Origin of the sequence: Halomarina rubra, assembly GCF_023699475.1 — an archaeon.
GTDB classification, from domain to species: domain Archaea; phylum Halobacteriota; class Halobacteria; order Halobacteriales; family Haloarculaceae; genus Halomarina; species Halomarina rubra.
The window spans coordinates 141679-257021 of sequence record NZ_JALXFV010000007.1; the positions used below are offsets into that span (position 1 = coordinate 141679).

Annotated in this window: 97 protein-coding genes and 3 pseudogenes (1 of these 100 running past the window's edge); 47 read left to right on the forward strand and 53 right to left on the reverse strand. The window is 63.5% G+C overall.

The window, feature by feature from the left end; genetic code table 11:
• From M1L36_RS13475 to M1L36_RS13485, 3 genes and pseudogenes are all read right to left on the reverse strand, one after another.
• Nucleotides 1-708, reverse strand: a 708-nt coding sequence (locus M1L36_RS13475; protein WP_250874275.1) for a M24 family metallopeptidase, incomplete at its 3' end; no start/stop codon positions are given.
• A gap of 109 nt (nt 709-817) precedes the next feature.
• Nucleotides 818-1753, reverse strand: coding sequence for a VOC family protein (locus tag M1L36_RS13480; protein WP_250874276.1), 936 nt, complete (start codon nt 1751-1753; stop codon nt 818-820).
• 84 nt (nt 1754-1837) lie between these two features.
• Nucleotides 1838-2590: pseudogene (locus M1L36_RS13485) on the reverse strand (pirin family protein).
• Nucleotides 2591-2828: 238 nt separating this feature from the next.
• Here M1L36_RS13485 and M1L36_RS13490 point away from each other — a divergent pair.
• The 3 genes from M1L36_RS13490 (at nt 2829) to M1L36_RS13500 (ending at nt 5024) form a co-directional block, all read left to right on the forward strand.
• Nucleotides 2829-2975 carry a hypothetical protein gene (locus tag M1L36_RS13490; RefSeq protein ID WP_250874278.1) on the forward strand — a complete coding sequence of 49 codons (147 nt, stop codon included), beginning with the start codon at nt 2829-2831 and terminating at the stop codon, nt 2973-2975.
• 82 nt (nt 2976-3057) lie between these two features.
• Nucleotides 3058-4218 (forward strand): galactonate dehydratase, encoded by a 1161-nt coding sequence (dgoD, locus tag M1L36_RS13495; protein WP_250874279.1) that lies wholly within the window; start codon nt 3058-3060, stop codon nt 4216-4218.
• Nucleotides 4215-5024, forward strand: coding sequence for an SDR family NAD(P)-dependent oxidoreductase (locus M1L36_RS13500; RefSeq protein ID WP_250874280.1), 810 nt, complete (start codon nt 4215-4217; stop codon nt 5022-5024). Before dgoD ends, M1L36_RS13500 begins: the two co-directional genes overlap by 4 nt.
• A gap of 51 nt (nt 5025-5075) precedes the next feature.
• On the opposite strand, the gene M1L36_RS13505 is transcribed toward M1L36_RS13500, so the two are convergent.
• Nucleotides 5076-5984 carry a bifunctional 5,10-methylenetetrahydrofolate dehydrogenase/5,10-methenyltetrahydrofolate cyclohydrolase gene (locus M1L36_RS13505; protein WP_250874281.1) on the reverse strand — a complete coding sequence of 303 codons (909 nt, stop codon included), beginning with the start codon at nt 5982-5984 and terminating at the stop codon, nt 5076-5078.
• A gap of 92 nt (nt 5985-6076) precedes the next feature.
• Here M1L36_RS13505 and M1L36_RS13510 point away from each other — a divergent pair, with 92 nt between their 5' ends.
• The gene (locus tag M1L36_RS13510) at nt 6077-6277 is read left to right on the forward strand and encodes a hypothetical protein (protein WP_250874282.1); all 201 of its coding nucleotides are present in this window, start codon (nt 6077-6079) and stop codon (nt 6275-6277) included.
• A gap of 13 nt (nt 6278-6290) precedes the next feature.
• On the opposite strand, the gene M1L36_RS13515 is transcribed toward M1L36_RS13510, so the two are convergent.
• A complete protein-coding gene (locus M1L36_RS13515) occupies nt 6291-8147 on the reverse strand; it encodes a BCCT family transporter (protein WP_250874283.1) in 1857 nt (618 codons plus the stop codon).
• A gap of 72 nt (nt 8148-8219) precedes the next feature.
• The gene (locus M1L36_RS13520; protein ID WP_379820091.1) at nt 8220-9434 is read right to left on the reverse strand and encodes an NAD-binding protein; all 1215 of its coding nucleotides are present in this window, start codon (nt 9432-9434) and stop codon (nt 8220-8222) included.
• 209 nt (nt 9435-9643) lie between these two features.
• Between M1L36_RS13520 and M1L36_RS13525 the strand changes: the two genes are divergently transcribed.
• Complete coding sequence (locus tag M1L36_RS13525; protein WP_250874284.1) at nt 9644-10054, forward strand: EamA family transporter; 411 nt, start codon at nt 9644-9646, stop codon at nt 10052-10054.
• A gap of 42 nt (nt 10055-10096) precedes the next feature.
• Here M1L36_RS13525 and M1L36_RS13530 read toward each other — a convergent pair whose 3' ends face one another.
• The gene (locus tag M1L36_RS13530) at nt 10097-11821 is read right to left on the reverse strand and encodes a formate--tetrahydrofolate ligase (RefSeq protein ID WP_250874285.1); all 1725 of its coding nucleotides are present in this window, start codon (nt 11819-11821) and stop codon (nt 10097-10099) included.
• A 245-nt stretch (nt 11822-12066) separates the two neighbouring features.
• Between M1L36_RS13530 and M1L36_RS13535 the strand changes: the two genes are divergently transcribed.
• Entirely contained in the window at nt 12067-12651 is a 585-nt protein-coding gene (locus tag M1L36_RS13535) for a hypothetical protein (RefSeq protein WP_250874286.1), read from the forward strand.
• A gap of 124 nt (nt 12652-12775) precedes the next feature.
• Here M1L36_RS13535 and M1L36_RS13540 read toward each other — a convergent pair whose 3' ends face one another.
• On the reverse strand, nt 12776-14536 hold the full coding sequence (locus M1L36_RS13540) for a BCCT family transporter (protein WP_250874287.1): 1761 nt from the start codon (nt 14534-14536) through the stop codon (nt 12776-12778).
• Nucleotides 14537-14975: 439 nt separating this feature from the next.
• Here M1L36_RS13540 and M1L36_RS13545 point away from each other — a divergent pair, with 439 nt between their 5' ends.
• Together M1L36_RS13545 and M1L36_RS13550 are read left to right on the forward strand one after the other, a co-directional pair.
• Nucleotides 14976-15392: a hypothetical protein gene (locus M1L36_RS13545; RefSeq protein ID WP_250874288.1), complete on the forward strand. Its 417-nt coding sequence runs from the start codon at nt 14976-14978 to the stop codon at nt 15390-15392.
• A 50-nt stretch (nt 15393-15442) separates the two neighbouring features.
• Nucleotides 15443-15604, forward strand: coding sequence for a hypothetical protein (locus tag M1L36_RS13550; RefSeq protein ID WP_250874289.1), 162 nt, complete (start codon nt 15443-15445; stop codon nt 15602-15604).
• Nucleotides 15605-15610: 6 nt separating this feature from the next.
• On the opposite strand, the gene M1L36_RS13555 is transcribed toward M1L36_RS13550, so the two are convergent.
• From M1L36_RS13555 to M1L36_RS13570, 4 genes are all read right to left on the reverse strand, one after another.
• Nucleotides 15611-16054, reverse strand: a complete 444-nt coding sequence (locus M1L36_RS13555; RefSeq protein WP_250874489.1) for a universal stress protein — start codon at nt 16052-16054, stop codon at nt 15611-15613.
• An 89-nt stretch (nt 16055-16143) separates the two neighbouring features.
• Nucleotides 16144-17397, reverse strand: a complete 1254-nt coding sequence (gene ilvA, locus M1L36_RS13560) for a threonine ammonia-lyase (RefSeq protein ID WP_250874290.1) — start codon at nt 17395-17397, stop codon at nt 16144-16146.
• Nucleotides 17398-17447: 50 nt separating this feature from the next.
• Complete coding sequence (locus M1L36_RS13565) at nt 17448-19997, reverse strand: GcvT family protein (RefSeq protein WP_250874291.1); 2550 nt, start codon at nt 19995-19997, stop codon at nt 17448-17450.
• Nucleotides 19998-20170: 173 nt separating this feature from the next.
• Nucleotides 20171-22744, reverse strand: a complete 2574-nt coding sequence (locus M1L36_RS13570) for a GcvT family protein (protein ID WP_250874292.1) — start codon at nt 22742-22744, stop codon at nt 20171-20173.
• 254 nt (nt 22745-22998) lie between these two features.
• Here M1L36_RS13570 and M1L36_RS13575 point away from each other — a divergent pair, with 254 nt between their 5' ends.
• The 3 genes from M1L36_RS13575 to M1L36_RS13585 all read left to right on the forward strand — a co-directional run bounded on the left by M1L36_RS13575 (nt 22999) and on the right by M1L36_RS13585 (nt 26352).
• A complete protein-coding gene (locus M1L36_RS13575; RefSeq protein ID WP_250874293.1) occupies nt 22999-24117 on the forward strand; it encodes a DUF8073 domain-containing protein in 1119 nt (372 codons plus the stop codon).
• 58 nt (nt 24118-24175) lie between these two features.
• Nucleotides 24176-25030, forward strand: coding sequence for a methylenetetrahydrofolate reductase (locus tag M1L36_RS13580; protein ID WP_250874294.1), 855 nt, complete (start codon nt 24176-24178; stop codon nt 25028-25030).
• A gap of 104 nt (nt 25031-25134) precedes the next feature.
• Nucleotides 25135-26352 (forward strand): hypothetical protein, encoded by a 1218-nt coding sequence (locus M1L36_RS13585; protein ID WP_250874295.1) that lies wholly within the window; start codon nt 25135-25137, stop codon nt 26350-26352.
• 157 nt (nt 26353-26509) lie between these two features.
• On the opposite strand, the gene M1L36_RS13590 is transcribed toward M1L36_RS13585, so the two are convergent.
• The 3 genes from M1L36_RS13590 to M1L36_RS13600 form a co-directional block, all read right to left on the reverse strand.
• On the reverse strand, nt 26510-27886 hold the full coding sequence (locus tag M1L36_RS13590) for an FAD-binding oxidoreductase (protein WP_250874296.1): 1377 nt from the start codon (nt 27884-27886) through the stop codon (nt 26510-26512).
• A gap of 115 nt (nt 27887-28001) precedes the next feature.
• Nucleotides 28002-29375 carry an aminomethyltransferase family protein gene (locus M1L36_RS13595; protein WP_250874297.1) on the reverse strand — a complete coding sequence of 458 codons (1374 nt, stop codon included), beginning with the start codon at nt 29373-29375 and terminating at the stop codon, nt 28002-28004.
• A 161-nt stretch (nt 29376-29536) separates the two neighbouring features.
• Nucleotides 29537-30196, reverse strand: a complete 660-nt coding sequence (locus M1L36_RS13600; RefSeq protein WP_250874298.1) for a helix-turn-helix domain-containing protein — start codon at nt 30194-30196, stop codon at nt 29537-29539.
• Between the two features lie 439 nt (nt 30197-30635).
• Between M1L36_RS13600 and M1L36_RS13605 the strand changes: the two genes are divergently transcribed.
• Nucleotides 30636-30800, forward strand: a complete 165-nt coding sequence (locus M1L36_RS13605; RefSeq protein ID WP_250874299.1) for a hypothetical protein — start codon at nt 30636-30638, stop codon at nt 30798-30800.
• A 101-nt stretch (nt 30801-30901) separates the two neighbouring features.
• Here the strand turns inward: M1L36_RS13605 and M1L36_RS13610 are convergent, their stop codons facing one another.
• From M1L36_RS13610 to M1L36_RS13620, 3 genes are all read right to left on the reverse strand, one after another.
• Nucleotides 30902-31777, reverse strand: coding sequence for a universal stress protein (locus M1L36_RS13610; RefSeq protein ID WP_250874300.1), 876 nt, complete (start codon nt 31775-31777; stop codon nt 30902-30904).
• Nucleotides 31778-31932: 155 nt separating this feature from the next.
• Nucleotides 31933-33417 carry an arginine/ornithine antiporter ArcD gene (arcD, locus tag M1L36_RS13615; protein WP_379820097.1) on the reverse strand — a complete coding sequence of 495 codons (1485 nt, stop codon included), beginning with the start codon at nt 33415-33417 and terminating at the stop codon, nt 31933-31935.
• A gap of 193 nt (nt 33418-33610) precedes the next feature.
• Nucleotides 33611-34039 (reverse strand): CopG family ribbon-helix-helix protein, encoded by a 429-nt coding sequence (locus M1L36_RS13620; protein ID WP_250874302.1) that lies wholly within the window; start codon nt 34037-34039, stop codon nt 33611-33613.
• Nucleotides 34040-34288: 249 nt separating this feature from the next.
• On the opposite strand from M1L36_RS13620, the gene M1L36_RS13625 reads away from it, so the two are divergent.
• From M1L36_RS13625 to M1L36_RS13635, 3 genes are all read left to right on the forward strand, one after another.
• Nucleotides 34289-35002, forward strand: a complete 714-nt coding sequence (locus M1L36_RS13625; RefSeq protein ID WP_250874303.1) for a DUF2270 domain-containing protein — start codon at nt 34289-34291, stop codon at nt 35000-35002.
• A gap of 68 nt (nt 35003-35070) precedes the next feature.
• Complete coding sequence (locus tag M1L36_RS13630; RefSeq protein WP_250874304.1) at nt 35071-35478, forward strand: helix-turn-helix domain-containing protein; 408 nt, start codon at nt 35071-35073, stop codon at nt 35476-35478.
• A gap of 221 nt (nt 35479-35699) precedes the next feature.
• Nucleotides 35700-36974 (forward strand): digeranylgeranylglycerophospholipid reductase, encoded by a 1275-nt coding sequence (locus M1L36_RS13635; RefSeq protein ID WP_250874305.1) that lies wholly within the window; start codon nt 35700-35702, stop codon nt 36972-36974.
• A gap of 93 nt (nt 36975-37067) precedes the next feature.
• Here M1L36_RS13635 and M1L36_RS13640 read toward each other — a convergent pair whose 3' ends face one another.
• Together M1L36_RS13640 and M1L36_RS13645 are read right to left on the reverse strand one after the other, a co-directional pair.
• Nucleotides 37068-37832, reverse strand: a complete 765-nt coding sequence (locus M1L36_RS13640; protein ID WP_250874306.1) for an aldo/keto reductase — start codon at nt 37830-37832, stop codon at nt 37068-37070.
• Between the two features lie 80 nt (nt 37833-37912).
• The gene (locus M1L36_RS13645; RefSeq protein ID WP_250874490.1) at nt 37913-38929 is read right to left on the reverse strand and encodes a YeiH family protein; all 1017 of its coding nucleotides are present in this window, start codon (nt 38927-38929) and stop codon (nt 37913-37915) included.
• 240 nt (nt 38930-39169) lie between these two features.
• On the opposite strand from M1L36_RS13645, the gene M1L36_RS13650 reads away from it, so the two are divergent.
• On the forward strand, nt 39170-39649 hold the full coding sequence (locus M1L36_RS13650) for an Lrp/AsnC family transcriptional regulator (RefSeq protein WP_250874307.1): 480 nt from the start codon (nt 39170-39172) through the stop codon (nt 39647-39649).
• An 89-nt stretch (nt 39650-39738) separates the two neighbouring features.
• Entirely contained in the window at nt 39739-40617 is an 879-nt protein-coding gene (locus M1L36_RS13655) for an alpha/beta fold hydrolase (RefSeq protein WP_250874308.1), read from the forward strand.
• Between the two features lie 64 nt (nt 40618-40681).
• Here the strand turns inward: M1L36_RS13655 and M1L36_RS13660 are convergent, their stop codons facing one another.
• Nucleotides 40682-41437 carry an aspartate/glutamate racemase family protein gene (locus M1L36_RS13660; RefSeq protein ID WP_250874309.1) on the reverse strand — a complete coding sequence of 252 codons (756 nt, stop codon included), beginning with the start codon at nt 41435-41437 and terminating at the stop codon, nt 40682-40684.
• Nucleotides 41424-43205 (reverse strand): M28 family peptidase, encoded by a 1782-nt coding sequence (locus M1L36_RS13665; RefSeq protein WP_250874310.1) that lies wholly within the window; start codon nt 43203-43205, stop codon nt 41424-41426. Before M1L36_RS13665 ends, M1L36_RS13660 begins: the two co-directional genes overlap by 14 nt.
• A gap of 109 nt (nt 43206-43314) precedes the next feature.
• Here M1L36_RS13665 and M1L36_RS13670 point away from each other — a divergent pair, with 109 nt between their 5' ends.
• The 5 genes from M1L36_RS13670 (at nt 43315) to M1L36_RS13690 (ending at nt 47059) form a co-directional block, all read left to right on the forward strand.
• Complete coding sequence (locus M1L36_RS13670; protein WP_250874311.1) at nt 43315-44349, forward strand: zinc-binding dehydrogenase; 1035 nt, start codon at nt 43315-43317, stop codon at nt 44347-44349.
• A 65-nt stretch (nt 44350-44414) separates the two neighbouring features.
• Nucleotides 44415-45155: a hypothetical protein gene (locus tag M1L36_RS13675; protein ID WP_250874312.1), complete on the forward strand. Its 741-nt coding sequence runs from the start codon at nt 44415-44417 to the stop codon at nt 45153-45155.
• A complete protein-coding gene (locus M1L36_RS13680; RefSeq protein ID WP_250874313.1) occupies nt 45145-45303 on the forward strand; it encodes a hypothetical protein in 159 nt (52 codons plus the stop codon). Before M1L36_RS13675 ends, M1L36_RS13680 begins: the two co-directional genes overlap by 11 nt.
• On the forward strand, nt 45303-46871 hold the full coding sequence (locus M1L36_RS13685; protein ID WP_250874314.1) for a sodium:solute symporter family protein: 1569 nt from the start codon (nt 45303-45305) through the stop codon (nt 46869-46871). The genes M1L36_RS13680 and M1L36_RS13685 overlap by 1 nt, the downstream gene beginning before the upstream one ends.
• Nucleotides 46871-47059, forward strand: a complete 189-nt coding sequence (locus tag M1L36_RS13690) for a hypothetical protein (RefSeq protein WP_250874315.1) — start codon at nt 46871-46873, stop codon at nt 47057-47059. Before M1L36_RS13685 ends, M1L36_RS13690 begins: the two co-directional genes overlap by 1 nt.
• Before the next feature lie 384 nt (nt 47060-47443).
• On the opposite strand, the gene M1L36_RS13695 is transcribed toward M1L36_RS13690, so the two are convergent.
• A complete protein-coding gene (locus M1L36_RS13695; protein WP_250874316.1) occupies nt 47444-48865 on the reverse strand; it encodes a M20/M25/M40 family metallo-hydrolase in 1422 nt (473 codons plus the stop codon).
• Nucleotides 48862-50022 carry an amidohydrolase family protein gene (locus M1L36_RS13700; RefSeq protein WP_250874317.1) on the reverse strand — a complete coding sequence of 387 codons (1161 nt, stop codon included), beginning with the start codon at nt 50020-50022 and terminating at the stop codon, nt 48862-48864. Before M1L36_RS13700 ends, M1L36_RS13695 begins: the two co-directional genes overlap by 4 nt.
• Before the next feature lie 39 nt (nt 50023-50061).
• Between M1L36_RS13700 and M1L36_RS13705 the strand changes: the two genes are divergently transcribed.
• Entirely contained in the window at nt 50062-51807 is a 1746-nt protein-coding gene (locus M1L36_RS13705; RefSeq protein WP_250874318.1) for a M28 family peptidase, read from the forward strand.
• Nucleotides 51808-51849: 42 nt separating this feature from the next.
• Here M1L36_RS13705 and M1L36_RS13710 read toward each other — a convergent pair whose 3' ends face one another.
• The 3 genes from M1L36_RS13710 to M1L36_RS13720 all read right to left on the reverse strand — a co-directional run bounded on the left by M1L36_RS13710 (nt 51850) and on the right by M1L36_RS13720 (nt 55440).
• On the reverse strand, nt 51850-52584 hold the full coding sequence (locus M1L36_RS13710; protein WP_250874319.1) for an SDR family NAD(P)-dependent oxidoreductase: 735 nt from the start codon (nt 52582-52584) through the stop codon (nt 51850-51852).
• Between the two features lie 60 nt (nt 52585-52644).
• Nucleotides 52645-53595: an LLM class flavin-dependent oxidoreductase gene (locus tag M1L36_RS13715; protein WP_250874320.1), complete on the reverse strand. Its 951-nt coding sequence runs from the start codon at nt 53593-53595 to the stop codon at nt 52645-52647.
• Nucleotides 53596-53706: 111 nt separating this feature from the next.
• On the reverse strand, nt 53707-55440 hold the full coding sequence (locus M1L36_RS13720) for a M28 family peptidase (RefSeq protein WP_250874321.1): 1734 nt from the start codon (nt 55438-55440) through the stop codon (nt 53707-53709).
• A 172-nt stretch (nt 55441-55612) separates the two neighbouring features.
• On the opposite strand from M1L36_RS13720, the gene M1L36_RS13725 reads away from it, so the two are divergent.
• The 8 genes from M1L36_RS13725 (at nt 55613) to M1L36_RS13760 (ending at nt 65936) form a co-directional block, all read left to right on the forward strand.
• Entirely contained in the window at nt 55613-57298 is a 1686-nt protein-coding gene (locus M1L36_RS13725) for an ABC transporter substrate-binding protein (RefSeq protein ID WP_250874322.1), read from the forward strand.
• 43 nt (nt 57299-57341) lie between these two features.
• A complete protein-coding gene (locus M1L36_RS13730; protein WP_250874323.1) occupies nt 57342-58340 on the forward strand; it encodes an ABC transporter permease in 999 nt (332 codons plus the stop codon).
• The gene (locus M1L36_RS13735) at nt 58341-59303 is read left to right on the forward strand and encodes an ABC transporter permease (RefSeq protein WP_250874324.1); all 963 of its coding nucleotides are present in this window, start codon (nt 58341-58343) and stop codon (nt 59301-59303) included. It abuts the gene before it with no gap.
• Nucleotides 59304-59307: 4 nt separating this feature from the next.
• A complete protein-coding gene (locus M1L36_RS13740; RefSeq protein WP_250874325.1) occupies nt 59308-60435 on the forward strand; it encodes an ABC transporter ATP-binding protein in 1128 nt (375 codons plus the stop codon).
• Nucleotides 60432-61754, forward strand: a complete 1323-nt coding sequence (locus M1L36_RS13745) for an ABC transporter ATP-binding protein (protein ID WP_369694242.1) — start codon at nt 60432-60434, stop codon at nt 61752-61754. Before M1L36_RS13740 ends, M1L36_RS13745 begins: the two co-directional genes overlap by 4 nt.
• Nucleotides 61755-61845: 91 nt before the next feature.
• Nucleotides 61846-63357 carry a carboxypeptidase M32 gene (locus tag M1L36_RS13750; RefSeq protein ID WP_250874326.1) on the forward strand — a complete coding sequence of 504 codons (1512 nt, stop codon included), beginning with the start codon at nt 61846-61848 and terminating at the stop codon, nt 63355-63357.
• A 138-nt stretch (nt 63358-63495) separates the two neighbouring features.
• Nucleotides 63496-64095: a rod-determining factor RdfA gene (gene rdfA / locus M1L36_RS13755; protein WP_250874327.1), complete on the forward strand. Its 600-nt coding sequence runs from the start codon at nt 63496-63498 to the stop codon at nt 64093-64095.
• Nucleotides 64092-65936 (forward strand): archaea-specific SMC-related protein, encoded by a 1845-nt coding sequence (locus M1L36_RS13760; protein ID WP_250874328.1) that lies wholly within the window; start codon nt 64092-64094, stop codon nt 65934-65936. Before rdfA ends, M1L36_RS13760 begins: the two co-directional genes overlap by 4 nt.
• Nucleotides 65937-65961: 25 nt before the next feature.
• On the opposite strand, the gene M1L36_RS13765 is transcribed toward M1L36_RS13760, so the two are convergent.
• Nucleotides 65962-66861: a polysaccharide deacetylase family protein gene (locus M1L36_RS13765; RefSeq protein WP_250874329.1), complete on the reverse strand. Its 900-nt coding sequence runs from the start codon at nt 66859-66861 to the stop codon at nt 65962-65964.
• A 158-nt stretch (nt 66862-67019) separates the two neighbouring features.
• Between M1L36_RS13765 and M1L36_RS13770 the strand changes: the two genes are divergently transcribed.
• Entirely contained in the window at nt 67020-68000 is a 981-nt protein-coding gene (locus M1L36_RS13770; RefSeq protein ID WP_250874330.1) for an asparaginase, read from the forward strand.
• A gap of 196 nt (nt 68001-68196) precedes the next feature.
• Entirely contained in the window at nt 68197-68376 is a 180-nt protein-coding gene (locus M1L36_RS13775; protein WP_250874331.1) for a hypothetical protein, read from the forward strand.
• A 393-nt stretch (nt 68377-68769) separates the two neighbouring features.
• Here M1L36_RS13775 and M1L36_RS13780 read toward each other — a convergent pair whose 3' ends face one another.
• On the reverse strand, nt 68770-69840 hold the full coding sequence (locus M1L36_RS13780; protein ID WP_250874332.1) for an aminotransferase class I/II-fold pyridoxal phosphate-dependent enzyme: 1071 nt from the start codon (nt 69838-69840) through the stop codon (nt 68770-68772).
• Between the two features lie 615 nt (nt 69841-70455).
• Here M1L36_RS13780 and M1L36_RS13785 point away from each other — a divergent pair.
• Nucleotides 70456-71127, forward strand: a complete 672-nt coding sequence (locus tag M1L36_RS13785; RefSeq protein ID WP_250874333.1) for a helix-turn-helix domain-containing protein — start codon at nt 70456-70458, stop codon at nt 71125-71127.
• A 1019-nt stretch (nt 71128-72146) separates the two neighbouring features.
• On the opposite strand, the gene M1L36_RS13790 is transcribed toward M1L36_RS13785, so the two are convergent.
• Nucleotides 72147-72668, reverse strand: coding sequence for a twin-arginine translocation signal domain-containing protein (locus M1L36_RS13790; RefSeq protein ID WP_250874334.1), 522 nt, complete (start codon nt 72666-72668; stop codon nt 72147-72149).
• A gap of 205 nt (nt 72669-72873) precedes the next feature.
• Here M1L36_RS13790 and M1L36_RS13795 point away from each other — a divergent pair, with 205 nt between their 5' ends.
• Nucleotides 72874-73278 (forward strand): DUF7979 domain-containing protein, encoded by a 405-nt coding sequence (locus M1L36_RS13795; protein WP_250874335.1) that lies wholly within the window; start codon nt 72874-72876, stop codon nt 73276-73278.
• 44 nt (nt 73279-73322) lie between these two features.
• Here M1L36_RS13795 and M1L36_RS13800 read toward each other — a convergent pair whose 3' ends face one another.
• From M1L36_RS13800 to M1L36_RS13820, 5 genes are all read right to left on the reverse strand, one after another.
• Nucleotides 73323-76160: a M14 family zinc carboxypeptidase gene (locus M1L36_RS13800; RefSeq protein ID WP_305794519.1), complete on the reverse strand. Its 2838-nt coding sequence runs from the start codon at nt 76158-76160 to the stop codon at nt 73323-73325.
• 514 nt (nt 76161-76674) lie between these two features.
• Nucleotides 76675-77166 carry a hypothetical protein gene (locus M1L36_RS13805; protein WP_250874337.1) on the reverse strand — a complete coding sequence of 164 codons (492 nt, stop codon included), beginning with the start codon at nt 77164-77166 and terminating at the stop codon, nt 76675-76677.
• A 328-nt stretch (nt 77167-77494) separates the two neighbouring features.
• Nucleotides 77495-77926 carry a Zn-ribbon domain-containing OB-fold protein gene (locus M1L36_RS13810; RefSeq protein ID WP_250874338.1) on the reverse strand — a complete coding sequence of 144 codons (432 nt, stop codon included), beginning with the start codon at nt 77924-77926 and terminating at the stop codon, nt 77495-77497.
• The gene (locus tag M1L36_RS13815) at nt 77923-79092 is read right to left on the reverse strand and encodes a thiolase C-terminal domain-containing protein (RefSeq protein ID WP_250874339.1); all 1170 of its coding nucleotides are present in this window, start codon (nt 79090-79092) and stop codon (nt 77923-77925) included. Before M1L36_RS13815 ends, M1L36_RS13810 begins: the two co-directional genes overlap by 4 nt.
• A 45-nt stretch (nt 79093-79137) precedes the next feature.
• Entirely contained in the window at nt 79138-80070 is a 933-nt protein-coding gene (locus tag M1L36_RS13820; protein WP_250874340.1) for a manganese-dependent inorganic pyrophosphatase, read from the reverse strand.
• A gap of 318 nt (nt 80071-80388) precedes the next feature.
• On the opposite strand from M1L36_RS13820, the gene M1L36_RS13825 reads away from it, so the two are divergent.
• The 5 genes from M1L36_RS13825 (at nt 80389) to M1L36_RS13845 (ending at nt 84131) form a co-directional block, all read left to right on the forward strand.
• Nucleotides 80389-80949, forward strand: coding sequence for a DoxX family protein (locus M1L36_RS13825; RefSeq protein WP_250874491.1), 561 nt, complete (start codon nt 80389-80391; stop codon nt 80947-80949).
• A 193-nt stretch (nt 80950-81142) separates the two neighbouring features.
• Nucleotides 81143-81496: an ArsR/SmtB family transcription factor gene (locus M1L36_RS13830; protein WP_250874341.1), complete on the forward strand. Its 354-nt coding sequence runs from the start codon at nt 81143-81145 to the stop codon at nt 81494-81496.
• On the forward strand, nt 81493-81768 hold the full coding sequence (locus M1L36_RS13835; protein WP_250874342.1) for a DUF7521 family protein: 276 nt from the start codon (nt 81493-81495) through the stop codon (nt 81766-81768). The genes M1L36_RS13830 and M1L36_RS13835 overlap by 4 nt, the downstream gene beginning before the upstream one ends.
• Nucleotides 81769-82001: 233 nt before the next feature.
• On the forward strand, nt 82002-83147 hold the full coding sequence (locus tag M1L36_RS13840; protein ID WP_250874343.1) for a multicopper oxidase domain-containing protein: 1146 nt from the start codon (nt 82002-82004) through the stop codon (nt 83145-83147).
• 3 nt (nt 83148-83150) lie between these two features.
• Nucleotides 83151-84131: a halocyanin domain-containing protein gene (locus M1L36_RS13845; protein ID WP_250874344.1), complete on the forward strand. Its 981-nt coding sequence runs from the start codon at nt 83151-83153 to the stop codon at nt 84129-84131.
• A gap of 485 nt (nt 84132-84616) precedes the next feature.
• On the opposite strand, the gene M1L36_RS13850 is transcribed toward M1L36_RS13845, so the two are convergent.
• The 4 genes and pseudogenes from M1L36_RS13850 to M1L36_RS13860 all read right to left on the reverse strand — a co-directional run bounded on the left by M1L36_RS13850 (nt 84617) and on the right by M1L36_RS13860 (nt 89909).
• Nucleotides 84617-85222, reverse strand: a complete 606-nt coding sequence (locus tag M1L36_RS13850; protein ID WP_250874345.1) for a hypothetical protein — start codon at nt 85220-85222, stop codon at nt 84617-84619.
• A gap of 129 nt (nt 85223-85351) precedes the next feature.
• Nucleotides 85352-85573, reverse strand: a complete 222-nt coding sequence (locus M1L36_RS21635; RefSeq protein ID WP_369694259.1) for a helix-turn-helix domain-containing protein — start codon at nt 85571-85573, stop codon at nt 85352-85354.
• Nucleotides 85562-85951 (reverse strand): annotated as a pseudogene (locus tag M1L36_RS21640) (bacterio-opsin activator domain-containing protein); the annotation flags it as partial. The pseudogene M1L36_RS21640 and the gene M1L36_RS21635, both read right to left, overlap by 12 nt.
• A gap of 208 nt (nt 85952-86159) precedes the next feature.
• On the reverse strand, nt 86160-89909 hold the full coding sequence (locus M1L36_RS13860) for an ATP-binding protein (RefSeq protein WP_250874346.1): 3750 nt from the start codon (nt 89907-89909) through the stop codon (nt 86160-86162).
• A gap of 1341 nt (nt 89910-91250) precedes the next feature.
• On the opposite strand from M1L36_RS13860, the pseudogene M1L36_RS21795 reads away from it, so the two are divergent.
• Nucleotides 91251-91949: pseudogene (locus tag M1L36_RS21795) on the forward strand (DUF8081 domain-containing protein).
• 91 nt (nt 91950-92040) lie between these two features.
• On the opposite strand, the gene M1L36_RS13875 reads toward M1L36_RS21795, so the two are convergent.
• The 5 genes from M1L36_RS13875 to M1L36_RS13895 form a co-directional block, all read right to left on the reverse strand.
• Nucleotides 92041-92820: an HFX_2341 family transcriptional regulator domain-containing protein gene (locus tag M1L36_RS13875; protein WP_250874349.1), complete on the reverse strand. Its 780-nt coding sequence runs from the start codon at nt 92818-92820 to the stop codon at nt 92041-92043.
• 35 nt (nt 92821-92855) lie between these two features.
• The gene (locus tag M1L36_RS13880) at nt 92856-93725 is read right to left on the reverse strand and encodes a DMT family transporter (RefSeq protein WP_250874350.1); all 870 of its coding nucleotides are present in this window, start codon (nt 93723-93725) and stop codon (nt 92856-92858) included.
• A 454-nt stretch (nt 93726-94179) separates the two neighbouring features.
• The gene (locus M1L36_RS13885; RefSeq protein ID WP_250874351.1) at nt 94180-94527 is read right to left on the reverse strand and encodes an SHOCT domain-containing protein; all 348 of its coding nucleotides are present in this window, start codon (nt 94525-94527) and stop codon (nt 94180-94182) included.
• Nucleotides 94528-94530: 3 nt separating this feature from the next.
• Nucleotides 94531-94944: a DUF302 domain-containing protein gene (locus tag M1L36_RS13890; protein ID WP_250874352.1), complete on the reverse strand. Its 414-nt coding sequence runs from the start codon at nt 94942-94944 to the stop codon at nt 94531-94533.
• Nucleotides 94945-95177: 233 nt separating this feature from the next.
• Complete coding sequence (locus M1L36_RS13895; RefSeq protein WP_250874493.1) at nt 95178-96578, reverse strand: permease; 1401 nt, start codon at nt 96576-96578, stop codon at nt 95178-95180.
• A gap of 481 nt (nt 96579-97059) precedes the next feature.
• On the opposite strand from M1L36_RS13895, the gene M1L36_RS13900 reads away from it, so the two are divergent.
• Entirely contained in the window at nt 97060-99180 is a 2121-nt protein-coding gene (locus M1L36_RS13900) for a heavy metal translocating P-type ATPase (RefSeq protein WP_250874353.1), read from the forward strand.
• A gap of 177 nt (nt 99181-99357) precedes the next feature.
• On the opposite strand, the gene M1L36_RS13905 is transcribed toward M1L36_RS13900, so the two are convergent.
• The 8 genes from M1L36_RS13905 to M1L36_RS13940 form a co-directional block, all read right to left on the reverse strand.
• Nucleotides 99358-99837, reverse strand: a complete 480-nt coding sequence (locus tag M1L36_RS13905) for a hypothetical protein (protein WP_250874354.1) — start codon at nt 99835-99837, stop codon at nt 99358-99360.
• Nucleotides 99830-100846, reverse strand: a complete 1017-nt coding sequence (locus tag M1L36_RS13910) for an ABC transporter ATP-binding protein (protein ID WP_250874355.1) — start codon at nt 100844-100846, stop codon at nt 99830-99832. The genes M1L36_RS13905 and M1L36_RS13910 overlap by 8 nt, the downstream gene beginning before the upstream one ends.
• Nucleotides 100843-101889: an ABC transporter ATP-binding protein gene (locus M1L36_RS13915; RefSeq protein ID WP_250874356.1), complete on the reverse strand. Its 1047-nt coding sequence runs from the start codon at nt 101887-101889 to the stop codon at nt 100843-100845. The genes M1L36_RS13910 and M1L36_RS13915 overlap by 4 nt, the downstream gene beginning before the upstream one ends.
• A gap of 1 nt (nt 101890) precedes the next feature.
• Entirely contained in the window at nt 101891-102814 is a 924-nt protein-coding gene (gene nikC, locus M1L36_RS13920) for a nickel transporter permease (protein ID WP_250874357.1), read from the reverse strand.
• Nucleotides 102811-103758, reverse strand: coding sequence for a nickel ABC transporter permease (gene nikB / locus M1L36_RS13925; protein WP_305794520.1), 948 nt, complete (start codon nt 103756-103758; stop codon nt 102811-102813). The genes nikC and nikB overlap by 4 nt, the downstream gene beginning before the upstream one ends.
• A gap of 24 nt (nt 103759-103782) precedes the next feature.
• A complete protein-coding gene (locus M1L36_RS13930) occupies nt 103783-105195 on the reverse strand; it encodes an ABC transporter substrate-binding protein (RefSeq protein WP_250874359.1) in 1413 nt (470 codons plus the stop codon).
• A gap of 304 nt (nt 105196-105499) precedes the next feature.
• Nucleotides 105500-106156, reverse strand: a complete 657-nt coding sequence (locus M1L36_RS13935; RefSeq protein ID WP_158203482.1) for a helix-turn-helix domain-containing protein — start codon at nt 106154-106156, stop codon at nt 105500-105502.
• 208 nt (nt 106157-106364) lie between these two features.
• Nucleotides 106365-106562, reverse strand: a complete 198-nt coding sequence (locus M1L36_RS13940) for a heavy-metal-associated domain-containing protein (RefSeq protein WP_158203481.1) — start codon at nt 106560-106562, stop codon at nt 106365-106367.
• A 134-nt stretch (nt 106563-106696) separates the two neighbouring features.
• On the opposite strand from M1L36_RS13940, the gene M1L36_RS13945 reads away from it, so the two are divergent.
• Together M1L36_RS13945 and M1L36_RS13950 are read left to right on the forward strand one after the other, a co-directional pair.
• The gene (locus tag M1L36_RS13945; RefSeq protein ID WP_158203480.1) at nt 106697-107287 is read left to right on the forward strand and encodes an AsnC family transcriptional regulator; all 591 of its coding nucleotides are present in this window, start codon (nt 106697-106699) and stop codon (nt 107285-107287) included.
• A 102-nt stretch (nt 107288-107389) separates the two neighbouring features.
• Nucleotides 107390-109999, forward strand: a complete 2610-nt coding sequence (locus M1L36_RS13950; RefSeq protein WP_250874360.1) for a heavy metal translocating P-type ATPase — start codon at nt 107390-107392, stop codon at nt 109997-109999.
• Nucleotides 110000-110576: 577 nt separating this feature from the next.
• Here M1L36_RS13950 and M1L36_RS13955 read toward each other — a convergent pair.
• On the reverse strand, nt 110577-111314 hold the full coding sequence (locus M1L36_RS13955; protein WP_250874361.1) for a sulfite exporter TauE/SafE family protein: 738 nt from the start codon (nt 111312-111314) through the stop codon (nt 110577-110579).
• A 336-nt stretch (nt 111315-111650) separates the two neighbouring features.
• Between M1L36_RS13955 and M1L36_RS13960 the strand changes: the two genes are divergently transcribed.
• The 3 genes from M1L36_RS13960 to M1L36_RS13970 all read left to right on the forward strand — a co-directional run.
• A complete protein-coding gene (locus M1L36_RS13960) occupies nt 111651-113435 on the forward strand; it encodes a 5'-nucleotidase C-terminal domain-containing protein (RefSeq protein WP_369694243.1) in 1785 nt (594 codons plus the stop codon).
• A gap of 58 nt (nt 113436-113493) precedes the next feature.
• Nucleotides 113494-114642 carry an MBL fold metallo-hydrolase gene (locus tag M1L36_RS13965; RefSeq protein ID WP_158203476.1) on the forward strand — a complete coding sequence of 383 codons (1149 nt, stop codon included), beginning with the start codon at nt 113494-113496 and terminating at the stop codon, nt 114640-114642.
• Nucleotides 114643-114706: 64 nt separating this feature from the next.
• Nucleotides 114707-115343: the 5' end (the start) of a multicopper oxidase family protein gene (locus M1L36_RS13970; RefSeq protein WP_158203520.1), read on the forward strand. Its footprint extends 734 nt past the window's final position; 637 of the gene's 1371 nt are visible here — the first part of the coding sequence; the start codon lies at nt 114707-114709; the stop codon falls past the right edge of the window.

The window sequence follows — 115343 nt, forward strand, 5'->3', positions numbered from 1 at the left end:
CGCGTGGCGTTCGGTCAGCCACGCCGGCGGGTCGAAAGCGACGGTCCGGGTGAGGCTGACCGAGAGACCGTCGCGCTCGGCGGTGACCGACGCGACGGCGTAGCCACCGAGTTCCGCCTCCGTCGGCGTGAAGTGGCGGTAGGCGGGTGCGCGTTCCTCGCCACCGACGAGCGCCACCGGAACGCGACAGCCGCGGGCGGCGAGGGCGCGCTGGAGGTCGGCGCTCACCGCGCGTTCGGTCGACTCCGGCTCCGCTCCACGACAGACGCTCTCGACCGCTCTCGCGACGTCTCCCGCGAGGGAACGGTACGTCTCGACGTCCCCATCGGAGAGGGGTTGGCGGAGCGACGAGGCGTCCACGGTCTCGAACCCCGGGACGTCGAAGTCGGCGGCCGCGGGGGTCGCCGACACCTCCGCGACGGTCGCCGCCAGCGAGGAGTCGTGCCACGCGAACGTCTCGACGGCCGCATCGTCGAGGTCGTCCAGCTCCTCGGCGCGGAGTCTGGGCGCTTCGATATCGTCGGTGACGACAACGACGCGCTCGCCGTCGTAGCCGGCCGCCGCGACGCCGACGGGGGCCGACGCGCTGACGACGTTGTCCCCGCCGGTGAGCCACGCGAAGTCGTTCGGTCGCGCGAACCACACCGCTTCGAGGCCCTTTCGCGCGAGGTACCGGTCCAACCGCTCCGTCCGCTCGCTCCCGGTCATACCCGAAGCGGAGACCGCCGACCACCGTAGCTCCGGTGGTCGGTGTCTCGGGACGTTCGCCGACCCCCCATGACTCGCCGCACGGCTCACCACGAACCACCGGACGCGCTCAGACCGCCTCGTCGGGAACGTCGAGGGGGACGAGCCGTGGTTCGATCATCTCGCGGTCCTCCTCCAGCCACGGCGGGAGGTAGAGTGACTGCCCCAGGTTCGCCGTGTCCTCGACCGCGGCGAGTCCGGGCGTCTCGGTCGCCAACTCGAACAGGATGCCGCCCGGTTCGCGGACGTACAGCGAGTGGAAGAAGTGCCGGTCCTTGACGCGGGAGACCTCGTACCCCCGCTCACGCAGGAGGGAGTGCCACTCGTACAGCTCGTTCTCGTCGGCGACGCGCATCGCGACGTGGTGGTACGACCCCGCACCCTCGCGACCGAACGCTGCCGCTCGGTCCAGCAGGTCGACGACGGTCGCTCGGTCGCCCGGTACACGATACCGGACGCGGTCGCCCTCCTGAGCCTCCAACTCGAAGCCGAGCGTGTCGAGGAGGCTCGCGGTGTGGAACGGGTTCGTCGGCAGCAGCGTCACGCCGTGAATCCCGCGAATCGCGTGTTCGGCGGGGACCGTCCCGCCCGTCCACGGTGTGACGTCGGACGCTCCCGCCACCAGTTCGAGGGTCGTGCCGTCGGGGTCGGTGAATCGGAGGACGGACTCGCCGAATCGCTCGGTGGTCTCGACGCCCACGCCGGCGTCGGTCAGTCGCTCGCGCCAGTAGTCGAGTGCTCCCCGCGGGACGACGAGTGCGGTGGTCGTAATCTGGGGGCGGCCGACGCGCCCGTCCTCTTCGGCGGGGTACGGGAAGAACGTGAGCGCCGTTCCGGGCGACCCGGTCGCGTCGCCGTAGAACAGGTGGCGGGTGAACTTCTCGTTGAGGTTGACGGTCTGTTTGACCAGGCGCAGGCCGAGTAGCTGCGTGTAGAACTCGACGTTTCGCTGGGCGTCGCGGACGATTCCGGTGACGTGGTGGATTCCGGGCGTGTCGGTGAGCATCGGTGGGTGTGGAGTGAGCGGCAGGCGGCCGCTGGACGACTGGCGGGCGGTTCGTCACGAAACGCTGGGACTCTCGGGCGTGTGTCAGCGACCGATGGTCCCCTGCCGAGTGACGGGCGCGTCCGGGTCGAGCAGGAACAGGACGACCAGCGATTCCTCGCGGGCGGTGAGCGACCCGTCGATAGGGTGGGTGAGCAGCGCGGTCTCGGCCGCGTCGAGTGTGAGGCCGCCGACCTCGACGGTGCCGTCGAAGACGTAGAGATACGCGTCCTACCCGGCGCGCGTCGGGAGCGCCACGGAGTCCCCCGAGTCGAGGTGGGCGTCGTGGAGGTGGATTGCGTTGCGAACCGAGAGCGGGGCGTCGCTCCCCGTCGGCCCGAACAGGTGTCGCCACTCGCCGTCGACGGACTCCGGGAGCGGTTCGTGCTGGATGGTCGCCGGCAGGTCGAGGCTGTGTGGCCGGACGAAAATCTGGAGCATCCGGAGCGATGGGTCCGAGGCGAGCGTCCGCTCCTCGTGCCAGAACCCCTCGCCCGCACCCATCACCAGCAGGTGGTCGGCGTCGGTGACCAGTTCGTTCCCCTCTCGGTCGTCGTGACGCATCACGCCCGCGGGGACCCACGAGATTATCTCCTCGTTGCGGTGGGGGTGCATCGGAATCAGTGTCTCCGGGTCCATGAACGACTCGACGACCGTCGCGAGCGGCCCGTAGCCGTGGTCGTCGTGGTCCGGCAGGCTCCGCCCCGGGAAGTAGAAGTTCGTCCTGAACCGGCCCTGGTCGACCGAGTGGTCCGGTTCGTCGGACGGGTAGACACCGCCGACAGCGTCCGTGTTCATCACTCCTCGCTTCGACGAGAGCGGTCAAAAGCTCCCGGTATCACCGACTTCGCCCGGTAACACCGACGTCTCCGTCGCCTCTCGCGGCCAGTGGTTCGGTCGACGTCGGGGGCTCCGGTGTCTTCGACATCTCCGCTCTCACTCGACGTCGATGTGGGTCGCTTATGCTCGCCGTGACCGCGCGTTCAGTTGAGCATTCATGCCGTGGACTCAGGGTGCTCTGGTCGAAGCGTCGTGTATGCCCACGAACGGATACGAAGTCCACTGTCGCGAGTGCGACTTCCTGAGCACCTGCTCGAACGGCGACCTCGCACGACTCCTCGCGTTCTCACACCGCGAGCGGACCGGCCACGAAACGGAGTTCTCTGTGGCAGGCGGCGAGTAGTCGCGGTCTCCAGCGAGACGTCGCCGGTCGTCGTCCACCGAAGAAAGGCGCTATACCGCAGGGTCGCGAACAGGTGGTCCGAGTGACCGAGCACACGCGAATCACCGACTACGAACTGTTCCACGTCCCGCCGCGCTGGCTGTTCCTCCGGGTGGAGACGAGCGACGGCCGCGTCGGCTGGGGGGAACCCGTCGTCGAGGGCCGTGCACGAACCGTCGAGACCGCCGTCGAGGAGTTGTTCGACGGCTACCTCCTCGGAGAAGACCCCGACGCTATCGAGGACCACTGGCAGACGATGTACCGCGGCGGGTTCTACCGCGGCGGCCCGGTGTTGATGAGCGCCATCGCCGGCGTCGACCAGGCGCTCTGGGACCTGAAGGGCAAACAGTTCGGCGCGCCCGTCTACGAACTCCTCGGCGGCCGCGCGAGAGACCGCGTCCGCGTCTATCAGTGGGTCGGCGGGGACCGCCCCGACGGTGTCGCCGAGGCCGCAGCCGAGAAGGTCGACGCCGGGTTCACCGCCCTGAAGATGAACGCCACGCCCGAACTCCGACGGGTCGACACCCCCCGAGCGGTCGCCGAGGCCGGGGAGCGCCTCGCCGCAGTGCGGGAGGCGGTCGGCCCCGACGTCGACGTCGGCGTCGACTTCCACGGGCGCGTCTCGAAGCCGATGGCGAAGCGACTCGTCCGGGCGCTCGAACCCCACGACCCGATGTTCGTCGAGGAACCGGTGTTGCCCGAGCACAACGACACCCTGCCCGCGCTCGCGGCGAGCACGTCCGTCCCCATCGCGACCGGCGAGCGCATGTACTCCCGCTGGGAGTTCAAGGAGGTGTTCGAGAGCGGTGCCGTCGACGTGATCCAGCCGGACCTCTCACACGCTGGCGGCATCACCGAAGTGAAGAAGATAGCGAGCATGGCCGAGGCGTACGACGTGGCGATGGCCCCACACTGTCCGCTCGGGCCCATCGCGCTGGCGTCGTGTCTCCAGGTCGACGCGTGCACGCCGAACGCGCTCATCCAGGAGCAGAGCCTCGACATCCACTACAACGAGACGAGCGACGTCCTCGACTACCTGGCTGACCCGTCGGTGTTCGACTACGAGGAGGGGTACGTCGACCTCCCCGACGGACCGGGACTCGGCATCGACGTCGACGAGGAGCACGTTCGCGAGCAGGCGGGCGACGTCGACTGGCACAACCCGGTGTGGCGACACGACGACGGGAGCGTGGCAGAGTGGTGACCGACGAGTCGTCTCGGACGGGGCGGTTCGCCGGTCAGGTCGCGGTCGTCACGGGGTCGACGCGCGGCATCGGCGCGGGCGTCGCAAAGCGACTCGCCTACGAGGGTGCGAGCGTCATCGTCACCGGGCGGTCCAGAGAGGCGGGAGCGGCGACGGTCGCGGACATCGAGGCAGACGGCGGCGAGGCGACGTTCGTCCGGGCGGACATGCGTGACCCCGACGACATCGCCGCGCTGTTCGACGCGTGCGTCGAGCGGTTCGGCGGCATCGACGTGCTCGTCAACAACGCGGGCGTCGAGACGAACACGGCCGTCGACGAGGCGACGATGGACGACTGGGCGTTCGTCGTCGAGACGGACTTCCGGTCGTTCTGGCTCTGTGCGAAGGCGGCCGCCGAACGGATGAACGAGGGGGCCATCGTCAACACCTCCTCGAACCACGCGTTCCTGACGATGCCGTCGATGTTCCCGTACAACGCGGTGAAGGCGGGCATCAACGGCATGACGCGAGCGATGGCGCTCGACCTTGGCCCTCGAATCCGGGTCAACACCGTCAACCCCGGGTGGGTCGCCATCGATCGGACGACCGACGAGATGGACCCCGAGTACCGCCAGCATCTCGAATCCATCCACCCCGTCGGTCGACTCGGACGGCCCGCGGACGTCGCCGGAGCGGTCGCGTTCCTCGCGAGCGACGACGCGGGGTTCGTGACCGGGACGTCGCTGCTCGTCGACGGGGGTCGGACGGCGGTGATGCAGGACGACGCGCTTCCGGACTACCGCGAGCGACGCGACACCGACGAGTAACCCCCGACTCTCGGGACCGACCCGACCGTCGCCGGAGCCACGCTCGGGTGGTCACTCCGCACCGAGGACGTGTTCGAGTCCCGCGGCTCTGCCCGTCACGTCGACGACGTTGCGGACGAGCGAGGCCATCGTCAGGGGTCCCACGCCACCGGGGACCGGGGTGATGGCGCTCGCCGGCTCGCGTGCGCTCGCCGCGTCGACGTCGCCGACGAGGTCACCGGAGGAGTCGCTGTCGTCGCTCTGGACCCTGGTCGCGCTGACGTCGACCACGACGACCCCTTCTCCGAGCATCGACCCGTCGACGAGGCCCGGGTGGCCGGCGGCGGTGACGAGGACGTCGGCACGACGGGTGTGGGCCGTGAGGTCGGTGGTCGCCGTGTGACAGAGCGTCACCGTCGCGTCGCCGTCGGGGCCGTTGGCGGACAGCAGGGCCGCGAGCGGTCGGGCGATGACGGCGTCTCTGCCGACGACAACGACGTCTCGGCCCGCGGTCTCGACGTCGTACTCGGCGAGCAGTCGCACGACGGCGGCCGCCGTCGCGGGGACGACGTGCGGGTCGCCCGCCACCAACCGTCCGAGGTTCTCCGGCGTGAAGCAGTCGACGTCCTTCCCCGCGGGAACGAGCGACCGGACCCGCTGCTCGTCGACGTGGTCGGGCAGCGGCACCTGGACGAACAGCGCGGTCACGTCGTCGTCGGCTCTCAGCGACTCGACGGCGTCGTAACACCGCTCTGCGGGGGCATCGGCCGGGACGTCGACCCGCACCGTCTCGATACCGAGCGAGGCACAGCGCTCGTGTTTCAGGTCCATGAACCGCCGCTGGGTCGGGTCGTCGGTCATCAACACCGTCCCGAGCGTCGGTACGACGTCGTGGTTCCGGAGCGTCGCCACGTCTCGCTCGACGGTCGCGGTGAGACGGTCTGCGAGCGGGCCGCCGGCCAGCATGGTCGGGTCCGTCACGAGTTCTCGGTGTCGTCTCCGATGGCCCCCACCAAACCCTTTCGGGCGGCCCGCCGGTCAGATACTTGTCCGTGTAGAACCATGTGCGATTCATGACTGGCGAGTGTTACTACTGCCACGGCATCGTGCTCCCCGAGGAACCGGGCGACGTCCTGCTGGCGGACCACGACGATCATCGGGTGTACCTGCACCTGGAGTGTGCGACCGGTCAGAACGTGGCCGAACCGGCCGACGAAGGCGGGGACCGACTCGCTATCACCTGTCCGGAGTGTGGCGTCGCGGAGACGCAGTGAGCGTCCGGACGAGTCACTTCTCCTCGGGCGGGTCGACGTCGTGGTGGAGTTCGATGGCGGGGAGTCGCGACACCGCCCGTCTTGCGAGGGAGGTGTGACCCCCCTCGTAGCGGGCGAACGTCAGCGTCAGTCCACCGAGAGCGAACAGCGAGAGGACGGCGAACGGTCCGCCGGTCAACACGGCGAGCGCCTGGAGGGTCTCGACGCCACCCAACAGGAGCACCGAGACGGCGACCGCCCCCTGGAAGACCCCCCAGAACACGATGGCCCCCGTCGTCGGTGCCAGTCCGCGGCGAGTCGCGAGCAACGCGGTGACGAGCGTCGAGACGTCCGCGGAGGTGACGATGAACACCACGATGAGCGCGAGGAAGAGGAAGGCGAGCAGGCCACCCAGCGGGAGGGCGTCGAACACGAGGAAGCCGACCACGGCCTCGGCGTCGGAACGGCCGGCGACGGCAGCGAGGAGGTCCGTTCCGCCCACACGCTGGAGCCACAGCGACGTCCCCCCGAGCAGGAGGAACCAGCACATCGTCGCGGCCGACGTCGCGACGACGGTGGTGAACACGACCGTCCGGATGCGACGGCCCCGCGAGAGCGCCGCGACGAACAGCCCCGCGAACGGGGCCCAGGAGAACCACCACGACCAGTTCCACACCGTCCACGCGGCGATCCACGGGTCGCCGACGGTGAGGCTCAGCGGGACGAACCGGACGGCGTACTCACTCAGCGCGCCGACGCCGCTCGTGAAGACGAACGACCGTGGCCCGACGGCGACGAGGATCAACGCGAACAGGCCGAACAGGACGACCGTGAGCCCTGCGATGCGTCGAATTCCGCGGTGGACGCCGGTGACCGCCGAGAGGACGACCACGAGCGTCAGGCCGCCGACGAACACGACCGACCCGGTCCGGCCGGTCGAGACGCCCCACTCGAAGGTGATGCCGGCGAGGAACTGCTGGCTCACGAGCGCGACCGAGGTCGCGATGCCGCCGATGGTCGCGAACACCGCGAGCGTGTCGACGAGGCGACTCCACGGCGAGTCGAGGCCGTCGACGCCGACGAACGGCGCGAGGATGGTCGACACCCGCAGCGGTGCGCCGTGGCGGAACACGAAGTACGCGATGGGGACGGCGATGACCGCGTAGGCGCTCCACGCCGAGAGGCCCCAATGGAAGAGGGCGTAGGTCAGCGCGCCACCCGCGGCCGCCGACGATTCGGGGGCGGCGTCGACGGTCGGCGGCGGTGTCCCGTAGTGGACCAGCGCCTCCGTCGGCCCCCAGAAGACGATGCCGGCGGCGATGCCCGCGGTGAACACCAGCGCGAAGTACGTCGGGTATGTGTACGTCGGGTCGGCGTCCGGGCCACCGAGTCGCACCTCGCCCCACGGTCCGACCAGCAAGAACAGGCAGTAACAGACCGCGAGGAACATCGCGCCGAGGAACACCGGCCCGCCACCGCGCAACACCGCCTGGGAGAGGCCGTCGACGGTCGCGTTCGTCCCCTGGGGGAACAGCGCCTGGAGACAACAGAAGAGGGTGAAGACGGCGACGGGGACTCCGAGCACCACCGGGTCGTGGTGGGCGATGAACTCCCGGAGGGTCGCCCGTAGCGAGTGGTGACGGATACGGAGGAGCGTGGGGACGGTCTCGCGGTCCGACACCGTTTCGGGGTACGGGAGCACGGCGAGGTAGCCCAGTCCCGACCCGAAGAACGTCAACGCGACGACCAGCCAGACGGGGCCGTCGACGGCCCCCCCGACGACGTCGGGGAAGAAGAACCCGGCGACGACGACCGCTCCGGAGACTACGCAGAGGGGGAGCAACAGGCCGGCCAGCACCCCTCCGGAGTCGTCGGTCACTGACCCGCTCATACCGACATACTGGGCGTCGAACGATAAAGTGACATGTTAACACTAGCCGCGACTGTCAGCGGAGACGGACGGTCAGGTGCGCTCCCCGGGGTCGGTGAACGGGTCGGGCGCACCCAGCACCGACGCGCCCAGCAGTTGCCCGCCGATGGTGAGCGGGTTGATGACCTCGTCGGCTCCGACCGACTCGAACTTCGCGACGTGTTTCTCCTCGTTGGCGGCGGCGACGACCCGCACGTCGGGGGCGAGACTCTTGACCGCGAGGACGGCGAGCACGTCCCGCGCGTCGTCGTCGCTGGCGACGACGACTCCCGACGCGACGTCGACCCGGGCGTCTTCGAGGACCGCCTCGTCGGTCGGGTCCCCGGTGAGCACGTTCACCCCGTCGCGTTTGAGCGCCGCGGCGACGTCGGAGTCCGGGGTGACGACGAGGAACGTCGTCTCGCCGGTGAGTCTGTCGAGTACCGATTCCGTGATGTCGCCGTAGCCGAGGACGACGACGTGGTCGTCGAGGAGTGTGAGTTCTGAGGCGGTCATGCTTCCGAATGCGGCGGCCATTCTGGCCTCGATGGCGGGTGCGACCAGCGCCCCGATGGCGACGGTGAACGCGCCGGTCCCGAACACGATGACCGACAGCGAGAACCACTGTGCCTCGGGGGTGGTCGGCGTGATGTCGCCGTACCCCACCGTCGCGATGGTGACGACGACGTAGTAGACGGCGTCCGCCCAGTCCTCAAGGCCGAGGAACTGGTCGCGGAGGCCGTACGCGCCCACCGTCCCGTACAGTCCCACGCCGACGATAGCCGCCAACGAGGCGACTTGGAGCGGCGAGAGTTCGACCCGTCGGTCGAACGCCTCGCGGTTGACGACGAGCAGCGGGAAGGTGACGACCAGCGCGAGGAGCAACGGGACGTCCGTCGGTTGGAGCGTCACGAGCGGGAGGAGCGCGAGCGCCGGCAGCGCCAGCATCGCCACCTGCCACGCGAGGCGTTTGCGCCGCTGGAGGCCGAGGGTGACGAGTCCGAGCATGAACGCGAAGAGGACCCCGGCGAACCGGACGAACACCGCTGCGTCGGGGACGACGGGCGCGAGCGGTCCGGCGAGCGCGAGCGTCTGCTCGCTCATGTTCGAGAGGCCGGTCACGAACGCGAGGAGCGCCACGACGCCGACGAGCCAGACGGTCGGTCGCGCACCCGAGAACTGCTCGCGCTCGACGAGCGCGACGCGTTCCGCCCGGTAGAACAGGGCCTCCAGCGCGCGGTCCTCGGACTCACCTTGCGAGCTATTCACTACCAGACTGTTCGGGCAGGACGGACGAAAGGTCTTCCGCAGGGTCGACAGGAGGACGCCGGGAGACTCAACACGAACTGCCGAGAACGGTCTGTCATGCACACAGTGACGAACACAACGGACCGGACGAGGCAGTCCAGTCGGCCGAAGCGACCGCGTGGCCGACCACGGGTCGTATCGACGGCTCGGCGGTCGAGGGGTGTCGGCGCGTGAACTCGGCGATTGTGTTCGGCCTGGGGACGATGATCGCGTGGGGGTTCTGGATCGTGCTCGGCGACGTCGCCTCCAACAGCATCGACCCGGTGACGGCGGCGTTCGTCTCCTACGTGACCGCGACGGTCGTCACCGGTGCCTACGTCCTCGTCTCGGACGCCTCGCTCGCGATGACGCCGGAGGGGATCGGGTTCGCGGCCGTCTCCGGTGTCGCGGCCGCCATCGGCGTCGTCTCGACGTTCGTCGGCGTCACCGTGGGGTCGACGGCCGTCGTCTCGACGCTCGGCGGGATGTACTTCATCACCGCGGCGCTCCTCAGCATCGTCGTCTTCGGCGACCCCATCGGCGTGAACGAGGTTGTCGGTATCGCGCTGGCGGTCTGCGCAATCGTCATCATCAATCTCTGAACGGCGCGACGACCGCTACCGAAGGAGGATGATTCCCCGCCCTCAGAACAGCCCCGAGATGTCGCCGTCGGCGTCGATGTCCATCCCGGCGGCCGCCGGGTCGCTCGGCAGGCCTGGAAGCGTCAGGACGTCGCCGGTGAGCGCGACGAGGAAGCCCGCACCCGCGGAGGGGTACACCTCCCGAATCTCCAGTTCCCACCCCGTCGGCGCACCCTTCTTGCTCGCGTCGTCGCTGAGCGAGTGGAACGTCTTCGACATACAGACCGGGAAGTCGCCGAAGCCCAGTTCCTCCATGCGCTCGATGTCGCGGTCCGCGCCACCGGTGTACTTCACGCCGTCCGCGCCGTACACCTCCGTCGCGACGGTGTGTATCTTCTCCTTGATGGAGTCCTCGTCTTCGTACAACGGGGCGTAGTCCGCCTCGCCGCTCTCGACGGCCTCGACGACGCGTTCGGCGAGGTCCACACCACCTTCGCTCCCGTTCTCGAAGACCGTCGACTCGGCGGCGGCGACCCCCAGTTCGTCGCGACAGTGGTCGAGGACGACGTTCACCTCCTCGTCGGAGTCGTCGGGGAAGCGGTTGACCGCGACGACGACCGGGACGCCGAACTTCTGGAGGTTCTCGACGTGCTTGTCGAGGTTCTCCAGACCGCGTTCGACCGCGCCCGTCCCGGCGGCGTCGATGTCGTCGTAGTCCGCGGGCCACATGTTCTCACCGTGGTACTTCAGCGCTCGGACCGAGGAGACCAGTACGACGGCGTTCGGCTCCATCTCGCCGAGGCGACAGACGATGTTCAGGAACTTCTCCGCGCCGAGGTCCGACCCGAACCCGGCCTCGGTGACGAGGTAGTCGGCCATCCCGAAGGCGGCCTTGTCGGCCATCAGCGAGTTCGTCCCGTGGGCGATGTTCGCGAACGGGCCGCCGTGGACGAACGCGGGCGTCCCCTCGATGGTCTGGACGACGTTCGGTTTGATGGCGTCGCGCAGGAGCATCGTCACCGCGCCCGTCGCCTCGATGTCGTCGACGGTAATCGGCTCACCGTCGGTGTCGTAGGCGACGATGATGCGTGCGACGCGCTCTTTGAGGTCTCCGAGCCCGCTCGCCATGCAGAGGACGGCCATCAGTTCGGAGGCCGCGGTGAGCAGGAACTGGTTCTCGCGTGGCGTCCCGCCGGTCTTCCCGCCGAGGCCGACGACCGTCTCCCTAAGGACGCGGTCGTTCATGTCGATAGCTCGCGGCCAGGAGACGTCGTTGACGTCGATGTCGAGTTCGTCGCCCTGTGATATCTTCGCGTCGAGCATCGCCGCGATGAGGTTGTGCGCCGAGGTGAGCGCGTGGAGGTCGCCTGTGAAGTGGAGGTTGATCTCCTCCATGGGGAGGACCTGCGAGCGACCGCCACCAGCGGCCCCACCCTTTACGCCGAACACGGGCCCGAGCGACGGTTCACGGATGGCAATCATCGCCTCCTCCCCGATGTGGTTCAACGTCTGGCCCAGGCCGACCGTCGTGACGGTCTTCCCCTCGCCCTTCGGCGTCGGCGTCATGCCCGTCACGAGGACCAGGTTGTTCGGTCGGTCTTCGGCCTGCTCGCGGAGGCGGTCGATGGCGTCGTGTTTCACCTTCGCGGTGTACGAGCCGAAGTACTGCAGGTCATCGAGACCGAGACCCCACGGCTCGACCAGTTCCCAGATCGGTTCCATCTCCGTCGACTGCGCGATCTCGTAGTCCGTCGGAAGCGGCCCGTCGACCTCGTTCGGTGGTGTCATCTCGCAGTGACCTTCCCAGCATCACGGTAAGAACGTTAGCACACCTACCAGAATCGAGAGGTGATGTGGTCGCGACCGGCGTCGAACCCGTCGTCTCGCTCGACAGTTCGACGAACCGACGGACCGAGGTTCGAACACACGGCACGAGGGCCAGGGAGCGTCCGGGCGCGCGCGCACACTCTCGCTGTCGCCGCCACCGACAGTTCGTCGGTAGCTTTTCCCCACACGTGTCACTACGTCTCGATATGAGATTCGGTGACGCCATCGCACTGGCCGGTCGGTCGAGTGGGGCGCCCCCCGCGATGCAGGAGGTCGGTCCGTCTGCGCTCCTCGACGTGCCCGCCACCGTGCTCGCGGTGCTGGCGTTCGTGCTGGTGGTGAGCTTCGGCGGTGGCGTCATCTACTTCGCGGGCGGTCGTATCGACGCCGCCGTCGACGCCTCGATGGACAACCCGCTGATATCCGTCGTCTACGGGGTCATCGCCTACGGCCTCGTCGTGTTCCTCGTCGGCTACGCCTACAGCCAACTGGCTCGACTCGGTGTGGCGGCCAATACGTTCGCGACGCTCACGCTGCTCGTCTTCGGCGTGCTAATCCTGTCGCTGTCGGCGTTCGGGTTCGTCGTCGTCGGTGCGTGGCTGACGTCGGTCGTCGGTGGCCGCAACCCGTGGGTCGGCCTCGTCGCGGTCGGCGGCCTCTGTGCGCTGGCGTGGCTGGTCCTGCCTACCGTCCTCGCGGCCGTGGTATGGGTCGCCGTCGCCGGCGTCGGTGTCGGCGGCCCGACACGGCGGTGGATACACGCCGACGAGACCGAACCGGTTCTCGGCTGACGGCGCGGTGCCGTCGAGTCCGGACCGCCGTCCGAGGAATCGGGCGGCACGGCTACTGGAAGATCGGTCACCGCCGAACGAACGCGTTGGTTCGGTCGAGAGAAGTGGGTCGTGAGAGCGACGGTCAGTCGTCGCTCCCCTCCGCGCCGCTCCCGGAGACGTCCGTCACCACGTCGCTCCCGCTCGACACGACGTCGACCTCCTCACGGGCCGTGATGTCCTGGATACGGTCGGCGAACTCCTCGGATTCGAGGATTTCGTACTCGTTATTGAGTCCACGGTACACCGTGTAACACATCAACAGCAGGATGACCGCGAACGGGAAACCGGTCGCGATAGCGGCGGTCTGCAACGCACCGAGTCCACCGCCCCACAGCAGGAGTGCCGCGACGGCGCCCTCGGTTAGCGCCCAGAAGATGCGCTGGGCGCGGGGCACGTCGTGTTTCCCCCCCGAGGTCAGGTGGTCGACGACCAGCGACCCCGAGTCGGAGGAGGTGACGAAGAACGTGATGACCAGCAGCGTCGCGAGGATGCCGGTGATGGCACCCAGCGGATACTGCTCTAAGGTGATGAACATCCCGAGCGTCGAGAACGCTTCGTACCCGATCTGGTTGTACTGCGCCTGGACGGTCCCGCCGCCGACCGCCTGGTTCAGCGCGCTGCCACCGAACGTCGACAGCCAGATGGTCGAGAACAGACTTGGCAAGAACAGCACGCCGATGACGAACTCCCGGACCGTCCGCCCCTTCGAGATGCGCGCGATGAACATGCCGACGAACGGCGACCATGCGATCCACCACGCCCAGTAGAAGATGGTCCAGCCCTGGACCGTGCTCGACCCGGCACCCTGCGTCCCGGTGAAGAACGACAGCGAGAGCAGGTTACCGAAGTACGTCCCCAGCCCTTGGACCCACGTTCCGAAGATGTAGATAGTCGGCCCCACCACGAGGAGGAAGCCGAGCAGCGTGAACATCAGGTAGAGGTTGAACGTGCTGAGTCGCTTGACGCCGCTGTCCAGCCCCGCCGCGACGGACGCCGTCGCGATGAGCGTGATGCCCCCGATGAGCAAGACTTGGACGAGCGTCGTCTCCGGTATGCTCACCACGCCGAGGAGGTCGCCCCCGACGTAGGAGATGCCGCCGTTGACCTGCGCGACGCCGAGACCCAGCGACGTCGCCAGGCCGAACAGCGTCGCGAACACGGTCACGAGGTCGATGACGTGGCCCGGCCAGCCGTAGATGCGGTCGCCGAGCAGCGGCCAGAAGATCGACCGGAAGGTCAGCGGTAGCCCCCGGTTGAACGAGAAGAACGCGAGGCCCAGCCCGACGAGGCCGTAGATGGCCCACGGGTGGAACCCCCAGTGGAAAAACGTCTGTGCCATCGCCGCGGAGGCGGCCGCACCGGTGCCGGCCTCCGCACCGAAGAACCCTGGCGGGTTGTTCAGGTAGAAGATGGGTTCGGTGACGCTGAAGAACATCAGCCCGATACCCATCCCGGCGCTGAACAGCATCGCCATCCACGCGAAGTCGCTGAACTCCTTTCGGGCCTGGACGCCCCCGATGCGTATCTTCCCGTACTTGCTGAACGCGAAGTAGAGGATGGTGAGGATGAAGACGTTCACCACCAGCAAGAAGAACCACCCGAACGTCGTCTCGAAGAAGGTGCGGACCGCGCTGTACACTTCAGCGGCGTCTTGGCCCATGAGGATCGTCGCCGCGACGAAGACGCCGATGAGCGCTAGCGCGGCCGGGAACACGACCGGGTGGACGTCGAACCCGTAGCCCTGGTAGTTCGTGTCGCCGGGTTTCCTGTCCGAGTCCGGGTGGAACAGCTCCACCTGGAGGCCCTCGGACATCTCACCCGTCGTCTCGCTCTTATCGGCCATCGCTCACCCCCCCGTACGGATACCCTGTCGTCGGTCTGCTGCGGTGTTCGTTCATTGTCGTCGTGTTCTGTGTGACCGGTTGGTTGGTTCGTTCGGCGGCACGTCCGTGTACGGTCCCGGTCCCGGACACCGTCCGACCGACCGGGCAGCGTTTCGACACGTCGGCGACGACTCGACTCGTACACGACACTCCACACACCGCGGCGCTTGGTGTCGGTTCGTCGGCCGCGACACGTGCTACACACCCACACTGTCGAAATGTAATCGGCATGTGATAAAGTTTCGCGTGATTCTCGCGTGGTCGGTGTAGGTTGAACGGTCGACGCTACGGATAGCAGACCAATTCGCCCGACGGTGGCGTCGTTACGTCCCGCCGACGAGAGTATCAGGGTCACGGACCGACGGTGAGCGTATCCACGCTCCCCGACTAAAGACACCGATGGACGACCGGTTCGGGAGGGTCTTCAGAGGGGTCAAGCGAATCGTCGACCTGCTCGTCGACCCGCTTCGGAAGAACCCGAACGCGGCGAAGTTCGACCTCTCGATTCCAGAGGCACACACGACGACCGTCGACGGGGATACAGGGTGGGCCAGCAGGCCCCCCGCCTGGGTGACGTGTCCACAGTGTGGATCTGACATCCACCAGCGAGACGTCCACGAGACCATCGACTGCCCACGCTGTGTCGCGACGTACGCCCCGAACGAGTTCGCAGAGTTAGAGCTCAAACACCTCCAGTGTCCGGTCTGTGGGAACGTGATGGAAGACGGCATCCGACACCCCAACGTCTTCACGATGCCCGAGTGGGCGACCTGCCACCGGTGTCACTACCACTGGGAGTTCGACCACCTGTTCTGACCGGTCGGCGACGGGACAGGTTCATATCGTCGTCACGACGAATGTGAGATATGGTGAACCTCCCAGCGACCCTCGCAGCGCTCGCTGCCGCCCTGCTCATCGGGTTCGCCGCCCTCTCGATGACCGGCGGCGAGTTCGGCGTGGCCGGCGTCAGTTTCCTGAGCGCGAGCGTCGTCATCTTCCTCCGAGAGCGCTACCTCGTCGGAGGGTGAGACCCCTCAGATCTCGTCGTAGCCCATCCGCTGGGTGAGCACCGGGACGGTAGCGGTCCGGACCACCTTGTCCGTCGTGCCGCCCAGCAGCGTCCCGATACGCCCTCGGTACGCCGAGGCCATCACGACGACGTCCATCCCCTCTTCTTCCGCGTACTCGGTTATCTCGTCGGCCACCGAACCGCTGCGCCGGGCCGTCTCGCAGACGACGCCGTGGTCGTCGGCGACCTCCTGAATCTGTGCGAGGATCTTGTCGGCGTAGGCGTTGTACTCCTCGCGCAGTTGCTCCTCGTCGTCACGGAGCGACAGCGCTCTCGGGACGCCCGGCAGGTCGATGACGTACAGCGCGTGGACGTCCGCGCCCACCGCGCTCGCCAGTTCGATGCCGTGCATCGCTCCTCGTAGCCCCTCGTCGCTCCCGTCGTAGGGTATCAGCACGTGTTGGTACATCGTTGACACCTACGGACTGTTCCGAACGACGAATGATATATGTTACCACGAGATTGACCGTCGAGTCGGTGGGTCCCGGTCCGACGTGACTACCGTTCGATGGTCGCGGCGATGTTCTCGACGACGTACCCGGTCCCTTCGACGGCGTCGACGATGGCCGCCGCGTGCTCCTCCCCGCTCGTCTCCACCCTGAACACGAGGTACGCCTCGCCAATCTCCAGATCATCGACAGAGCGGTCGTGGCGCACGTCGTGGATGTTCGCGCCGTAGTCGGCGATGGTGCCTGCGATGTCCTCGAGCGTCCCCGGACGGTCGTCGATGCGGATGCGCAGTCTGAGTATCTGCTGGCGCGCGGTGAGTGCGTGAACCAAGACGGTCTGTAATCTCGTCATGTCGAGGTTTCCCCCGCACAGCAGCGGGACGACGGTCTCCCCCGAGACGTCGAGGTCGTCGCTGAGCATCGCGGCGACCGACGCCGCGCCCGCCCCCTCGACGACCTGCTTGGCGCGTTCGAGCAACAGCAGGATGGCCTGGGCGATCTCGGTGTCTGTGACGGTGACCACCTCGTCGACGTTGCGCTTGATGATGCGAAGCGTCCGTTCGGAGATGCCCCCGGTCGCGATACCGTCGGCGATGGTGTCGACCTCGTCGAGAGTCACCGGCATCCCCTTGTCGAGGCTGTCGTGGACCGTCTGTGCGCCCGTGGCTTGGACGCCGACCACGCGCGTATCGGGCGAGAGGTGCTTGACGGCCGTCGAGATGCCGCTGATGAGGCCACCGCCACCGATGGGAACGATGAGCGTGTCGATGTGCGGGCAGTCGTGGTAGATCTCGGTGCCGAGCGTGCCCTGCCCCGCGATGATGTCGGGGTCGTCGTAGGCGTGGACGAACTCGGCGTCGGTCCCCTCGACCGCCTCCTTGGCGTGACGCATCGTCTCCTGGAAGTCCTTGCCGACCAGTTCGACCGTCGCGCCGTAGCCACGTGTCGCGTCTACTTTCGCCTGCGGCGCGTTCTCGGGCATGTAGATGGTCGAGTCGGCCCCACACTTCGTCGCCGCGAGCGCGACGCCCTGGGCGTGGTTGCCGGCGCTCGCGGCGACGAACGACGTCACACCCCGGTCGGTGTCCTGACAGATCTTGTTGTACGCACCGCGGGTCTTGAACGAGCCGGTCCACTGGAGGTGCTCCATCTTCAGGTAGACGTCGGCGTCGACCAGCTCCCCGAGGGAGGTGCTCGTCTCGACGGGCGTCCGTTTGACTACGGACTCGTCGTCGAGGCGGTCGCGGGCCCGTTCGATGTCCCGATACGTCACGGGGAGGTCGGCGTCGTCGGTCGAATTCATGGGTTTTGTGTGTACGGTGAACTGTCTCGGACGGTCCGTGCTGTACGTTACTATCTGAGGATGCGCTCGCGACTCGGGTCGAACAGCGGTTCGTCCCGGACGGTCGCGTCGTACGTCTCGCCCTCACAGAGTACTTGGACGGCGGTACCGGCCTCCGCGAGGTCGCTGGGCAGGTAGGTGTAGGCGACCGACTCGCCGATGGAGTAGCCGAAGTCCGCGGCCTGGACGTAGCCGACGGCCTCGCCACCGTGAAGCACCGGCCGGCCACTCAACAGGATGTCCGTCGAGTCGTCGAGCGTGATGGGTGTGATACGGTTCTCGATACCGTCCTCGCGGGCGGCTTCGAGTGCCTCTTTCCCGACGAAATCGGTGTCGGTGTCGACGGCGAACGGGAGACCCGCTTCGTACGGGTTCGAGTCCGTGTCGACGTCCGTTCCCCAGAGACGGTAGCCCTTCTCCAGCCGCATCGACTCCAGTGCGCCGCCACCCATCGGCCGGACGTCGAGGTCCCGACCCGCCTCCCAGAGCGTCTCCCAGAGACGCTGTCCGTACTCCGCGGGAGCCCACAGCTCGTAGCCCAGTTCGCCGACGTACGACACTCGCAGGGCGAGGACGGGGACTTCACCGACGAACAGCCGTTTCGAGCGGAAGTACGGCAGGCCGCTCCTCGAGACGTCGGCGTCGGTACAGCGCTGGAGCAGGAGCCGCGACTTCGGTCCCCACAGGCCGACGGTCGTCCGTGCCCCCTCCTCGACGTGGACCGCGACGGTGTCGGGGGCGTGTTCTCGCAACCACTCGCCGTGGATGCCCGGAGAGTTCCCGCCGCCGGTCGTCACGACGTACTCGTCATCGTCGATGCGGACGACGGTGACGTCCGCGAGGATGCCTCCGCCCTCGTTCAACAGCAGCGAGTAGCGGACCTGCCCGACGTCGATGTCGACGTCGTTGCTGCACATCCGCTGGAGGAACGCACCGCTCCCTTCGCCCTCGACGACGATGGAGGAGAACGACGTCATGTCGAACATCGACACCGCATCGCGGGTGTGGAGGTGTTCGGCCCCCTCGATGGGCGAGCGGTTGATGGCCTGCCACCCCTCCTGGTCCGGAATCTCGTCGGCGTAGCGCTCGACGAGGTCGGCGTTCGACTCGTACCACTGCGCACTCTCCCAGCCCCCGCTCTGGACGAAGTTCGCCCCCAGCGCCTCCTGCTGGCTGTAGAAGGGACTCCGACGCAGCCCGCGGTGGTCCTCCGGTTGCCAGCGCGGTTCGACGATGGAGTACACCTGCCGGTACTGGGTCGCGCCACGGTCGACGAAGTAGCCGGGCTCGCCGGCGTGTGGTTCGAACCGACGGACGTGGACGCCGCCGGTGTCGACCGGTCCGGAGGGGAGACGCGGGACGCCGTTCTCCATCCACTCGGCGACGATGCGGCCGTACCCTCCGGAGTGGGTCCACCAGATGGCGAGCGCGCTCCACAGGCCGTCGGTGGTGGTCGGCCCGACTGCGGGCATCCCGTCGGGCGTGAACACGAAGATGCCGTTCTCGGTGACGGCGTACTCCGCGTCGACGCTGTCGGGCAGGAGTTCGTCGAACGCCTGCTTCGCGGACGTGTCCCGGTCGGGGTGGGTCGGACGCTCCCAGTGCTCGCGGGTGAACCCCCGCACCGACGCCTGACGGTCCTCGGTGTTCTTGCCCATCGACGTCGGGTCGACCGAGAGCGTCTCGTGGTTGTACGACCCCATCCCGAGGGCATCGCCGTGGTTCCGGAAGTACAGCGAGTGGTCCTGGTCGCGACCGACCGGCAGGGTCGGCCCCTCGCTCATGTACTCCTGGATGTTACGGTCGCCGGGCACCTCCAGGTCGGACGTGTGGCTCCCGACCGAACTGCCGGCCTCCGAAAGCGCTTCCAGCGGCTCGGTGACGACGTACTGGTGTTCGACCGGCGCGATGGGCAGGTCGAGGCCCGCGAGCCGGCCCGTCTGGTAGCCCCAGTTGTTCGTCGCCATCACACACCGTTCGCAGTCGATGCGGCCGCGGTCGGTCTCGACGCTACGGACCTGCCCACCCGAGACGTCGATGTCGAGCACCTCCGTCTTGCCGACGAACGTCGCGTTCGTGTGCTCCGTGTACCACTGGAGCGCGCCGATACCGTCGACGCGGCCGTCGGTGGGGGAGTAGTACCCGCCCTGAATCCGGTCGGGGTCGACCAGCGGGAGTCGGTCGGCGACCTCCTCCGGGTCGAGGAGCTGTGGGTCCGGCAGTCCGTAGGCGCGCGCGTTCTCGACTCGTCGCTGGAGGAAGTCCATCCGCTCGTCGCTACGTGCGACCTCGATGCCCCCGACCTCGTCGTAGACGCCCGCCTCCGAGAGGAGCCGACTCGTGTAGTACGCCGTCTTGGTCATTATCTTCGACGGCGAGGTCTGGAACATGATGCCCGGCGCGTGGACCGACGACCCGCCGGTCACCGGGAGCGGTCCCTGGTCGACGACGACGATGTCCTCCGCACCCAGCTCCGAGAGGTGGTACGCGACGCTACAACCGACGGCTCCGCCACCGACGACGACGGTCTCTGCACTCGACGGAAGGTCCTTGGCACTCATGTCACTCGCTAGCGCGTTGCACCTGTCAGACCATTAAATACTCCGGTGGCGGAGCGTCGACGGGTGTCGAACCACAGTCTGACAGCGGTCGGATACGACGCGGAATCACAGCCCGCAACGACCGCCGGGGGACCGTCCACGTCGTGGCGGACCGGTCGGTCGACCGACCCCAGTCAGTCGACCAGCGGTTCCTCGCGGACGGTAGCGGCGTAGTGCTCGCCCTCGTAGCGGATCTCCAGTTCCGTGCCTGGTTCGGCGTACTCCGGGGGCAGGTAGGTGTAGACGACGCACGCGCCGACGGTGTAGCCGTACTCGGCGCTGTGGACGTAGCCGATGGGGTCGCCCTTGTGGAGCACCGGTCGGCCGGCCATGACGACGGCTTCGGGGTCGTCGAGCGTCAGGCAGGCGACTTTCGTCGAGATGTCGTCGCCCGCGGCGGCCGCCGCGACGGCCTCCTTGCCGATGAAGTCGGTGTCGAGGTCGACGGCCCACCCCAGTCCGGTCTCGTAGGGGTTCTGTTCGGTGTCGAGGTCGACCCCCCACAGTCGGAACCCCTTCTCGATGCGTAGCGCGTTCAGCGCACCGTTGCCGTACGGCCGGAGGCCGTGGTCCTCGCCCGCTTCCAGCAGGTGTCGCCAGAGCGTCTCGCCGTACTCCGAGGGGGTGTACAGCTCCCACCCGAGTTCACCGGCGTAGGAGACCCGGAGTGCGGTGACGGGTACGTTCCGGACGTAGAACTCCTGGCTGGTGAAGAACGGGAACGCCTCGTCGGAGAGGTCGACGTCGGTGACCTCCGAGAGGACGTCGCGAGCGTTCGGCCCCGTACAGACCATCGCGGCCATGCTGGAGGTGACGTCGTTGACGACGACACCCTCCGGCGCGTGGTCGCGGACCCACGCGACGTGGTTGTTCCCGACCTCCCGACCCGTCGTCAACAGGAGGTAGCGATTCTCGTCGGTGCGCGTGACGGTGATGTCAGCACGGACGCCGCCGGCCTCGTTGCACATCAGCGTGTAGCGCACCCGACCGACGTCGATGTCCATGTCGTTCGTACAGAGACGCTGGACGAACGCGCCGGCGTCGGGGCCGACCACCTCCATCTTGTTGAACGAGGTCATGTCGTGGAGGCCGACGTTCTCACGGACGTTGAGCGCCTCCACGCCCTCGATGGGTGACCAGTAGACGGCCTCCCAGCCCTCGCGCTCGGGGATGCGGTCGCGATACCGCTCGACGAGGTCGGCGTTGGAGTCGAACCACTGTGGCACCTCCCAGCCGGCTTCCGCCCACAGTTCGGCGTCCAGTTCGACGTGGCTGTGGTACATCGGCGTCCGCCGGATGTCGCGCTGTTTGCCCTCCCAGACCCACTTGGGGTGCATGACGTTGTAGACGATGCGGTACTCCTCGCCACCGATGTCGCGGGTGAACTCCCAGCTCCCCTCGTGTTCGTCGAACCGGTTGACGTCGGCGTGGGCGAGGTCGATGGGACCGTCGGGGAGGCGCGGCGTCCCGTTGACCATCCACTCTGCGAGCGCCTTCCCGGCCCCGCCGGCGTGGGTGATCCAGATGGCCGCCGCGGTCCAGAGGCCGTCGAACCCTTCGACGGGACCCATGACGGGAAGGCCGTTGGGCGACTCCGCGAACATCCCGTTGTACTTGTACTCCAGGTCCTTGCCCGCCGTGGCGGGGATGAGTTCGTCGCTGGCCTGTCGAGGTGACTTGTCCGGACGGTCGGGGTGGGTGGCTTCGTCCATGAACCGCTCGGTGAAGTCGTGGACCGACGCCTGGTTGCCCTCGGGGTCGTTCCCCCCGAGGTCCTCCGGGTTCGGCACGACCGGGTCGTGGTTGTACGACCCGATGCCGTAGGAGTCACCGTGCGTGCGATAGTACATCGCGTTGTCCTGGTCGCGGAGGATGGGCCGGTCGGGAGCAGCGAGCAGCCGCTCGGCCTTCTCGCCGGAGACGTTCTCGTAGTTCTCGTAGAGGGGGTGGCCGGTGACGTCGACGGCGTTGTCCGCGAGTTCGGCGAGCGGTTCGGTCATCGTGTACTGGTGTTCGACCGGCGCGACCGGGAGGTGGACGCCGAGTTTCTCGCCGAGTTGGCGCGCCCAGATGTTCGTCGCGACGACCACCTCCTCGCACTCGATGCGGCCGTTCTCGGTGACGACGGCCCGAACGGAGCCGTCGGCGACCTCGACGTCCTCCGTCCGAGTGTGGGGGACGAACGCCGCACCGCGGTCCATCGCCGCGCGCGCGAGCGCGTCACACGCCACGACGCCCGAGGCCTGGCCGTCGGTGGGGGAGTAGTACCCGCCCAGAATCCGGTCGGCGTCGACCAGCGGGAGGTGGTCCGTGACTTCCTCGGGCGAGAGCACCTGCGGGTCGTCGATGCCCCACGCCAGCGCGTTCTCGACGCGCCGTTCGAGGAACGCCATCCGTTCGTCGGTGCGGGCGACCTCGATACCCCCGACCTCGCGGTACGCCTGCTGGCCGTCGGCACCTTCGAGGTCGGAGTAGAGCTGACGGCTGTAGTCGGCGAACTTGGTGAGGATCTTGTCTTCGGCGGTCTGGAACATGATGCCCGGCGCGTGGGTCGAAGAGCCGCCAGTCGTGGGCATCGGCCCCTGGTCGACGACGACGACGTCCTCACGGCCCATCTCCGTCAACTGGTAGGCGACGTTACAGCCGACGATACCGGCTCCGACGACGACGGTCGACGCCTCCGTCGGCAGGCTGTCGGTCGATTGCATGAATCTCGCTGAGACGTGCCGCTCGTGCGACAATATACTTACCGCCGGCACCGACCGCCCTCCTCGACGCCTCCGCCAGCCGACGCGTCGAGTTGTGCCCGTGCGAGACCGAGTCCGGGAACCGCACGTCGGTGACCTCTTTCCTCGACCGGTCCGACGACCGACGGACTGGACCCGTGCGGCCGCCTCTTGAAGGGGTTCGGTAGTCACCACGTAGCCTTATCAACCACAACGTGTCACATGCCAACATAGCTATGGGGCTCCGAACCTCGTTCGATATCCTCGCCCGTGTCGTCGAGGAGTTCGAGTCGCGTGGACAGTCCGTCCGCGACCTCGAAGTGAGAACCGTCGACGCGGGGACGGGACGGCTCGAGGCGACGCTCCAGCTTCCGGTGTCGTTCTGTCCGGCACCCGATGCGAGTCGCGGGGTCACGCTGGAACCGAGAGCGGCGACACCGACCGAGACGGCCGGCGTCAGCATCGAGTTCTCGACGCCCGTGCTCGACGAACTCGACGACGAGTTGGCGGACGCGGTGTCTGCCTCCGTCGAGGAGACGGTCGTCACGGGAGCCGACGTCGTGTTGACTGTCGCGCTCCGTGTCGACCCCGCGGACGTGGGGACACCCGAACAGCCAGGAGGCGTGTCCGCCGACCGTGTCGCCGACGCCGTCGAACCGGCGGCACCCGAACAGACGCCGAGCGTCGAGACGGCGGTCGAAGGGGAGTCTGACGAGACGGAACCGAACGCGGAGACGGGCGACGGCGACACGACCGTCAGCGCGGGACCGCCGACCCACGACGATCCGCTCGTCGAACGCCTCGAGGCGGTTCGAGACGAGTCACGACCGCCGTACGAGGACACGCCGTTCCTCCAGGAGCTGTACACGTCGTGTGACACGTTCGCCGAGATGAACCGCTATCTCGGGATGGACGTCTCGACGGAGACGGTACGTCGGTACATGATCGACGCGGGCGTTCACACCGCCGCCTCGTACGCGACGAGAGACGGTGACGGCCCCGAGAACACCCGTCGGCCTGCCGAGGACGCCGCCACGAACGGGACGGACCTCGACGCTGCGTCGGCCCGACTCCACCCGCACGACGTCGAGGCCGTCGCGAGACGGCTCCCGGAGGGGGTCACCGTCGACGACCTCGTCGACGCCGTCCTCGCGTCGGCGACCGTGTACCAAGTCCAGCGACGACTCGACCTCGACCGACGGACGACGAAGCGGTTGCTCGACGACCTCGACCTCCTGGAGTTCGTGCTCCACCGAATCGGGGGCGAGCACCGGCGGGAGTACTCCACGGAGGACCTGCTCGAACGTATCGAGCGGTCGTCGGCCCCCGCGAACGACGACCCCTCCGTCGTTTAAACGGGTTCCCTGTCGGACCCACAGAGCGAAGTGCCAGAGTGGCATCTAGTCACACACCATGTCCCTGGAGTCGTCGGTCGCCGACACAGCGGGCGTCGGGGAGCTCCTGACGAACGCTCGGTTCGAGTTGATGCCGTTCGAGAGCTTCGACGAGGAGATAACGTACCTGCCCGAGGACGCGACCATCGCCATCACGACGTCGCCACAGTTGGGTATCGAACGGACCGTCGAGCGGTCAGAACAGGCCGCCGCGGCCGGGTTCGACGTCTCGCCGCACATAGCGGCCCGCTACGTCACCGACCGTGACCACCTCGACGACATCGCCGGGCGGTTGGTCGACGCCGGCATCACCGACGTGTTCGTCCCCGGCGGTGACCGCGAGGAACCCGCCGGCGAGTTCGAGTCGGCGTACGACCTGCTCGCGGCGCTCGACGACCTGGGCTACGACTTCGCGGAGGTCGGCATCACCGGCTACCCCGAGGGCCACGCGTTCATCGACGAGCAGACGCTCGCCGACTCGATGCAACAGAAGCTCCCCTTCGCGACGTACGTCGTCACACAGCTCTGTTACGACCCCGAGGCAATCGTCGACTGGGTCGAGACGCTCCGAGAGCGCGGCGTCGACCTGCCGGTCGAGGTCGGGATTCCCGGCGTGATGAAGTACCAGCGCCTGCTGAAGATCTCTCAGAAGGTCGGTGTCGGCGACTCCGTGAAGTTCCTGCAGAAGACGACCGGCATCGTCGGGTTCGTCAAACAGCTCGTCGGTTCGCGAGGCACCTACACGCCCGACGACCTCGTCGACGGACTCGCACCGTACGCGACCGACGACGCCTACGGCATCAGCGGCCTCCACATCTACACGTTCAACGAGACCGCCGACACAGAGGAGTGGCGACGCGGACGGCTCTCCTGACCGACTTCGGCACCCGACCGACCTCGACGCCCGTTCTCGCCCCGTAGCAGCCGACAGTCGCGACCGTCCGACGGTTTATCTGTCCGGATTCCAACACGCACGTAGTGTCCCCCGACACCGACTCCCCTCCCGACTCGTTCTACAGCCTGCTCGTGGTGGGCAGTAGTCTCCTGGGTGCGTTCACCCTCGCGGAGACGACGGGCGACGTGTTCGCGATGTACCTCAGCGCTGAGGCGTTCGGTCTCGCCGTCGCGGTCGCCTACGGCGTCCTCGCGTGGGCGTTCCTCGAACGCGTCGACCCGAACCGGCGGGACTTCCTCACGACCGCCATCGGACTCCCGGTCGTGTTCTTCTTCGTCGTCCCGCTGCTCACGCTGGTCGGCCACGGAGAGACGGCACTCTACCTCTTCGGCGACCGCACCTCCGTCAGTTCCGATACCATCGGCGGGCTGTTCTTCTTCGTCGTCGCGTTCGGTGTCGCGGGCGTCGCCGCGACGCGCGTCTCGGAGGCGGTCCACCGTTACGTCGACGGGCGTTCTCACCGCCCGAGTGCGCGGACGCTGGCCACCGCGTCGGTCACGCTGCTCGGCGTCGCTGCGCTCGGGCTGGTCGTCGCGAACCACGCCGCCGCCGGTTCCGTCGCGGTGGCGGACCTCGGGATGGAGCGCGGTTCCGCCGACGCTGGCCGACCAGCACCGTCCCTCGACGTCACGCTCGAAGGCGGTCCAGCGACCGTCAGGGTGCACGTCACCGACCCCGACGGCAACCGGTTCACCGAACGACTCTCCCGCGGCGCGCTCGCCGACGGGACGGAGACACTCTCGTTCGGCCTCCACACGAGTCGTCAGGACCGCCTCACGCTCACACCCGGAGAGTACCGGGTCACCGTCACCACCGCGAGCGGTGCGACCGTGAGCGACCGAACCTACAGTCTCGACCCGGTGTCGCTCGACTCGGGAGGGTTCGTCGCCGAGGCGGAGGCAGACCGGGGTGAGTACGGATGGTCGGTGAACGAGTCGCGGTCGGCCGTCGGGACCGACGGGACCGTCGTCGTCGTGGTCGAGAACCCCGCCGGCGATCGGGGCGACACGAACGTCGGACTGCTGGGAGCCGACGGGACCGTGCTCGACGAGTACGGCCTCCGAATCTCGCCGTACGACCGCTTCGGGGTCGTCCTCTCACTCTCGGACGACGAACTCGCAACCGTCGACGAACGCGCCGACGGGCGAGCGGTGGTCCGAGTGAGTCGCGACGGCGAGACGGTCCTCGAAGTCCCGATAGCGGTTCCCGAGCCCGGCTCGACCAACGAGAGCAGTCCGTGAACGCCACTCGGCACGGTACCCTCAACTGTCGGTACGGTCGTCGACACTGCTGACACGACGTAGACCGTCGCCGAATCGTCGTTCGAACACCAGATTGCAGGGCCGAACTCTCGCGACGCCACTACGACACCACGACACGGCTTCTCGCCTCGTCGCCTCACCTGTCTGCCGGCGGGACGTTCTGGTTCGACCGGAACAGGTTCTCGGGGTCCCACCGTGCTTTCACCCTGGCGAGGCGCTCGTAGTTGTCGCCGTAGGCGGCACGAACACGGGCACTGGGTTCGTCGTCGGTGAGGAAGTTCATCGCCGCGCCGTCGGTCGTGTACGGTGTGAGCGCCTCGTGGAACGCTCGGACCCAGGAGACGTGTTCGTCGTCACGGTCCGGCGAGTCCCACCGCGCTTCGACGAGGAGGTGGTGACAGTCCTCGCGGTGCGGGTAGGCCGTCGGGTCCGACGGCGGGTCGGTCTCGGCCCCGCTTCGCGGCGAGACGAAGACGGTCGCCCCCGGCGAGGGAGCCTTCCCGACGAACTGTTCGACGACGGCCAGCGCGTCGTCCGAGAGCGTCGAGAGGTACTGTGTCCGGAGGGTCGTCCGCATCGGCCCGCCGCTGTCGCCGGCCCGCTGGAACGCGGTGTAGGGACGTTCCCGGAGACTGTCGACGAGCGGCGTGTCGAACTCGCGGAGCGGCGCGAGCACCTCGCGACCCTCGTCGGCGGGGCCGGCGTAACAGCAGATGAGGATACTCACACGCGAGTCGCGGACCGACTCGGGGAAGTACGAACTGTCCGGGAGCGTCATCGACCCGAACAGGACCCTGACCTCGCGTGGTGCGTCCGCCACGAACGACTCGTAGCGCTTCGCGACCGACCGGAGGTCGTCCGTCGGGTAGACGAGCGACCCCGCGAACACCCGGTCGACCGGGTGCAGTCGGAACTCGAAGGCGGTGACGATGCCGACGTTCCCACCACCGCCACGGAGCGCCCAGAACAGGTCGGGGTTGTCGCCCTCGCTCGCGCGGACGAGTTGTCCGTCAGCCGTGACCACGTCGGCACCCAGCAGGTTGTCGCTCGTGAGGCCGTACTTCCGGCTGAGCCAACCGACGCCGCCCCCGAGCGTCAACCCTGCGACACCGATGTTCGGGTCCTGTCCGCCCGGCACCGCTCGGCCGAACGCCGCGGTCTCGTGGTCGACCTGCCCCCAGGTCGCCCCCGGCCCGACGCGGACCCGCTCCGCACCGGGCGCGACAGCGACGTCGTCCATCGGTCCGAGGTCGAGGAGCAACCCTTCGTCGGGGACCGCACACCCCGAGACGTGGTGGCCACCGCCTTTCACCCCGAGCGTCAGGTCGAACTCGCGGGCGGTCTCGACGCCGGCGACGACGTCCGCCGCGCCGACACAGCGGAGGACGAGGTCCGGTCGGCTGTCGACCATCGCGTTCCAGACACCCCGTGCGTCGTCGTAGCCCGGGTCGGACGGGTCGAGGACGTCGCCGCGAGCGCGTTCGCGAAGCACCGCGTCCGGTGGCTCGGTCATCCGTTCCCCCTCGGAGTCCGCCACCGAGCGACGGTGCTCTCGGAGGGGACTGGTCGACTCACTGGTGAGCGTTCGGTCATCGGTGGTGTCGAAAGAATCGTCGGTCGGTGAGCGGTCAGTCGTCGTTGGCGTCCTGGCGGGCGTGGAGCTTCGCCTGCTCGCGGGCGCTCGGGTTGACGGACTCCTTGAACGGCACCTCGGCGACGGTGGCGTACACCGGTTCGCCGGTCTCTTCGGCGTACTCGTCGGGGAGGTGAACTTCGAACTCGATGTCGAGGTCCTCCTCGTAGATTTCGTCGTCGAGGGTGGCGTCGGTCTCGGCCTGGAGTTTCTCGGCCGGGACGAACCCGAGGCCGATGTTCGTCTCCAGGTCCGGGTTCCACCATGGCGAGGTCATGTAGCCACACTCCTCACCGGTTTCGGGGTCCGAGACGATCCAGAAGTCCGGTGCGTAGTCCCGGATGGGTTCGCCGGCCATCTTCAACCCGACGAGTTTCAGGCTGAACGGGTACTCGCCGTCCTCGATGAGCGCCTGCTGGCGTTCCAGCTCCTCCTTGCCGATGTAGTCGCCCTCCTTCCCGCTGGGGACCTGGTAGCCGAGGTTGACCTGGAACGGCGAGGTCTCGTGGTCCATGTCCTGGCCCCACGAGAGAATACCCGCCGCGATACGGCGGTGGTGGCCCGGTGCGATCTGCATCCCGCCGTGCTCTTTGACCGTCTCCAGAACGGGATCCCAGACGCGTTCTGCGTTCTCCATCGCGTCCTTGACGTATATCTCGAAGCCCTTCTCGCCGGAGAACCCGGTCTGACTGACCAGTACCTCCGCGCCGTTCACTTCGGCATCCATCAGCCCGTAGTACGGGATGTCGCTGACCTCCTCGCCGACGACCTCGCGCATCACGTCCTCGGAGAGCGGTCCCTGAATCTGCATCGGCGCGACGTCAATCTCGTCGATCTCGACGTCGAAGTCCATCCCGACGTTGACGCCCTGGAGCCACTGCATGAGCGTCGAATCGGAGATGGAGAACCAGAACTCGTCCTCGGCGACGCGGAGCAACACGGGGTCGTTGAGGATGCCGCCGTTCTCGTTACAGAGGATGACGTACTTCCCGTGCATCGGTTCGATCTTCGTCGCGTCGCGGGTGATGACGTAGTCGGTGAGCGCCTCGGCGTCGGGCCCCTTGACGCGAATCTGGCGCTCGACGGCGACGTCCCACAGCGTCACCTTCTCGGTCAGCGCCTCGTACTCGGCCATCGCGCCGCCGTCTTCCGGTTCGACGAGTCCGCGCGGGTGGTAGATGCGGTTGTACACCGTACAGCGCCAGGCCCCCTCCTCGTTGAACGACTTGTGGAAGAACGGCGATTTCCGCACGCGCGTCGAGACCAGCATCCGGATACCCGGGTCGCCACTCTGTCTGAGGTTCCGTGGCAACACGCGGTCGGACTGGTCGACCGACGGGTGATTCGGGTGCTCGTTGTTGTCTGACATACCTCGAAATGTCGCTTCCACTCACATATAAACGAGGTCGTTAAGAATAGATGGTATTTTTATGCCACCGAGTGGCACGCCGCGATGGCGTCTCGGTGGTTCATCCGACAGGTGTCTCGGAAGACGGCCCCCTTGTGTGACGGGGCCGTGATGGGACGGCCTCACTCGCGGCGGCGGTTCTCGGCGATGGTCGCGGCGATGAGGTTGCGGATGCCACGACGGAGTCGCCCGCTCACCGCCGTCGAGGAGAGGTCAAGTTCGTGGGCGATCTCGTCAAGGGAGGCTTCGCGCGGGGCCCGGAAGTAGCCACGGTCGAACGCGAGCAACAGCGTCGACCGCTGCTGGTCGGTGAGTCCGTAAGACGACTGCCCGCTCGCGTCCTCGTTGCCGTAGATCTCGATGATGTCGAAGGAGATGTCGTGTTGGTTGGCGTACGTCCAGATATCGTTGAGCGCCGCCCGGTCCGGGAGGAGCAGGCGGACGAACCAGCCGCCGTCGGTCGTCTCAGTGTGCATGAGGAAACCGTTGGCCTCCGTCACGACGGTGCTGATGAGCTTCGTCTCCGGGGCGTGTTCGATGTAGTAGATGCCCTGGTCGTCCGTCCAGTCGACGAGGCTGTAGGATTCGACCGTCGGGTCGTCGTCGAACGCTGCTTCCAGTTTCGCTCGGTCCGTGTACTCGACGAGGAACGGGAACATCGTCGACCCCGGACTCGTGTTCCCCTGCGGTATCACCCGAATCGCGACGTCGTCGAGACGCCGGAGTGTCGGGACGAGAGCGAGCCTGTCGTGGCGGATGTGTATCGTTGCGGTTATCGACATGGGGGTGCGCGACACCGTCTCTGTGTCCGTGCCTCCCGGGCCGTCGAACGGAGCGACGGTCGGCGACGGGAACCGGACGACGGCGACCTGCTCGACAGATTATCCGACACCGCAATCAGTGTTCACATCTCTCCGACGGCTGATACCACGGACCGACAGGACGCCACGTCCACCGATAGCCGGGCAGGATGCGACGCTCCATTCCCCGAAATCGCTGGTTTCACACTGTAGACAGGTGGTTTCCAACGCTCAGCCAGATGCCGGTACGGTTACCACCGAAAACTCAGGGAGGAGTTTATTTTGACATTGTAGGTATGATGGCCGTTGTCACGCACGAAACAGGCAGTAGTTATTGAATAGTTGTTCGAAACGTTCACTTAAACGCCTGTGGTTGTACGTACGAAGGGTTATGCCCGCCTGGTTCGTACCGAAGAGTGAGATGAAAGAGCAAACGGACATCGCGACTCGACGCGAACAGCAGTTCGACGACATCTACCTCCCCGCCGTCGCGCTCCCGCCGAAGTTCGACCGCATCGAACGTTTCGTGAGCCGACTCCTCAACCGCCACCGATTCGTGCGGATGCCGGTTCGAACCGAGGAGTAACGACCGACGACCGCCCCCCGACGCCGTTCTTCTGGACACCGGTCGACGAACCCAGAGTGTCGCTCGACCAGAGACTCGATACTCTCGACGGTCGACGCCGATCAATCGTCCTCGTGACCGTCGTTCAGCGTGAGCACTGGGACCGTCGAGAGCCGCACGACCCGTTCTGCGACGCTCCCCAGTAGGTACCGGTCGAGACCCGTCCGTCCGTGTGTCCCCATGACGATTGCGTCGACGTGTTGGTCGTCCGCGCAGTCGAGAATACCCCGATACGGCGTCCCCTCTAGCACCAATCCATCGACGGACGATACACCGGCACTTTCGGCTCGGTCGACCGCCTGGTCGATGATTCGGTGGCCGGTTTGTGCCAGTGCGTCCAGAACCATTCCGACGTCGACGTCACCCCAGACGACGCCGATATCGACGACGTGGACGACCGAGAGTTCTGCCCCCGTCGTGAGCGACAGTTCGATGGCGTGGTCGAGTGCCATCTCGGCGTCTTCACTCCCGTCTAACGGAACCAGTACGGAACCGAACCAGTCGTCAATCGAGGTGTCCTCGTGGACGGTGAAGACGGGGACCGGCGAGGCGCGGAGGGTCTGTTCTGTGACACTTCCGAGGATGAACCGGCGGAGTCCGGTCCGGCCGGCGGTCCCCATGACGATACAGCCGATGTCGTGGTCGGTCGCGTACGACACGATGTGGTCGTGGACGTCTCCCGTCTGTTCGACCACTGCCGTGGTCGTCACGAGGTCCGCCGCGGTCGCTCGTCTCTCGACGGCCGCGACCGCTGCGGGGCCAGGGTCGGTGTCTGCGTCGTCCGCGTTTTTCTCCTCACCCTCGGGGAAGTCCTCGGGGTCGTACACTGAGAGGGTGTGTAGCTCGGCGTCGAACTGGTCAGCCAGCGAAATCGCGGCCTCGGCAGCGACGGTCGCGACTGTGCTACCGTCTGTCGGGATGAGCACACTGTCGTACATCGTCGATCGACCGGCCGTCAGTTCAGCGAGTTGATAAACTTCGCCCCCCACTCCGGTGACACCGACATACCGTTGGCCCGTTCATACAGAGGATTTCAGCCTGCACACCGAGTCGCTCGGTTGATTTCCGTCCGACCGGAGTCGACGAGGGTTACTCAGTCGTCGGCGGGGACAGACTCCGACACGGACGCACCCTCGATGGCGGCCCCGCTCGCTGTCATGAAGAAGAACACGAGCGGCGAGAAGAACGCGAACAGGTAGTACGGCGCGTAGGCGGGTACCGGGAACCCGACGTACGCGACGCCGATACTCAGCCCGACCTGGACGGTCTCGACACCGAAGACGCTCATCATGTAGACACCGCCGGCGTGCCACGGGAGCAACGCACCGCTCGGCGTCCCGACGGCCTCGACCGCTCGCGACAGCGCCCGACTGTCGAGGCCGTACTCCTCGTAGAGGTCCTGGAGCGTCATCCCGGGGACGACGATGCTCATGTACTGCTGGGCGGACAGGGCGTTCGTGACGAACGCGGCGACGCCCGTGCCTGCGACGAGGCTCCCCCGGCCGCGAATCGCCGCGGTGAGTCGGCGAGCGAGTTCCGAGAGGACGCCCGTCGCCTGGAGCGTCCCGCCCAGCGAGAGCGCCAGGACGACGACGCCGACGGTCCACGCCGACCCGGAGAGGCCGTCGCTCGCGAGCAGGTCGTCGACCAGCGCGACCCCCGTCTCGGGGGCGGTGCCGTTCAGGAACACCTCCCACGCAGCCGAGAACCCGACACCCTGGACGAGGACCGTGGTTCCCACACCGGCGAAGATGCCGGCGACGAGCGTCGGGAGCGCGGGTCGACCCCGCAGCGCTAGCCCGAACGTGACGACCAGCGGGACGGCGACGAGCGGTGAGAGGACGTACGACCCCGCGATGGCGGTCTGTATCGAGGCGACGCGACCCGCCGGTATCGACCCGGTCGTCGACAGGCCGAGCCAGGCGTAGACGAGTAGTGAGAGACCGAACGCGAGGAGCGTGCCCCACCGCATCCCGCGAATGTGGTGGTAGAGGTCGGTGTCGGTGACCGCCGCCGCGAGGTTCGTCGTGTCCGACAGTGGCGACTGCTTGTCGCCCGCGTACGCGCCCGAGAGCACCGCGCCCGCTGTCATCGGGATGGGGATTCCCAACCCGGAGCCGATGCCGACGAACGCGACGCCGAGCGTCCCTGCCGTCGTCCACGACGAACCGATGGCGAAGGCGACGACGCCGGCGAGCACTGCTGCCACCGGAAGGAACACGGTCGGCGTCAACACGCCGAGGCCGTAGTACATCATCCCTGGAATGGTGCCGGCGGAGATCCACGTCGCGACGAGCGCGTAGATGAGAAACAGGATGAGCAACGCCTGAATGCCTGCCCGCAACGCGCCCTCGACGCCACCGAGGAGGTCGTCCCACTCGACGCCGACCCAGTAGCGCCCGACCAGTCCGGTCAGCACGATGCTCCAGAGCAACGGGGCGTGTGGCGCGAGACCGAGCGCCCCCGACCCGAGACCGAGGAACGCGACCATCCCGACGACCGGAACGAGCGTCTGGGCGGTCGTCAGCCGGTGGTCCGGGCCGTCGTCGAACTGCGCCGTGGTCATTGGTTCGACCATTCGTATTACCTTGAAGCATTTGAAACCGTCGAAGTATAACCAAAGCTATTTCCGAAGGAACACGAACCCGGTCCCTTACTCGGACCGGGGCCGTACCCGACGCTGACGGCGGTCACGTGCTCACGTCGGGCGGTCGAAGCGGGGTTGAAAGGAGGAGGACAGTTGGGCGAGGGTCACCGCCCCCAGCGGTCGGTCACTCCGTCGAGAGGAGCGAAGCGCTGTCGTCGACGGGGATGACCGAGTAGTCGATGTTGAGGGTGTCCTTGGTCGCGCGAATCTTCCCGACGAACGCGGAGATCTCCTCGAGGGACCCCTCCAGGACGAACAGTTCCATACACCGGTGGGAGCCGACGTGGCTGTGGAAGTTCGAAGCGACGATGCCCTCGTTCTCGTGGCGGAGTTGCATCATCCGCTCCTCGACGGCGGTGGTGTCGTAGTCGAACAGGACGGTGACGATACCCATCAGTTCGCGGTCGTCGAGACGCTTGTCCTCGAATTCGCCGAGGAGTTTGCGCGACGCTTCGCGGACGACTTCGCTTCGACCCGTGTAGCCGTGTTCCTCGGCGAATTCGTCGAGTCGTTCGAGGAGGGCATCGGGCATGGAGACGCTGACGACTGCCATATCACAATATTACCCCGATTCACTGTTAATCTTTGTGGGTGACGTCGGCCCGACCGCCGACCTTTAGACGTGCCACTGGTCTACGACGGCCCGTTCGAGCGTCGAGACGCGTCGACGTTGATGTTAACGGACACCGAGAACCATACGAACAGCGAGGGTGACGCGAGGGACCGAGCTCGAGCATCTGGGGGCATCGGTATTGTGCTAATTGCACAATCTTTTTGGGCGCACACGGCCGACTGGTACTCGATGGGACAGTCCAAAGAGACCGAGGGGGAGTCGTCGTCGCTCGCCGACCCCCACGTCGGCGAGGGACTCCTCGACGTGGAGATGGGACCGAGTTCGGCGCTCGCACACCTCTATCGTGGCGAGGTCCACCGGATGAAGCTCTGGCGCGAGCGTCTCGACAAGACGACTAACTGGGCCGTCATTGTCCTCGCGGCCCTATTGACGTTCGCGTTCACGAACCAGGAGAACCCTCACTACGTCCTGCTCATCGGCAACGCTGCCGTCGCGCTGTTCCTCGTCATCGAGGCGCGACGCTACCGCGCGTACGACATCTGGCGGTCACGCGTCCGGTACCTCCAGCAGAGCGTCTGGGCACCGGGGCTGGACCCGGAACGGGACGTCGACCCCGACTGGCGACACGAACTGGCCGAGGACTACGTCAATCCGACGATGAAGATAACGGCAGAGGAGGCCGTCGCACACCGCCTTCGGCGGGTGTACCTGCCCTTGTTCGCCATCCTCAACGGTGCGTGGGTGCTTCGGGTGACGTCGTTCTCGGCGGTCGGGTGGCCCGCGAGCGCCGACATCGGGATGCTTCCGGGGGCGACGGTGACGGCCGTCGTCGCGCTGGCGTTCCTCGGCTGCGTCGTGGTCGCGTTCCGTCCACGCATCTGGCACGCCACCGGGGAGTTGCGTGCCGAGAACCTCAGGAAAGAACGTTGTGAGGAGGAGTGACCCCACCGACCGGTTGTTCAGAAACTACGCAACCCTTTTTCGACACTAGGCCCTTCCTACGAGTAACGATGCCCGAATCGATGAGCGAGTACCTCCATCAGGACATGCAGTGTGAGGGGCTGTTGGAGTGTTTCCACGGTCTCAAGGAGCTGGACCGGTCGGTGTTCGGCGTGCTGGTGAGTGCGGACGAACCGCTGACGGTCGACGAGGTGGCCGAGCGCGTCGACCGCGAGCGGACGACCGCCTACCGGTCCATCCAGCGACTCCGGGACGCCGGGTTCGTCGACCGTGAACAGGTGAACTACGACTCCGGTGGCTACTACCACGTGTTCCAGCCGGTGGGTGCCGACGAGATCGCCGACGACATGCAACGACTGCTCAACGACTGGTACGCGAAGATGGGGCAACTCATCCACGAGTTCCGTGACAAGTACGACGAGCCCGACCGGACGCAGACACCACCGACCACGGAGTGAGCGACGGCACGCAAACAGTTCACATACACCGCGCCACCGTCCAGCTACGAGTGCGAATCCGACGGAGACTTCGCTCTCGGTCGTTTCGGGCGATCTGAGGCTTCAGAAACAGTCCGAGACGAGGTACCGTCTCGCCGACGGGTCGTACTCCAACGAGATAACGTTAACAGTCGGTGGGACAACCGAAACGCATGAAAGGGGAGACGACGGCATCATCTAGTATGAACGGAGACGAGAAAGACCAGTTCGATGTCGTCATCGCTGGTGCGGGGCCGGCGGGGGCCCAGTGCGCCCGTGACCTCGCGATGCGCGGGTACGACGTCGTCGTTCTCGAGACCGAAGCCGAAGCGGAGTTCCCACGCCAGAGCAACAAGTCGACGGCCGGAACATTCCCGTCGATGATGGCCGGGTTCGGCGTACCCGACCGCCTCGTCGAGAAGTTCACCGACAGCGTCGTCGTCGAGTCGCCGACCAGCCACTACAAACAGGCCCAACCCGGAGCCGTCCTCGACTTCGTCGCGTTCAAACAGTGGCTCGTCGAGGAAGCGCGCGAACACGGTGCCGAGGTGCGCTTCGAGTCGCGCGTCTCCGCGCCCATCGTCGAGGACGACCGCGTCGTCGGCGTGAACTACGCCGGGAGCGAGGAGGTATACGGTGACATTATCATCGACGCGACCGGGCCGAGTGCGCCGCTCGCGAAGAAACTCGACGTCTGTAACCTCCACCGCGAGAACCAGGCCATCGGCATCGACTACAAGATCGAGGGCATCGACCTCGACCACGAGGACTACGCCGACCTCCACGGCGCGATGATGCTGCGCCTCGACCACGACATCGCCCCTGGCGGCTACTCGTGGATCTTCCACACGGGCGGCGACACGGCGAAGGTCGGCGTCTGTTACATCCAGAACGAGCGCCACGACGAACTCGCGCGCGACGGTATGCGCATCGACGACTACCTCGACTACTGGATGGACACCGACCCCCGGTTCGCGAACGCCGAACCGAAGGAGGGTGCGAACATCCTCCGTGGCTCGGCACACATCCAGATGCCCGGTCGCCTGAGCGCGGACAGCTTCATGGCCATCGGCGACACCGTCCCCACCATCGACCCGCTGTGGGGCGAGGGCATCCACCAGGGGATGGAGTCGGGCCGGGCGGCGGCCATCACCGCCGACCACTGCCTGACGCTCGACACACCCGATACCTCCGCCGACCGAATCTCGGTGTACGACGAACTCTGGCACGAGCGCGTCGCACCGAACATGCAGAAACGCCTCCTGATGACCGAACTGCTGTATCTCGTCCCTAACGAGCGCTACGACCGGTTCGTCCGCGACATGAACCGTCTCAGCAATGACGTGTTGTCCAGCGCGAACGGGGGCAGTCTGCGCTCCATCCTCAAACTGCTCGAACTCGAGGATCTGCGATACCTGACGAAACTCGCTCGCAACCGCATCACTGACCCGTACAACCGCTGGAACCCCCTCTCGTAACTCCCTGACTCAGACGCTCGGCAGCCTCCGCGCTCTGACCGCCCTCGGTCGACGACCGACTCAACCACTGACGGCATCGTTCACACGACGGACTCACTCGGGGTACAGTTCGACCTCCTCCGCGACCGACTTGACGAGCGCCCGGTCCTCGTCGCTCAGGTCGATGTCAGCGGCCGCGAGGTTCGCTTCGAGGTGTGCTCGCGAGGAGGCCTTCGGTATCGCCACGACGCCGTCGGTGCCGACCAGCCACGCGACAGCGACGGCCTCCGGTGTGGTTCCGTGGCGGTCGGCGACCGTCCGGAGTTCCTCGAGGTCGCGAACCCGACCCCCAGACAGCGGGGAGTACGCCACCAGCGGGTAGTCGTGCGTCTGTGCGTCGGCGAGCAGGTCGTCGCGGACGAACAGCGGGTGGCGTTCGACCTGGTGGGCAGCGAGTGGCGCGTCGAGGTGGTCGCGGGCGGTGCGGAGTTGGTCGACGGTGAAGTTCGAGACCCCGAGGTGCGAGACGAGGCCGTCATCGACCAGGTCGTCGAGCGCGGGCAGCGTCTCGCTCGGTTCGTACGCGCCCCGCGGGCGGTGGACGTACAGCAGGTCGATGGAGTCGACGCCGAGCAGCTCGCAGCTTCGCTCCGTCGCGACCCGAACGTCGTCGGCCGCGAGGTCGTCGACCCAGAGCTTCGTCGCGACGGTCACCGCGTCGCGGGAGACGTGACTCGCGGCGAGACCCGCGCCGACGACGCCCTCGTTGTCGTAGATGCGGGCGGTGTCGAGGTGTCGGTAGCCGGCGTCCAGTGCGGTCTCGACGATTGCCGGGTCGTCGACGCCCATCGTCCCCAGTCCGACCGGTGGAAGGTTCACGCCGTCCCTGCTCGCCCGAGCGACTTAGCGCTCACGAGCGACAGCCGGTCGGCGGGGGCGTCACGCCGCCGTCCCCCTCCTCAGAACACGACGACCGAGACGCCCAGCATGACGCTACTGACCGTCAACAGCGTCACCAACACGACGAGGACCGGTCGAACGCCCGTCTCACGGAACTCCGAGACGTCGATGGCCGTCCCGAGGCCGACGAACGCGACCAGGAACAGCCAGTCCGAGGTGGTCTCCAGCAGCGCGACCTGCGCGTCCGAGAGGAAGCCGGCGCTCGCCAGCGCCATCACGAACAGGAATCCGACGACGAACGTCGGAAAGCTCGTCCAGAGGTGACGGAGGTTCTCGCGGACACCGCCACCTGAGCCGTCGGCGGACGCCGCCTCGGAGTGGCGACTGTAGAGGACCGCGTAGCCGACGGCGACGACGCCGATGAGGGTGTTGCGGGCGAGTTTCACCAGCACGGCCCACTGCCCCGCCGTCTCGGAGTAGGCGAACCCCGCCGCCGTCACGGGGCCGGTGCTGAACATCGTCGTCCCGGCCCACACACCGAACACGATGTCCGAGAGGGCGAGCGCGTCACCCACCAGCGGGTAGACGAAGAGGGTCACCGCGTCGAACAGCAGGATGGTCGCCGCGGCGTAGGCGACCTGCCGGTCGTCCGGGCGGATGCTGCCGGCCACCGCCGCGACCGCCGAGACGCCACAGATGCCCGACCCGGCGGCGAGGAGCGACCCGACCTTCGCCGGAATGTCGGCGACGCGGGCCACCAGTTCGACCATCGAGATGGTCGCGAGCACCGCCAGAAGCACGACGGCGGCGACAGTCGGTCCCGCCTCGACGATGCGGCCGACGGCGACCGTCGCACCCATCAGGATGATGCCGGCTTCGAGCAGTCGCGGGTTCGTCTCGACGCCGGGGACACCCCACGCGGGGACGCCGACGGTGTTACCGACGACGAGGCCGAGGACGACGGCGAGGATGAGTTCGCTCCCGACGGGGACCCGCTGGGCGACGAGTCGCGTGCACACCGCGCCGACGACGAGCAGGCCGAGGCCGGGGAGTCGCCGCGCGATGGCCGCCGTCAGGTTGGTCACGACGCCGGTACCCGCCGTGTGGTCGCCATCTGTGTGGAGACGGGTCGACCGACCCCGGGTCGTCTGTCGGTCCACTCACGCATACACCGTCACTGAAGCGCTGGCCCGGTTAAGAGTTCTCGTCGGCGTCGGCCACCTGAGGCGGTCCGTCGGCAGCAGTCTGTGAGTTCCTCGGGAACGTGGCGCTGTGCGTGAACGCGGGTTTAATACGACGCTCTCGGAACCCAGTCCATGAGTGGTTCTCCTTCGGACCAGTTCGACGAGATCGACGGCCACATCCTCCGTATCCTCTCGCTGGACCCGCGAGCGCCGTACTCGGACATCGCCGAGCAGCTGAAGGAGGTCGGCTTCGAGATGAGCAGCGAGGGGATTCGGTACCGCGTTCGAAAGCTGATGAAGGCCACTCGGACGTTCTTCCTGCTCGACCCGGAGGACCTGGGGTGGAACATCGTCCGCGTCTCGGTGAGCGCGGCCAGACACGAGGGGGCGAAAGACGAGGCGTTCGCGCGGATGACCGAACTGCCGTTCTGGCACGTCACCCGCGGCCTCGGGACGACGGACATCTTCGCCATCGGGATGGCTCGGTCGGTCAGCGAGATCGAGGAGTACATGACGCTCATTGACGAGTTGGAGTGCGTCGAGTCGACGGGGTACATCATCGTCACCGACCGCGTGAGCAACCTGAACCACTACTACCGCACCTCCGACTGACCGGGCGTCTACCGAGGTCGGACGTCGTACCGACATCCGTAACAGTCATGTGACGACGTGTCGCACGTGATAGTGATAGAGCCACAGCTATGTACGCAAAAGTAAACGGGGCGACCCTCTACTACGAGGACCTGGGCGACGAAGACGCGCCGGCACTGCTGTCGTTGCACGGCGGCCCGGGCATCAGCGACCACGCGAAGGGAAAGCAGGCGTTCGAGCCACTCACCGACGAGTACCGCCTCGTCGTCTACGACCACCGTGGCTGTGGCCAGTCGAGTCTGACGCCGCCGTACTCGAACGAACAGTACGCCGCGGACGCGGAGGGTCTCCGTCAGCACCTCGGTCTCGACGAGGTGGTGCTCATCGGCGGGTCGTACGGCGGGTTCATCACCCAGGAGTACGCCGTCCGCTACCCCGAGCATCTCGCGGGGTTCGTCCTCCGTGACACCGCCCCCTCCCACGAGTACGACTCGCGGTCGGTCGAGAACGCTCGCGAGCGGTGGCCCGAGATGGAGGCGACCGACCTCGACGTCCCGAACATCACGTGGGAGGAGTTCGAACGCGTGATGGACGGCGAGGTCCGCTCGGACGAGGAGTTCCGACGCGTCTTCCACGGGATGGCCCCCTTGTACGCCCCCTCGCTGGACGAGTTCGACGCGGAGGCCGCCCGAGCGGCGACCGAAGCCCGGTCATTCCACCACGAGACGCACAACACAATGTTCTCGGAGGCGTACCCGAACATGGACTACACGGGCGACCTGCCGGACGTCGACGTGCCGGCGCTCGTCACCGTCGGTCGCCACGACTGGATCACGCCCCCCGAAGCCAGCGAGGAGATAGCGAACCTGCTCCCCGATTCGCGACTCGTCGTCTTCGAAGACAGCGGTCACTCGCCGAACCTCGACCAGCAGGAGGAGTATCTGGCGTGTGTTCGCGAGTTCCTCGCAGAGATCGGTTACAAGGCCTGAAACGACCGCAGTCACGTCCTTTTCGGCGAATGGTTCGGCCGGCAACTCGACCGGAACCGACGACTCAGTCGTCGGCCGGCGGTGCCTGCGTGCCGAGCAACCCGTCGAGTTTCTCGAACGGCGCTTCCGGGTAGGTCCGACGACTCTGCGCGATGCCGTGACGGGCCCACGACGCCGCCTGTTCGAGGGCGATGCCCGCGGGGTCGAGGAACGGGACGCCGACGCGCGACCGAATCTCGTCGTGGCGCTGGGCGAACGAGAGACTCATACACCCGGGGAACAGCGCCTCCGCTCCGTCCTCCTCGACGGCCTCGCGGCCGACCTTGACCATGCGGTCGACGAGCGTGTCCGACTCGTGGTCGATGGACTCGACGGGGGCGTCGACCGTCCGGACGCTCACGCAGCGTTCGGGGAGGCCGTACTCCGTCGCCTGTTCGTGGCTCATCGGTTTCGTCGAGTCGAGGATGGTGAGCCAGGCGAAACGGTCGGCGACCTGTGCGGCGGTGTAGAACGTCGCCTGCGCCGGGCCGACGACGGGGATGTCGACGACCTCTCGCAGTGCGCGCAGTCCGGGGTCGCCGAAACAGCCGATGACGATGGCGTCGAACTCCTCGCGGATCTCGTAGCCGGTCTGGGCGGCGCTGACGCCCGCCCACGCCTCTTCGATGCCGCTCTCGATACTGCTCGGGCCGGGAGCCGTCGTCTCGACGACCGTGACCGACCCCGTGGTGAGTTCGTTCGCGATGCGTTCGCGCCGCGCGAGTTCCTCGTCGGCGAGGCCGACGCCGGGGATGAGGTAGGCGATTTCAGGCGTCGACATCGGGAATCACCTCGTGGGCCGCGCGCAGTTCCTGGACGATGGCGTTCTGCTGGCGTTTGAGCTGGAGCTGGAGGAACTTCACGTCGTCACCCTCAAGGATGGGGAACTTCTTCGCGTCGGCGAGTCGGGGGACGGGGTCACGACTGACCGCGGGGTCCTGCTCGAACTGGCCCTCGCTGACGAGGTTGAGTCGCGTCAGGATGCGCGAGAGCGCCGTGATGGTGTCGTTCGCGACCGCAGGGTCGACGTCGCCGTCGTGGGCCGCTCGCTGGAACGACTCGATGGCCGCCTCCAGGTCGCGGAGTTCGGTGACGGTCGGCCCGAAGTCGAACTGGTCGCCGGCCGTCTCGTCGTACTCCTCGACGTACTCGGCCAGTTTACGGGCGTTCCGGGCGTGGTCGAACGGGAGGACCTCGGCGTTGAGCACACGGAGGATGCTCACCGCGTAGACGCGGATGTCACGGACCAGTTCGTCCTCGCCGGCCTTGTCGAGCGTGTCCGTCGAGACGTGCCAGGCGTTGGAGTTGCCTCCACAGCCGCCGACGCCGTGGTAGCCCCGGCGTTCGCGCTCTTCGGTCGGGATGTTCGACGAGAGCATGAAGAAGCCCGTGATGCCGAGGTTGTCGAACGAGTAGTCGCCCGCTCGGAACGGGTGGTTCTCGGCGTGTGGCGCACCGGTGACGTCGTCGATGGTCTCGCCGACGAGGCCGTCGGCCTCGGGCGTCCAGCACGACATGTCGGTGTACTCGGTGGCGTCTTTCGACCCCGGACTGTCCATGTTGACGTGGGCGACGCAGTTGTCCGCCAGGTCGAGTGCGAACTCGTCGGCGTACCACGTACTCCCGGCGTAGCGGCCGGTCGAGTGGCCCGGCCACCACGCGATGCGGAGGTTCCGTTCGAGGTCGTCGGCGTGTTCGGCGAACACCCGCGCACACTCCAGCAGGCCGGCGTCGCCGGTCGCGTTGTCGGTGATGCCGACGTACCACGAGTCGTAGTGGCCGTGCAGGAGGACGAACTCGTCCGTGTCGGCGGCACCCGCCTCGATGTCGGCGACGACGAGCGGACACGCCATCCAGTCGGTCGTGAGGTCGGTCGTCAGTTCGAGTTCCAGTCCCTCCTCGCTCTCGGCCCACTCCCGGAGCGTCTGACCGTCCGGTTGGTTGACGTTGACGATGGGGACGTCCGGAATCAACTCCTTCTCGTCGAGTTCGGGTGCACCACCCCAGATGGGTGTCGCGATACCGTTGTGTGGCTCACGGTCGTGTTCGTGGATGACGACGACGCCGACTGCACCCTTCGATTCGAGTTCGCTCGTCGCGCGAATCGAGAGACTGCCCGCCGCCGTCAGGGCGATCTTCCCCGTCAGGTCGCCGACGTCGTGATACGGCTCGTGGGGGTCGTCGTCGTCCGAGAGGAGGTCGCCGCCGGCCGACCCGACGTACTCGACCGGCCCCGAAACGGTCGTCGACGCCGAGAACGAGACGGTCTTCAGCGGCCCGGGTTCGAACTCCTTGTTGAGGGTCCGCAACTGGGCGCTGTGTGGTTGACTGATGTACAGCTCCGGGTCGAATCGGTCGTAGGAGACCCCGAGCGCGTCGAGTCGGTTCGTGATGTACTCCGCCGCCGCGACCTCGTCGTCTGACCCCGAGAGCCGAGTGAGTTCGGAGAACTCCTCGAGCAGTGCCCACGGCTCGTCGACGGATACGTCGTCGACGAGTCGCCGTTCGATGTCACTGAGAGCGCCGCTATCTGCTATCTGCTGGCTCATCCACTCAAGGCTCCTTCTTCTCGATATAAAAACGTTTGGGGTGTGGCACCAAGAAACGTGATTCTCCGTCGACCGAATCTGTTTTGGTGGCTGCTATCACACCCCGAGTATGCGTGCGGCGCACATCACCCAGTACGGGACGCCAGCGGCAGCGATCGACGTCGTCGAGACCGAACGACCGGAACCGGGGCCAGGGGAGGCCCGAGTCCGGGTCGAAGCTGTCGCGCTCAACCGCCTCGACGTGTTCGCTCGACTCGGCCACCCCGAGGACGACGGCGTGTTCCCGAAGGTCAGCGGGAGCGACATCGCAGGGGTCGTCGACGCCGTCGGAGCGGACGTCGACGAGTCCTGGCGCGACGAATCGGTCGTCGTCTACCCGGGCGTCTCCTGTCGAGACTGCGAGTACTGTCTGGCCGGCGAGCAGACGATGTGTCACGACTACGAGATCGTCGGCGAGGACCGGCCCGGCGGTCTCGCCGAATACGTCGTCGTCCCGGCGTGGTGTCTGGAACCTCGGCCGGCGGGCCTCGACGCGGTCACCGCGGCGGCGACCCCGGTGACGTTCACGACGGCCTGGCGGATGCTGGTCACGACCGGTGCGCTCCGCCCCGCGGAGTCCGCACTCGTCCTCGGTGCGAGCGGTGGCGTCGGCAACGCCGCACTCCAGATCGCCGACCGCGTGGGCGCGACGACGTACGCGGCGACCTCCAGCGACGAGAAAGCCCGACGGGTCTCGCCGTGGGCCGACGACGTGATTCGGTACGACGAGGTCCCGTTCGACGAAGCCGTCGCCGAGCGCACCGACGGTCGCGGGGTGGACCTCGTCGTCGACCACGTGGGACAGGCGACGTGGCAACGGAGCATCGACAGCCTCGCCATGGGCGGACGGATGGTCATCTGTGGTGCGACGAGCGGTCCGAACCCGGACGTCGACATCCGGTCGGTGTACCAGCACCACCGCCAGATTCGCGGCGCACCGATGGGCAACCGCCAGGAGTTCCGCGACGTCCTCGGCCTCGTCGCCAGCGGCGACCTCGAACCGCAGATCGACCGGACGCTCTCGCTCGACGAGACGGCCGAGGGCCACCGCATCGTCGAAGAACGTGCGGTGGTCGGTAAAGTTGTCATCGTACCGGAACGGTAGCCCCGTCGACTGGTTTTTGCGATACACTTATACCAGTCTTGACGGACAGAGAGACGAGGGCAGTCGTGAGAGACATACCCAAACACAAGGCGGTGCTACTGTGCAGTCTCTCGCTCGTCGTCGTCGTCGGAACGGGGATCGCCCCTGTCGCGGCCCAGGAGGCCACGGCACCGTCGGTGACGATGAGCGAAGCAACGATAGCGGTCGACGTCGGCGAGTCCAGTACGGTCGACGCGACCTACCGGTTCCAGGTCGACAGCGTCGGGAGCGGCGAGGAGTCACTGACCGACGTCTCCGGGACGCTGTGGCGGTTCGACGGCCACGCGGTCTCGGACCTGGAAGCGACGGTCGACGGTGAGACCGTCGACGTCCAGCGCGACCAGAGTGACGGTCACTCCAGCCTCTCGATACCTCTCCAGGGCGTCGAGGACGGTGACACGGTCACGGTCGGCCTCACCTACACGGTCGCCGGGACCGGCGAGCGGTTCAAGGCCCCGCTGTGGGTGCCGGAGTTCCAGACCGCGGGCGACGGGCGGGTCATCGAGATGACGATGACGCTCCCCGATGGGACGCAAGCGCAGGGCGCAGCGTTCCCGAAGATCGACGAGACGAACGGCGAGGAACTCACCTACTCCCTGTTGCACGTCCCCGGATTCGCCCAGGTGGACTACGGGCAGGGGAGCGGCGGACTGTTCACCGTCGACACGGTCTCGACCGTCGTCGGCGTGGTCGCAATCGTCGGCTTCCTCGGGGCGTGGCTGGTGTGGACGCGCAGACAACAAGCAGGAGGACGCAATGTCGTTTAGTACATCGATACTCACCTTCCTCTCGGTCGCGAGCGTGTACATCGTGTTCACGTTCGCCTGGGGGTGGTACAAGGGCAGGCAGGAACAGGACGAGCGAGAGACCGACCAGGACGCCCAGCACGCGACGACGGGCGGAGGTGACCACTGATGGCGCTCGTGGACCTCGGACCGGTGTTCGTCGGCGTCGTCGTCGTCTACTTCATCGTCGTCCTCGGCATCGGGGTGTACGGCTACCGGACGACGAAGACCGAGGAGGACTTCCTCGTCGCCGGGCGGAACATCGGCCCGCTCGTCGGCGGCGCGACGCTCTCGGCCTCCCAGATGAGCGCCGGGACGCTCGTCGGAACGTTCGGTCTCCACTACCTGCTCGGGTTCGGGTTCATCTGGATCTGGCCCGGTCTCTGGGCGGGGTGGATCGTCTCGCTGTTGCTGGTCGCCCCGCAGATGCGCCGGTTCGGCCGGGTGACCGTCCCCGACTTCATCGCCACCCGGTACGGCGACGACGGCCGGAACGGTGACTACTCGCGGGCCATCGGCGCGTCGCTCATCATCATCGCCTACACGGTGTACCTGAGCGCACAGATAACGGCCGGTGGACTCATCTTCCAGTCGTTGCTCGGTATCGCCCCCGCTATCGGGATGTTCGTCATGGCCATCACGGCCGTCGCGTACACCTCCATCGGCGGGATGCGTGCGAGCATCCTGACCGACTTCGTCCAGGCGGTCGTGATGGCCGTCGCCGTCGTCGTGGCGATTCCGCTGGCGCTGTACTTCACCGGTGGCATCGGCACCGTCGACGCGCTGTTCCAGTCGTTCCAGCCGTCGTTCGTCGGGAACTCGCTGACGACGGCCGAAATCGCCGGCTTCATGGCCGCCTTCGGCTTCTCCATCGCCGCCGCCCCCTACGAGATTACGCGTATCTACTCGATGCGCGACGAGAAGACCGTCCGGCAGGCCATCGGTATCACGCTCATCTTCCAGACCATCATCGGCACCTCGGTCGCCATCCTCGGCGTCACGATGCGGATGATGTTCCCACAGCTGACCACGCCGGACCTCGCGAGCGTCATCATGAGCCTGAACGTCCTCGGACCGGTGCTCGGGGCGTTGCTCATCAGTGCGGTGTTCTCTGCCATCCTGAGCACGGTCGACTCCATCATGATCGTCTCAGGAGCGGGGCTCGCTCACGACATCTACGGGAAGTTGGTCAACCCGAACGCGACCGAGACCCAGAAGATTTGGGCGAACCGCATCGCCATCGTCGTGCTGGGTCTCATCCCACTCGGTCTCGCGCTCAATAGCGGGCTGCTGGGTGGGTTGGTCCAGCTCATCGTCGTCCTGCAGGCGTCGATGATGGGCGGGATGTTCTTCGTCCCACTCGTCCTGGGACTGCACTGGCGGCGGGCGAACACCGCCGGTGGTGTCGCCGCCATGGTCGTCGGGTTCAGCACCGTCGTCGCCTGGCACGTCGCGACGGAGATCTACGGCGTCGTGCCGGCGTCGGTCACCGCGGTCATCACCGACCCGGTCATCCCCGGTGTCGTCATGAGCTTCGTGGCGATGGTGCTGGGGACGTACCTCGGCGGGAAGCCCTCGAAGAAGAGTCTCAGACCGTTCTTCGGAGACTCGTCGCGAGGACGCGGCTCACAGCCGACCGGCTCACCGTCCGCCGACGCACAGTCCGAGGCCGGGACGTCGGGAGGTGACGCCGACTGATGGCTCCCCTCGACCCCGGTGTTGCGCTGATGACCGTCGTCATGCTCGCCATGGCCGTCGGCACGTTCGCGACTGGCGTCTACCTCGTCACGACGAACCCACCGGTCGACGAGTCGAAGTTCGTCGGCCTCGGGAGCGAGAAGCTGACGGACGAACAGCTCGCGGCGCAGCAGACCGCCGACGAGTAGCGAACCCCCGTTCTTCCCGACTCGACCACGTCGAGTGCCGACAGTAGTCGTACCGTCGACAGGTGTGACGAACTGTGTGACACGAACTCACAACCGACGGCGACTTCTCGCCGGCGAGCGACATCGAGAATAACACACTTAGGGTGTTATAATTTCACCGTCTGGCCGGGGGTCACTACGCTCTCACAGATTCGAACTACTGATTCCGTGATGGCCCGGCCGACATCAGGACCCCCCGTCAGGACGGGTCACTCGACGACTCCCGGAGGCGTGATTTCGGGGCAGACGGAGCCGGAGGCACCAGAGGTGTAGGGAATCTCGGGGCAGTCGCTGGAGCCAGCGAAGCGAGTGCGAAAGAGTCGGCGACGTCGCCCGATGGACCGGTCAGTCGAGGGGTGCGGTCCGGAGCGTCTCGAACAGGCGCGTCGTCGTCCGGACACCGTTCCGGAAACAGTCGATAGCGAGGTTCTCGTCGGGCGAGTGGTTGTTCTCGTCGCTGTTGGCGTAGGGGACGACGACACACGGAACGTCGAGGTACCGGTCGAACGCCGCGGTCGGGAGCGATCCGCCGAGCGTCGGCTTGAGGATGGGGTCGACACCCCACGCGTCTGCGACGGCACGGAGAATCGGTTCGCGCACCGGGTGGTCGAGCGACGTCCGCTGGGGGTGCATCTGCCCGAGACTGGAGACGTCGAGGCGGACGGTCCCGCTCTGGTGGCGCTCGACGTGGTCGACGAACTGCTCGTAGACGTCGTCGGGGTCCTGGTCGGCGACGAGTCGCATGTCGACTTTCGCCTGTGCCGTCGACGGGACTATCGTCTTCGTCCCCTCCCCACCGTAGCCGCTGGTGAGACCGGCGACGTTGAGCGTCGGATAGTACAGCAGCGTCTCCAGATACGACTCACCCGGGGCGACGGCGAACGCGTCGATATCGAGGTCGTCCATCACGGCCGCCGCGTCGAACGGCATCGCGGCGAGTGCTTCCCGGTCACGCTCGCCGACGGGACGGACGTCGTCGTAGTAGCCGTCGATGGTCACTCGGCCCTCGTCGTCTTTCATCGACGAGAGGAGTCGGACGAGTTCCCACGCGGGGTTCGGGACGGGACCGCCGTAGTTCCCCGAGTGGAGGTCGCGGTTCGGACCGCGGGCGTCTATCTGTGCGTACACCATCCCGCGAGCGCCCATGAGGACGTGGGGCCGGCCCGAGGCGTCGACCGGCCCGTCGGCGACGTACGCGAGGTCGGCGGCGAGCGCGTCGGCGTGCGTCTCGACGACCCAGTCGAGGTTCGGACTCCCGCTCTCTTCCTCGCCTTCGAGGAGTAGCGTGACGTTCACCGGGAGGCCGCCGGTCTCGCGCCAGCCCTCGACCGCACAGAGGTGGGCGAACCACTGCCCTTTGTTGTCGCCCGCGCCGCGGGCGTAGATTCGCTCGCGGCCGTCGGGGCCGGGGCGACGGGTCGGTTCGAACGGCGGCGAACTCCACGCGTCTGGGTCGACCGGCTGGACGTCGTAGTGACCGTAGACGAGGACCGTCGGGACGTCGGTGTCGTCCGCCACGTCGGCGTACGCGTGGGCGATGACCGACGGTTGTCCGGCCGTCTCGACGGTCTCGGTCTCGTCGAAGCCGTACTCGAGACAGAGTCGTTCGGCGAGGGCGGTACAGTCGTCGACGCCCTCGCCGGTCGCGCTGATGGAGGGTTGGCGGAGGAGCGTCTCCAGGTCCGCGAGCGCGTCGTCGAACCGCTCGGCGACGAACGCGTCGACGGCCGCGACGCGCTCGTTCGACCCGAGGTCGGCGTCGCTCACGCCACCACCTCCCCACCTTTGACGACCGCTCGTGGCTCGGCGAGCGTCGCGGGACGGTCGACGGGAGGGTCAGCGACGAGGAGGACGTCGGCGTGCGCGCCGGGTGAGAGGTGGCCGGCGTCCACGACGCGCGCAGCGCGGGCGGCCTCGGTCGTGACCGCACGAATCGCGCGCTCGGGACTCGCACCGCGCGAGAGGAGGTGGTCGACCTCGCCGGGCAGGTGGCCGTGCATGCTGTCGGTGCCGAGCGCGACGTCGACGTCCCGGTCGAGGAGGGCCGTCCACGTCTCGCGTTCGCGTTCACGGGCCGCTTCGAGGTTCGCCATCACGGCGGGGCTGTCGGCGTCGCCCGCCTCGATGCCCTCGGCGCTGTGGAGGATGGTGAACGTCCCGACCACGTGGCTCTCGCCCGCTTCCAGCGCGTCGAGGTCGTCGGTCGAGAGCGCCGCGCCGTGTTCGATGGTGTCGACGCCGGCGTCGATGGCCTGCCGCGCACCCGTCCCGCCGTGGGCGTGGGTAGCGACGTGGCGGCCGTGCCGGTGGGCCTCGTCGACGATGGCCTCCACCTCGGCCGTCGAGTAGGGCGCTTCGTCGAGACTTCCTTCGGCGCTCGACACCCCACCGGTCGCGAAGTACTTCACGTGGTGTGCGCCCGCGGCGACGTGCTCGCGAATCCGACGTCGAATCGCCTCGGGACCGTCCGTCGCCGTCAGCGCCATCCCGTGTCCGGCGGTGGGTGTGAGGTGCCCGCCGGTCGGGAGCAGTCGTGGGGAGACCAGCGACCCGTCGCGTTCGAGCGTGGCGAGGTGGACGTCGAGGCCGTGTTCACAACCCATCAGTCGCATCGTGGTCGTCCCCGCTTCGAGGTCCCGCCGCAGGTTCTCGACGGCCCGGACGGTCTGTTCGACGGGGTTCGCCCGCATCTGCCCGAGTTGGTCGCCCTCACCGGGGCGAATCGGAGCGTGGGAGTGAGCGTCGACGAGACCGGGGAGCGCGTACGAATCGCTGTCGTGGACGAGCGTCGCGTCGTTCGGCACGTCGTCTCGCACGTCGACGACGCGTCCGTCTTCGACGAGAATCACCGTCCCCTCGACCACCTCGCGGTCGGGGTGGTAGACACCGCTAGTTCTGATGGCTCGCATCCTGTGGTACGTCATACCAAACAGATATAACCGCGTCGGTCCACCCTCCACCGGATGCTCGATTCGGTCGACCGGACGACAGAGGAACGACTCCGTGAACGCATCGACCCGGACAGTCTCGACGCCCACGTCGAGGCGTTCGAAGGGACGATACGAGAGTCGGGGACGGACGACGAGCGAGCGGCGAGCGAGTACGTCGTCGACCGACTCACCGAGTACGGCTTCGACGCCGAAGTTCGAGAGTTCGACGCCTACATCTCGTTTCCGGAGGGGGCCAGCGTCACGGTCACGACGCCGACACGACGGCTCGTCGACGGCATCACCGCCTCGTTCGGGGCGAGCACGCCGCCGAACGGGGTCCACGGCGAGGTCGTCCACCTCCCCGAGGTGACCGCCGACGCCGTCGCGGACGCGGACGTGGAGGGTCGAATTGTGTTCACCACCGGCCTCCCGACCCCACACCCGGTCGGCCTCCTCGACGACGCCGGGGCGCGTGCCGTCGTCTACGAGTCGGTCACGGAGGGGCACTGTCACGAGATGATCGTCACCCCCGTCTGGGGGACGCCGAGTCTGGAAGACTACGAGACGATTCCGGATCTCCCGGTCGCGCAGGTGTCACGGGAGGACGGCGAGTGGCTCCGCGAGCAGTGTGCGACGGGCCCCGTCGAAGCCCGGGTAGCGACGGCCGTTCGGACGGAGCTGACGACCCTCCCCTGTCCCGTCGGGCGACTGGACGGTGCCGTGAGCGACCGGTACGCCGTCGTCGGCAACCACGTCGACTCCTGGCACGAAGGTATCACCGACAACGCGACGGCGATGGCCGCGACGCTCGAACTCGCACGCATCGTCGCCGAGGCCGACGACCCACCGGCACGAGGACTCGTCGTCGGGTTCTGGCCGGCCCACTCGACCGGTCGGTACGCCGGCAGCGCGTGGTACGCCGACGACAACTGGCTCGACCTCCGGGCGAACGGCGTCGCGTACTACCACCTCGACCTCTGTGGGCTTCGCGGGGCCGACGGCATCTGGCACCAGGAGATGGCCGAGTTGGCCGCCGAGCACCGTGACGTCATCGACAGCGCGACCGACATCCCGCTGCGCGAGGGCGACGAGAGCTTCCTCGGGAGCGACCGGCCCGGACGCAACTCCGACCAGTCGTTCTGGGGAACCGGCCTCAGTTCGCTCCTCTCGGGAGCGCGACTCCCACCAGGGACGGACGAGGGGGGCCCCATCGGCGGCGGGTGGTGGTGGCACACGCCCGAAGACACCCGCGACAAGGTCGACATCGACGTCCTCGTCGAGGAGACGCGCATCGCCGTGACGCTCCTCGCGCGTCTCTGCTGGTCGCCGACCCTGCCGCACGACTTCTCGGCGGCAGCGGACGACCTCCGGTCGCAGGTCGAGCGCGTCGAGACGGCGACCGACCACTCGTTCGAGGCCCTGCACGCCGACCTGGACGCCCTCGCGAGCGCCGTCGAGCGCGCACAGGCGGTCGCGGCGGCGGTCGAAGACCCCGCGAGTGAACGGGCGAGAGCTGTCGAGGACCTCCAGGTCGCCCTCGGCAACGACCTCGTGCCGGCGCTGTACGTCGGCGGGGACGACTACGGGCAGGACCCCGCACTCCCCCACCAGTTGCTCCCCGCGTTGAACGAGGCCGCGACGGCCCACGTGGACGCCGGCAGGCACCGCGAGCGACGGTTCGCCGAGACCTCGCTCACCCGTGCCGAGAACCGTCTCCGTCACCGCATCACGCGTGCGACGGCCGCCGTCGACGCCTTCCTCGCCGACGTCGAAGAGTGAGTCCGTTCGTCGGCCGGCGAACGGTCGGGACCGTCGAGCGGTTCAGATGAGGTCCGCACCGCCGTCGACGTTGACGACGCTGCCGGTCACGTAGCTCCCGCGTGGCCCCGCGAGGAAGTCGATTGCCTCGGCGATCTCCTCCGGTCGGCCGAGCCGTTCGAGCGGGACGCGGTCGGTGAACGCCTCGATGCCCTCCTCGGTCCACAGTCCCGAGTCGTGGGTCAGCGGGGTGTCGATAAGACCGGGGACGACGCAGTTGACCCGGACGTGGGGTCGAAGCTGTTTGGCGAGTCCCTTCGTGAGACCGAGGATGCCTGCCTTCGACGCGGAGTAGTGGACGCCCCCGCTCGCACTACCGCGCTGGCCCGCACCGCTGGAGACGTTGACGATACTCCCTGCCTCGCGTTCGTAGAGCAACGGCCCGACTGCGTGAGCCAGGTTGTACTGCCCGGTGAGGTTGACGTCGAGCACGCGGTGCCAGGCGTCGGGCGTGAGGTCACCGAGCCACGCGTACTCCGAGATCGCCGCGTTGTTCACGAGGGTGTGGATGGCCGCCGACTCCTCGATGGTCTCGACGACCGCCGCGACGGTGTCGTGGTCGGCGACGTCGACGGTGAACCCGCGGAACCCGTCGAACTCGTCGTCGAGGTCGGCGACCGCCTCGTCGACGTCGAGTCCCGCGACGACGTCGTACCGCCCGCTGTCGAGGAACTGCTCGACCGTTGCCCGTCCGATGCCACTCGCCGCGCCGGTGACGACCGCCGCTCGCCCTGTCATGCCCTCACATCCGCGTGGCGGTACAAAACCGTATGCCTCGACGCCGATGCAGCGCCGGTGTCAGTCGAACGCGGGGGCGACCTCCTCGGCGAACAGCGCCGCGCCGGTGGTCTCGGGGAAGTCGACGAACTCGACGACGACCTCTTCGATGCCCAACGCCTGGAATCGTTCGACGTCTGCGATTATCTCCTCGGGGGTTCCGACCAGCGCGAACTCGGTGTCGTCGATGTTCTCTGGTTTGAATCGAGGGACGGCGTCGAGCAGTTCCTGGACTTCCGCGTCGGTCTCGCGGACGAGACACCGGGCGAACCACGACTTCGTGATGGCGTCGTAGTCGCGGTCGTAGGTGTCACAGTGAGATTCCAGCACGTCGAGTTTGTGCGCCATCAGGTCGACCGGCCCCCAGTAGTTCCACACGTCGGCGTGTTTCGCCGTGATTCGCAGGGTGAACTCCTCGCCGCCACCGCCGACCATGATGGGAGGGTGGGGGTCCTGGACGGGGTGCGGGCGACCGTCAGCGCCAGCGACCTGGACGTACTCGCCGTCGAACGTGACGTCGTCGCCGGTCCAGAGCGCTTTCAGCACCTCGATGGTCTCTTCGAGTTCCCGGAGACGCGCCGGCGCGTCGGGCCAGTCGTACCCGAACGCCCGCGCTTCGTCCTCCTTCCACCCCGCGCCCATCCCGAGGGCGAGTCGACCGTCGCTGACGACGTCGAGCATCGCCGTCGCCTTCGCGAGCAACGGACCGTGGCGCAGGTGGTTGTTGATGGTCTTGGGGTAGAGCGTCATCGTCTCGGTGACGCCCGCCAGCGCCGTCGTCGTCACCAAACACTCGCTCGTCGGGCCGTTGCCCGCCTGAATGTGGTCGGGGACGGCGAGGCCGTCGAACCCCAGCCCCTCCATCGCGACGCCGAAGTCACACTGGTCGGGCCAGTTCAGCTCCTCACAGAACGCCAGCGTGCTGTACTCCGAACTCCCGACACACGTCGGCACGTTCACCATGAACTCCATGCGCCGAGAGACCGACCCCACCACCATAACGTTCGCTACCACCTCTCACGGTGCTGTCGTGTTCGGCCGGAAACGCGGCGCGGAGCGGTCGTTCACACGCGGGTCGACCGTTCAGAGCGCTCGACGGGCCGCCCGAAGCTGTGCGACCACGTCGGTCCGCGCTCGCCGGAGTTGGAGGGCGAGGAACCGGTGGTCGTCGCCCGTGTGGTCGTCGAGTCGCGTCGCGGGTTCGAGCGTCGGGTACGGCGGCCGGGCCTCGGCGGGGTCTTGCTGGAACGGCCCCTCGCTCGTGTAGTTGAGTCGCGTCAGTCGCTTCGCGAGGGCTGCGCGGGTGGCGTTCGCCTCGGCACCTTCGTCGTCGAGGCGGTCGGCGGACTCGGCCAGCGCGTCGAGTTCGTCGAGCACCGGCGAGAGGTCGAGCGAACTCGACGCGTCGTAGTCCTCGACGATGGTTCGGTGTCGTGATAGCTGGTGTGCGACGTCGACGGGGAGCGTCTCCTCGGCACAGAGGCGGGCGACGACGACGGCGAACACCTGGATATCGCGGACGAGCACCTCCGGGTCGGCCTTCTCGATGGTGTCGGTCGTCAGGTGCCACGCGTCGGCGTGACCGCCGGACCCGCCGACCGGGTGGTAGCCCCGCTTTGCCCGTAGTTCGTCGGGGATGGACGACTGCGGCGAGAGACCCGGAACGCCGACGTTGCTGAACGAGTAGTCACCCGCTCGCGAGACGCGTGCCTCACGGGTCGGCTTGCCGGTCACGTCGTGAATCGTCCGCTCGGCGAGGGTGGCGAGTGCGGTCGTACACTTCGCTCGCACGTCGAACTCGGTCGCGTCGGCGACGCCCGGCGAGTCCATGTTGACGTGGGCGACGCAGTTGTCCGCCAGGTCGAGTGCGAACTCGTCGGCGTACCACGTACTGCCGGCGTAGCGACCCGTCGAGTGTCCCGGCCACCACGCGATGCGGACGTCCCGTCTGAGGTGCTCGCGGTGGTCGTTCAGAACGCGAGCACACTCCAGCAAGCCGGCGTCGCCGGTCGCGTTGTCGGTGATGCCGACGTGCCAGGAGTCGTAGTGACCGTGCAGGAGGACGAACTCGTCCGTGTCGGGAGCGGCCTCCCCCTGGATTCGGGCGACGACGAGCGGACAGGTCTGCCACCCGGTCGTCGTCTCGGTCTCGACGGTGACCGTGGCACCTTCGGCGGCCATCGCGGCGAGCTCCTCACCTTCCGTCCGCGAGACGTTGGCGACCGGGAGGTCGGGGACGCGGTCGGCCTCGTCCAGCGGTGGTGCGCCCCCCCAGACCGGTGTGACGATTCCCTCGTGGGGTTCCTCGGCGTGTGGGTGGATGCCGACGAACGCCGCGACGCCGCGGTCAGTCAGTTCCTCGATGGCCGAGATGGGGATGATGGACTCCGCGAGGACGACCGCCCCGTCAAGGTCCTCGTCGGTGCCCGCGAGGTCGACCGACAGCATCGCCTCGATGCTCTCCATCTCGTCGTCGTTCTCGACGTAGACGAGGTCGCCCGTCACCGACGCGTTCGCGGAGAACGAGACGGTCTTCGCGGTCTCGGACGACCAGCCGTCACCGGTCCGTATCGCGGCTCGGTCGGGCGTGCTGAGGTACAGTTCGGGGTGGTAGACCTCGTGGGCGACGCCGAGGTCGGCGAGACGGTCGACGATGTAGTCCGCGGCCGCTCGCTCGTCGGCGGTGCCGGAGACGCGGGTCAACTCGGCGAACCGCTCGACGAGCGCCCACGGTTCGTCGGCGGAGACCGACTCGACCAGGTCGCGTTCGAATCCGTCCACTGTCGGTGCGTCGCGCTCGTACAGCTGGGTGTCCATTGCTCGTGAACCTCGTTCACACGGTGTCGCAGGGACTCTTGAACGCTCCGGTGGCGGCAGCCGTTCTGACAGCCCGACTGTCCGTTCAGACCGACAGTCAGTCCGAGAACGTACATCGAGAGCAAGTATCATGCAAAGGTATAAGTCAAATTGGTACACGTTCACGAACACCATGGAAGCGCCCAGTCCGGAAAGCAAGCGCCGTAGATTCCTCAAAGGAGTCGCGGTCGCAGGGAGCGTCGGCCTCGCCGGTTGTCTCGGTGGCGACGGCGGCGACGACGGAAATCAGAGCGACAACGGTAGCGGAGGGGGCGGTGGCGGTGACGACACGACCGGCGGTGCGTCGACGGCAGGTGGTTCCCGCGGCGGGTCGCTGAAGTTCGCCCAGACCTCCTCGCCGGTCGAACTCGACCCGGTGAACAACAACGGCGGGAACTACTCCATCATGCTGAAGAACCTGGTGTACACGCCGGTTCTCGGCTACGACGCCGAAACGAACCTCGTGCCGCTGTTGGCGACGGAGATTCCCGAACTCGACGGAACGGAGTTCACGCTGACTCTCGACCCGAACGCCACGTTCCACAACGGCGATCCGGTCACCGTCGAGGACGTGAAGTACACCTTCGAGGCGGCGGTCGAAGAGCAGACCAGCTACGCGTCGAACTTCAGCATCATCGAGAACATCGAGGTCGTCGACGACCAGACGGCGGAGTTCTCGCTGTCGAAGCCCTACCAGCCCATCCTCCACGCCATCGCGCACCCAGTCGCACCGAAGGCGATTCGCGAACAGGACCCCGAGGGATTCGGACTGGAGGAGTTCACCGGCTCCGGTCCGTTCGAGGTGACCGAGTTCGTCGAGAACGACCACGTCACGATGGCCGGCTGGGACGACTACTGGGGCACGGGCAGCCCGAACCTCGGCGAGGTGACGTTCACGCCGGTCAACGAACCGACGAACCGCGTCACGCAGTTGAAGACCGGCGAGCAGGACGTCATCAACCGCATTCCCCCACAGCTCTGGAACACGGTCAAGGAGATGGGCGACGCGGACGTCATCGAAGGCCCGTCGCTCAGCTACCAGTTCGCGGCGTTCAACCAGAACGAAGGCGAGTGCGCGAAACGCGACGTCCGCCTCGCTATCGACCACTGTGTCGACCTGGACGCGGCCGTCGATCGCTACATCAAACCCGGCGGCGGGCGGATGTACAGCCCGGTTCCGGCCTCCGTCGCGGAGGCGTGGGACATGCCCCTCGACGAGTGGAAGGGGATGTGGTCCGGGAAGGACATCGACCGCGCGAAAGAGCTGTTCGAGCAGGCGGGCGTCCCCGACGACTGGACGTGCAAGATCATCGTCTCCTCGACGGAGAAGCGTCGGCAGATGGCGGTCTCCATCGCCAACGGCATTCAGGAGGCCGGCTACGGCGCGGAGGTCCAGTACCTCGACTTCGCGACGATGCTCGACCAGTTCGACTCCGGCGACGCCAGCAAGGTGAACATGTACCTGCTCGGCTGGACCCGTGCGCCCGACCCGGACCGGTTCATGTACGAACTGCTCCACATCGACGGCGCGTTCCAGGGGCAGTACTACGAGAACGACCGGTTCAACCAGCTGCTCGACGACGCGTCGAGTTCGACCGACCGCGAAGCGCGCCGCGAGATGTACATCGAGGCCATCGAACTGTTCATCGAGGACCGCGTCCACCTCCCGCTGTACTACACGTCGGTGTCGATGGGCGCGAAGAACTACGTCAAGGGGCTGAAGCCCCACCCCATCACGACGTACAACCCGTACCTCTACGGCGACCGCAACAACACCAACGGCGACACCGACGGGTCCAACGTTTGGGTCGACAAGTAACGCCACTCGCGCCAGCGACGCGCCGTCGCAGTCACCACCACCAATGTCGAATCTACAATACGCACTGAAACGCCTGTTGCAGGCGGTTCCGGTCCTGCTCGGAGTGACCTCCATCACGTTCCTGCTCATCAACGCCATGCCGGGCGACCCGGTGGAGGTGTTGCTCGGGCCGACGGCGAGCGAGGAGCTCATCGCCGCCGCGACGGTCAAGTACGGCCTCGACCAGCCGATTCACGTCCGATACGTCAAGTACCTCATCGCGGTGGCACAGGGCGACCTCGGACAGAGCATCCACTACGGCGTCCCCGTCACCGAGAAGCTGATGGAGCGACTGCCGGTGACGCTGCTGTTGCTCGCGTCGAGTTTCACGTTCGCCGTCTGCGTCGCGATTCCGCTCGGTATCGTCTCCGCGAAGCGACGCAACCGGGCGACCGACCAGTTCTCGCGCGTCTTCTCGCTCATCGGAGTCAGCACGCCGAACTTCTGGATCGGGCTGGTCCTCATCATCGTCTTCGGCTACCACCTCGACGTGTTACCGTCGAACGGGTTGGTGATGCCCACCGACCCCGTCGGCGACGTCGCAGGGGCGGACTCTCGACTCGACGTCCTCGTCGCGACCGCTCAGAGCCTCGTCATGCCGACCATCGCGCTCGGCACGCTCCAGATGGCGGCGATCACGCGCATCGAGCGCTCCTCGATGCTGGAGGTGCTCGGTCGTGACTACATCACGCTCGCGCGGGCGTTCGGATTCAAGGAGACGACCATCCTCCGGCGACACGCGTTCCGGAACGCACAGCTCCCCGTCATCACCATCATCGGCCTCCAACTCACCTCCGCACTCGGTGGCGCGGTGTTGACGGAGACGGTGTTCAACATCAACGGCATGGGCCGGCTGGTCATCCAGGCGATTCGCACCCAGGACTACGCGCTCATCATGGGCACGACGTTGTTCTTCGGGTTCATGTTCGTCATCGGGACGCTGGTGGTCGACCTGCTGTACGCCGTCTTGGACCCACGCGTGTCCTACGAGGGGGACGTGTAGATGGCGAGCGAGACCGTGGAGGCCGAGGAGAACGTGGCCGGACCGACGTTCGAGTCACGCGTCGGCCTCCGGCACACCCTCTCGCGGACGCTCGAGAACACCGCCACGAAGCTGAGTCTGGCGGTTATCGTCGTCATCACCGGGACGGCACTGTTCGCGTTCGTCGACGCGAAGCTACTCGACTACTACATCGCGAATACCTACCTGTACAACCCGCGCAGCGCGCCGCTGAGCAGCCAACCGCTACTGCCACCGGTCGGACTCTCGAACGAGTTCGGGACAGGGACGCTGGCGCACCCGCTCGGAACCGACGACCGAGGCCGTGACATCGTCATCCGCCTCGTCTACGGGTCGCGTATCGCGATGCAGGTCGCGCTCGTCTCGACGACCATCGGGATGGTCGTGGGAACGACCGTCGGTGCCGTCGCCGGCTACTACGGTGGCCGCGTCGACGACGTCATCATGCGGCTGACCGAGGTGCTGTACTCGATTCCGTTCCTCGTGCTCGTCATCGCGTTCATGACGGCGTTCGGCCGCGACCTGCTGTACGCGATGATCGGGGTGAGCCTCGTCTCGATACCCATCTTCGCCCGGTTGATCCGCTCGGAGGTACTGAGCGTCCGTGAGGCGACGTACGTCGAGGCGGCGAAGGCCGTCGGCGGACGTGACCGTGACATCCTCGTCCGTCACGTCATCCCGAACAGTTTCGCGCCGGTCGTCGTGCAGGCGACGCTCCAGATGGGGACGAACATCCTCATCGTCGCCGGCCTCTCGTTCCTCGGCTTCGGTGCACAAGCGCCGATACCGTCGTGGGGACAGATGCTCTCGATCGCCCGGAACTACATGCTGCCGAACCCGTGGTTCTCGATCTGGCCGGGACTGGCGATCCTCGTCACCGTGATGGCGTTCAACATCATCGGCGACGGCCTTCGCGACACGCTCGACCCACGACTGAAGGAGTAACACCATGTCAGACGATACACTACTCGAAGTTCGCAACCTACAGACCCAGTTCGACACCGACGAAGGGGCCGTCCGTGCGGTCGACGGCATCTCCTTCGACGTGAAACGCGGCGAAATCGTCGGCCTCGTCGGCGAGTCGGGCGCTGGAAAGAGCGTCGCCACCGCCAGTATCCTCCGACTCGTCGACTCGCCGGGCCGTATCGTCGGCGGCGAAGTGACGTTCGACGGGAAGACCATCGTCGGGTTCGAAGACGAACCGGACGCCAGGGGCAACCCCGTCCCGCGCGACGACATGCTCTCCGACGAGGAGATGCGCACCGACGTTCGAGGCCAGGAGATGGCGATAATCCTCCAGGACCCGATGGAGAGTCTGAACCCCGTCTTCACCGTCGGCACCCAGCTCAAAGAGATCATCCAGCTCAACCGTGACCTCCCGTCGAAGGAGGCGAAGGCCCTCGCCGTCGAGATGCTCCGGGAAGTCGGCATCCCGAACGCTGAGGGTCGGTTCGGTGAGTACCCCCACGAGTTCTCGGGGGGGATGCGCCAGCGCGTGCTCATCGCGATGGCGCTCGCCTGCGAACCGTCGCTCATCATCGCCGACGAACCGACGACGGCACTCGACGTCACCGTCGAGGGCCAGATTCTCAACCTCGTCTCCGACCTTCAAGAGCGATACGACACGAGTTTCATCTGGGTCACCCACGACCTCGCCGTCGTCGCAGACATCTGCGACCGGGTGAACGTGATGTACCTGGGTGAGATCGTCGAGCAAGCGCCGGTCGTCGAGCTGTTCTACGAGACGAAACACCCCTACACCCAGGCGCTGCTCGATTCGGTCCCGCGGCCGGACCAGACCGTCGAGGAACTCGTCCCCATCGAAGGGGTGATGCCCGAGGCCATCGACCCGCCCTCGGGCTGTCGGTTCCACACGCGCTGTCCAGAAGCGCGCGAGGTCTGTCGCCGTCACGAACCGGAGCTCCGAGAGGTCGGTGACGGCGTCACGCCACACGCGGGGGCCTGTTTCCGTCACGAGGCGTTCGACGCCGGCTACTGGGAGAGCGACCCGATAGAGACCGGTGTGTCGAACTTCGGTGACCAACTGCTGACCGAACAGGAGGAGGCGAGCCAGTGAGCACCGCCGACGAGCGGAGCGACGGAGCGACGAGTCGACCGGACGACGAGACGCTCGTTCGCATCGACGGCCTGACGAAGCACTTCGACGTGACGGGCGGACTGTTCGGCGGGCTCCACCTCGACTTCGACGGCGACGGTCTCCCGCTGAAACGGACGACCAGCGAGGTCCGGGCGGTCGACGACGTGAGCCTCGACATCGAGCGCGGTGAGACGCTCGGTCTCGTCGGCGAATCCGGGTGCGGGAAGAGTACGCTCGGTCGAACGATTCTCCAGCTCATCAACCCCACGGCGGGAGACGTCTACTTCCACGGGAGGAACATCGCGGAGCTGAGCAAGGAGGAGCTTCGCCGGGCGAGAAGCGACCTGCAGATGATCTTCCAGGACCCGCAGGCGTCGCTCAATCCACGGATGAAGGTCGGGCCCATCGTCGAGGAGCCGATGAAGTACCACTCGATGTTCGACGCCGACGGCCGCGCACGACGTGCCCGCGAACTGTTGGCGGCCGTCGGCCTCGACCCACAGCACTACAACCGCTACCCCCACCAGTTCTCGGGCGGCCAGCGCCAGCGCATCAACCTCGCGCGGGCGCTGTCGGTCGACCCGGAGTTCATCGTCTGTGACGAGCCGACGAGTGCGCTCGACGCCTCCATCCAGGCGCAGGTGCTCAACACGATGCGCGACCTCCAGGCGGAGTTCGACCTGACCTACCTGTTCATCAGCCACGACCTCTCGGTGGTTCGGCATATCTCTGACCGCGTCGCCGTGATGTACCTCGGGAAGATCGTCGAACTGGCGGACAAAGAAGAGCTGTTCGAGAACCCGAAGCATCCGTACACGAAGGCACTGCTCTCGTCGATTCCGTCGCCGGACCCCAAACAGTCCCGACGCCGGGACGTGCTGGAAGGCGACGTTCCAGACCCGGTCGACCCGCCGTCCGGGTGTCGGTTCCGAACGCGCTGTCCGTCGCTCATCGCGCCGGAGCGATACCACTTCGACGAACGGACGTGGGACGGGGTGCGCTCGTTCATGCGCGCGGTCGACCGCCAGACGTTCGACCCGCACGACCGGGCCGTCGTCGAATCCGAGTTCTTCGAGGGCTCGACGCTCACCGGGGAGGCCGAACGAATCGTCGAGCGAGCGATCGACCTCGTCCTCGCCGACGAGTGGGAGGAGGCCGCAGCGCTCCTCGAAGACCGGTTCGCGAACGAGAGCGTCTGTGCCGGTCGAGAGCCGGCGTACTCGGTCGACGCCGAGGAGGGAGACGGCGAACACTTCGTCGCGTGTCACCTCTACGCCGACGAACACGGCGACGGGTAGAGCAGAGAGAGAGAGACGGTCACGGCCGACCGACGGCCCACCCGGCACACGGACAGAAACGGTTTTGGTGTATGTCACCGATGAACGAACGATGGCAGAGTTAGACCAATCTGAAACCTTCGAGCGACTCGCCCGCCGTGCGGAGAAAGTCGGGACACTGGAGACCATGGACAACCTCCTGTTCTGGGACCAGCAGGTGATGATGCCGAGCGGTGGGACGCCCGCGCGCTCGATGCAACGCGGGCTTGTCTCCTCGCTACAACACGACCTCATCGGCGGCGAGGAGGTCGCCGAGTGGCTCGACGTCCTCGACGAGGCGTCGCTCGACGACGAGCAACGGGCCGTCGTACGGGAGGTGCGCCGCGACCACGAGCGGACGGCCGCAGTCGACCGCGACCTCATCGAGGAGACCAACGCGGTCATCTCGGAGGCTAACGACGCCTGGGAGGAGGCGAAGGCCAACGACGACTTCGAGACGTTCGCGCCGTACCTCGAACGCCTCGTCGAACTGCGCCGGGAGTACGCCGCTCAGATCGACCCCGACAGCGAACCGTTCGCGGTCATCCTCGCGGAGTACGAACCGTACGTCGGTATCGACACCGTCGAGACGGTGCTGAACGAACTGCGAGAGCGCCTCGTCCCGCTCATCGAGGAGATTCGCGCGAGCGACACCGACGTCGAGGACGTGTTCGTCGAGAACGCCCCCTACGACGACGACCGGCAGATGGCGCTCTCTGAGGACGCCCTCTCGTTCGTCCAGTGTGACTGGGGCCGAGCGCGGTTGGACACCTCGCCACACCCGTTCTCCTACGGCAACCGCTACGACATGCGCATCACGACGCGCTTCCACGACCACTCGCCCATCGACGGCCTGATGAGTTCCTTACACGAGTACGGCCACGCGACCTACGAACAGGGGCTGGACGAAGACCGGTTCCCCGGCCCGCTGGGCCAGTCGCGGAGCCACTCCATCCACGAGTCACAGAGCCGGTTCTGGGAGAACCACGTCGGCCGGACCGAGGCGTTCTGGGAACAGTTCCTGCCCATCGTCCAGAAGCACTTCCCACGGCTGTCGGACGTGTCGCCCGAACAGGCCTACCGCGCGGCCAATCAGGTGTACGAGGACAACCTGACGCGCGTCGAGTCCGACGAGGTGACCTACCACCTCCACATCGTCATCCGCTTCGAGATCGAACGCGACCTGATGAACGGCGACCTCGACGTCGAGGACGTCCCCGACGTGTGGAACGATAAGTACGAGCAGTACCTCGGGATTCGTCCGCCGACCGACTCGGAGGGCTGTCTCCAGGACATCCACTGGTCCATCGGCCGCATCGGGACCTTCCAGGGCTACACCCTTGGGACCGTGTTCTCCGCGCAACTCGAACACGCGCTGGAGGCCGATTTCGAAGCCACGCTCGACGAACTGGTCCGGGAGCAGCGCTTCGACGACCTCCGCGAGTGGATGGAAGCGCACGTCCACTACCACGGGAAGGAGTACCCGACCGACGAACTCGCGGAGGTCGCGACCGGCGAACCGCTCACCGCGGAGTACTTCCTCGACCGAATCGAACGGAAGTACCGCGCGCTGTACGACTGCTGACCGCCATCGGAGTCGTGAGATAGCACGCTCACCCGACGGCGTGAGCCACGACAGTTCCGATTCGCGTGTCGGAGGTTCACCCCCGTCTGCCAGCTACTACCGAGGTTTAAGACCCCACCCGTCCAACTCGCGGCAACGATGGCCGGATGTAAAGTGTGTCGCGTCCTCGAAGCGTACGACAGCGGCCACTACGACGACCGACTCGTCGAGCAGTGGACCGCGCCGAAGGCCGAGCGGAAGGGGTATCGACAGCTCGCACGGTGGCTCAACGTCGCCCTGCTGAGACAGGAGATGGACCAGGTGGGACTGTCGACGCTGGGCGGCGAGGTCGAGTCGAAGTACGACCGTCTCCAGGAGGGCGGGGCAACGGCCGCCGAACTCCGCCAGCAACTCGCCAACGAGGGCGTCCGAATCGAGGAGTTGACCGACGACTTCGTCTCGTACGGCGTCGTCCGCACACACCTCGTCGACTGTCTGGGGGCGACCCGCGAAGAGCCGGAGCCGACCGCCTGGGAGACCGACGCCATCGACATCAGCGTCGAGCGTGCACGGCAGAAACTGGAGGAGGCAGTGAGTTCGCTGCGGACCAAAGGCAGCCTCTCTGGCGGCGAGGACGTCATCGTCCACGTCGACGCCGAAGTCGAGTGTGAGACCTGTCAGCGCCGTGTGCCGCTCGGCCGAGCAGTTCGACGAGGATACATATGTTCTTGTACCGCGACCGAGACGGGTGAGCAATGACGACGCTCGAAATCAGCATCTCGAACGTCGGCGGTATCGACACGCTGGAGACGTCGTTCGAGTCCGGGACGAGCATCGTCGCCGCACCGAACGCCTCGAACAAGACGTCGCTGTTGAAGGCTATCGCGTTCGGAATCGGTGCCGACGATGTCCCGGTCCGGTCGGGCGCGTCGACCGCCGAGGTGACGCTGACCATCGGCGAGAAGTCGGTGACGCGGACCGCGAAGCGTCACGGTGTCGGGACGCGACTGTCCGGGACGCCGTGGCTCGACGACGAGGAGGTCCGGGCACAGTTCTCGACGGTCGCCGCGTTGCTGGAGTTCAACGACCTCCGGACCGCCGTCCGGAGCGACGGTGACGTCGAGTCGGTGTTGAAATCGCCCATCGACTTCGACGGACTCGAGAACCGACGCGCGACGCTACTGGAGGAGAAGCGGTCGATGAGCCGCGAGCGAGAGACGCTGGCCGACGCCGACGAACGCCTCGACGACGCCCTCGAGGAGCGAGCGGCGGCCCGCGAGCGTCAGTCCGACCTGGAGGAACGACTGGCAGAACTGGAGCGCGAGCGCGAACCGACCACCGGGGACGAGCGGAGCGAAGCGCTCCGCGACCGACGGACCGAACTCCGCAACGAACGCGACCAACTCCGCGAGCGCATCGACGCGACCGAGGCGGCTATCGAGCGCTACGAGGACGAACGCGCGACCCTCGAGGAGGACATCGACCGACTCCGAGCCGACCACGAAGCCACCGATCTCCAGGCCCTTCGCGAGGAGCGCTCGGAGTTGCAGTCGGAACTCGAACGCCTGCGAGACCGGGTCGACATCCTCCAGTCGGTGTTGACGGCGAACCGCGAGATGCAGCACTCGGATTTCGCCGGCGTCCTCGGGAGCCACCACGGACTCGACGGCGACGAGGTGACCTGCTGGACCTGCGGACAGGCGGCGAGCGTGGAGGCTATCGAAGAGACGCTCGACGACCTCCAGTCGCTCGTCGCCGACTCGAAAGCCGAGGTTCGTTCACGGCAGCCGGCGGTCGAGGAGGTGGACGAAGCGCTCCAGGCGGCCCGGCGGACGGAGTCGGAACTCGACCGACTGCGTGCCGAACGGCGGTCGCTCGACGAGCGTATCGCCGAGCGCGAGACGTCGCTGGAGACCCAACGCGATCGCTTAGAGGCCCTCCAGACCGACCTGACGGACGTGACCGAGGAGTTGGACGAACTCCACCGCGAACGCGCCGACACCGACGCCGACATCGCCGACGCCATCGAGGACGCGCGTGTCGACCACCAGACGCTCGACCGCGAACTCGACCGCCTCGACACGGCCGTCGAGAACCGGCGTGCGGACGTCGAGCGGCGCGACGAACTCGACGACCGACTCGACGACCTCTCCGAGGAGATCCGGTCGGTCACCGAGCGAATCGAGACGATGGAACAACGGCTCCGGGCGCAGTTCAACGACGCGATGGACGACCTCCTCGCGGCGCTCGACTTCGACCGCGTCCAGCGGGTCTGGCTCGACGGGGAGTTCGACATCGTCGTCGCGCGCGACGTCGACGGCACCGTCCAGCAGGACTCCGTGGGGAACCTCGCCGAGAGCGAACGCGAACTCATCGGGTTGGTGCTCGGCCTCGCGGGCTACCTCGCCTACGACCTCGCCGAGCGTGTCCCGGTGTTGTTGCTGGACTCGCTCGGCGCGCTCGACAACGAGCGCGTCGCGAGACTCGTCGAGTACTTCCGAGACGGCCCGGAGTTCCTGGTCGCGGCCGTCCACCCCGACACGGCCGACGCGCTCGACCGAGACCAAATCGACCTCCTGCGGTCGCCGACGCTTCGCTAGTGAGACCGCCGGAGGCGTCTTTCGATCAGACGTAGTCGCCCTGGCTCTCGTAGGCCGACGGGTCGTCTTTGAACGTGTGGGCGATCTCTTCGAGCGTCTTGAACTCGGCGTCGCCCTGGCTCTTGACGTACTGGATGAACTCTTCGAGGTGGTCGATCATGTGCGGGAGACCGTGGAGGTCGGGGTGGATGGTCAGCGTGTAGACGCCCGCCTCGCGTCGGTCACAGAGGAAGTCGAACTGGCGTTTGTAGTACTGCTCGTACATCATCGCGGGGTCTTTGTAGCCCGCGTGGTAGTTGGGCTGTTTGACGAACAGCATCGGCGGGATGTCGTCGCGGTACCAGCTGATGGGAATCTCGACGACGTCCGTCTCCTCGCCGTAGTGGTACGGCTCCATCCACGTCTCGGGCGACTGGTCGTAGTCGATCTTCTCCCAGGAGTCGCCGATCCGCATCCAGGTCGGTTCGAACTGCGTCTCCATCAGGCTGCTGTCGTAGAGGAACCCGTGTTTCTCGACCAGTTCGGGGGTGTTCTCGCTGTACTCCCACCAACTCGCGCGATGACCGACCGGCTGTTCGCCAGTGACGTCCTCGATGAGGTCCATCGACGCCTCGATGATGGCGTCCTCCTGTTCGCGCGCGAGGTCCGTCGGGTTCTCGTGTGAGTAGCCGTGGACGCCTATCTCGTGACCGCCGGCCGCGACCTCGTCGACCTCGTCGCGGAACGTCTCGATGGTGTGACCGGGGATGTACCACGAGGTGTCGATGTCCTCGTCGTCGAACAGTTGGACGAGCCGGCTGATTCCCTCGTTGCCGGCCGACAGTCCCCGCGAGAGGTCCGCGGGCGAATCTTCCCCACCGTAAGAACCGAGCCAGCCGGCGACACAGTCCGCGTCGACACCGATGGCGACGTCGATATTGCTCATGGTTACCACCAGTTCCGACAGCCGCCCCGTCGTTAGCACTACGCCAATCAGAGGAATTTGCTTCTACCCAGTTCGTCGAACTGTCACCAGTTCGTCACACCTGGCGAGCACCGAGTCGGGGGGACAGATTATTGCGCGAACCACGTGTCGGACGAGCTATGACCACGACGCTCACCGTCCTCGGGACGGGCGGCACCATCGCCAGCACCGACGGCGACGACGGTGCGACGCCGAGCAAGCGGAGCGAGGAGTTAGTCGAGGCCGTCCCGGAACTGACCGACGTCGCGACTATCGAGGTGCGGGAGGTGACCCGGACGCCGAGTTTCGACATGGACCTGGAGACGCTCGACGAACTCCGGGACGCAGTCGAGGACGCCACCGAGACGACCGACGGGGTCCTCATCACGCACGGGACTGACACGATGGAGGAGTCGGCGTACTATCTCGACCTCACACTCGACGTCGACGTCCCGGTCGTCTTCACCGGAGCCCAGCGACGCCCGGACGAACTGAGCGCCGACGGCCCCGCGAACCTCCTGACCGCCGCCCGGACGCTCACGGACGAACGAATCGCGACCGCAGGCGGCGTCTACGTCGCGTTCGACGAGGAACTGCACGCTGCACGCGACGTGACCAAGCGCCACACCCGCAAGCTCAACGCCTTCGCGTCGCCGGAGACGGGGCCAGTCGCGACGGTCACGCGGGACGCCGTCCGACTCCACCGAGAGCCAGGAAGCTATTCGGCGACGTTCGACGTCGACGCACCGACGGCGACCGTCCGAGTCGTTCCCTCCGGGGTCGGCGTCGACCGTGGCCCCATCGACGACGCACTCGACACGGGTGTCGACGGCATCGTCCTCGAAGGGACCGGCCTCGGTAACACGACCGCCGCGCTCGGAGACGCGGTCGATCGAGCCATCTCCGGTGGCGTCCCGGTAGTCGTCACGTCCCGATGCTACGCCGGTCCGACCCTTCCGGTCTACGGAACCGCCGGTGGCGGTAGACGACTCGAAGACCACGGCGCGGTCCACGCCGACGACCTCCCCGCACAGAAGGCACGACTCAAACTCGTCGTCGCTCTCGACCAGGCCGACGACCCGTCGGACGTCACGACACACTTCTCGGGAACCGTGTCATGACCCGCTCGTGAACCCTACTCGGTCGGTCACGCCAGCCAGCTCAGTGGCGCCTCTATCGGGACCGACACAGCTGTCCGATCACTACTGATTTCTACGGTTTCGAGAGCTCTAGGAAGTGTTTGTCCGCAGAGGAACACTCTCTACACGTGGTCACTCATCGACAGCCGTATCAGTGGTAATCGATAAGGTATCCAGTATGAGGGAGATCTGGCAGATCGACTGTCGAGCCTGTTCGTTCCGCGGTCGCGCCGAGACGGAGTCCGTCGCAGAGGCGTTGGCCGACGTCCACCGCGGGCCAACGGACCACCACGTCCACGTCTACCCGACGGCCGGCGTCCGAGTGACCGCCGAACGCTGCCGTCCTGCCGACGACTGAGCACGGACTACCGCCCGGGCAGTCTCACCGGCGATTGGCCCGTTTAATTCGCTTCTGCGATGGCTGTCGCTTCGAGGACGACCCGAGGGAACGAGGGTGGTAGAATCCACTTTGTTGTATTCGGTTACAACAGAGTGCAGCAGTCCGTGTTCGTAACTGCGTCATATCGACGTTTCGAGGCGCGATAGTTGCGAACTGGACAATTGAGACGGTTAATAAACCTCATACTACGATACTAATCTTCAGCAGTTCGCAAGTTGCGACCGGAGCGCTCAATGCATGGACTCAACCGAATGGAATCAGCCACCGCACAGATTGCCGGTGTTGTTAGACGCAGAGCGTGAGTGTATCACTTCGGCATTCGAAGTGTTTCTTGACTTAATGGTGACTCTCTTAGCGTCGATTCTCGATATGCTGGCTGACCCGCTCAAGCCCTTCTTCAAGTTCGTCGGTGTGCAGGCCGAAGCCGATGCGGAAGCGGTCGGGATACCCGAAGACCTCGCCGGGCGCAAGGACGACGCTTTCGGCTTCGAATACTGACCGGCAGAACTCCTTGCCGTTCTCGAATCCAGCAGGAATCGTCGGGAACCCGTTAACCCCCGTCGGCTCGAACCAGTTGAGGCCGTGGAGTTCGAGGAATTCGGTGACGCGTTCGCGATTCGCCTTCGCGTGAGAGCGATTCGCTGCAAGAATGTCATCCTCCTGTTCTCCAAGTGCTTGTCGAGCAATGTGGTTCCCGACGAGTGGCGGCGAAATCGTTGTGTAGTCTTTCCACTTCCGTACGGCGTCCGCAATATCCGTTTCTGCAACGACCCATCCGAGCCGCGCCCCTGCCAGACCGTACGATTTTGAGACGCCAGCAGTCGACACTGCTCGTGGCCCGAGTGCGGCGGCTGGAGCGTGCGGGTCGTCGGCCAGCATGCGATAGACCTCGTCGACGAGGAGGTACGCATCGTTCTCTTCGACGAGGTCGTAAAGCGCTTGCATCGTCTCCAGCCCGAGGTACTTTCCCGTCGGGTTGCTCGGATTCGTGAGAACAACGAGTTGGGTTTCGGGGCGCATCGCCTCTGCGACAGCATCAACAGAGAGGTTCCAGTCAGGCGGTTCAGTCCGGACTTCGCTCACCTCGCCGACTGACTCGGGGACGCTCGCGAGCGATTGATAGGTCGGTGAAACGACGACAGTGTGGTCCCCCTCGCTCAGAAGCGACATGAACGTAAGGAAATCTGCTTCTTGCGTTCCGCAGGTCAGCACGACCTCTTCAGCGTCACGGTCGTAGCGTTCCGCTATGTCGGCTCGAAAATCCGGAGAGCCGTCAGTCGGAATCACGTAGCCGAGTTCACCGACGTCGAGGTCGAACCGGTCAGCGGGAAGACTTCGAACCCCACTTTCAGCGAGCATCAGGTCGGCATCCGACTCGTATTCGTCAAGCCAGCGTTCCAGCTCGAAGGGGGGTAACTCCATACAAAATCATCCCCTGTGAGGGTATTATACCCTCTGACTTCACGAGCTGTGTGAATCATACGGGAGCTGAGCAGGGGTATGATACACTCGCGGTACGCGTCTATCGATAGACGCAGAGCGTGGGTCTATCGACCGATCAGTGACTTTTGTCTCGGGGATTCTCTTTGCACCAGCACTTGTCTAAGAGGAGACTTGCTAGTCGACACTCTGGCCTGTAATTGACACCCGTGACACTATCGAGTGCGAGTCGGAGCTCCATTCGGGCCCGCCCTCATGCACCCTGTCCAATTGGCACGGGCATGAGAGCGTTGGGCACGAATCACCCTTGGTTACAACACACACTCCCTCCGAGTGGTGAGCAACTCGAAGGTCCGATGTAGCCCAGGGGATGGACAGTCACGGTGGCCAAGGGTAGTCGGCGTGATGAACGTTCGTGTAATAAGTATTACTCAGAAGGCCAGTATTGAACGAAAATCACCACCGTTCGAACTCAACCTTACTATTTCAACGTCAGCCGCCGTCGGTCTACGGGCAAATTCGCTGGCTTTCACAACAGTTATGACAAATTGTGCGCTCACCACGGGACAGGATACGAACACGCGGCAGAATATACCAATGATTGCCACGTTCACAATTCAACAACCGACTCTCTTAGCAACCCTCCGAGCTGTACCGTCGGCACGGGTCATCTGGGAGCAATCGGATACCACCGCCAACGGTGAACACCTCCTGATGTTCTGGGCAGAAACGAGTGACTTGGAGTCGTTCGAAACTGCTCTCCAGCACGATTCGACCGTGACGGCCCCTCGTGTGTTGACGACGACGGGCGACCGCCGGTTGTATCAGGTCGAACACGTCGGGGAGGGGAAAGCTCAGAGCGTTTATCCCACTATCGTCGAGGCCGGAGGCATCGTCCAGCAGTGTACTGCTACCCACGGGGGCTGGACATTACAGGTCGAACTCCCCGATACAGACTCTTTACAACACATTCACGAGTGGTGTTCGCGCCGCGACCTCGAGTTCACGCTCAAGCGAAAGTACGAGCAGACCGATAACGACGGAAACACAACGACGTACGGGTTGACTGAAAAGCAGCGGACACTCCTCGTCCATGCCACACAGGACGGATACTTCGATGTACCGCGAGGGACGGACCTCAACGTGCTTGCAGCCGAGTTAGAGATCAGTCATCAAGCGGCATCCGAACGACTTCGGCGTGGTGTCGATCTGCTGGTCCAGCACACGATTCTCGACGACGAGAGAGCTTCGCAGACACTCGAGCGGTGACTGGCGTCGTCCAGTTATTTCGTCCACTCTCCACAAAGGACAGGTGGTAGGGAGGAGCGGGCTGGGTAGAACGTGCCTCTGACAGGTTCTCCACCGCAAATAAGACAACGGGTTGAAACGAACTTAGTGTGCGGCTTGCATAGCATTGTTTACTGGAGATGGCCAACTCTTATTGTGGGAGACAGAGAGCGTCAGTCGACCAGCGGCTACATATCCTGGAGGCTACCCTACGATATCGGCGGGACATGTAGGCATGGGATTGTTCGGTCAGTCAGAGGCGGTCGCTTCCGACCCGCCTGTGTCGAACGCACCGACGGAGTCCCCTCCACATCTGCATTTGCCATCTGTCGTCGGCAAGATGAACGATCCGTCATCGCGTTCTCGAGCGGTATACGCTTGCCCACACTCGCTACAGAGAACGATCGTCCGCCCGTTCACTGGTGAGCCTCTGCCTGCAGGCCTCTTCTACGTCCCATGGTCCTCAAGGAAATCTTGTTCATCGTCTAGTCATTGGTCATCCACGACAGGTGGTAATGCCACTCCCCAATTGTTGGGGCGCCACGATTCACACCCCGCACAGTTGGGTGGTGGCCACTTGGTGTAGACGCGTGTACGTGATGTTGGTCACATCTTTGACTCATCATGACGACGACGGCAACTGTCGAACTTGCGAAGCCGTCACACTGGTAACGGACGACGGAGCCGACCCATGCCAGGAGACGATTGTGGATGACGACCAGTCCGTTCGCTGTGGCTCCATCGCGACTGGCAGGTACCGGCTTTCTCCAGAGGCAGGTGGGGTAGTCACAAACTGGCTTTGTCGACGCCACAGAGACCAACTCTCTGACATCATCACGACAACACTTGATTCGTGCTGAGCCCTCCGTGCTACGTTCGTCGTCAACGACTGACTTCGATACACTCGCGGCACGTGTCTAACAGCTGAGTCACTGCGAGTCAGCGTGAAAATAACGCCGCTCAGTGTTTTCCGGTGTTGTTAGATGCAGAGCGTGGGTCTATCAGAACCAGTCATCAAGATCGAACTGAGTGGTCTCCTTAATCGTGAGTGGTTGCTGCGGCGAGTCTGCACCGTGGAGACGGAAGTATCCCCCATCATCGGTAGAGTACTCTCCGACAGTCGCACTGCCTCCAACGTGCATGTCGTTGAAATCGGTCCGATGAGCCTCTCTTATTGGACCGGACTCCCCCTCTCCGGGCATGACACCGGCGATATATTCAACGTCAGTAAACCGCTGGGCCATCACTTCCTCTTGCTCCGCCGATACGGATAGCTCACCTGCGCCACCGTTGACCGCCGCGTACTCAGGGTCATACTGAGCAATCACTGATTTGCCGTCACCTCCGAGAGACAGTATCGCCGCACTGACCCAGACAGGGCCACGGTCGTTGGTGGGGTGTGCAACGGAGACGGTTTTTCTGAACACTGTCCCGTTCGTCCGGTCAAGATATCCCGAACAGCCGGCAATGGCACTGAATCCTGCGGCAGCAACACCAGTGAGGAAGTCGCGGCGGGAGGGCATATTTTCAGCTTCGTGTGCCAGTGTATATGCTTTTGCAGAGTACTGTTAGACTCACGGACCTACCTAACAGCAGAGTTACCCGAACCGGCCTGAAATCAACCCTTCTCACTACTTGCCGGATTTGTTAGACAGAGAGCGTGGGCCTGTCATTGTCGGATGTCACTGTCCCCGAAAGTTTATGCTCGAACTCAGCTGAACGATTGACATGGCCCTCCCTCGACTGCGCGCAAGCGTGCTCGCTGTTCTTCTCGTGCTCCTCGTCTCGATAGCCGGATGTACACTCCCAAGCACGGGAGGCAGCACGCAATCGCCCACACAGACACCCTTAGACACGACCACACCACCGACCACGACGGCCTCGGCGCCGGATGCTGTGCGAACGCACTGTCCGTACACGCTCGATACAACAGCGGTCGCTGACGACGGTATCAGCCCCAGAGCTACACAGTACAACTACTCGAATCTATCCGGTTCCCGGCAGACGGAGTTCAAGACCGCTGTCGAGGACGGTGGGGTCGTTCTCAGCCACTCAGTGCCGGACATCTGGGCAGACGACGTTGTCGTCTGGTATCAAGGCGAGGCATACTCCGTCGTGTTCGTCGGGTGCTGACAAGAGTCATGTGTGGAAAATCGATTTCCGCTCGTTGTTCGGAGCTATCGAACCTCGCCCCACGTGCCGACGAGTTCTCCCTCGTAGAATCGGCGTTGCTGGAAGCCAAGCGCGTTGCAGAGCATCGTATGACCCATGAACGAGACGGCGTAGTCGGCCATCCCGAACGGGTGGAGTTCCTGCTGATTCGCCGGTGGGAGAATCGAGCCGAGGAGATTGATTTCGGCGTCGCCGGCCCGGAGCGACCCGGCACCGACACCCTCCTCGCCCCCTGTCTGCATCCGACCTGCAACCTCGCCGCCAGCAGCCGTGAAGGCTTCGTCGTCGACGATGGTCGCCGGTTGGTCGTTCACATTGGGGACGTACCCGATCTGTGGACTCTTCCACATCTCGCGCTGGAGCGGTCTGATGTCGTCGAGCAGGTAGTGTTCGAAGTCCCGGTCGACTAAGTTCGCGATCCCGACCTCGATAGTCTGTAGGTCCTCCGCAGCGATCGCTTCGGCGTCACCTACGTCGAGTTCGTCGAGGAGGTAGAGACCCCTGTCTGTCAACACGAGGTCCCCTCCGACCTTGACGAACTCCTCAATCGCCGCGACGTACTCGTCGCTGTCACGACCGACGTCGTGGGAGACGACGAGTTTGTCGTACCGACGCTCGCCGGAGTTGCCACGCATCAGCCGGCCGATCCGTACGTCCTTGACTCGAAGCCCCTCCAAACTCCCCGACTCCAGGTTCGGTGCGAGGTCGGCGAAGAACTGCATCGGATTGACGACGTACTCCTCTTGGGAGTACCCGAAGGCCGCCTCCGGGTCGGGGTGGTCTTCTTCGCTGTCGACGGTGACGATATCTGCCTCGACCTCCTCAGCACCGTCGAACTCGATCGTCCAGTCGCCTTCTACGGGTCTCGGGACGTAGAAGCTCCGTTCGTCTGTCTCGGCGAGGTCGATGGTACGAACGACCTCCCCGCCAGGATTGACTAGGTTCACGACCCCTTCGTCGTTTCCGTTGTCGTGGAGCTGGACGGCGAGGGAGTGTGTCTCCTCCTGTGAGGGGACGGCAGACCCCCCCGATGGCCCGGATTGGACCGTCTCGTGTCGAGTCTGGACCTCCGTCGCTCGGTCCTGACCAGGGCCCTCGCCCTGACCAGGGCTCTCGTCAGTGTGTGACAGGTCCGCCGACGTGCGGGTGAGCTCCGGCGTCGTCACGTAGGCGGTGTCTTGGTCACCCGTCGCGACTGTCGCGTCCGTGTCCGCCGCACACATCTCGGCGAACTCGCGCATCGAGAGTCGATACGCCGTCTCGAGGTGACGCTCGATGTACGGGCGCCAGTTCACCCAGGCTCGCATCGCGAGTTCCGGAGCGACCGTCACAGCGCCGAGACCACCGAACTCCTCTGGCTGGCCCGCCCAGCCGAGCAGTCCGCCGGTGATGTTGTAGCCCAGCGAGTCGTAAATCGACCCGTAGTCGAGCAGTTCGTCCGGGACGTAGTCGTCGGGGTCGCCGAAGATGGTGTCCTTACCAGCACGGATGGTGTCGGGAGCGATGGCCTCCGGGCTTCCCCACTGGTCGGTCATCGCCGCGTCGATGCGCTTGTTCACCTCGTCGAGGTTGTGGGTGCCGTCGTGTTCGTACGCGGCGTTGGACTCGAGGTTCAACACCATTGTGTCCGCGAACCCCATCATGTGGTAGTCACAGAGGTATTCGACGTTGTCGTACCCACGGAGGTGGCCGACGGTCGCCAGCGCGTCCGGGACGACGTCGTCGTACCCCACCTCGTACCCGGGGCGAACGTCGGGGGCGTCTCCGTGGTCGGCCGGCCAGAACGCTGGGTTCGCCCACCCGATCGTCGGGTACTGCCGGTTGGTATCGACTTGCGATGCGTTCCCGCGGTAGTGGCCGTAGTGTGGGTCACCGAAGAAGGCGGCGTACGGGTTCGGGCCGAACTGTGGCTTCCGGACCGTCCAGCCGTCCGGGTTGATGTACACCCAGACGATGACGATGTCGTCGAGGAGACTGCTGAACGCCTCGGCCTCGCCGTCGACAGCGTCCTCGATGATTCGGCTCCCAGCCTCGACGCCCGCACGCTCGTTGCCGTGGATACCGACGATGAAGACGGCTTTGTCTTTCTCCTGGAACGACGCCTCGTCCTGGATGTCGTTCGTGAGTTCCGCGACGTAGATGTCCTGTGGGTCGGGGTTCTCACCGGTGAAGAAGTTCTCCCAGCCGGGTCCCTGGCCGATTCGGTGGACGCGCACCATGTCGGGGTACTCCGCTGCGAGGTGGTCGAGTGCCTGGCCCGCTTCTGGATGCGAAATCCAGTCGCGTGCGTTCTCGACGGCCGGGAAGACGCCGTCGGCATAGGGGTCGTCCAGTCTCCAGAACGGATTGGCACCCGGTGAGAAATCGACGTAGTTGATGCCTCCGATCTCGGTGAGTGCGAACTCGAGTTCCTGTGCCGTGAGATGAGCGTGTGCAGACGGGTTGGGGGTCTCACGCGTGACGACCTTCGGCGCTCGCTCGTCCTCGTCGACGTCCCACTCGGGGTCGCCGTACTCTTCGTAGAACGCGTCACGTGACTCGCTATCTTCGAAGTCGATCGCGAGTGCTGCTTCGTACTCCGCGGGTGTCGAGTTGACGACGAACTCCGCGAGGTCCGTCATGGAGTCGTCGTCGACGGCCTGTCGACCCTTCTCGCCAACTGCCGTACTCGGGAGCGAGAGTGACGCTCCAGTCACCGCGGCGACTCGGAGGAACGTTCGTCGGTCCACCGAACGGCCTTCGAATACGGTCTCGTCCAGCGACACAGCCTCGCGATAGCTGTACCGTGACTGTTCGCCGGTCCGTTCCCCTGAGGCGTCATCGTCAGTGTCTGGTCGTGTCATTGAGTATCGTGGGTGTCGCCACCACGTACCGAGTCAAAACCCTCGTCAAATAAGTATACTCATTAATACATACATGATAGAATTTCTCAATATTCCTAGTAAATAACTTCGTTTCAGAATTCGCCATCTTCGAATCATTTGTACTCGTAGTAGCGACGGCCGATGAATCGAACCCTCCGCAATCGATGTCGGGGTGAAGGCGCGAAGTGTCGGGGAGATCAGAGAACTATTCGCAGGGAACGAGTCCTCAGACTGGGCGACGCAGTGATGTTCGACTGCCCGTCGTGTCCAGATACCGACCTCGACAGAACCTCTGCTTCCAGAAGTTGCGATCGGAGCGCTCAATGCATGGGCTCGACAGAATGGAATCAGCCACCGCACAGCTTTCCGGTATTGGTAGACACAGAGCGTGAGTCAATCAATGGAGTGCTCAACCCCTCCAAGCTCTGCCAGTTCCCTCGTGCTGCACACAGGGCGCGTATTCAGTGACAGGTCTCGGCATCTTAGGATGTCGTCATAATGCAAAGTCCTCAAGCGCCACGTTCTCCTGATTACTAAATCTAGCAGCCATAGAAACGCTGGGAATCATAGTGGCGATTGCCCTGAACTCCGATTCAGGTCCAAGCCATCGCTCATCAACAACGCCCGCTGGAGCCGATTCAATTTTGGTACTTGATGTACCACGGAAGACGATGTCACCGATGTCTGTCTTTAATTCAAAAGATTGCTTGTGCCCCTGGTCTGGGCGCGTATTCCCTCCATCAATGAAAGTGATGTGATCATCGCTATTTCCCAGAGGGGCGCGTTGGACCAACAGACCGTCGCCGTTCGGCCAAATAACATATTTGTCAATATCACCGTCAATTTCGTAGAGAACGCCCCAAACATGATATTTTAGGTTTAGTTCAATTTCGTCTTCGGAGAATTCTGCGTCGAAAGAAATCTTCGCGAATAAATCCACATTGTCGTCGTATACTTGGAGTTTTACTTTACTGATTTCTACCATGAACTCTCCACTGCTAGGATGCATTATAAATGTAACATAAATAATCAATTCTTATTGTCACGATTCGAATTGTAATCTACAGGATGCACTCTCTGTATGCAGCAGACCGGTGGACGATATGTTCTTATCCTAATAGGATTCGCCCCGTTAGACTCGCGGCACGTGTCTATCAGCTGAGTCACCGTGACTCACCGTGAAACGAACCCGCTCGTCGATTGCCGGGATTGGTAGACAGAGAGCGTGGGCATGTTGTGTGAAGTCAGCGCCAGCGACCTAGAACTGACGTCGTAGTCCTCCGCCTCAAACCTCTGTGAAGCCGGAATGACCCTCACCGCAGCTCGAAGATATGGACCGGCCAGTCCGTCTCGTAGTCGAGTGCGACTTCTCGCTCAGCGGCCGTCGGCTCGCGCACCGTGAGTTCGACCGAATCACCGATGGCGACGTCGGCGTAGTCGGCGGCCACGCGGCCAAGGAGGCGACCACCGTCTGTGAGTTCTACGACGGCGACCGTATAGGGCGCGTCTGCCGCGAACGCAGGGGGCGGCGTGTGAACCTCCGTGTACGAGAAGACCCGGCCTTCGCGCGACTGCGGTTCGACGTCGACGGCGCGACTCCCGCAAGCGTAGCAGGCCGGCCGCGGCGGCAACAGAACCTGTTCACAGTCCGCACAGACCCCGCCCAGAAGGTCGCCGTCAGCGAGGGCGTCGAAGAAGCCCGGAAGTGTCCGCGAGTCGGTTGCATCGAGGTTACCGGCAGTCATGGTGCCTCCGCCGTTGTGAGCACGTGGCCGACGGTGACGGCATCTGCGACACCTCCTTCGTTGAGCAACAAGGCCGTCTCAGCTCCCTCGACCGCGCGGTCGCCTGCGCCCCCCGTGAGCTGTTCGTAGGCTTCGAGCGCCTGCAAGAGCCCGGTCGCACCGATGGGGTGGCCACGGGCCTTCAGTCCGCCGCTCGGACTCAGTTGCACGTCCGTCCAGCCGTCAGCCCGCTCTGCCGGCGCCTGGTAGCTTTGATAGCCCGTTCCTGCGGGGGCGAAGCCGGCGGCCTCCGCGAGTAGCGCCTCGCAGACAGTGAAGGCGTCGTGGACCTCTGCGATATCGACGGCCGCAGCGTCGATTCCTGCTTCCTCGTAGGCTGTCTCTGCGGCGATGCGAGCGCCCGCGATATCGGTCATGTCACGCTCGGCGACCGCGATGTTATTCGCGGAGGCCCCGGTCCCCGCAATGCGAACCTGCGGGCAGTCGAGGTCGGCCGCCAACTCGGCGGTCGTCACAAGAACGACCGCGGCGCCGTCCCCGACCGGCGCACAGTCATAGAGCTTCAGGGGTGGGGCGATGGGGGCAGATTCCAGGACCGTTGCCACGTCGATCTCCTTCGGAAACTGCGCCCGAGGGTTGCGAGCGGCGTTGGCGTGGTTCTTCACTGCGATCTCGGCAAGGTCGCGTTCCGTGGCGTCTGTTTCGTGGAGATAGCGCTTTGCGAGTAATGCGTACTGGCTGGGCGCGGTAATCCCGGAGCGCTGCTCGAGGGCTCGGTCGAACGCCGCCGACAGCGCGTCTGTCGCACCGCTGGTTCCTGCGGACGTCATCTTCTCTACACCGCACGCGAGCACGGCCTCGTGCTCTCCGTTGCGGACGTCCTTGACCGCGTGGCGTAACGCAAGCGCGCCCGCAGCGGCACACCCTTCGACTCGCTCGGCAGGGACATGACGGAGGCCGGCCCACTCGGCCAACAGCGTCCCGTACATGATCTGGTGTTCGTAGCTCTCAGACTGATTGCCGACGTACATTGCCTCAACGAGCTCGGCAGGGTCGGGGAGTCCGTCGAACGCCTCCGCGAGGGCGACCGAGAACAGGTCGCGGCCCGGAAGGTCCGTCCGGCCGAGCGACGAGGCACCGACCGACGCGATGACTGGCTCTGGCATGTGTATCTATCTGGTCACAATGAGCCTAGTTAGCTATTCGCATTGTCAGGCTGGTGAATCTAGAGCTGTTTCGAGTGGGGGGACGACCTGTTTCTTGCGAGAAAGTACTCCTGGTAGTGTAGCCGTCCGTTCGTGTATTTCGATGTCGAAGGCGGTGGAGAGACCCCTGGTTTGGTCACCTGCGACGAGAAGCTCCGACTGTTCTTCTAGAAGGTCCGTGATGAGTACGAGAAGCAGGTCGTACGTTCGTTCCACAACGAGTTCGTCCATTGCTTCGAGAACGGCGTCTCGCCGGTCGAGTGCGACTGCTGGCTCGACAGTTTCGACTTGCCCGATTCCCACGTGATGTGTGCCTATCTCGTACTCTTTGAAGTCACCAAGGACGAGTTCGCGAGGCGCTTTCTCCCCGAGTTTGCTCTTTTGCTGGAGAAGTCGTTTTCCGTATGCTTCGTAATCGACATCGGCGACACTCGCCAGCCGTTTGGCCACCGCCCTGTCTGTGTCGGTTGTCGTCGGAGAGCGAAGCACGACGGTATCACTCAGTAGGCCGCTGAGGAGGAGACCTGCAGTGTCTTCCGAGAGTGGCTCATCAGCGTCGTCGAACAGTTCGGTGAGAATCGTTGCCGTCGACCCCACAGGCTCGTTGCGAAACCTGATCGGATTGCTCGTCATGACGTCTCCGATTCGGTGATGGTCGATTATCTCGGCGATTTCAGCGTTCCGGGCACCCTCTACTGTCTGACTGTACTCGTTGTGGTCGACGAGAATCAACCGTTCGCCAGAGGCGTCGGTGAGCAGAGTGGGCGAGTCACAGTCCCACTGGTCGAGTACAAACTGCGTCTCGGGGTTGAGTTCACCCGCTCGGGCAGGGACGACTCGTTCGCCTTGGGCCTGTTTCAGGCGGGCATACGCAAGTGCCGAGCAAATCGTATCTGTGTCGGGTTGTTGATGCCCGATAACATACGTTGGCTGTGACATCGTTACCAGCCGGTATGAGGAGAACTGGTATCCGCCTATTGGTTGCCCCCTCAGCCCGATAAATACGAATGAACAGCCCACAGAGATTCGACGTGGAGATCCACGACCTCAACTAAGATGAATATCTTGTTCAGAGTCGCATATTCACTGTCGCCGTTGGCAACACGACTTCCGAACTCTGTGACCCCATTTGAGGAGACGTACGCCTCAGCAATGTAAGAGGCTAGTCGGTAACAGCACCCCGATTCTCAGAAGTGAAGAATCAGTCTCTATTTATATACTCTCGCCAGTCGTGTGTTTAGCCGTAGGGTGAACAAAATGACTCAAACTCCTTCGGCTCCCAACACGTTCGAAAGCCGCCTGGGTGGCATCACTGTCACCGGTCGCGCGCACAGCCTCAGCGCATGGTTCGTCCTCGCGCTTCGACTCACCATCGGGTTCGCGTTCCTGTACTCGGGGGTCGATAAGATTCTCAACGGCTTTGCCGCTGGTGGATACTTGAACAACGTCGCAGCGACCAACGGGAACCCACTGGCAGAGATGTTCGCCTGGATGGGCTCGACGCCGTGGTTCGTCGAATTCGTGAACGTCGCTGTCCCGTTCGGTGAAGTCGCGATTGGACTAGGCATCATGGTCGGTCTCCTGACCCGCCTGGCGGCATTCTTCGGTGCCGGCATGATGCTGTTGTTCTACTTCGGGAACTGGGATATGGCCCACGGGTTCATCAACAGCGACTTCATGTACATGCTGGTGTTCCTCGCTGTGGCCGCCTTCGGTGCGGGCCGTATCCTCGGTTTAGACGCCGTTGTCGAACAGTACGAAGTCGGCGGTCAGCCGCTCATCGAGAAGTACCCCGCACTCAGCTATCTCTTCGGCTGAGTACCAGATTTGTTCTGGACACGACCGCATCCTCTCTTTCATCATCTCGACTTCGAGCGAGACCATCCCCCACGTCGTTAGCGACCCATGACTAACGTCAGGGGCTTTCGTCCTGAATATGTATGAGTCGAAGCCCTTACGCTAATATAGTATCCATGAAAATCCCTCTATCATGGCGAACGCGTGGCCTCAAATGGACACGCCGGCCCTCCAGAGTGTGCTTGACGCACTCGACGACCCAGTGTGCCGGGAACTCATCAAGCACCTCGAAGGGACAGCGACCGTAAGCGAACTCTCGGAAGCCGCCAACGTACCGCTCTCGACGACATACCGAAAACTCGACCGGCTCGAGGAGGCGTCGCTGTTGAAGACCGAGACAGAGATCCGCCGCGATGGCCATCACACGACGCTCTATCACGTGGACTTCGAACGAGTCGTCGTCGCCCTTGACGAAGACCGAGAGTTCGAGGTGGCCGTCGAGCGCCCGCCAAAGGGTGCTGAAGAGCGCCTTGCGGCACTCTGGTCGGAGGTTCGAAAGGAAACATGACACACGTTACCACGATACTCGTCGCACTGAAGACGATTACCTTGGCCCTCGGTGGCCTCATCACATTCTTCGCCTATCGGGCCTACCAACGGACGGCTGCACAAGCGCTTGGCGCACTCGCGCTTGGATTCGCCTTTATCACCCTCGGTGCACTGTTAGCCGGTGCCGCTCATCAGGCGTTCAACATGGATACCGACGTGGTCCTCGTGATTGAGAGCACACTCACGGCCGCAGGGTTCGGTATCATCGTTTACTCGTTATACGCTGAGTAGTGTTGCCTGCTGGGTATCGACCCCTTCGGACAAAGTGAAATCCCGGATTGAGGCCATATCGTCGATGCCACTCTGGCCGTTCGAACAGCAACGAGTGCACCGGGGGATTTGAGGACAGAACTGTACCAGAGACGGTACCCAGTACGGGCACGGACCTCGCGTTGTGCCGATTCTAAGGTGGTGAGAATCAGTTTCTCCCGTTATATCGAATAGCCGCAAAGTTCAGAATGTACATGACGAACTCGATTGGCGCCCCAGGAACCGGAATCTCTCGTCGACAGTTCCTCGCAGCGACCGGCAGTGCTGGCCTCTTTGCGACCGCTGGTTGCACGACGCTCTCCGAACCATCGGCGAACGTCGTTGATGTCGGTGGGCCAACCGGGATGCAGTCCGACCTCCCGTGGACCGGGCGACCCGAAGTCGTCAATCTCGATGCCCGTGGACACAAAGTCACCATTAAGTCCGTGATGGCGCGTCACTCCATCCACCCCGGTGAGACGATGGGTGGGCCGATTAACCTGCCCGTCGTTTGGGCGTTTCAGGCCGATGACGGTACGCCGAGTGTGCCCGGCCCCATCCTCCGGTGTACAGAGGGTGCAGAGCTGAAGATCACCCTCGACAACACAGAGATGCAGGTCCCTCACACGCTGCACTTCCACGGCGTCCGCAAGACGTGGGAGAACGATGGCGTCCCGACGACGACGGGCATCACGGTCATGCCCGGCGAGAAACACACCTACACCATCCCAGCGAACGTCGCTGGAACCCACCTGTATCACTGCCACTACCAGACGCCGATGCACATGGACATGGGGATGTACGGCATTCTCCGCGTCAACCCCGAGGGCTACGAGGAGGCCGACAAGGAGTACTTCATGACTGCAAAGGAGTGGGACACCCGCCTCTCGCGCCAGCACGGTGGTGAGAACGTCAGCTACGATCTCACCAACCGCCGTGGTGATGCATTCACGCTCAATGGGAAGTCCGCGCCTGCGACGCTCCACCCCGAGACCGGCTCACCCATCATCGTTGAGTCGGGAGACACCGTCCGCATTCACTGGGTCAATGCCGGGTTCATGAGCCACCCATTGCACGTCCACAATCACCGCTTCCGCGTCGTCGAGAAAGACGGGAGCCCGATGCCCGAGGCGCTCCAGTTCGAACAGGACGTCTTGAACATCGCGCCCGCCGAGCGCTACACCGTCGAGTTCGAGGCCGACGCTGACCCCGGAATCTACCTCATGCACTGCCACAAAGTCGACCACGTCCGCAACGGGTCGTCGTACCCTGGTGGGATGCTCAACGCCGTCGTCTACACGGGGGCGATGGACACCGACATCTTCCGGTCGCTGATGGACTACGCGGGGTACGAGGCCTGAGCGATGACCGATTGTACCAGCACTCGGCGGCAGTTCCTCGCGACAACGGCCGGTATCGCTGTTGGGGTTAGCGTCGTCGCCAGACCAACTGCTGCCCAATCGAATCGCGTCGACCTCTCGAAATGGTTCGGGAACACTGACGGTGTGTCCGAGGTGGTCGACAAGCGAGGCGAGTCACGAGTCGAAATCGCCGTCGGTGGATCCGGCAACGGTGGCGCATTTTCCTTCACGCCTCCTGCCGTCCGTGTCGATACCGGCACTACTGTCGTCTGGAAGTGGACCGGCAACGGCGGCACCCACAACGTCGTGGCAAAAGACGGCTCGTTCGAATCCGAGTATCACGACACGGCAGGAACGACGTTCGAGTATACGCCCGATTCTGCTGGCGTGACTCGGTATTCCTGTGCACCACACGAAGCGATGGGTATGAAGGGCGCACTCGTCGTCGGTGATATCGCCGTTTCACTGGGAGCGGTCGTGGAGGCGACACCTGGCTCGCGACCCGAAGAGACCTTCAACGGCTGGTTAGACGAGACAGATAACTACGACCGTATCGTCGACGCGCGCGGGAAAGAGCAAGTGACCATCGAAGTCGGTGCCCAGGGCAACGGTGGGCAGTTTGCGTTTGAACCGGCAGCGGTCCGCGTGGACCCCGGTACCACAGTCGTCTGGGAGTGGGTCGGCGACAAGCGCTACGACGTCGTTGACACTGACCTTGAGTTCCACAGTGAGACCGTCGCTGGCGTCGGCAACCGGTTTGGCGTTGAGTTCGACGGGCAGGGCTGGAGCTCCTACGAGTGTTCAGAACACGGCCATCTCGGGATGCGCGGCACCGTCGTGGTCGGAGACGGCCCAGACACTGTCATTTCAGAGACGGGGCTGGCCGTTGGCGGTGGCTTGGTGTCACTCCTGTTCGCCCCGATGATCTATGCACTAGGCCTCCACGTCCGGGACACTACCCAATCCAATATCGGCCCGGAGTGATCGTCGCTGGCATCGCACACCGTGGCGTCAAGAAAGATTACCCCCTCCACGCCCAGAAGGACGTGGAATCCGGCCATCGGATTCGGGCGGTCGTCCTCGAGGGGCAGTCGGTCTTAGGAGTAGCTGCTAATCTCTTCTGGTTTCGACACCGCACCGTCCCCACGGCCGATACAGCCTTCCGATAACGGTCGTCCCGAGCGCGACAAGGAGGGCACGGCGCGTCATATCACACATCAGTCAACGCGTGGTAAATGCCTTCTGCGGAGAATGATACACTCGCGGTACGTGTCTAACAGCTGAGTCACGTCGGTCGGTGGTGAAACGAAATCGACTATTGCTTTCCGGTATTGGTAGACAGAGAGTGTGGGTCTATCGCTATAACGCAAATTGTCTAAAATTTATCAAAATAATCGTACTGAATATATTCTCTATATTCAGTAGGTGGGTGAGCGAGATGTGTCTCTCCAGACATACGGACTGCGGTGCTACTCGTCGTCCATCTTTGTGCGCCTAGTAGATGATTTACTCGTCGCTCTCAAAGAGGTGCTCATCGCGTGCTCGTCCTTAACATCTCGTCGTCCTATTTCGCCGGCCAGCGGCATCAAGAGTCCCAACATCACTACTGCACCGACGACCAACATAACGAGGACATCCGGGTCGGCAAAGTTCTGAGCGGCCACGACGAGTGCGGCTGCGACGTTTCGCTGTCCGGCACCCAACGCCGAGACGACACGAGTCTCTCGCTTCGGGCCACCCAATACGTACCCAAATCCAGCTACGAGAATGACGAACGATACCAGTGCGAGGATGGCCCCGGTCCCGATGACACCGACGATGTTCTCTAAGTTGAGTACCACCACGAGCACCAACAGGAGTATCAACCCGGTGTTCGACGCCTGGTTCAGCGTCAGTCTGAGGGCGTTTGAGACGGCCGAATACCGAATCGATACGAGAAGCCCGATGGTCAACGGGATGAGCATCGTCACGACGAGCGACCTAGCGATCGCGAGCGGGTCGACCGCGACCCCCGGCAACACGAGCGGAAGCACCAGCGGAACGTAGACCACCGTCGTCACCATCAGCAGTACCATCAGCCCGCTGCCCTGTTCTATCTCCAGAATTGAAATCTACCCTGAAAAACAGAAGTGTCCTCAAGGCCGTTTGCAGTAGCCACTTACCCAACTTCGAAGCGGTTAGCGTAAGAGTTTAGCAACGAGCCATCAGGCGTCGTCGTAGAGCAGTAATAGCAACTTTCGCTCCCCGGTTCGGACGTGCCAGCTGACCGTGGGTTGTGAGACACCGAGCATCGACGCGAGTTCCAGACCAGACGTCTCTCGCGGCCACTCGAAGAAGCCACTGAAGTACGCCGTCTCGAGCACCTCGTTCTGGCGCTCTGTGAGGGGGGCGCGGTAGTTGGCCTCAAACTCTGCGAGCGTCCACACCGGGCGGTCACGGTACGTCCGGGAGAGCAACTCTGCGCCCTCGTAAGTGTCGACGACTATCTGGGTGAACGCCCGGACCTCCCCACTCTGAGGGAGTTCGACGGTAAGGCGTCCCTCACCGTCCTCGGCGGTCATCGCGGTCGGATGCGCGCCGTGATCGACGAGTCCAGCGAGGAATCTCGATTCGGTGATGTGCGCTTCGTAGTAATGCCCGGTGTCCCGCTCTGACAGCAGCGTCACCTCACGAATCGAAGGGTCTCGGTCGACGTACTCGTACACCCGTTCTGGTTCAGCTCCGTCGATGGTGAAGAATACCCGAAAGCCGCCGCTGCTTTGCTCGATGAGTGACTCGAACTCGAACGTGCTCCCGGTGGCGGCGGTGAACTCGAATGCGGTACCGACGAGTCGTTGATACCGAAGACGATTTCGACGGCCTCCTCACTAACGAGCGCTTTCTTCCGTTCGAGTGCGCTGATCGCATTCATCGAAGCGAACCACCGAGAGAACCCTAACCCCCAGTCAAAGTCACAACGGCACCGGGATAGACAACGGGCCAAGGCCAGTTCACCCCATTCGAATCTAACGTTCAATCAGAAGCATCTAACAGTGAGTCACGGACGAACTCAGTGGGGTACAGCGCGGTCAGGCCCGGAGTGTTGATGTTGAACTGGTGAGACGGGGTGTTGACGCTGTAGGTTTTCTCGACGCGTGGTTCACCCTCCAGTGGGTCGTTCAGCGCCTGAAGCACCTCATGGGCGTCTTTTCGATTCATCACTATCCAGATGGCTTCCTCAGGTTCGCAGTCAGCGATCTTATCAAAGTCAGCAGGTGCGGCTCGTCTGAGGTCGTTGTTCACGCGCTCAACCTCAACAGTGGCGACGATGTTCCCATCTTCATCGAGGCCAGCAACGTCAAGACGTCGCTGTTCATACTTTGAAGCAGCGTCTTCGGCGTCTTCACTACCGCCCATGAACGCATCTGCGGGGAGTATGCCTTCACCGAGTTCGTAGTACGGCTCGACAGTCACCACATCGGAATCGGAATCAGCAGCCATCTGGTCAAGTAATCGCATTCCGAGAATCACTCCAAAAACGTGTTCAGTCGACTCTTCGAGGTCCCCTTTTCCATGGCCGTAGTCGAGTCCTTGGCGATAAGACTCACCGATAATCGACCGGCCTTCAGATGAGACCGAGTACATCCGATGAGGGTGGTCAGTGTCGTGACGAACGAGCCCCGCATCAACGAGTGCCTCTAGCTCGTCGGTGTCGATATCGACGTATTCGATGAGTCGAATCATCGAGTCGTACAGCAGGTCGTACTCACGGGAATCGTAGCGGCGCTGAGCGACGTTGTACACAGCCTGAATGAATAGTAGCTGTTTCAGCGACCACTCGCTTGCTGCGATCTCGTCGGAGGTGAGCTTGAGGTTGAACTCACAAATCGGGATGTCATCAGCGTCCACATCATCCATGGAGTGACAGCATTCGATGGCTCGCTCCATCCCATCGATGGACGGGTCATATCGATTCGAGCAGCTGGCACAACAGAGCGCATGAGCAGCGTCATCGTAGGTGACGGCATCGGGGAGCCGCCGAGTATGTGCCAACAGCGTGTCGATACGCGTCGTGGGTTGGGTCTGTGGAGGTTCCTCTGACTCGTCGCTTTCATCAGCCAGTTCATCGGCGTCGGTGGTATCCCGCTCTGACTCAGAAGCGGACCTGAACAGCGACCCCTCGCCATACGGCAATCCTGCCGTCCGCGCCGTCTCGAACACGACTTGCTCGAATGCCTTTTCGAAGTCTCGCTCCTCGCTCGCCGTAATCGGTTGCTCACTCGCTGGGTGGCCGGGGGCAGGCGGCAGTGACCACGCCAGAAACGGTTGAACCGTCTCCTGACCGAAGTCCGTGCCGGGCCGGACCAACCACTCACCACGCCGCATCGCTGTCAACCGCTGGTCGACCTCCTCACGAGACATCGACTCATTAGCGAACACTCGTGGCAGATCAGAGTCGACCGTGACGTTACCAACGACGAACGTCGCCGTCTCATTGAGCGCCTCCTGATACGTGTTGTCCTCAGGATTCGACGAATCGAGTTGCTCCAGGAACTGGACGCCAAGCAACATTGAGAGCCCGAAGCTCCGGCCTTCCGAAAGCAGGGTGTCGAGGAGGTTCGTTCCGCCGACCTGCCTGGCCTCTTCGAGATAGAGGTTCACCAGCGGCAGGTCATCACGACCCTCCTGCCGAGCGCGTTCTTTCCGAGCTTTGAGCGCCGTCCAGAGATTTGAGAGGATGACGAGCGTGAGCGTTCGTTTGATGGTTGACTCCATCCCCGCAAAGTCGAAGATGACGACCGTATCCTCATTGAGCAACTCGGTGAAGTCGAAGTGGGGCGTCTCGCCATCAGCGTCATTTGTCGATAAATCGGTGTCAATGTCTTCGCGAGGGACGTGGTTGAACAGCGGAGCGAGTCTGTCATCGGTTGCGATCGTCTCGACACGACCCACAGCACCCGAGAGAATCTTGTTGAGTATCTCCGGGTCACGCTCGATGAGGCCATCGAAATACGCCCCCAACTTCTCGTCGCTCGTCGCCGGCAACGCTTCCAAGCGTTGGGTCCGCTGGAGTGCCTGATAGAGGTCATCGTGTGAGACTGCATCCGAGCCGTTGACCGGGTCATACAGCGCCCGCAGGTGATTGCGAATCGCCTTGACCGATTCGGCAGCCTCGCCGTATTTTTCGGCGCCGAGGATACCCTGTAAAATCTCTTCATAGTGGCCAGCCTTCCGTGAACGCGCTTCTTCACGGGAGATGCCTGCATCAATGAGCGACTCGATATTGAAGAATGAGAACGCTGGCAACACGCGGGAGAAGTCGAAGTGTAGCACGTTTTCTAGATTTCCGTGAGCAGCGTAGTGGATGCGAAGGTACTCTTCGGCCGTCCCGCCGCCCTTGTGGTCGAAGATAATATCCAGCCCCTCAGTGGCCATCGCGTTCGTCAGCGCTGCACCCATCGTGAGGACGGACTTGCCAGCCCCGGTGTCACCGACAACGACGAGATGCCGGTCCTGCTGGCTTGGACGGAGATAGAACGGTCGACCGTACGGCTGACGGTCGTGGGTGAGTGGCATACACAACGCCATTCCCGGTGGCGTGTAGTTCGCCAGTTGCTGTGGTGGTGGGAGGGTGATACCGGTCCGCTCGGCAGGGCGTATGGCGAGTGCTCGCTTCCCGTTAGGCGTCAAGCCAGCACCGTCGACGAGGAAAAACCCAGGAAGCTCAGACCGGCCAACGACGATTCCATTGCTCTCTGAATAATGAGCCGGTGAGTAGCCTCTCCAACCCCCGTATGACGGCTCGTGGACTGTGCGGTCGATAATCTCGTTGAACAACGCGAGGCCGGGCGGGTCGTCATTGAGCGGCCGCAGGTCGGCATCCGTGACGACCTCACCGTGGAGTTTGTGGTATGGACCATCGAGACTGCCAAGCGCCGTCGAGAGGCGCCTCGCGATTTGGTCAGCGTGTTGTTGGTTGTCTCTGGTGAGTGCAACCGCTCGCATCGAGACACAGAACGTTCGCTGTGAGTCGCGAGTGCCGATAGCGTCGATACGGCGTTGGTCAGTCCGACGAGGCGTGTGCTCTTTCCGATCTTCGTAGGTTCGTGGGAAGATGATATCACGTATGTAGTCAGAGATGGTCACATCACCCTCCTCCATGTCGGCAACGTACGCTCCTGCTTCGCCACTCCAGTCGTGATGCAATCCGCCAACGACCTGGTAGACAATCGGGACATCAGCGTCACGAATCGCCTCGATGAGCGTGGCGAGCGGAATACGCTGTGGTGCAGTTCGCTCGTACTGTTCGCGTCGGCGATACGATGGTCCGTCGACCGATTCCGCAAACGTCGCGAACGGCGTCTGCCAGTCACGGCCTCGCGTCGTTCGCCCGTGGTACTCGACACCGGCGACATACGGTTCGAGGGTCGTCTCGATCGTCTGGCCCGTCTCGAACGTCATCGTCTGTGCACCCGTCGAAGGGTTTTCTACGGGAAGACACTCCTCAATGTATCGTGGATGCCAGTCGACCTCTTGAAACTCGTAGTTGTTCGGAAAACACGTCCTGAGAATGCCCAGAAGATCGTCTGTGAGGTCAGGGACGCTGATACCGGCGAGATATCGTATCTGTGTATCTGCTCGCCCATCGGAGACGAGCAACCATTCGAACTCAGGTATCTGTGCTGTGCCACGAATAGTGTGTCTGAGCCCAGTCTTAGTCGCCACCTCGAGTAGCGTTGCAAGCGAATCCAAGGCCTGCATGACGGGGGCTGCGGTCACCATCGAGTCAGACGGGCGAATCTCGATGTAGGGTCGAGGTTCGACTGAGTCAGCGGCCGGGAGATACGTCAGTTCGGCAATTGGGATAGGAAGTGCACTTGTAGCCGCCGAGTCCCCATCATCTGTGGGGGAACCAATGTGGCTACCGGCCACATCGATGGCATCTGTCTCACTCCCCGGTTGCGTTTCATCAACCGGTGGCTTCCCCGAGTCAACACCCACGGTGAAGTCCCTCCGTAGATGAGTTCTGTACTTTGATTGTGGCAAGCCCCTCTGTGCAAATCAGCACATTCACGAATGAACTCCGAGATTGCGAGAGCACAGCCGATGCCACTTGCAGTAATGACTGAATGTGTATACTTTGGCGAGTCTCGAACCCACCCAGCGCCATCATCATATACAGACAATCGATTTCGAGTATTTGGCTATTTCGCCAATTTCAAGCCACACATAACGTTCAGCCACGGTTCAGGAACTCGACAACCAGCCCCCAGTTGCGGAACGGAGCGGACGTCACCAGAATTGACAGATATAGATAATAATGAGAGTTTGAGAGCACGTCCACAGAGGATAGTAAGTTGTAACGAGCGTCTTCGCGCCGACCGTGTGGGCTGTCACGAGAAAGTAAGAATCTCCACAATCAGCAGGAGATGCAGAGTGCCACTGAGAGATGCTAGAAGCGGACCTCCGTACTCCGTTGGTCTTCACAATCGCTCTGTATGGCCGGAAGAACCCTTCGGCCACGATGCGTGAGAGAGTGTGTGGTGGGTGCGTCGTCGGTGACTGATGCAGGGGTGCTGTGAGTGAGAGCTGGTTGTGAGCGTGCTCGCGGTAGCAACGCCAGGGTATGAGATGTCAATGGCAGTCGGCCAGCCAGTGAGTCGAAGCGGAGGTTGGGACGGCCGGTGGTTCACACACGGTTCTCGTCGTGCGGTTTTCGGTTGTGTGAGCGCTCATGAGTGGGGAGCATGCCTGTGGCAGCCGAGGTGTACAATCCAGAAGCGAGGGGTAGGAACGCTGAGATAGTCGGTGATGGATAGTTCGTAATCAGCAGTGAATGGACACACACCTCGTGGTGAGCGCATCGTACGTATTCCATAACCGTTCACGAGAGGGGTTCTTCCGGCTTTAGAAGCCGATTGTGAGAATATGAGGGGCGTGGAGAGTAGTCGAGACACGCGATAGAGCGTCGAACAATTTGGAAACCGAGTGTGAGCGTGGGTAGCGAGTCCGTCTTCAGATGGTGGATCACACCTGCGCCTGTGCGTGAATTGCTGTGAGAATAGTACAGTGCCAGACCGACTTCCACGGACTTCTTTTATCTGTAGTGAGGTATAGAACGCGATGACGTGGCGTGAGAGCTGGCCTGGTAAACCAGACTTCGAGGTCGATGCGGTAACAGTCACAATCAAAGCATCTGCCATTGGTGATTGTGGATTCATTGAAGCCTACGTCGAGAACCACGGCGACGTCATCGAGTTTGCATCTGTCGAGGCGGCTCGCGAGGAACTCACAACGCATCGGACAACTGCTGAATTAACGCTTCAGCAGGCGGCCTACAACGACCCCGCAGAGGTTGATTTGTATCTCGTGAGTCTCGGCCTCCATGGCTATAGTGCTGCCGAGCGTGGGCCACCCGAGGAGGGTTGGACGTTCAGACCAGCGGCGAACCAGTACGGTGCCTTAGGCGAGGCGCTGTTCACCGCGACACCGCATGGGACAAAGCCACTGAAGCAGTTCATCACTCGCGATTAGGAAATTGACGAGGATCTTCGTATGCAGGTCGACCCTGCACCACCCGTCGTATCGAACGATGCTGGGACGTGGCATCCGGATTTCGCAGCCGATGTGAGGCAAGAGTGGGGGCCAGCACTGCAGCGATATCTCTTCGAGGTGAAGACGGGTACTGGTGAGTTAGAACGCTCACAGGAAGCGACGATGCGTGAACACGCTCGAGCGCACCGAGAGTGTGTAATTCACATCAGCGCTGATATCACGGGGCTTCCGGGTGAGTATTCTGTCGAATTCCACCCCATCGAGTGACTGTGGGTCGGGAGAAGTCGTTCAATTGGGCTCCCCCATGCTTGGTCGGGGCTTGCCTCACGCGGTTGAGAGCGTGCTCCCGTGGGGTTGACTACTTGCTGATGAGATGTCCGAACGCGGTGAGTGTGTTTTCACCGGCCTCCGTCAGTGTGATGAACTTCTTGCGCCCGACTTTCTCGATGGCGATGTAGCCCTGGGTGGTCGCTTCGGAGACGAAGTGTGATTCGAGTAAGCGATAAAATCCCTTCTCGGTCGCGGCTGTCGACTCTGTGATGAACGGAAACTGTTGCTCGCTAGCGAATTCGATGAGCGCTTTCTTGTGGACACCACGGTAGCGCCCGGCATCGGCTGTCGTGGTCTCCTGATCGATGTACTCGAGAAACGCGAGGAGTGTCTGTGAGGGTCGTTCGATCGGATAGCGGGGGAGTTCGAAGGTTTCAGCCACCTCATCGTGCAGCGGTTCTGTAGGTATTCGCTCGGCGGTCGACCCATAGCTTGGCCGGGCGTAGAGTGGCCGCGCATCGGTGGCCATGCACGCGATCATCCCGGCGATTGCCGTAATCTTAGAGCCCCCAGAGAGATTGACGAACACTTCGTCGGTCGGAAACTGGCCGATTGTGGCGGTGAGCGTCCCGAGGGTATCGTAGAGGTCGAAGATGTCACACTCGAGCACGTGGAGGTCGATACGGTCGTTCTCACGGAGTTCTGAGAGTAGCTGCTGAAGATATGCAATTTCGCGCTGGCTTTCACAGTACTCGACGGCGACAACGACGTCAGCACGCCACTGCTCGATTGGCTGTTTGAGACGCGCGTACTCAAAGCCCAACGGGACGACGTGGACTCGACGAGCGACCGGGGCTCGGTCTGGCATATCGTGAGATTCGAGAGCGTCGTAATACCAGTTCGTTACTCTCGTTTCGATCGGCTGCGTCCGAGTTGGACGACCAACGCTCCAACGGCGACGATGAGAAGCCCAATACCATCACCCACCGTGAGCGATTCGTCGAGAAGTACCCAGCCAAGCACCGCCACCTGAATCAGCATGGTGTTGTTGATGATGCTGGATTCGACCGCCGAGAGTGTTTGGAGCGTGTGATTCCAGAGCGTGAACGCAAACGCCGTGTTCACAATGGCAAGCCACCCGACGACCAGCCAGTTCTCAAGAGAAAGCGCTGGGAGGCCCTGCGTCGCGAGGCCACTCCCAAGGAGAAGAACTGACCCGATCGACATGGTGAGTGTCGTCACCGCGAGTGGTGAAAGGCCGGGGCCTCGGTTGAATCGACGCCCGAGAATCGCGGCTGCAGCGTTTCCGAGTACACCGAGTCCCATCACAGTGAGTCCGAACACCTCCGAGGCCGGAAACTGCAGCGGTCGGAAGTAGAGGCCGACTCCCACGAGGAGGATTGCTACTCCGAGGAGCTGTCGGGACGTCGGTCGCTCTCCGAGCACGGGTATACTGGCTCCAAGGACGATGACAGGGGTGAAGTTCAACAACAGGCTCACGGTCGCCGATTGCAGATGTCGGAGGGCGAGAAACTGTGCCCCCTGCGTGATGGTGTACATCGATACCCCAAGGAGTACCACCAGCCCCCAGTCACGAGGCGATAGACTGGCAAGTCGCTGGGGGGTTGCCTGGTAAAAGAACAGTGGGAGTAAGACAATCGCAGCGAGGGTGTATCGAAGTCCTGCGAAGGTGAGCGCTGGGATGTCTGTGAGTCCAATATCGATGAGAACGTACGACGATGACCAGAGTAACGTCACGAACAGCGCTTGCACAACTGCTCGAGTGTGAACTGAGATTGTCGTGGAAGTCGTTTGCTTCAGTCTACTGTAAACCCAATCGAACACAGGAGGGTCGACGGTATCGACAATGGTAACAGTTGAATCGTTACTATCGTTACTATTGTTTTCCCTCCCAAAGTTAATTCCTACTATCACTTGAGTCAGCATTGAAACAGGGTGAAGCCGACGCCTCGCGCCCCCGATGGCTGCGACTTCCTCGAACAGTACCGATATGTGTCACTCGAACGCGTGCGACTGGTGGTTCTCTGGCACACAGGACTTCGCATCGGGGCAGCCGTCAGTATCGAAGTTGACGACTACGAAGCTGACGAGCAATGCTTCGAACTCGTTCACGGGCCTGAGACGACTGCGTCACCACAACCGCGGAAAAGATCCCGGTATCCCACCCAGCTTGATTCACGAACCCAACTCGTGGGCGGTGGGGATTTTAGCGCTCAAGGCGATCTTTTCGCGTTTCGTACTCTTCGTCGGAGAGGTCGCCACGCGCATACGCACGTCGAAGCTCTTCGAGTGCGGAATCTTCGGACTCCGTCTGACCGAATAAGCGCCGGACAACGAAGTAGCTGCCACCGAGCACGAGCAGGAGAAAGAGGAACTGGAGCGCAACACCCACGATCCACCAGCCCGAGCCGACGCTGTTGCCGTACATCATCCCACCGTACCCCATCATCCCGCCGGCACCCATCAGGGTCATCCACAGCATCGGGAGTCCAAGAACTGCCACGAGGAGGAGTAAGAGGAGCGTCGAGGCGTCCGTCCGATTCGTGGTCGCCATGATTCACCCCCTCACCGACTCGAACTCCTCCTCGACCACTCCGAGGACCCGTTCAAAGCGGTCGTGGACGTCGGTCGCGATGTCGTCGAGCGCTGGATTGTCCGCGATACCGACGAGTTGCCCTGGGTCGACCGCGCGCACAACAACGGTTCCCTCGTCGGTCTCGTAAACTACCACGTTACACGGGAGGAGTGTACCGAGTCCGATTTCACTTTTCAACCCTTCGTGAGCCAGTTTTGGGTTACATGCCCCCAGAATCCGATAGCGGTGAAACTCGACGTCGAGTTTCTTCGCGAGCGTCTCTTGGACGTCGATATCGCAGAGCACACCGAACCCTTCGGCGTCGAGTGCGTCCATCGTCACCGATACGACCTCGTCAAAGTCCGCAGCGGTATCCACCGACAGTGTATAGCTCATATTAGACAATACTCTTCCACGAATCTTATTCGTACTGGTTACGTGGCATAATACCGAACAGTTCCGCCAACAGGACCTAATCAAGTATTCACCTGATTTCTGTGAAACAGCGTTCTGAAAGTCACTCTCGAGTGGGGGGGACTTTTGCGGAACCGCTATTGTGTATTCTGAAGCATAATGACCGACAGGTCAAGTAGTGGCTGGCAGTGGGAGACGGCGTGACGACGAATCGTTCAGTGGTGCCCGTGACCTTGGAGAGAAGTGCTCGAAACTGACGAAAACTGGGGTGTGAATTCCTCGGGATGCTCCTCGAACGATTGCTTACACCGATTGGAGCAGAAATAGTACGTCTGGCCGTCGTGGGTGACAGTGGGTCCGCGCTCGTCGGTACGCATCCCACAGACCGGGTCACGGTAGTGTCCCAACGCACCGAGCCCGCGGCGGTAGACGTAGAGAAGAAACCCGGAAAGCGAGAACGCGAGTACGTTAAGATAGAACGTGTAGTTCAGTTCGAAGTACGACTGTTCGCTCGCGGTTTGACCGCTCGCGAGATTGGGAACGATATCCACCGCGTCGAACAACTCTTCCATCAGGAAGCCCGTGAACGCCATCGTCACGAAGAACACGGCAAGGATGTAGACCATCACTTGCCAGCCGTAGTACTTCCGGTAGACGTTCAAAACTGGAATCGTGATGAGGTCGGCGTAGACGAACGCGATGACGCCCGCGAAACTAACGCCGCCACCCCACAAGGCGACTGCAAACGGGACGTTACCGATACTCCCGACGAAGCTCACGACGGCGATTGCGACGCCCATTACCGCGTTCTCCGCACTCACGAGTAGTCCATCACCCTGGAGGAACAGCGTGTTCCACACGGACTGGGGAACGAACACGATGACGAACCCGGAGATGAGAAACCCGATGACGACGTCCTTCCAGATCATCGACCACTCTTTCCGGTACTGATTGCCGAGTTTGTACCACCCACCCCACGAGAGCAGTTCGTCACGCCACCCACCACCACTGGCGACTTCCTGCTGATAGGTCTCCAAACACCCCGCCGAGCAAAATTCGAGTGTTTCCCCACCATCAGTCACGAGCGAATACTCTTCAGAGCCTTCCATCCCACAGGTCGGGTCTTCGGTGACGCCCGATTCGGTGTCGCGCTGGTTCAATGCCACACGAGCCTCCTCGAAGAGATTCTCCGGGAGGGTAACGTGGACGATGACTGCCATCACCGTAATGAGAACCACGCCACCGAGGAGTTCGGCGACGAGGAACTCCCACCCGAGCAAGATGAGGATCATCAGTCCGAGTTCGATGATGAGGTTCGTCGAAGCGAACATGAACGCCAAGACGTTCACCGCGTGCGCTCCTTTCTTGAACAACCCCTTCCCGATAGCGACTGCTCCGAAGCTACACCCACTACTCGCTGCACCGAACGCTGTCGCTCTTGTGAGGCTACGGAAATCGTCTTTACCGAGAACACGGGCCATCCGTTCTTTGGAGACGTAGACCTGCACGAAACTTGTTATCGTGAGCCCCATGATGATAGCCCACGCTGCCGTCCAGAGGAACCCCACGCCGATTCGCAGCGATTCGAAGATGCCCTCGAGAAGTGTCACTTGCATACCTAGACATTGATACGCATTGACTATCCCAATGTTGCTTAACAGACTCAGACTGTGGTGGTTAGAACACCAACGAGTCGAAGGTGAGGTCTCGATTGGTAATGACCGGTCAGTCACCAGAATTCGCAACGAGCAACGACGAATCTGTGCGTGGAAGATTGTCACCTCCCCAACAAGACGGCTCAGAGTATGGATTACCATCTCGGTCTCGGTTTGGTTTCATCGGTAGAGGGCGTCCTCGGCAGAAGTCACGAAAGGAGAACCAGCATAAACAGCTAAGACGTAAGTGACAAACAGTGGATAAGACTGCACTATAGGCTCGTAGAAAGAATCAAGCGGTCACCACCGTGGGCAGTCCTCAGGGTGGCCCCGGTGTATGGAGCGGGAGTACCGGTCGAAGGCAGAAGAAGAGAAAAACGTCCCCTTCTGAGGGGGCCAATCGGCAGGACAGCATACTGAACGACAACAATCGAGTGATATCATGACGACACACCAGGAGCACGATGAAACCGGCGAACACGCAGGCGAATCCCACAAACACGGGATGAGCCATGACGACCACCGCGCCCATACGGACCACAGCGGCCACGAACAGATGTTTCGTCGTCGGTTTTGGGTATCGCTCGTCCTCTCGATTCCCGTCCTCTACTTCAGCGAGTTTATTCAGGAGGTACTCGGCTACACCGCACCGACGTTCCCCGGAAGCGCCTGGATCACGCCGGTACTCTCGGTCGTCGTCTTCGCGTACGGTGGCGTCCCGTTCCTCTCGATGGCCCGGACAGAACTCGCCAACCGCGAACCGGGGATGATGATGCTCATCTCGCTCGCGATTACCGTCGCGTTCGGCTACTCCATCGTGAGTCTGTTCTTACCGGGAACGACCCCCTTCTTCTGGGAACTCGTCACGCTCATCGACATCATGCTGCTGGGCCACTGGATGGAGATGCGTTCGGTTCGCCAAGCGTCGGGGGCGCTCGACGAACTGGCGAAGCTCATGCCTGACACTGCTGAGCGCATCACCGAGAGCGGCGACGTCGAGGAGGTGGCTGTCGCCGACCTCACCGAGGACGACGTGGTCCTTGTCCGTCCGGGTGCGTCGGTGCCAGCAGACGGCGAGGTGGTCGAGGGAGCGTCGTCGGTCGATGAGTCGATGATCACGGGGGAATCCAAGTCCGTCGAGAAGGACCCAGGCGACGAGGTGGTCGCCGGGACCGTCAATCAGGACGGGAGCCTTCGCGTCCGAGTGACGAAGACCGGCGACGAGACGGCGCTCGCAGGTATCATGCGGCTCGTCGACGAAGCCCAGCAGTCGAAGTCCCGGACTCAAGTGCTCGCCGACCGCGCCGCCGGGTGGCTGTTCTATATCGCGCTCGCCGTGGCCGCCGTCACCGCCGTCGCGTGGGTGCTGGCGACCGGGTTCGAAATCGCCGTCCTCGAACGAGTCGTGACGGTGCTGGTCATCGCCTGCCCACACGCATTGGGACTCGCAGTGCCGCTTGTCGTCGCCATCAACACCTCGACGGCCGCCCGAAACGGGATGCTGATTCGCGACCGCATCGCCATGGAGGAGGCACGGAACCTCGACACGGTGATGTTCGACAAGACTGGGACGCTGACGAGAGGCGAACAGGGTGTGGTCGGTATCGAGACTGCCGACGAGTGGGAGGACACACGGGCGCTCGCGCTCGCCGCCGGTGTCGAGGGCGACTCCGAGCACATGATCGCGCGGGCGATTCGCACCGCCGCGAGCGAACGTGGCGTCGAACGGGTCTCTGTCTCGACGTTCGAGAACCTCCGCGGACTCGGTGTTCGGGCAACCGTCGCTCCCGATGTGGTGCCTGCCTCGACTCGGCCGAGCGAGTCGTCGCGCAATCCGAACGAAGGGCAGATGATCCACCTGGGAGGGCCGAATCTCCTCGACCGACTCGGTGTCGAGCGACCGCGCTCTATTGCCTCCTTCGCCGACGAGGCCGGGAAGAACGCCCAGACTGTCATCTATCTCGTTCGCGAGGAATCAGAAGTGGCCGCGGCATTTGCACTCGCGGACGTGATTCGTCCGGAAAGCAGGCAGGCCATCGACGCCCTTCACGCGATGGGTATCGAGGTGGCGATGCTGACGGGTGACTCCGAGGATGTCGCACGAGCAGTCGCCGAGGAGCTTGGTATCGACCAGTACTTCGCGGAGGTCCTGCCCGACGAGAAGGACACGACGGTCGCTCAGCTCCAATCAGACGGAAAGCTCGTGGCGATGGTCGGCGACGGCGTCAACGACGCACCGGCACTCGCCAGAGCCGACGTGGGTATCGCCATCGGCTCCGGAACGGACGTGGCTATCGAGTCCGGCGACATCGTCCTCGTCGACAACGACCCGAGAGACGTCGTTCGGCTCGTCCGCCTCTCGGCAGCGAGCTATCGGAAGATGCAGGAGAACCTCGTCTGGGCGACGGGCTATAACGTCGTCGCACTCCCACTGGCGGCAGGTTTGCTCGCACCCATCGGCATCCTGCTTTCGCCAGCCATCGGGGCGGTGTTCATGTCACTGTCGACTATCATCGTCGCTATCAACGCTCGGCGGCTCAAAGGAGTCGACCTCTCGACATGACGACGTTGGTCGTCAGTGGAGACTGGTTCCCCATGATGAATGGTGGCGATGGATTCGAACAGAGTCGAGCAACAGGGGTCATTGCCGCAGCTATCCGCCTGTTGTTGCCTGATGAAGCAGGCATCGTGCGGTTACAACCCCCGAGACCTCAAAAACTCGACACTTCAATGTCCCCAGCTACGGGTCTGTTGGATCCTGAATCCAACTATAACATCGATAGGACTCGGGGGGTTTGTCGTCTGTGAGCATCGACAGCGGGATGAACCCCGTCTTCCCACGCGCACCAGTTTTCCGACGCTCTGGGTCGTCCGAGACGAACATCGCTTTGGCTTTCAATCCGAACTCGACAGAGAGCGTCCCTTTGTGGTTCTTGTCGGGGTCGAACTGCATTCGGACGTCGCCAGTCCCGACACCGAACGTCACGTGGCCGTCCGGTGACTCGACAGCGATGTCGTGACTCTCGAGTCCGTCTGCGAGGTCACGAAGCCACGAGACGATTTCGTCTCGCTTCTTCCCCTCCGAGAGGTTGAATCCGCCGTCGGCATCGATGCTACCTTCCTCGAAGACGAACTCAGGGTAGTTGAGCTTCTCCGGTGGGAGGGCGTTCTCTGCGGGTTCTATCGAGTCTTCGGCGGGCTCCGAACGGTCATCAGTCATCACTCACCGCCCCTGTAATTTGTTTCTCGTCGCTGGTGAACTCGGCGGCGTAGTGGCACCAGGAGGTGGACTCTCCAATGTGCTCGGCCGCCGGCGTCTGGGTCGCGCATTGCTCGTCTGCGAGTGGACAGCGAGTATGGAATACACAGCCGTTAGGTGTGTTAATCGGACTCGGGATATCTCCATCGAGGATCACCCGCTCTTTCTGTTTCGTCGGGTCGACACTCGGAATCGCAGAGAGGAGTGTCTCCGTGTAGGGATGGCTCGTCTGTGTGAAGAGTGCCTCCGTCGGGGCGAGTTCCATGAGCTGGCCGAGGTACATGACCGCAATCCGGTCTGCGATGTGCTCGACGACATTGAGGTCGTGGGCGATGAACAGGTAGGTCAGATTCAAGTCCTGTTGAAGCTCCATCAGCAGGTTGACGATCTTCGCCTGGACGCTCACGTCAAGGGCGCTCACAGGTTCGTCGAGAACGATCAATCGCGGATTGAGTGCAATGGCTCGAGCGATAGCAACCCGCTGGGCTTCACCGCCCGAGAGTTCGTGGGGATGTCTCGGGAGATATGCCTGCGAGAGATTCACCCGTTCGATGAGGGACTCGACTTTCTGCTCACGCTCAGATGCGGACCAGCCACGGGCCTTGAGTGGTTCAGCGATTATCTGCTCGATAGTGAGTCGAGAATCGAGACTCCCACGGGGATTCTGGAACACCATTCCGATGGCCGCGAGGGTCTCTTTGTCTCGGGTGGTTGCCTCTCCGACAGCCTTGCCTTCGAACCGTATCGTCCCGCTTGTCGGTGCGTGAAGGCCGGTGACCAAGTTGGCGAGCGTCGACTTCCCAGAACCGGATTCGCCGACCAACGCGAGCGTCTCACCGGGTTCAATAGAGAGTGACACGCCGTCGACTGCAGTGACGTACGTGTCGTTACCGAGGAGCTTCGCAAAGAGTGAATCGTCGACAGGGAATCGTTTGACGACGTCGTCGATTTCGACGATAGGCCGTGTCATTGGTCGGCCTCCATCGGTTCGCTGAGTTCTTCGACGTGATGACAGCGCGAGGTATGGTCCTCTCCAACCTGTTCTGTCGGTAGGTCCCCGGTAGTACAGCTCTCAGACGAGCACCAGCATCGACTAGCGAACGGACAACCAGTGGGTCCACCGACCATCGACGGGACTCTGCCTTCGATGACGTTCAGTGGCTCCCCTCGGTCACACGTCTGTGGCATGCACCCGAGCAGTGATTCTGTGTACGGGTGTTTCGGGTTCGTCAGCACTTCTTCGACGGGCCCCTCTTCCATTACCTGGCCACCGTACATGACCACGACCTTGTCGCAGAGTTCGGCGACCACACCGAGGTCGTGTGTGATCATTAGGACGGCCATCCCCAACTCTTCGTTGAGGTCGCGAATGCGCTGGAGGATTTCGGCTTGAATCGTCACGTCGAGCGCTGTCGTTGGCTCGTCGGCGATCAAGAGGTCGGGTTCTCTGGCGAGTGCGATGGCCAGCATCGCGCGTTGGCGCATCCCGCCCGAGAACTCGTGGGGGTACGCCGAGACACGCGTCTCGGGATGCGGGATTCCAACCTCGCTCATGAGGTCGATAGCCTGCTGTCGCATCTGACTCCGTTTCCCCCTGCTACTGAACAGGGGAACGTTGAGGTAGTCGAGCAACCGCTGTTCCTCGGGCGATTCGTGGACCTTGATGGACTCGACGATCTGCTCCCCGATCGAGAACACGGGGTTCAGTGTCTCCATCGGGTCTTGGAACACCATCGCCATCCCATCGCCACGAACGCGACGAATCGTGCGGTCATCGGCGTCAGTCATCTCGATATCATCGAACCGAACCGAACCACGCTCGATGTACCCAGGGTCCTCGAGGCGGATGAGCGACCGAGCCGTTACGGATTTTCCCGACCCACTCTCGCCGACGACCCCGACGATTTCACCCTTGTCGACGGTGAACGACACGCCTTCGACGGCGTGGACTGTTCCTTCTCTCGTTGCGAACCGCGTGTGGAGGTCTTCGACCTCCAGTAGTGTCTCACTCATTTCACATACCCTTGTTTTCGACGTCACCCATGTCACGCGGGTCGAGGACGTCACGTAGTCCATCGCCCAACAGGTTGAACCCGAGGACGGTGATCATGATGGCGAGTCCGGGGAAGTTGACGACCCACCACGCGGTGTCGACGAAGTTGCGCCCTTGCGAGAGCATCGTCCCCCACTCTGGCGTCGGTGGCTGGGCACCGAGGCCCAGGAACGACAGTCCCGCGGTTCCCAGAATGACGTACGCCATGTCCATCGTCGCGAGTACGATGACCGGCGTCACCACGTTCGGGAGGATGTGACGAAGAACGATACGCCGACGGGGGACGCCCATCAACTGTGCTGCTTTCACGAACTCTTCTTGCTTGACGCTCAGTACGCTTCCCCGAATGATACGGGCGTACTGCGTCCATCCGACCACTGCAAGCGCGATCATGATGTTCGTCAAATTCGGCCCGAGGATTCCTGCGATGACGAGTGCCAGTAGTATCCCGGGGAAGGCGAGCAGGATATCGACGAACCGCATCAGCGCTTCGTCGACCCACCCACCGGCGTAGCCTGCGATGAGTCCGACCGCTGTTCCGATAGCGAGCGTAATCGCCACGACGGCGAGCGAAATCTGGAGCGAGATACGGGCCCCGTATAGCAACCGTGAGAGGACGTCTCGACCGAGTTGGTCGGTCCCCATCGGATGCTCAGCCGACGGCGAATCGAGACGGTTGAACAGGTCCTGTTCATTCGGCCCTTCCGGTGCAATCACCGGTGCGAAGATTGCCGAGAGGACGACCACACTGACGAACAGCAAGCCGACCACGTTGAGCCGATTGCTGAGGAAGCGGCCGAGTCGCCGCGAGTTCTTCACCGAACGGTAGCGACGACGGGTCGTCGCGATGACCGACTGGTTCGCAGTAGAATCCTGGTTGCTCACGCACTCTCACCCCCAAACGAGATTCGTGGGTCAATGTAGCGGTAGGTCAGGTCCACGGCGAAGTTCGTCAACACGAAGATGACGGCGATGACGAGGACGAGTCCCTGAACGACAGGGTAGTCACGTGCGAAAATCGCATCGATGAGGAGTGCCCCCAACCCCGGTCGCTGAAACACGATTTCGACGATGACAGCACCGTTCAGTAAGTAGCCGAACTGGAGTCCGACGATGGTCACGACTGGAATGAGCGCGTTTCTGAGTGCGTGTTTGTAGATGACGATGCGCTCTCTGAGGCCCTTCGACCGGGCTGTGTCGATGTACTCTTCGTCGAGTACTTCGAGCATCGACGACCGGACTAACCGAGTGACGATTGCAGCCATCCCGGAGCCGAGCGTTATCGCTGGCAGGACGAGTGACTCAAGGCCACCGACACCCGCCACTGGGAACAGCCCCAACTGGAGAGAGAAGACGATGATCAGGATATATCCGAGCCAGAAGTTCGGCATCGAGACGCCCACCAGTGCAGCGAACTGACTGAGGTAGTCGGGCGCCTTCCCTTTGTGGACGGCACTAATGATTCCGGTCGGAATCGCGATCGTCAGTGCAACCGCCATCCCGGCGACTGCGAGTTCAAGTGTGGCCGGAATTCGGTTGATGATGAGCGTACTCACTGGCGTCTCCTGGTAGTACGATTCCCGAAGATTTCCCTGAAGCACGTCGGTCACCCAGTCGACGTACTGAATCGGTATCGGACGGTTCAGTCCCTCATTCTGACGAAACTGCTCGATTGCTTCGAGCGACGGCGTTCGTCCTCCCATCTGCTGGCGGAGAATCGTCTCTGCAGGGTCCCCAGGTGTGAGAAACAATAGGAGAAACGTGAGAATCGACACCCCCACCAGAACGAGCAACATAGTCGCCGTGCGACGCGCAACAAATTGGTACATTTCGAAGTGTTGTAGTGTCCGAAGTTACTGCCCGGTTTGTAGCCCCGTCCAGCGAGTCATCTCTGGGATAGGTCTGAGATCCATCGAGGAGACTCCATCCGACGCAGCGACGATGTACTCGGAGTAGTTGATCGGAACGACGACCGCCTCTTCCATGATGCGCTGGAGCGCCTGCTCGTACTTTTGTTCCTTTTCGGCCTGGTCGCCCGTCTGGAAGCCAGCCTGGATGAGTTGGTCGACCTCCTCACCGAGATTGTAGATGCCCGTTCCTTCTTCGTTGTAGAGGCGCTCGTTGACGTCACCCTCCGAGTGGAACGTCTCGTAAATCAGGTAGTCCGCAGCACCACTGTTTGTCCCCGAGGATTCCAAGATGAGATGCGGTTCTCCCGACCGGACTGTATCCTCGAAACTCGCCTCCTCTGTCACTTGGATATCGACCTTGACACCGATATCGTCGAACCACTGCTGAAGTGCCTGTGTGAGTAGTTCCCCGTCAACTTGCTGGTTCGAGAGGTGGAACTGGAGCGCCTCGCCGTCGTAACTGGACTCTTCGACCAACTCCTTGGCCTTCTCCACATCCTGCTCGTATGCTGGGAGTTTCTCGTGGGCCGACCAGAAAATGCTCTCTGCAACCGGGCCTTTCGCAGGCACGCCGATGTTTGAGAGGATGGTCTCGACGAGGTCCGACTGAGAGGTGGCGTAGTTGAGCGCTTGACGGAGCTTCGGGTCGTCCATCGGCGCTTTGTAGATGTTACAGCCGACGTACACTGCACCCGGTGAGAGTTGCGTGGTGACGTTCGTCCCCCCGTTGCTGTCGAGTTTCTCGACGCGGCTCTTCGGTGGGTCGAACGCGACGTCCACGTCCCCATTTTGCAGAGAGAGTGCGCGCGTGTTCGGGTCCGTGATGACACTAAACGTCAACTCGTCCAGCGACGGCGTCCCGTTCCAGTAATCGTCGAACCCTGACGTCCGAACGCGTTGTCCTTGTGTCCGCTCTTCGACTTGGTACGGGCCAGTCCCGATTGGTTCGGTGTTCTCCCGACTCCGGTCTGGGTGCTGGATTGCGATCATGTTGTGTGCAATCGTTCCGGGGAACGTCGGGAACGGATCGGACGTCTCGAATTCGACAGTCGTCTCATCGATTGCTGTCACGCTACCTGATTCGACGTGGAGCCATCCGGGGGCGTATGACCACTCGTTGAGCACCTGCTCGAACGACCAGACCACGTGTTCTGCGACGAGATCCTCCCCATTGTGGAACTTCACGCTGTCTCGGAGCGTGAACTCCCACGTCGTGTCGCTGGTCGCTTCCCAGTCGGTCGCGAGCCACGGTTCCAACTTCATTTCCTCGCTCACCCAGATGAGTGGCTCGAGGATGTTCGTGTAGTACGGACTCACCCCACCGTACACCTGCCAGACCCCTTCAGTCGGGTCCATCGACAAGGCGACGTTTGCTGATCCGCCGGTAGCCGTCGAGTTGTTGCCGGAACTACTGTTGTTGTCTGTCGACGACCCGTCACCAGTTTTGGTCTCACTACTGTATGGGTCATCGTTGCCACCCCCGTCGCCCGAATCTCCCGCACATCCTGCGATACTCACGAATCCCCCTGCCCCAACTGCCCCCAGTAATGTCCTGCGGGTGATACTATCTTCCATGGGTATGACTCACATCTACCATAGGTTGTAGATAAAGATACCCCTTCCAAACGCGCAATTCTTTATATTCACCCCCATAATGTAATCACTGCAACAGTGTGAGGTGGTTTGCAAGCGCGGCGGCGATTTTATTTTCTGCTCGTCTGAGATGCTCTTCTACAGTTCGCCTGTTCACCCCCAATTCATCGCCTAACTTTGCTGTGGTCGTCTCACGCGGAAGTTCGTAGTAGCCCCTCGTATGTGCGATTCGGAACGTCTCGAGTTGTCGGGCCGAAAGTCGTGGAAGGACATCGTCCAGACCGAGAATGGGAACCTCTGGATGGAGACCGTTGATTTCTCGCTTGGCCAATACATTGACCCGTGTTTCTTGTCTGAGGCCATTATACACAGCAGTGAGCGCTGCCGGGTCAAGCGCGAGAACCTTGCTCTGCTTTCGTCCGCTTTCGTAGATTAAGGGAGGCAGTGAGAGACAGCCCTCATTCGCCAAATGAGTCTCTACGAGTGTCTGTTCTTCTTGACGCAGACACTGGTCGGTCACTGTGACAAGTTGATTACCCTCCTGAATAGATTCCTGTAACCCAACTTGTTCCTCCAACTCCGAGCGCAAATCATCCATCCGTTCTGACCGGACATACAGCAAGTCACAGTGCTCATTGCACCACAACTGGATAGCAGCGTCGTACTCTCGAGAGAGTGCAGCGACTAGTCCATCTGCTTGGAATTCGAATGTCGCCTCATACATACGGGAGAGGATAATTCCACCCAAATAAAACATACTCAGGACTCTTGCCAGAAGTAGCGTCCGCCCCATTCACCAGTACAGGGACCTCTGTGGTTGTCAGGAGCCGCGACGAATCTCAACCATCCGGTTTGGTACTAAACACTGATAGAGGGTAGCTGGTCAAAAGATGGGAGAGAAAGCAGTTCACGCCCGAATAGAGGTGTCGTGATTAGGCGTGGCTTGTGTACCCAGCATCTTCCGCGGCGCGTACGAGTTCATCGGTATCGGCGTCGCCTTCAATGCTCACCTGTTCGGCTTCGCGATCGGCGCTGACATCGGTAACGCCAGCGACTTCGTTGAGGGCATCTTCGACAGTCTGCTCGCAATGTCCACACGTCATTCCTTCGACGGTGATGGTCTGAGTCATTCCATACTCAAGTACGGGAGGGTCATCTTTGTGGTTTGTTGCTTCGAGGCTAGTGTAGTGAACTATCGAAACTTTGTATTCGTAAGCCACCTACGGACAACAGTAATGGGTGGGCGGCTCAAATTCGCAGTAACATGCGCGAGTTAGACGACACCGACTTAGAGATACTCTCGCTGTTGGCTGAGGATGGTCGACGGCCGTACAGTGATATTGGAGAAACAGTCGGCCTCTCTGGACCTGCCGTCTCCGATCGAGTCAAGCGCTTAGAGGAAGCCGAGGTCATCAACCGATTCACGATCGACGTCAACCGCGGAATCCTGCGTGCTGGTGTGCCTGTGTTCGTTCGCGTGAAGCCACAGGGTGAGGAAATCGAACAGCTTCGCGAGCGTCTCGCCGACGCCGAGGGAGTCGAACACCTCTTCGTCACGGTCAACGGTGAGGTGTGGTTCTACGGCAGGTCAGAAGCCCAGAACGTCAGAAATTGGGTCAATGGACTCCTCAAAGATATCTCGACGACTGACTACTCGGTCACGCTCGTCGATGATGTCGAGTGGACACCGTCGATCGACGGGACGGAGTTCGCACTGTCGTGTGCTGAGTGTGGAAATACCGTCGATAGCGAGGGTGAATCGATACGGCTCGACGAGAGCGTCTATCACTTCTGCTGTCCGTCGTGTCGCTCTCGGTTCGAAGAGCGCTACGAACGGTTCGACGCCGAGGCGTGAGGGGTTTCGCCCTGTTCGCTTAGTTCTCGTAAGAATACGACGCGCAGAACGACAGTCTCGAAGTAGCAATTCGTGAAAAGGAGGAACCCGTACTAGGTATCAATGAGTCAGCGAACAGCTCACCTCACCATCACGGGGATGTCCTGTGCGAATTGTTCAGGTTCTGTCCAGGACGCTGTCGAATCTCTCGATGGTGTCTCCACGGCGAACGTCAACTTCGCCACTGACGAAGGGTCGGTCGAGTACGACCCCGATCAGGTATCGCTCGGTGCAATCTACGACGCGATCGACGACGCCGGGTATGGCGTGGTCTCAGAGTCGGTGAGCATCGGAATCACCGATATGACGTGTTCGAACTGTGCCGAGACGAACGAGACTGCACTCGAAGGGACACCGGGCGTCGTCGAGGCGACCGTCAACTACGCCACGGATGAGGCACAGGTCGTCTACAATCCTGCAGACACGTCTATCGAGGCGCTGTACGACGCCATCGAGGCCGCTGGGTACTCACCCGTACGTGAGGAGTCGGCTGACGGAGGTCCGGACGAGGACGCCCGCGATGCCGCTCGGCGAGAGGAGATTCGACGGCAACGTCGATTGACACTGTTCGGTGCCGCCCTGTCGGCGCCTATGCTCTTCTTCCTCGTCGAGAAGTTCCTACTCGGTGGCGGAATCGTCCCCGAGACGGTCTTCGGTGTCGAGTTTGGGTGGGTCGAGTTCGCCCTCGCGACGCCCGTCCAACTCATCCTGGGATGGCCGTTCTACAAGAACTCCTACAAGGCACTCGTGAAGAACGGCCGCGCCAACATGGACGTACTCATCGCACTCGGGTCGAGTACGGCGTACGTCTACTCTGTCGCCGTCCTCGCAGGACTCATCGCTGGCGGGATGTACTTCGACACGGCGGCGCTCATCCTCGTGTTCATCACGCTCGGGAACTACCTCGAAGCTCGTTCGAAGGGACAGGCTGGTGAGGCACTCCGAAAACTTCTGGAGATGGAAGCCGAGACGGCCACCGTCGTCGACGACGACGGAAACGAACAGGAGATTCCACTCGAAGACGTCGAGGTCGGGGACCGGATAAAGGTCCGACCCGGTGAGAAGGTCCCCACCGACGGCCGAGTCGTCGACGGCCAATCGGCGGTCGACGAGTCGATGGTGACCGGCGAGTCCGTCCCCGTCGAGAAGGGCGAGGGTGACGAGGTCGTCGGGTCGACCATCAACGAGAACGGCGTCCTCGTCGTCGAAGCGACGAAGGTCGGGTCCGATACGGCGCTCCAACAGATCGTCCAGACGGTCAAGGACGCTCAGTCGCGTCAGCCAGAGATTCAGAACCTCGCCGACCGAATTTCGGCGTACTTCGTTCCCGCGGTCATTTTCAACGCGCTGCTGTGGGGCGTCGTCTGGTATCTGTTCCCCGAGGCATTGGCGGGATTCATCCAGTCGCTTCCACTCTGGGGACTGGTCGCCGGTGGCCCCGAAGTTGCTGGAGGGTCGATTTCAGTCTTCGAATTCGCAGTCGTCGTCTTCGCGAGTGCGGTACTCATCGCCTGTCCCTGCGCGTTGGGGCTGGCGACCCCAGCCGCGACGATGGTCGGCACCACTATCGGTGCGCAGAACGGTGTGCTGTTCAAAGGCGGTGACATCCTCGAACGCGCCAAGGACGTCGACACCGTCGTCTTCGACAAGACGGGGACGCTCACCGAGGGTGCGATGGAACTGACCGACGTGGTCGTGTTGGACGGTGATGGTGGACCCGTCACAGACGGTGGCGAGGCGGCAACGGATGGCGGTCAACTCACCGCTCAGGACCGGCTTTCAGAAGAAGACGTCCTCCGACTGGCCGCTACTGCAGAGAGTGGCAGTGAGCACCCACTCGCACAGGCCATCGTCGAGGGGGCCGAAGAGCGCGATATCGACATCACCGACCCGGATGACTTCGAGAACGTTCCGGGCCACGGAATCAAGGCGACAGTCGGCGACAGCAAGGTGCTCGTTGGCAACCGGAAGCTCCTGCGTGACAACGATATCGATCCCACTCCCGCGTCAGAGACGATGGAGCGTCTCGAAAACGAGGGGAAGACGGCGATGCTCGTCGCCTACGAGCAGGAACTCGTCGGTGTGGTCGCCAACGCGGACACGGTCAAAGAGAGCGCGAAAGACGCCATCACCCAACTCCACGAACGGGGTGTCGACGTGATGATGATCACCGGCGACAACAAGCGGACAGCTCACGCCGTTGCCGAGCAGGTCGGCATCCCCCGTGAGAACGTCCGGGCAGAGGTGCTTCCCGAAGACAAGTCCGACGCCGTCGAGTCGATTCAGGACGACGGGCGTCGGGCGATGATGGTCGGTGACGGTGTCAACGACGCTCCGGCTCTCGCTGTTGCGTACGTCGGAACCGCCATCGGGTCGGGGACGGACGTCGCAATCGAGGCGGCGGACGTCACATTGATGCGGAACGACCCGGTGGACGTCGTGAAGGCGATTCGTATCTCCGATGCGACGCTCTCGAAGGTCAAACAGAATCTCGTCTGGGCACTCGGCTACAACACGGCGATGATTCCGCTCGCATCGCTCGGCCTGCTCCAGCCGGTGCTCGCGGCGGGTGCGATGGCGTTCTCCAGCGTTTCGGTGCTCTCGAACAGCCTACTGTTCCGGACGTACACCCCCGACCACGACTACAAGCTCCTCGGGTGGTTCCGCCGATAGTCGGCTTTCTACTACCAACGTCCACCGACTCTCCTCCACAGTTCTTCAGCTATCACGAACAACTCGTGGGCTTGGTCGCGCGAGGGAAAGTCAGCCCACACCGTCCGTGTGGATATCTTGTCAGCGCCATGCGCTGACGACGAGTCGTACTCTCGCTTTACCTACAGCGGTGCGAAATCTGGCTCAGGAGTCGGTCGACACTCGTCCCAACCCTCCCGACTCGTTAGGTTTGACTCGAGGAGTGTCACCGCATTTTCGCCCTGCGACTGGAACTCCAATCGCAGAGATACTGAGGGCAGAAGCGACTCCAGACGAGTGACGAGGTAATGCGAGCACATCGAAGGCGATACAGACGAGGAGCTGACCGCTCTTCGGATTCTCGAGTTCGACTTTCATACTTTGACTCGCCGTCGCAGGAATCCTCGTCCAATAGATGGCCGAGCGACCGTCGACTTAGGACAAGCGTGGCGGCGCTCTACCTTCTTCGTCGGAGCGGACGGGATTCCAGTGAGCGTCCGTGACTTGGCCAGAGCGATGCTCATCATCGGATAACGAGCGGAAGACGACCTGGCTGAGCTCACAGCTCCGGCACTGCGGTGAAGAGTAGGACGAACGCGTTCACAGTCAGCAGTGCGAGGACGAGCCACTGAAACACGCGCTCGGGAATGTTGTCGAAGATGTAGACGCCGGCCCAGGCACCGACGAATACCATCGGAATTGCGACCGTTGCTTCGACCAGCAGCGGGGTCGTCACGGCCCCAGTGTAGGAAAGACTGCCCAACCGATACAGCATGAGGGTCCCGAAGAAGGCCGTGAACGTCGCCTTCATCTCCTCGTCGCTCCAGAACCCGCTGGCTGACATGAACGCGCCGTAGACGATCATCGGTGGGCCTGGGACGGCGACGGCCCCGCCGAAGACGCCGGCGAGAAGACCGGCCGTTGCGCCGATGGCGTTCCCCGGGCGGTAGTCTTTAGCCTCGATCCAGTCCGTGACGAACTCGGACTGCTGGGTCGCACCGACGACGATGACCGCCAAAACGAGGACGGCACCGATAGCGACGCGCATCTGAGCCCCGTCGAACTGGCTGAAGACGTAGATACCCAATGGCATCCCGACGACGAGGCCACCGACGGGGACGACCCACTTTCGCCAGTCGAACGCCCCACGCACGCTCCACCAGACACGCGCGTTGCTCACCACCGCGGTCGCCGTGAAGATGATCGACGCACTCGATGGCGACCGGAACAGCGGCATCAGTCCCATCGACACCTGCGCAAAGCCGAACCCGGCGATACCGTGAACGAGAGAGGCCACGAGAATGACCAACGTAGACAGTCCCGTCGTCACCCAGTTGCTCGTCATCGGTGCGGTCCTCGTCCCCCGAGTAGTACACACATCGATACGCTGTGAAGTTCGACTCCCTGATTCACGCGATTTGTGCTTAACAGAGGTGTCTCAACATCATCCCTACTCTTTGGAATTGCATCTATCGCGCATTCTTACCCAACTAAAGCAAGCCGTGATTGTTGAGTCCGGCAATGCACAGACGTTATAAATCCGTTTTAGGCGCCAATGGTCATTTTACAGTGAGTTTGGAATTGCAACCACAACACATGAATGGGGTGGCGTCGTACTACCCGTAGCTAGAGCATGAGCGGGAGTGAGAGAGCTATTGACGAGTGGAGGACTTTGGGTGGCGAATCCGTCGACAACAACGGGGACGAGCCCGATATCGTCTTTGCACACGTCAGCGACCTTCACGGCCAGTTGACGCCCCGCTACCAGGTCTACTACGACAATCCGACCTCCACGCCAGACTTCGAGTTCGGTGACGACGACCGTGTGATAAAACGCGGTGGGGGCATCCCGCTGCTGGCTGCCAAACTCGATCAGCTTCGTGCCGACCACGAGGTGTGTACGGTGATGAGCGGCGATACGTTCCACGGTGCGGCCGCCACGACGTACACCGATGGTCGGGCGATGCTCGATCCGATTAACGACCACGTCGAACCCGACGTCTACGTCCCCGGCAACTGGGATTACTCGAACGACGCCGCCGAAGACGGCAAGCTTCTAGAGCTGATGGACGGCCTCGACGCGCCTGTGCTCGCGAACAATCTCTACGACTACGAGACCGACAGCCGATTGTACGATGCGTATCGGCTCCTCGACATCGGTGGTCTCTCCGTCGGCGTCGTCGGGATGACGAATATCTACGTCGATCGGATGGCGCCCGCGTTCTACGAGGGGAAATACCGATTTGGGAAGCATCCTGCACTCCTAGAGGAGTCCGCACAGGCTGCGCGCGAGGACGGAGCGGACGTCGTCGTCGCGGTCACAGAGATAGGGCTTCCCTGGATGGTCCAGGCCGCCAAGGACTGCAGTAGTATCGACGTGATGTTCAGTGCTCATACGCACGAGTACACGTACGACCCCATCCTCATAGAAGAGACCGAGACGGTCGTCGTCGAGTCTGGGATGGGTGAGGCACTCGGTCGCGTCGACGTCCGTATCCGTGAGGGGAGCGTGCAGTTCCGTCATCACCTCTACTGTCTGACCGAAGACGGTGAGTACACCCCCGACCCCGACCCGGCGGCGACGGAGACGGTCGAGTCAGTCCGAGCACCGTTTTTCGAGGACGATCCTGAGTTCGAACAAGGAGCAGGAACGCTCGACCAGCCGCTCGATACGGTCGTCGGGCAGACGAAGACACCGCTCTACCGGCAGTCGTTCCTCGAGAGCGCGTGGAACACGCTGTTCAACGATGCACTCCAGGCACACTTCAACACCGACCTGGCAGTCTGTCACGGGTTTCGGTACGGGACGGCGATTCCGGCCGGTGACATCACGCTGGAGCAGTTGTACACGTTCTTCCCGATGACGACCCCCGTCGCCCGTGGCGTCGCGTACGGCCAGCAGTTAACGAGTCACATGGAAGAGTTCCTCGAAGACAACTTCACGCCATATCCATACAATCAGGAGGACGGTCGCGTTAGGAACTTCTCCTCGAACGTCGAAGTGACCGTCGACCCAACAGCAAAGCGCGGTCGTCGACTCGTCGAGATGCGCGTCAACGGCGACCCCGTTGACCCCGAGGAGACATACTCGGTGGCGACGTTCCGTCGGCCTGGCGACCCCGAGCGAGACCTCGGTAACTGTGGATTCCCGTTCCAAGACGTTGAGATTGACGAGGGAACGATACCGGTCGACATCGTCGCCGAGTATCTCGATGCGCACTCACCCGTCGATTACGAGGTAACGGGGCTTGTCGAGTCCGCCGATGACGGTGGTCACGTCCAGAACACGCCAGCAGACGGACCGTACCCGTTCATCCAACCGGGCGTCGACTACCGGTCTGGCGACGCGTACTGCGAGACGGCGATGATTCCCCGAGGGAATATCTTCCCAGAGGAGGGCCGAAACCGGAAACGGTAGCCAGCGATGAGAGCCGCCGAGGAATCGGACGACGAACGACGAAAACGAAAGAACAACGATGGTCAACAAAATCACCGCCCGCCAACTCGCAGAGAAGATTGACACCGACGAACCGTTCACGCTCATCGACACCCGCCCCGAGGAGAGCTTCGAGGCGTGGCACGTGCCCGACGCAAATAATGTCCCGTACGATCCCCGCGAGGGCCTGAGCGAGGACCAACTCGAGGAGGTGGATGCGATGGTCGAGAGCCGACCCATCGTCGCGATGTGCGGGAAGGCGCTAACCTCGACACCGTTCGCGTTCGATCTCGACGAACGTGGCTACGAGGACGTAGCTGTCGTCACAGGTGGCATGGAAGACTGGAGCAAACTCTACGAGGTGGCCCCTATCGAAACGACGAACGACGACCTCGTCGTCCGGCAGGTCCAGCGCCGCGCAAAGGGCTGTCTCGGGTACGTCGTCGGGTCAAAACGGACGGGCGAGGCCGTCGTCGTCGACGCGACCAGACAGACCGACCAGTTCAAAGTTGCCGCTCAGGATGCCGGCCTCTCGATCGAGCAGGTTCTGGATACACATGTCCACGCCGACCACATCTCCGGCGGTGCGGCGCTCGCCAACGAGGTCGGTGTTCCGTATCACCTCGGACAAAAGGCCACTGAGCGTGGCGTCGAATACGAGTACGAAGCGCTGTCCGACGGCGACGTTATCGAACTCGGTGACATCGAGATCGAAACACTCCACACCCCCGGCCACACGTCGGAGATGGTGAACTACCTCGTCGACGGCGAACTCCTGTTGACCGGCGACACGCTGTTCGTCGACTCGGTCGGGCGGACGGAACTCCAGTTCGGTGAGGACGATGCGTCGCGAGGGGCCGGACTCCTCTACGACTCCTTGCACGACACCATTCTCGACCTCCCAGAAGACACAAAGATACTCCCCGGACACCTCACCGTTACCAACGACGGGCGCTACGAGAATGGCGCTCCCGGCGAGCCACTGCTGGCACGGCTCGGAGACTTGCGCGACGAGTTGGACCTCCTCGGACTCGACCGTGAGTCGTTCGTTGAGCGACTCTCCAGTGACACGCCCGAAAAGCCGCCGAACTACGAGACAGTCATCGCCATCAACACCGGTAACGAGACGGTCGACGACGAAGGTGAGGCGACAGAGCTCGAACTCGGACCGAACAACTGTGCAGCCTGACGAACCGCGGTCGCTCTCTCGTCGCAGACTCCTCCAGTGGGTGGGAGCGAGCACCCTCGGTGGGCTGGCTGGCTGTGCCAGCCAACTACCGGGATTCGGCGATGATGCCGATGGGAGTGCGGTCACACCACGCCCGACTGTCACGGGTGATGCAGACACTACTGTCAGCCTCACTGCGAGTGATGGGGCCATTCGGCCAGCTACCGACCAGTCCACGACGACGTGGCTGTACGAGGGCCAGTTCCCCGGCCCCGAGCTACGGGTTCAGGAAGGCGACGTACTGAGCGTCGAACTGAACAACGACCTCGACGCGGAGACGACGATTCACTGGCACGGCGTTCCCGTGCCGAACTCCGTCGACGGTGTTCCTGAGGTAACGCAGGAGCCGGTTGCTTCCAGCGACTCGTTCACCTACACGTTCCGCGCAGAACCCGCAGGAACGTACTTCTATCACAGTCACGTCGGCCTCCAACTCGATCGTGGGTTGCTCGGTCCGCTCGTCGTCGAAGAACGCGATCCCCACGTCGAGTACGACTACGACTACGTCGTCGTCTTTGACGACTACCTTCCCGGAGAACCGACGCTACCGTCGGATGAGGGTGCGGGCGGCGGAGGGATGGGAGGAGGTGGAATGGGTGGGGGGATGATGGGCGACGTTCGCCCTCCCTACGAGGGGTTGCTCGTCAACGGTCAACTTCCGG

What these genes read in the sequence shown, in the direction of transcription:
- M1L36_RS13480 (WP_250874276.1), bottom strand. Translation starts at nt 1,753, where the DNA reads ATGCTCACCGACACGCCCGGAATCCACCACGTCACCGGAATCGTCCGC.
- M1L36_RS13490 (WP_250874278.1), top strand. Translation starts at nt 2,829, where the DNA reads ATGCCCACGAACGGATACGAAGTCCACTGTCGCGAGTGCGACTTCCTG.
- M1L36_RS13510 (WP_250874282.1), top strand. Translation starts at nt 6,077, where the DNA reads ATGACTGGCGAGTGTTACTACTGCCACGGCATCGTGCTCCCCGAGGAA.
- M1L36_RS13515 (WP_250874283.1), bottom strand. Translation starts at nt 8,147, where the DNA reads ATGAGCGGGTCAGTGACCGACGACTCCGGAGGGGTGCTGGCCGGCCTG.
- M1L36_RS13530 (WP_250874285.1), bottom strand. Translation starts at nt 11,821, where the DNA reads ATGACACCACCGAACGAGGTCGACGGGCCGCTTCCGACGGACTACGAG.
- M1L36_RS13535 (WP_250874286.1), top strand. Translation starts at nt 12,067, where the DNA reads ATGAGATTCGGTGACGCCATCGCACTGGCCGGTCGGTCGAGTGGGGCG.
- M1L36_RS13540 (WP_250874287.1), bottom strand. Translation starts at nt 14,536, where the DNA reads ATGGCCGATAAGAGCGAGACGACGGGTGAGATGTCCGAGGGCCTCCAG.
- M1L36_RS13545 (WP_250874288.1), top strand. Translation starts at nt 14,976, where the DNA reads ATGGACGACCGGTTCGGGAGGGTCTTCAGAGGGGTCAAGCGAATCGTC.
- M1L36_RS13550 (WP_250874289.1), top strand. Translation starts at nt 15,443, where the DNA reads ATGGTGAACCTCCCAGCGACCCTCGCAGCGCTCGCTGCCGCCCTGCTC.
- M1L36_RS13555 (WP_250874489.1), bottom strand. Translation starts at nt 16,054, where the DNA reads ATGTACCAACACGTGCTGATACCCTACGACGGGAGCGACGAGGGGCTA.
- ilvA (WP_250874290.1), bottom strand. Translation starts at nt 17,397, where the DNA reads ATGAATTCGACCGACGACGCCGACCTCCCCGTGACGTATCGGGACATC.
- M1L36_RS13565 (WP_250874291.1), bottom strand. Translation starts at nt 19,997, where the DNA reads ATGAGTGCCAAGGACCTTCCGTCGAGTGCAGAGACCGTCGTCGTCGGT.
- M1L36_RS13570 (WP_250874292.1), bottom strand. Translation starts at nt 22,744, where the DNA reads ATGCAATCGACCGACAGCCTGCCGACGGAGGCGTCGACCGTCGTCGTC.
- M1L36_RS13575 (WP_250874293.1), top strand. Translation starts at nt 22,999, where the DNA reads ATGGGGCTCCGAACCTCGTTCGATATCCTCGCCCGTGTCGTCGAGGAG.
- M1L36_RS13580 (WP_250874294.1), top strand. Translation starts at nt 24,176, where the DNA reads ATGTCCCTGGAGTCGTCGGTCGCCGACACAGCGGGCGTCGGGGAGCTC.
- M1L36_RS13590 (WP_250874296.1), bottom strand. Translation starts at nt 27,886, where the DNA reads ATGACCGAGCCACCGGACGCGGTGCTTCGCGAACGCGCTCGCGGCGAC.
- M1L36_RS13595 (WP_250874297.1), bottom strand. Translation starts at nt 29,375, where the DNA reads ATGTCAGACAACAACGAGCACCCGAATCACCCGTCGGTCGACCAGTCC.
- M1L36_RS13600 (WP_250874298.1), bottom strand. Translation starts at nt 30,196, where the DNA reads ATGTCGATAACCGCAACGATACACATCCGCCACGACAGGCTCGCTCTC.
- M1L36_RS13605 (WP_250874299.1), top strand. Translation starts at nt 30,636, where the DNA reads ATGAAAGAGCAAACGGACATCGCGACTCGACGCGAACAGCAGTTCGAC.
- M1L36_RS13610 (WP_250874300.1), bottom strand. Translation starts at nt 31,777, where the DNA reads ATGTACGACAGTGTGCTCATCCCGACAGACGGTAGCACAGTCGCGACC.
- arcD (WP_379820097.1), bottom strand. Translation starts at nt 33,417, where the DNA reads ATGGTCGAACCAATGACCACGGCGCAGTTCGACGACGGCCCGGACCAC.
- M1L36_RS13620 (WP_250874302.1), bottom strand. Translation starts at nt 34,039, where the DNA reads ATGGCAGTCGTCAGCGTCTCCATGCCCGATGCCCTCCTCGAACGACTC.
- M1L36_RS13625 (WP_250874303.1), top strand. Translation starts at nt 34,289, where the DNA reads ATGGGACAGTCCAAAGAGACCGAGGGGGAGTCGTCGTCGCTCGCCGAC.
- M1L36_RS13630 (WP_250874304.1), top strand. Translation starts at nt 35,071, where the DNA reads ATGCCCGAATCGATGAGCGAGTACCTCCATCAGGACATGCAGTGTGAG.
- M1L36_RS13635 (WP_250874305.1), top strand. Translation starts at nt 35,700, where the DNA reads ATGAACGGAGACGAGAAAGACCAGTTCGATGTCGTCATCGCTGGTGCG.
- M1L36_RS13650 (WP_250874307.1), top strand. Translation starts at nt 39,170, where the DNA reads ATGAGTGGTTCTCCTTCGGACCAGTTCGACGAGATCGACGGCCACATC.
- M1L36_RS13655 (WP_250874308.1), top strand. Translation starts at nt 39,739, where the DNA reads ATGTACGCAAAAGTAAACGGGGCGACCCTCTACTACGAGGACCTGGGC.
- M1L36_RS13660 (WP_250874309.1), bottom strand. Translation starts at nt 41,437, where the DNA reads ATGTCGACGCCTGAAATCGCCTACCTCATCCCCGGCGTCGGCCTCGCC.
- M1L36_RS13665 (WP_250874310.1), bottom strand. Translation starts at nt 43,205, where the DNA reads ATGAGCCAGCAGATAGCAGATAGCGGCGCTCTCAGTGACATCGAACGG.
- M1L36_RS13670 (WP_250874311.1), top strand. Translation starts at nt 43,315, where the DNA reads ATGCGTGCGGCGCACATCACCCAGTACGGGACGCCAGCGGCAGCGATC.
- M1L36_RS13680 (WP_250874313.1), top strand. Translation starts at nt 45,145, where the DNA reads ATGTCGTTTAGTACATCGATACTCACCTTCCTCTCGGTCGCGAGCGTG.
- M1L36_RS13685 (WP_250874314.1), top strand. Translation starts at nt 45,303, where the DNA reads ATGGCGCTCGTGGACCTCGGACCGGTGTTCGTCGGCGTCGTCGTCGTC.
- M1L36_RS13690 (WP_250874315.1), top strand. Translation starts at nt 46,871, where the DNA reads ATGGCTCCCCTCGACCCCGGTGTTGCGCTGATGACCGTCGTCATGCTC.
- M1L36_RS13700 (WP_250874317.1), bottom strand. Translation starts at nt 50,022, where the DNA reads ATGACGTACCACAGGATGCGAGCCATCAGAACTAGCGGTGTCTACCAC.
- M1L36_RS13705 (WP_250874318.1), top strand. Translation starts at nt 50,062, where the DNA reads ATGCTCGATTCGGTCGACCGGACGACAGAGGAACGACTCCGTGAACGC.
- M1L36_RS13710 (WP_250874319.1), bottom strand. Translation starts at nt 52,584, where the DNA reads ATGACAGGGCGAGCGGCGGTCGTCACCGGCGCGGCGAGTGGCATCGGA.
- M1L36_RS13715 (WP_250874320.1), bottom strand. Translation starts at nt 53,595, where the DNA reads ATGGAGTTCATGGTGAACGTGCCGACGTGTGTCGGGAGTTCGGAGTAC.
- M1L36_RS13720 (WP_250874321.1), bottom strand. Translation starts at nt 55,440, where the DNA reads ATGGACACCCAGCTGTACGAGCGCGACGCACCGACAGTGGACGGATTC.
- M1L36_RS13725 (WP_250874322.1), top strand. Translation starts at nt 55,613, where the DNA reads ATGGAAGCGCCCAGTCCGGAAAGCAAGCGCCGTAGATTCCTCAAAGGA.
- M1L36_RS13730 (WP_250874323.1), top strand. Translation starts at nt 57,342, where the DNA reads ATGTCGAATCTACAATACGCACTGAAACGCCTGTTGCAGGCGGTTCCG.
- M1L36_RS13735 (WP_250874324.1), top strand. Translation starts at nt 58,341, where the DNA reads ATGGCGAGCGAGACCGTGGAGGCCGAGGAGAACGTGGCCGGACCGACG.
- M1L36_RS13740 (WP_250874325.1), top strand. Translation starts at nt 59,308, where the DNA reads ATGTCAGACGATACACTACTCGAAGTTCGCAACCTACAGACCCAGTTC.
- M1L36_RS13750 (WP_250874326.1), top strand. Translation starts at nt 61,846, where the DNA reads ATGGCAGAGTTAGACCAATCTGAAACCTTCGAGCGACTCGCCCGCCGT.
- rdfA (WP_250874327.1), top strand. Translation starts at nt 63,496, where the DNA reads ATGGCCGGATGTAAAGTGTGTCGCGTCCTCGAAGCGTACGACAGCGGC.
- M1L36_RS13760 (WP_250874328.1), top strand. Translation starts at nt 64,092, where the DNA reads ATGACGACGCTCGAAATCAGCATCTCGAACGTCGGCGGTATCGACACG.
- M1L36_RS13765 (WP_250874329.1), bottom strand. Translation starts at nt 66,861, where the DNA reads ATGAGCAATATCGACGTCGCCATCGGTGTCGACGCGGACTGTGTCGCC.
- M1L36_RS13770 (WP_250874330.1), top strand. Translation starts at nt 67,020, where the DNA reads ATGACCACGACGCTCACCGTCCTCGGGACGGGCGGCACCATCGCCAGC.
- M1L36_RS13775 (WP_250874331.1), top strand. Translation starts at nt 68,197, where the DNA reads ATGAGGGAGATCTGGCAGATCGACTGTCGAGCCTGTTCGTTCCGCGGT.
- M1L36_RS13780 (WP_250874332.1), bottom strand. Translation starts at nt 69,840, where the DNA reads ATGGAGTTACCCCCCTTCGAGCTGGAACGCTGGCTTGACGAATACGAG.
- M1L36_RS13785 (WP_250874333.1), top strand. Translation starts at nt 70,456, where the DNA reads ATGATTGCCACGTTCACAATTCAACAACCGACTCTCTTAGCAACCCTC.
- M1L36_RS13790 (WP_250874334.1), bottom strand. Translation starts at nt 72,668, where the DNA reads ATGCCCTCCCGCCGCGACTTCCTCACTGGTGTTGCTGCCGCAGGATTC.
- M1L36_RS13795 (WP_250874335.1), top strand. Translation starts at nt 72,874, where the DNA reads ATGGCCCTCCCTCGACTGCGCGCAAGCGTGCTCGCTGTTCTTCTCGTG.
- M1L36_RS13800 (WP_305794519.1), bottom strand. Translation starts at nt 76,160, where the DNA reads ATGACACGACCAGACACTGACGATGACGCCTCAGGGGAACGGACCGGC.
- M1L36_RS13805 (WP_250874337.1), bottom strand. Translation starts at nt 77,166, where the DNA reads ATGGTAGAAATCAGTAAAGTAAAACTCCAAGTATACGACGACAATGTG.
- M1L36_RS13810 (WP_250874338.1), bottom strand. Translation starts at nt 77,926, where the DNA reads ATGACTGCCGGTAACCTCGATGCAACCGACTCGCGGACACTTCCGGGC.
- M1L36_RS13815 (WP_250874339.1), bottom strand. Translation starts at nt 79,092, where the DNA reads ATGCCAGAGCCAGTCATCGCGTCGGTCGGTGCCTCGTCGCTCGGCCGG.
- M1L36_RS13820 (WP_250874340.1), bottom strand. Translation starts at nt 80,070, where the DNA reads ATGTCACAGCCAACGTATGTTATCGGGCATCAACAACCCGACACAGAT.
- M1L36_RS13825 (WP_250874491.1), top strand. Translation starts at nt 80,389, where the DNA reads ATGACTCAAACTCCTTCGGCTCCCAACACGTTCGAAAGCCGCCTGGGT.
- M1L36_RS13830 (WP_250874341.1), top strand. Translation starts at nt 81,143, where the DNA reads ATGGACACGCCGGCCCTCCAGAGTGTGCTTGACGCACTCGACGACCCA.
- M1L36_RS13835 (WP_250874342.1), top strand. Translation starts at nt 81,493, where the DNA reads ATGACACACGTTACCACGATACTCGTCGCACTGAAGACGATTACCTTG.
- M1L36_RS13840 (WP_250874343.1), top strand. Translation starts at nt 82,002, where the DNA reads ATGACGAACTCGATTGGCGCCCCAGGAACCGGAATCTCTCGTCGACAG.
- M1L36_RS13845 (WP_250874344.1), top strand. Translation starts at nt 83,151, where the DNA reads ATGACCGATTGTACCAGCACTCGGCGGCAGTTCCTCGCGACAACGGCC.
- M1L36_RS13850 (WP_250874345.1), bottom strand. Translation starts at nt 85,222, where the DNA reads ATGGTACTGCTGATGGTGACGACGGTGGTCTACGTTCCGCTGGTGCTT.
- M1L36_RS13860 (WP_250874346.1), bottom strand. Translation starts at nt 89,909, where the DNA reads ATGGTGACCGCAGCCCCCGTCATGCAGGCCTTGGATTCGCTTGCAACG.
- M1L36_RS13875 (WP_250874349.1), bottom strand. Translation starts at nt 92,820, where the DNA reads ATGCCAGACCGAGCCCCGGTCGCTCGTCGAGTCCACGTCGTCCCGTTG.
- M1L36_RS13885 (WP_250874351.1), bottom strand. Translation starts at nt 94,527, where the DNA reads ATGGCGACCACGAATCGGACGGACGCCTCGACGCTCCTCTTACTCCTC.
- M1L36_RS13890 (WP_250874352.1), bottom strand. Translation starts at nt 94,944, where the DNA reads ATGAGCTATACACTGTCGGTGGATACCGCTGCGGACTTTGACGAGGTC.
- M1L36_RS13895 (WP_250874493.1), bottom strand. Translation starts at nt 96,578, where the DNA reads ATGCAAGTGACACTTCTCGAGGGCATCTTCGAATCGCTGCGAATCGGC.
- M1L36_RS13900 (WP_250874353.1), top strand. Translation starts at nt 97,060, where the DNA reads ATGACGACACACCAGGAGCACGATGAAACCGGCGAACACGCAGGCGAA.
- M1L36_RS13905 (WP_250874354.1), bottom strand. Translation starts at nt 99,837, where the DNA reads ATGACTGATGACCGTTCGGAGCCCGCCGAAGACTCGATAGAACCCGCA.
- M1L36_RS13910 (WP_250874355.1), bottom strand. Translation starts at nt 100,846, where the DNA reads ATGACACGGCCTATCGTCGAAATCGACGACGTCGTCAAACGATTCCCT.
- M1L36_RS13915 (WP_250874356.1), bottom strand. Translation starts at nt 101,889, where the DNA reads ATGAGTGAGACACTACTGGAGGTCGAAGACCTCCACACGCGGTTCGCA.
- nikB (WP_305794520.1), bottom strand. Translation starts at nt 103,758, where the DNA reads ATGTACCAATTTGTTGCGCGTCGCACGGCGACTATGTTGCTCGTTCTG.
- M1L36_RS13930 (WP_250874359.1), bottom strand. Translation starts at nt 105,195, where the DNA reads ATGGACCCGACTGAAGGGGTCTGGCAGGTGTACGGTGGGGTGAGTCCG.
- M1L36_RS13935 (WP_158203482.1), bottom strand. Translation starts at nt 106,156, where the DNA reads ATGTATGAGGCGACATTCGAATTCCAAGCAGATGGACTAGTCGCTGCA.
- M1L36_RS13940 (WP_158203481.1), bottom strand. Translation starts at nt 106,562, where the DNA reads ATGACTCAGACCATCACCGTCGAAGGAATGACGTGTGGACATTGCGAG.
- M1L36_RS13945 (WP_158203480.1), top strand. Translation starts at nt 106,697, where the DNA reads ATGCGCGAGTTAGACGACACCGACTTAGAGATACTCTCGCTGTTGGCT.
- M1L36_RS13950 (WP_250874360.1), top strand. Translation starts at nt 107,390, where the DNA reads ATGAGTCAGCGAACAGCTCACCTCACCATCACGGGGATGTCCTGTGCG.
- M1L36_RS13960 (WP_369694243.1), top strand. Translation starts at nt 111,651, where the DNA reads ATGAGCGGGAGTGAGAGAGCTATTGACGAGTGGAGGACTTTGGGTGGC.
- M1L36_RS13965 (WP_158203476.1), top strand. Translation starts at nt 113,494, where the DNA reads ATGGTCAACAAAATCACCGCCCGCCAACTCGCAGAGAAGATTGACACC.